The 108,755-nt window shown below is 58.8% G+C and carries 121 protein-coding genes, 1 tRNA gene and 2 pseudogenes (2 of these 124 cut by a window edge); 70 read left to right on the top strand and 54 right to left on the bottom strand.

Annotation, left to right across the window (positions count from 1 at the left end; genetic code table 11):
- From SynPROSU1_RS09650 to hisA, 6 genes and pseudogenes are all read right to left on the bottom strand, one after another.
- Positions 1-62, bottom strand: partial view of a hypothetical protein gene (locus tag SynPROSU1_RS09650; protein WP_186572342.1) — the beginning only. It extends 970 nt beyond the left edge of the window; the window shows 62 of its 1,032 coding nt (coding positions 1-62); the start codon lies at positions 60-62; its stop codon lies beyond the left edge, outside the window.
- 38 nt (positions 63-100) lie between these two features.
- Complete coding sequence (locus tag SynPROSU1_RS09655) at positions 101-1,261, bottom strand: F420-0:Gamma-glutamyl ligase (protein ID WP_186570317.1); 1,161 nt, start codon at positions 1,259-1,261, stop codon at positions 101-103.
- A gap of 64 nt (positions 1,262-1,325) precedes the next feature.
- A complete protein-coding gene (locus SynPROSU1_RS09660) occupies positions 1,326-1,892 on the bottom strand; it encodes a thylakoid membrane photosystem I accumulation factor (RefSeq protein WP_186570318.1) in 567 nt (188 codons plus the stop codon).
- Positions 1,893-1,907: 15 nt separating this feature from the next.
- Entirely contained in the window at positions 1,908-3,506 is a 1,599-nt protein-coding gene (locus tag SynPROSU1_RS09665; protein WP_186572343.1) for a DUF3685 domain-containing protein, read from the bottom strand.
- A gap of 67 nt (positions 3,507-3,573) precedes the next feature.
- A pseudogene (locus tag SynPROSU1_RS09670) lies at positions 3,574-3,941 on the bottom strand (Fur family transcriptional regulator).
- Between the two features lie 128 nt (positions 3,942-4,069).
- The gene (gene hisA, locus SynPROSU1_RS09675; protein WP_186570319.1) at positions 4,070-4,837 is read right to left on the bottom strand and encodes a 1-(5-phosphoribosyl)-5-[(5-phosphoribosylamino)methylideneamino]imidazole-4-carboxamide isomerase; all 768 of its coding nucleotides are present in this window, start codon (positions 4,835-4,837) and stop codon (positions 4,070-4,072) included.
- Positions 4,838-4,908: 71 nt separating this feature from the next.
- On the opposite strand from hisA, the gene SynPROSU1_RS09680 reads away from it, so the two are divergent.
- The gene (locus SynPROSU1_RS09680; protein ID WP_186570320.1) at positions 4,909-5,829 is read left to right on the top strand and encodes an NAD-dependent epimerase/dehydratase family protein; all 921 of its coding nucleotides are present in this window, start codon (positions 4,909-4,911) and stop codon (positions 5,827-5,829) included.
- On the opposite strand, the gene SynPROSU1_RS09685 is transcribed toward SynPROSU1_RS09680, so the two are convergent.
- The gene (locus SynPROSU1_RS09685) at positions 5,798-6,334 is read right to left on the bottom strand and encodes a CDP-alcohol phosphatidyltransferase family protein (protein WP_186570321.1); all 537 of its coding nucleotides are present in this window, start codon (positions 6,332-6,334) and stop codon (positions 5,798-5,800) included. The genes SynPROSU1_RS09680 and SynPROSU1_RS09685 overlap by 32 nt on opposite strands.
- 31 nt (positions 6,335-6,365) lie before the next feature.
- Here SynPROSU1_RS09685 and SynPROSU1_RS09690 point away from each other — a divergent pair, with 31 nt between their 5' ends.
- Complete coding sequence (locus SynPROSU1_RS09690; RefSeq protein ID WP_186570322.1) at positions 6,366-6,839, top strand: CBS domain-containing protein; 474 nt, start codon at positions 6,366-6,368, stop codon at positions 6,837-6,839.
- A gap of 1 nt (position 6,840) precedes the next feature.
- Here SynPROSU1_RS09690 and SynPROSU1_RS09695 read toward each other — a convergent pair whose 3' ends face one another.
- Complete coding sequence (locus SynPROSU1_RS09695) at positions 6,841-8,004, bottom strand: hypothetical protein (protein WP_186570323.1); 1,164 nt, start codon at positions 8,002-8,004, stop codon at positions 6,841-6,843.
- 85 nt (positions 8,005-8,089) lie between these two features.
- Between SynPROSU1_RS09695 and SynPROSU1_RS09700 the strand changes: the two genes are divergently transcribed.
- From SynPROSU1_RS09700 to SynPROSU1_RS09720, 5 genes are all read left to right on the top strand, one after another.
- Positions 8,090-8,551 carry a L,D-transpeptidase gene (locus tag SynPROSU1_RS09700; RefSeq protein ID WP_186570324.1) on the top strand — a complete coding sequence of 154 codons (462 nt, stop codon included), beginning with the start codon at positions 8,090-8,092 and terminating at the stop codon, positions 8,549-8,551.
- Between the two features lie 32 nt (positions 8,552-8,583).
- On the top strand, positions 8,584-8,853 hold the full coding sequence (locus SynPROSU1_RS09705; protein WP_186570325.1) for a hypothetical protein: 270 nt from the start codon (positions 8,584-8,586) through the stop codon (positions 8,851-8,853).
- A gap of 631 nt (positions 8,854-9,484) precedes the next feature.
- A complete protein-coding gene (locus tag SynPROSU1_RS09710) occupies positions 9,485-9,694 on the top strand; it encodes a hypothetical protein (protein ID WP_186570326.1) in 210 nt (69 codons plus the stop codon).
- A gap of 222 nt (positions 9,695-9,916) precedes the next feature.
- Positions 9,917-10,081 (top strand): hypothetical protein, encoded by a 165-nt coding sequence (locus SynPROSU1_RS09715; RefSeq protein WP_186570327.1) that lies wholly within the window; start codon positions 9,917-9,919, stop codon positions 10,079-10,081.
- A 28-nt stretch (positions 10,082-10,109) separates the two neighbouring features.
- Entirely contained in the window at positions 10,110-10,358 is a 249-nt protein-coding gene (locus tag SynPROSU1_RS09720) for a hypothetical protein (protein ID WP_255444618.1), read from the top strand.
- A gap of 2,588 nt (positions 10,359-12,946) precedes the next feature.
- Here SynPROSU1_RS09720 and SynPROSU1_RS09730 read toward each other — a convergent pair.
- The 4 genes from SynPROSU1_RS09730 to pdeM all read right to left on the bottom strand — a co-directional run bounded on the left by SynPROSU1_RS09730 (position 12,947) and on the right by pdeM (position 15,871).
- Positions 12,947-13,186 (bottom strand): hypothetical protein, encoded by a 240-nt coding sequence (locus SynPROSU1_RS09730; RefSeq protein WP_186570329.1) that lies wholly within the window; start codon positions 13,184-13,186, stop codon positions 12,947-12,949.
- On the bottom strand, positions 13,179-13,748 hold the full coding sequence (locus SynPROSU1_RS09735) for a 4'-phosphopantetheinyl transferase superfamily protein (protein WP_186570330.1): 570 nt from the start codon (positions 13,746-13,748) through the stop codon (positions 13,179-13,181). The genes SynPROSU1_RS09730 and SynPROSU1_RS09735 overlap by 8 nt, the downstream gene beginning before the upstream one ends.
- A 3-nt stretch (positions 13,749-13,751) precedes the next feature.
- On the bottom strand, positions 13,752-15,125 hold the full coding sequence (locus SynPROSU1_RS09740; protein WP_255444901.1) for a hypothetical protein: 1,374 nt from the start codon (positions 15,123-15,125) through the stop codon (positions 13,752-13,754).
- Between the two features lie 71 nt (positions 15,126-15,196).
- Complete coding sequence (gene pdeM, locus SynPROSU1_RS09745; RefSeq protein WP_186570332.1) at positions 15,197-15,871, bottom strand: ligase-associated DNA damage response endonuclease PdeM; 675 nt, start codon at positions 15,869-15,871, stop codon at positions 15,197-15,199.
- Between the two features lie 356 nt (positions 15,872-16,227).
- On the opposite strand from pdeM, the gene SynPROSU1_RS09750 reads away from it, so the two are divergent.
- Positions 16,228-17,301: a transporter substrate-binding domain-containing protein gene (locus tag SynPROSU1_RS09750; RefSeq protein WP_186570333.1), complete on the top strand. Its 1,074-nt coding sequence runs from the start codon at positions 16,228-16,230 to the stop codon at positions 17,299-17,301.
- A 9-nt stretch (positions 17,302-17,310) separates the two neighbouring features.
- On the opposite strand, the gene SynPROSU1_RS09755 is transcribed toward SynPROSU1_RS09750, so the two are convergent.
- Positions 17,311-17,547 carry a CopG family transcriptional regulator gene (locus SynPROSU1_RS09755; RefSeq protein ID WP_186570334.1) on the bottom strand — a complete coding sequence of 79 codons (237 nt, stop codon included), beginning with the start codon at positions 17,545-17,547 and terminating at the stop codon, positions 17,311-17,313.
- 84 nt (positions 17,548-17,631) lie between these two features.
- Here SynPROSU1_RS09755 and SynPROSU1_RS09760 point away from each other — a divergent pair, with 84 nt between their 5' ends.
- Genes SynPROSU1_RS09760 through SynPROSU1_RS09770 form a run of 3 tightly spaced genes read left to right on the top strand, consistent with a single transcriptional unit; the run spans position 17,632 to position 18,966 of the window.
- Positions 17,632-18,234, top strand: coding sequence for a PCC domain-containing protein (locus SynPROSU1_RS09760; protein ID WP_186570335.1), 603 nt, complete (start codon positions 17,632-17,634; stop codon positions 18,232-18,234).
- Complete coding sequence (locus SynPROSU1_RS09765; protein WP_186570336.1) at positions 18,212-18,466, top strand: DUF6737 family protein; 255 nt, start codon at positions 18,212-18,214, stop codon at positions 18,464-18,466. Before SynPROSU1_RS09760 ends, SynPROSU1_RS09765 begins: the two co-directional genes overlap by 23 nt.
- Positions 18,463-18,966 (top strand): WbuC family cupin fold metalloprotein, encoded by a 504-nt coding sequence (locus SynPROSU1_RS09770; protein WP_186570337.1) that lies wholly within the window; start codon positions 18,463-18,465, stop codon positions 18,964-18,966. Before SynPROSU1_RS09765 ends, SynPROSU1_RS09770 begins: the two co-directional genes overlap by 4 nt.
- Here SynPROSU1_RS09770 and SynPROSU1_RS09775 read toward each other — a convergent pair.
- Both SynPROSU1_RS09775 and SynPROSU1_RS09780 read right to left on the bottom strand, forming a co-directional pair.
- Positions 18,952-19,152, bottom strand: coding sequence for a hypothetical protein (locus SynPROSU1_RS09775; RefSeq protein WP_186570338.1), 201 nt, complete (start codon positions 19,150-19,152; stop codon positions 18,952-18,954). The two genes, SynPROSU1_RS09770 and SynPROSU1_RS09775, sit on opposite strands and share 15 nt — an antisense overlap.
- A 43-nt stretch (positions 19,153-19,195) precedes the next feature.
- Complete coding sequence (locus SynPROSU1_RS09780; RefSeq protein WP_186570339.1) at positions 19,196-20,731, bottom strand: NAD(P)/FAD-dependent oxidoreductase; 1,536 nt, start codon at positions 20,729-20,731, stop codon at positions 19,196-19,198.
- A 44-nt stretch (positions 20,732-20,775) separates the two neighbouring features.
- On the opposite strand from SynPROSU1_RS09780, the gene SynPROSU1_RS09785 reads away from it, so the two are divergent.
- Entirely contained in the window at positions 20,776-21,327 is a 552-nt protein-coding gene (locus SynPROSU1_RS09785) for a rhomboid family intramembrane serine protease (RefSeq protein ID WP_186570340.1), read from the top strand.
- On the opposite strand, the gene SynPROSU1_RS09790 is transcribed toward SynPROSU1_RS09785, so the two are convergent.
- Positions 21,318-22,049: a peroxiredoxin-like family protein gene (locus SynPROSU1_RS09790; RefSeq protein ID WP_186572345.1), complete on the bottom strand. Its 732-nt coding sequence runs from the start codon at positions 22,047-22,049 to the stop codon at positions 21,318-21,320. The genes SynPROSU1_RS09785 and SynPROSU1_RS09790 overlap by 10 nt on opposite strands.
- Here SynPROSU1_RS09790 and SynPROSU1_RS09795 point away from each other — a divergent pair.
- The 3 genes from SynPROSU1_RS09795 (at position 22,048) to SynPROSU1_RS09805 (ending at position 24,976) form a co-directional block, all read left to right on the top strand.
- Positions 22,048-22,290 (top strand): DUF1651 domain-containing protein, encoded by a 243-nt coding sequence (locus SynPROSU1_RS09795; protein ID WP_186570341.1) that lies wholly within the window; start codon positions 22,048-22,050, stop codon positions 22,288-22,290. The genes SynPROSU1_RS09790 and SynPROSU1_RS09795 overlap by 2 nt on opposite strands.
- Positions 22,291-23,521: 1,231 nt before the next feature.
- Positions 23,522-24,499, top strand: coding sequence for a hypothetical protein (locus SynPROSU1_RS09800; protein ID WP_186570342.1), 978 nt, complete (start codon positions 23,522-23,524; stop codon positions 24,497-24,499).
- A 228-nt stretch (positions 24,500-24,727) separates the two neighbouring features.
- The gene (locus SynPROSU1_RS09805; protein WP_186570343.1) at positions 24,728-24,976 is read left to right on the top strand and encodes a hypothetical protein; all 249 of its coding nucleotides are present in this window, start codon (positions 24,728-24,730) and stop codon (positions 24,974-24,976) included.
- A 60-nt stretch (positions 24,977-25,036) separates the two neighbouring features.
- On the opposite strand, the gene SynPROSU1_RS09810 is transcribed toward SynPROSU1_RS09805, so the two are convergent.
- Positions 25,037-25,282, bottom strand: coding sequence for a hypothetical protein (locus SynPROSU1_RS09810; RefSeq protein ID WP_186570344.1), 246 nt, complete (start codon positions 25,280-25,282; stop codon positions 25,037-25,039).
- 114 nt (positions 25,283-25,396) lie between these two features.
- On the opposite strand from SynPROSU1_RS09810, the gene SynPROSU1_RS09815 reads away from it, so the two are divergent.
- The gene (locus tag SynPROSU1_RS09815; RefSeq protein WP_186570345.1) at positions 25,397-25,639 is read left to right on the top strand and encodes a hypothetical protein; all 243 of its coding nucleotides are present in this window, start codon (positions 25,397-25,399) and stop codon (positions 25,637-25,639) included.
- A gap of 144 nt (positions 25,640-25,783) precedes the next feature.
- Here SynPROSU1_RS09815 and SynPROSU1_RS09820 read toward each other — a convergent pair whose 3' ends face one another.
- Both SynPROSU1_RS09820 and SynPROSU1_RS09825 read right to left on the bottom strand, forming a co-directional pair.
- Positions 25,784-26,122, bottom strand: coding sequence for a hypothetical protein (locus SynPROSU1_RS09820; protein ID WP_186570346.1), 339 nt, complete (start codon positions 26,120-26,122; stop codon positions 25,784-25,786).
- Between the two features lie 384 nt (positions 26,123-26,506).
- The gene (locus tag SynPROSU1_RS09825; RefSeq protein WP_186570347.1) at positions 26,507-26,755 is read right to left on the bottom strand and encodes a DUF1651 domain-containing protein; all 249 of its coding nucleotides are present in this window, start codon (positions 26,753-26,755) and stop codon (positions 26,507-26,509) included.
- 613 nt (positions 26,756-27,368) lie between these two features.
- Here SynPROSU1_RS09825 and SynPROSU1_RS09830 point away from each other — a divergent pair.
- Complete coding sequence (locus SynPROSU1_RS09830) at positions 27,369-28,100, top strand: GAF domain-containing protein (RefSeq protein WP_186570348.1); 732 nt, start codon at positions 27,369-27,371, stop codon at positions 28,098-28,100.
- Positions 28,101-29,017: 917 nt separating this feature from the next.
- Positions 29,018-29,386 carry a hypothetical protein gene (locus SynPROSU1_RS13870; protein ID WP_222929880.1) on the top strand — a complete coding sequence of 123 codons (369 nt, stop codon included), beginning with the start codon at positions 29,018-29,020 and terminating at the stop codon, positions 29,384-29,386.
- Between the two features lie 64 nt (positions 29,387-29,450).
- Here the strand turns inward: SynPROSU1_RS13870 and SynPROSU1_RS09835 are convergent, their stop codons facing one another.
- Positions 29,451-30,887 carry a hypothetical protein gene (locus SynPROSU1_RS09835; protein ID WP_255444621.1) on the bottom strand — a complete coding sequence of 479 codons (1,437 nt, stop codon included), beginning with the start codon at positions 30,885-30,887 and terminating at the stop codon, positions 29,451-29,453.
- A 248-nt stretch (positions 30,888-31,135) separates the two neighbouring features.
- Between SynPROSU1_RS09835 and SynPROSU1_RS14170 the strand changes: the two genes are divergently transcribed.
- Positions 31,136-31,303 (top strand): DUF4278 domain-containing protein, encoded by a 168-nt coding sequence (locus tag SynPROSU1_RS14170; RefSeq protein ID WP_370586281.1) that lies wholly within the window; start codon positions 31,136-31,138, stop codon positions 31,301-31,303.
- 244 nt (positions 31,304-31,547) lie between these two features.
- On the opposite strand, the gene SynPROSU1_RS09845 is transcribed toward SynPROSU1_RS14170, so the two are convergent.
- The gene (locus SynPROSU1_RS09845) at positions 31,548-31,712 is read right to left on the bottom strand and encodes a hypothetical protein (protein WP_186570351.1); all 165 of its coding nucleotides are present in this window, start codon (positions 31,710-31,712) and stop codon (positions 31,548-31,550) included.
- A 38-nt stretch (positions 31,713-31,750) separates the two neighbouring features.
- Here SynPROSU1_RS09845 and SynPROSU1_RS09850 point away from each other — a divergent pair, with 38 nt between their 5' ends.
- Genes SynPROSU1_RS09850 through SynPROSU1_RS09860 form a run of 3 tightly spaced genes read left to right on the top strand, consistent with a single transcriptional unit; the run spans position 31,751 to position 32,475 of the window.
- The gene (locus tag SynPROSU1_RS09850; RefSeq protein WP_255444622.1) at positions 31,751-31,948 is read left to right on the top strand and encodes a hypothetical protein; all 198 of its coding nucleotides are present in this window, start codon (positions 31,751-31,753) and stop codon (positions 31,946-31,948) included.
- Positions 31,949-31,956: 8 nt separating this feature from the next.
- Positions 31,957-32,226 carry a hypothetical protein gene (locus tag SynPROSU1_RS09855; RefSeq protein ID WP_186570353.1) on the top strand — a complete coding sequence of 90 codons (270 nt, stop codon included), beginning with the start codon at positions 31,957-31,959 and terminating at the stop codon, positions 32,224-32,226.
- 39 nt (positions 32,227-32,265) lie between these two features.
- On the top strand, positions 32,266-32,475 hold the full coding sequence (locus SynPROSU1_RS09860) for a TFIIB-type zinc finger domain-containing protein (protein WP_186570354.1): 210 nt from the start codon (positions 32,266-32,268) through the stop codon (positions 32,473-32,475).
- Here the strand turns inward: SynPROSU1_RS09860 and pepN are convergent.
- The 3 genes from pepN to SynPROSU1_RS09875 form a co-directional block, all read right to left on the bottom strand.
- Positions 32,465-35,068, bottom strand: a complete 2,604-nt coding sequence (gene pepN / locus SynPROSU1_RS09865) for an aminopeptidase N (RefSeq protein ID WP_186570355.1) — start codon at positions 35,066-35,068, stop codon at positions 32,465-32,467. The two genes, SynPROSU1_RS09860 and pepN, sit on opposite strands and share 11 nt — an antisense overlap.
- A 173-nt stretch (positions 35,069-35,241) precedes the next feature.
- On the bottom strand, positions 35,242-35,667 hold the full coding sequence (locus SynPROSU1_RS09870; RefSeq protein WP_255444623.1) for a cAMP phosphodiesterase: 426 nt from the start codon (positions 35,665-35,667) through the stop codon (positions 35,242-35,244).
- Positions 35,668-35,756: 89 nt separating this feature from the next.
- On the bottom strand, positions 35,757-36,344 hold the full coding sequence (locus SynPROSU1_RS09875) for a hypothetical protein (RefSeq protein ID WP_186570357.1): 588 nt from the start codon (positions 36,342-36,344) through the stop codon (positions 35,757-35,759).
- 107 nt (positions 36,345-36,451) lie between these two features.
- Between SynPROSU1_RS09875 and SynPROSU1_RS09880 the strand changes: the two genes are divergently transcribed.
- Together SynPROSU1_RS09880 and SynPROSU1_RS09885 are read left to right on the top strand one after the other, a co-directional pair.
- Positions 36,452-37,603, top strand: coding sequence for a histidine kinase (locus SynPROSU1_RS09880; RefSeq protein ID WP_186570358.1), 1,152 nt, complete (start codon positions 36,452-36,454; stop codon positions 37,601-37,603).
- A gap of 47 nt (positions 37,604-37,650) precedes the next feature.
- Positions 37,651-37,723 (top strand) — tRNA-Glu (locus SynPROSU1_RS09885).
- Positions 37,724-37,768: 45 nt separating this feature from the next.
- On the opposite strand, the gene SynPROSU1_RS09890 is transcribed toward SynPROSU1_RS09885, so the two are convergent.
- Positions 37,769-38,290, bottom strand: a complete 522-nt coding sequence (locus tag SynPROSU1_RS09890; RefSeq protein WP_115025286.1) for an SRPBCC family protein — start codon at positions 38,288-38,290, stop codon at positions 37,769-37,771.
- Between the two features lie 161 nt (positions 38,291-38,451).
- Here SynPROSU1_RS09890 and SynPROSU1_RS09895 point away from each other — a divergent pair, with 161 nt between their 5' ends.
- The 7 genes from SynPROSU1_RS09895 (at position 38,452) to SynPROSU1_RS09925 (ending at position 45,659) form a co-directional block, all read left to right on the top strand.
- Entirely contained in the window at positions 38,452-39,642 is a 1,191-nt protein-coding gene (locus tag SynPROSU1_RS09895; protein WP_115025287.1) for an FAD-binding oxidoreductase, read from the top strand.
- A gap of 154 nt (positions 39,643-39,796) precedes the next feature.
- Positions 39,797-41,320 carry a glucose-6-phosphate dehydrogenase gene (zwf, locus tag SynPROSU1_RS09900; protein WP_186570359.1) on the top strand — a complete coding sequence of 508 codons (1,524 nt, stop codon included), beginning with the start codon at positions 39,797-39,799 and terminating at the stop codon, positions 41,318-41,320.
- 44 nt (positions 41,321-41,364) lie between these two features.
- Positions 41,365-42,651 (top strand): glucose-6-phosphate dehydrogenase assembly protein OpcA, encoded by a 1,287-nt coding sequence (locus SynPROSU1_RS09905; protein WP_186570360.1) that lies wholly within the window; start codon positions 41,365-41,367, stop codon positions 42,649-42,651.
- 14 nt (positions 42,652-42,665) lie between these two features.
- The gene (locus tag SynPROSU1_RS09910) at positions 42,666-44,093 is read left to right on the top strand and encodes a cobyrinate a,c-diamide synthase (RefSeq protein WP_186570361.1); all 1,428 of its coding nucleotides are present in this window, start codon (positions 42,666-42,668) and stop codon (positions 44,091-44,093) included.
- Positions 44,060-44,341, top strand: a complete 282-nt coding sequence (locus SynPROSU1_RS09915) for an acylphosphatase (RefSeq protein WP_255444902.1) — start codon at positions 44,060-44,062, stop codon at positions 44,339-44,341. The genes SynPROSU1_RS09910 and SynPROSU1_RS09915 overlap by 34 nt, the downstream gene beginning before the upstream one ends.
- Positions 44,342-44,426: 85 nt before the next feature.
- The gene (locus SynPROSU1_RS09920) at positions 44,427-44,801 is read left to right on the top strand and encodes a hypothetical protein (protein ID WP_186570363.1); all 375 of its coding nucleotides are present in this window, start codon (positions 44,427-44,429) and stop codon (positions 44,799-44,801) included.
- Between the two features lie 171 nt (positions 44,802-44,972).
- A complete protein-coding gene (locus SynPROSU1_RS09925; protein WP_186570364.1) occupies positions 44,973-45,659 on the top strand; it encodes a GAP family protein in 687 nt (228 codons plus the stop codon).
- Position 45,660: 1 nt separating this feature from the next.
- Here the strand turns inward: SynPROSU1_RS09925 and SynPROSU1_RS09930 are convergent, their stop codons facing one another.
- Genes SynPROSU1_RS09930 through folD form a run of 5 tightly spaced genes read right to left on the bottom strand, consistent with a single transcriptional unit; the run spans position 45,661 to position 50,115 of the window.
- The gene (locus tag SynPROSU1_RS09930; RefSeq protein ID WP_186570365.1) at positions 45,661-47,112 is read right to left on the bottom strand and encodes an ATP-dependent RecD-like DNA helicase; all 1,452 of its coding nucleotides are present in this window, start codon (positions 47,110-47,112) and stop codon (positions 45,661-45,663) included.
- A complete protein-coding gene (locus SynPROSU1_RS09935) occupies positions 47,109-47,621 on the bottom strand; it encodes a divergent PAP2 family protein (protein WP_186570366.1) in 513 nt (170 codons plus the stop codon). The genes SynPROSU1_RS09930 and SynPROSU1_RS09935 overlap by 4 nt, the downstream gene beginning before the upstream one ends.
- On the bottom strand, positions 47,618-48,508 hold the full coding sequence (crtE, locus tag SynPROSU1_RS09940) for a geranylgeranyl diphosphate synthase CrtE (protein WP_186570367.1): 891 nt from the start codon (positions 48,506-48,508) through the stop codon (positions 47,618-47,620). The genes SynPROSU1_RS09935 and crtE overlap by 4 nt, the downstream gene beginning before the upstream one ends.
- Positions 48,509-48,535: 27 nt before the next feature.
- Complete coding sequence (locus SynPROSU1_RS09945) at positions 48,536-49,225, bottom strand: TIGR02466 family protein (RefSeq protein ID WP_186570368.1); 690 nt, start codon at positions 49,223-49,225, stop codon at positions 48,536-48,538.
- 8 nt (positions 49,226-49,233) lie between these two features.
- On the bottom strand, positions 49,234-50,115 hold the full coding sequence (folD, locus tag SynPROSU1_RS09950; protein WP_186570369.1) for a bifunctional methylenetetrahydrofolate dehydrogenase/methenyltetrahydrofolate cyclohydrolase FolD: 882 nt from the start codon (positions 50,113-50,115) through the stop codon (positions 49,234-49,236).
- Between the two features lie 70 nt (positions 50,116-50,185).
- Between folD and SynPROSU1_RS09955 the strand changes: the two genes are divergently transcribed.
- Positions 50,186-52,276: an HDIG domain-containing metalloprotein gene (locus tag SynPROSU1_RS09955; protein WP_186570370.1), complete on the top strand. Its 2,091-nt coding sequence runs from the start codon at positions 50,186-50,188 to the stop codon at positions 52,274-52,276.
- A gap of 15 nt (positions 52,277-52,291) precedes the next feature.
- On the opposite strand, the gene SynPROSU1_RS09960 is transcribed toward SynPROSU1_RS09955, so the two are convergent.
- From SynPROSU1_RS09960 to SynPROSU1_RS09980, 5 genes are all read right to left on the bottom strand, one after another.
- Positions 52,292-52,549, bottom strand: a complete 258-nt coding sequence (locus SynPROSU1_RS09960; protein WP_186570371.1) for a SemiSWEET family sugar transporter — start codon at positions 52,547-52,549, stop codon at positions 52,292-52,294.
- A complete protein-coding gene (locus tag SynPROSU1_RS09965) occupies positions 52,533-53,138 on the bottom strand; it encodes an RluA family pseudouridine synthase (RefSeq protein WP_255444625.1) in 606 nt (201 codons plus the stop codon). Before SynPROSU1_RS09965 ends, SynPROSU1_RS09960 begins: the two co-directional genes overlap by 17 nt.
- A gap of 8 nt (positions 53,139-53,146) precedes the next feature.
- Positions 53,147-53,635, bottom strand: a complete 489-nt coding sequence (locus SynPROSU1_RS09970; RefSeq protein WP_186570372.1) for a hypothetical protein — start codon at positions 53,633-53,635, stop codon at positions 53,147-53,149.
- Positions 53,636-53,717: 82 nt separating this feature from the next.
- Positions 53,718-54,020 carry an MTH1187 family thiamine-binding protein gene (locus SynPROSU1_RS09975; RefSeq protein ID WP_186570373.1) on the bottom strand — a complete coding sequence of 101 codons (303 nt, stop codon included), beginning with the start codon at positions 54,018-54,020 and terminating at the stop codon, positions 53,718-53,720.
- A complete protein-coding gene (locus SynPROSU1_RS09980) occupies positions 54,020-54,268 on the bottom strand; it encodes a hypothetical protein (RefSeq protein ID WP_186570374.1) in 249 nt (82 codons plus the stop codon). Before SynPROSU1_RS09980 ends, SynPROSU1_RS09975 begins: the two co-directional genes overlap by 1 nt.
- A 90-nt stretch (positions 54,269-54,358) precedes the next feature.
- On the opposite strand from SynPROSU1_RS09980, the gene SynPROSU1_RS09985 reads away from it, so the two are divergent.
- Complete coding sequence (locus SynPROSU1_RS09985; protein WP_186570375.1) at positions 54,359-54,811, top strand: hypothetical protein; 453 nt, start codon at positions 54,359-54,361, stop codon at positions 54,809-54,811.
- A 66-nt stretch (positions 54,812-54,877) separates the two neighbouring features.
- Positions 54,878-55,087 (top strand): hypothetical protein, encoded by a 210-nt coding sequence (locus SynPROSU1_RS09990; RefSeq protein WP_186570376.1) that lies wholly within the window; start codon positions 54,878-54,880, stop codon positions 55,085-55,087.
- Between the two features lie 18 nt (positions 55,088-55,105).
- On the opposite strand, the gene SynPROSU1_RS09995 is transcribed toward SynPROSU1_RS09990, so the two are convergent.
- Positions 55,106-55,351 (bottom strand): Nif11-like leader peptide family natural product precursor, encoded by a 246-nt coding sequence (locus tag SynPROSU1_RS09995; protein ID WP_186570377.1) that lies wholly within the window; start codon positions 55,349-55,351, stop codon positions 55,106-55,108.
- Positions 55,352-55,411: 60 nt separating this feature from the next.
- Between SynPROSU1_RS09995 and SynPROSU1_RS10000 the strand changes: the two genes are divergently transcribed.
- On the top strand, positions 55,412-55,726 hold the full coding sequence (locus SynPROSU1_RS10000) for a hypothetical protein (protein ID WP_186570378.1): 315 nt from the start codon (positions 55,412-55,414) through the stop codon (positions 55,724-55,726).
- Here SynPROSU1_RS10000 and SynPROSU1_RS10005 read toward each other — a convergent pair.
- Positions 55,643-56,467: a carbohydrate ABC transporter permease gene (locus tag SynPROSU1_RS10005; protein ID WP_186570379.1), complete on the bottom strand. Its 825-nt coding sequence runs from the start codon at positions 56,465-56,467 to the stop codon at positions 55,643-55,645. The genes SynPROSU1_RS10000 and SynPROSU1_RS10005 overlap by 84 nt on opposite strands.
- 10 nt (positions 56,468-56,477) lie before the next feature.
- Entirely contained in the window at positions 56,478-58,100 is a 1,623-nt protein-coding gene (locus SynPROSU1_RS10010; protein WP_186570380.1) for a 2-isopropylmalate synthase, read from the bottom strand.
- Between the two features lie 109 nt (positions 58,101-58,209).
- On the opposite strand from SynPROSU1_RS10010, the gene SynPROSU1_RS10015 reads away from it, so the two are divergent.
- Entirely contained in the window at positions 58,210-59,778 is a 1,569-nt protein-coding gene (locus SynPROSU1_RS10015) for a glycoside hydrolase family 57 protein (protein WP_186570381.1), read from the top strand.
- Here SynPROSU1_RS10015 and crtL read toward each other — a convergent pair.
- Positions 59,745-60,998, bottom strand: coding sequence for a lycopene beta cyclase (crtL, locus tag SynPROSU1_RS10020; RefSeq protein ID WP_186570382.1), 1,254 nt, complete (start codon positions 60,996-60,998; stop codon positions 59,745-59,747). The two genes, SynPROSU1_RS10015 and crtL, sit on opposite strands and share 34 nt — an antisense overlap.
- A gap of 2 nt (positions 60,999-61,000) precedes the next feature.
- A complete protein-coding gene (gyrA, locus tag SynPROSU1_RS10025) occupies positions 61,001-63,616 on the bottom strand; it encodes a DNA gyrase subunit A (protein ID WP_186570383.1) in 2,616 nt (871 codons plus the stop codon).
- 92 nt (positions 63,617-63,708) lie between these two features.
- Here gyrA and SynPROSU1_RS10030 point away from each other — a divergent pair, with 92 nt between their 5' ends.
- The 5 genes and pseudogenes from SynPROSU1_RS10030 to rsmD form a co-directional block, all read left to right on the top strand.
- Entirely contained in the window at positions 63,709-64,242 is a 534-nt protein-coding gene (locus tag SynPROSU1_RS10030) for a CAAD domain-containing protein (RefSeq protein ID WP_186570384.1), read from the top strand.
- A 48-nt stretch (positions 64,243-64,290) separates the two neighbouring features.
- Positions 64,291-65,454 (top strand): GuaB3 family IMP dehydrogenase-related protein, encoded by a 1,164-nt coding sequence (locus SynPROSU1_RS10035; protein ID WP_186570385.1) that lies wholly within the window; start codon positions 64,291-64,293, stop codon positions 65,452-65,454.
- A 182-nt stretch (positions 65,455-65,636) separates the two neighbouring features.
- Entirely contained in the window at positions 65,637-65,960 is a 324-nt protein-coding gene (gene trxA, locus SynPROSU1_RS10040; RefSeq protein WP_006851354.1) for a thioredoxin, read from the top strand.
- Positions 65,961-65,986: 26 nt separating this feature from the next.
- The gene (gene hisH / locus SynPROSU1_RS10045) at positions 65,987-66,628 is read left to right on the top strand and encodes an imidazole glycerol phosphate synthase subunit HisH (protein ID WP_186570386.1); all 642 of its coding nucleotides are present in this window, start codon (positions 65,987-65,989) and stop codon (positions 66,626-66,628) included.
- A pseudogene (rsmD, locus tag SynPROSU1_RS14020) lies at positions 66,625-67,161 on the top strand (16S rRNA (guanine(966)-N(2))-methyltransferase RsmD); the annotation flags it as partial. The gene hisH and the pseudogene rsmD, both read left to right, overlap by 4 nt.
- A gap of 13 nt (positions 67,162-67,174) precedes the next feature.
- On the opposite strand, the gene petG reads toward rsmD, so the two are convergent.
- Positions 67,175-67,291, bottom strand: a complete 117-nt coding sequence (gene petG / locus SynPROSU1_RS10050) for a cytochrome b6-f complex subunit V (RefSeq protein WP_071823076.1) — start codon at positions 67,289-67,291, stop codon at positions 67,175-67,177.
- A gap of 56 nt (positions 67,292-67,347) precedes the next feature.
- Here petG and SynPROSU1_RS10055 point away from each other — a divergent pair, with 56 nt between their 5' ends.
- The 13 genes from SynPROSU1_RS10055 to SynPROSU1_RS10115 all read left to right on the top strand — a co-directional run bounded on the left by SynPROSU1_RS10055 (position 67,348) and on the right by SynPROSU1_RS10115 (position 78,428).
- Positions 67,348-67,752, top strand: a complete 405-nt coding sequence (locus SynPROSU1_RS10055; RefSeq protein ID WP_186570387.1) for a cytochrome c — start codon at positions 67,348-67,350, stop codon at positions 67,750-67,752.
- A gap of 9 nt (positions 67,753-67,761) precedes the next feature.
- The gene (locus SynPROSU1_RS10060; protein ID WP_186570388.1) at positions 67,762-68,508 is read left to right on the top strand and encodes an RNA methyltransferase; all 747 of its coding nucleotides are present in this window, start codon (positions 67,762-67,764) and stop codon (positions 68,506-68,508) included.
- Positions 68,509-68,536: 28 nt separating this feature from the next.
- Positions 68,537-69,685 (top strand): serine hydrolase, encoded by a 1,149-nt coding sequence (locus SynPROSU1_RS10065; protein ID WP_186570389.1) that lies wholly within the window; start codon positions 68,537-68,539, stop codon positions 69,683-69,685.
- Entirely contained in the window at positions 69,682-71,034 is a 1,353-nt protein-coding gene (locus SynPROSU1_RS10070) for a DUF3370 domain-containing protein (RefSeq protein ID WP_186570390.1), read from the top strand. The genes SynPROSU1_RS10065 and SynPROSU1_RS10070 overlap by 4 nt, the downstream gene beginning before the upstream one ends.
- Before the next feature lie 20 nt (positions 71,035-71,054).
- Entirely contained in the window at positions 71,055-72,143 is a 1,089-nt protein-coding gene (gene bchI / locus SynPROSU1_RS10075) for a magnesium chelatase ATPase subunit I (RefSeq protein WP_186570391.1), read from the top strand.
- Between the two features lie 18 nt (positions 72,144-72,161).
- On the top strand, positions 72,162-72,626 hold the full coding sequence (ruvC, locus tag SynPROSU1_RS10080) for a crossover junction endodeoxyribonuclease RuvC (RefSeq protein ID WP_186570392.1): 465 nt from the start codon (positions 72,162-72,164) through the stop codon (positions 72,624-72,626).
- On the top strand, positions 72,623-73,171 hold the full coding sequence (locus tag SynPROSU1_RS10085) for a 5-formyltetrahydrofolate cyclo-ligase (protein WP_186570393.1): 549 nt from the start codon (positions 72,623-72,625) through the stop codon (positions 73,169-73,171). The genes ruvC and SynPROSU1_RS10085 overlap by 4 nt, the downstream gene beginning before the upstream one ends.
- 35 nt (positions 73,172-73,206) lie before the next feature.
- Positions 73,207-73,626, top strand: coding sequence for a hypothetical protein (locus SynPROSU1_RS10090; protein WP_255444627.1), 420 nt, complete (start codon positions 73,207-73,209; stop codon positions 73,624-73,626).
- Positions 73,627-73,633: 7 nt separating this feature from the next.
- On the top strand, positions 73,634-74,056 hold the full coding sequence (locus tag SynPROSU1_RS10095) for a SufE family protein (RefSeq protein WP_186570395.1): 423 nt from the start codon (positions 73,634-73,636) through the stop codon (positions 74,054-74,056).
- A 58-nt stretch (positions 74,057-74,114) separates the two neighbouring features.
- Positions 74,115-75,422 carry a homoserine dehydrogenase gene (locus SynPROSU1_RS10100; protein ID WP_186570396.1) on the top strand — a complete coding sequence of 436 codons (1,308 nt, stop codon included), beginning with the start codon at positions 74,115-74,117 and terminating at the stop codon, positions 75,420-75,422.
- Between the two features lie 101 nt (positions 75,423-75,523).
- Positions 75,524-75,760, top strand: a complete 237-nt coding sequence (locus tag SynPROSU1_RS10105) for a hypothetical protein (RefSeq protein WP_186570397.1) — start codon at positions 75,524-75,526, stop codon at positions 75,758-75,760.
- An 89-nt stretch (positions 75,761-75,849) separates the two neighbouring features.
- Positions 75,850-77,409 (top strand): ABC transporter substrate-binding protein, encoded by a 1,560-nt coding sequence (locus SynPROSU1_RS10110; protein ID WP_186572347.1) that lies wholly within the window; start codon positions 75,850-75,852, stop codon positions 77,407-77,409.
- On the top strand, positions 77,409-78,428 hold the full coding sequence (locus SynPROSU1_RS10115; RefSeq protein WP_186570398.1) for an ABC transporter permease: 1,020 nt from the start codon (positions 77,409-77,411) through the stop codon (positions 78,426-78,428). Before SynPROSU1_RS10110 ends, SynPROSU1_RS10115 begins: the two co-directional genes overlap by 1 nt.
- Here the strand turns inward: SynPROSU1_RS10115 and SynPROSU1_RS10120 are convergent.
- Entirely contained in the window at positions 78,422-79,996 is a 1,575-nt protein-coding gene (locus tag SynPROSU1_RS10120; RefSeq protein ID WP_186572349.1) for an alpha/beta hydrolase, read from the bottom strand. The two genes, SynPROSU1_RS10115 and SynPROSU1_RS10120, sit on opposite strands and share 7 nt — an antisense overlap.
- Positions 79,997-80,133: 137 nt before the next feature.
- Here SynPROSU1_RS10120 and SynPROSU1_RS10125 point away from each other — a divergent pair, with 137 nt between their 5' ends.
- The 3 genes from SynPROSU1_RS10125 to SynPROSU1_RS10135 all read left to right on the top strand — a co-directional run bounded on the left by SynPROSU1_RS10125 (position 80,134) and on the right by SynPROSU1_RS10135 (position 83,594).
- Positions 80,134-81,348 carry an MFS transporter gene (locus tag SynPROSU1_RS10125; protein ID WP_255444629.1) on the top strand — a complete coding sequence of 405 codons (1,215 nt, stop codon included), beginning with the start codon at positions 80,134-80,136 and terminating at the stop codon, positions 81,346-81,348.
- 97 nt (positions 81,349-81,445) lie between these two features.
- Positions 81,446-82,585 (top strand): hypothetical protein, encoded by a 1,140-nt coding sequence (locus SynPROSU1_RS10130; RefSeq protein WP_255444630.1) that lies wholly within the window; start codon positions 81,446-81,448, stop codon positions 82,583-82,585.
- Between the two features lie 265 nt (positions 82,586-82,850).
- Entirely contained in the window at positions 82,851-83,594 is a 744-nt protein-coding gene (locus tag SynPROSU1_RS10135; protein ID WP_186570399.1) for a hypothetical protein, read from the top strand.
- 113 nt (positions 83,595-83,707) lie between these two features.
- Here SynPROSU1_RS10135 and ychF read toward each other — a convergent pair whose 3' ends face one another.
- The gene (gene ychF, locus SynPROSU1_RS10140) at positions 83,708-84,799 is read right to left on the bottom strand and encodes a redox-regulated ATPase YchF (protein WP_186570400.1); all 1,092 of its coding nucleotides are present in this window, start codon (positions 84,797-84,799) and stop codon (positions 83,708-83,710) included.
- A gap of 51 nt (positions 84,800-84,850) precedes the next feature.
- Here ychF and SynPROSU1_RS10145 point away from each other — a divergent pair, with 51 nt between their 5' ends.
- A complete protein-coding gene (locus SynPROSU1_RS10145; RefSeq protein ID WP_186570401.1) occupies positions 84,851-86,020 on the top strand; it encodes an efflux RND transporter periplasmic adaptor subunit in 1,170 nt (389 codons plus the stop codon).
- 24 nt (positions 86,021-86,044) lie between these two features.
- The gene (gene polA, locus SynPROSU1_RS10150; protein WP_186570402.1) at positions 86,045-89,002 is read left to right on the top strand and encodes a DNA polymerase I; all 2,958 of its coding nucleotides are present in this window, start codon (positions 86,045-86,047) and stop codon (positions 89,000-89,002) included.
- A 3-nt stretch (positions 89,003-89,005) separates the two neighbouring features.
- Here polA and SynPROSU1_RS10155 read toward each other — a convergent pair whose 3' ends face one another.
- The gene (locus tag SynPROSU1_RS10155; protein ID WP_186570403.1) at positions 89,006-90,484 is read right to left on the bottom strand and encodes a hypothetical protein; all 1,479 of its coding nucleotides are present in this window, start codon (positions 90,482-90,484) and stop codon (positions 89,006-89,008) included.
- 123 nt (positions 90,485-90,607) lie between these two features.
- Here SynPROSU1_RS10155 and cysS point away from each other — a divergent pair, with 123 nt between their 5' ends.
- The 3 genes from cysS to SynPROSU1_RS10170 all read left to right on the top strand — a co-directional run bounded on the left by cysS (position 90,608) and on the right by SynPROSU1_RS10170 (position 92,813).
- Complete coding sequence (gene cysS, locus SynPROSU1_RS10160) at positions 90,608-92,089, top strand: cysteine--tRNA ligase (RefSeq protein WP_186570404.1); 1,482 nt, start codon at positions 90,608-90,610, stop codon at positions 92,087-92,089.
- Between the two features lie 62 nt (positions 92,090-92,151).
- Positions 92,152-92,352: a hypothetical protein gene (locus SynPROSU1_RS10165; protein ID WP_255444631.1), complete on the top strand. Its 201-nt coding sequence runs from the start codon at positions 92,152-92,154 to the stop codon at positions 92,350-92,352.
- Positions 92,349-92,813: a DUF2721 domain-containing protein gene (locus SynPROSU1_RS10170; RefSeq protein ID WP_186570406.1), complete on the top strand. Its 465-nt coding sequence runs from the start codon at positions 92,349-92,351 to the stop codon at positions 92,811-92,813. The genes SynPROSU1_RS10165 and SynPROSU1_RS10170 overlap by 4 nt, the downstream gene beginning before the upstream one ends.
- On the opposite strand, the gene SynPROSU1_RS10175 is transcribed toward SynPROSU1_RS10170, so the two are convergent.
- Entirely contained in the window at positions 92,785-94,104 is a 1,320-nt protein-coding gene (locus SynPROSU1_RS10175) for a sodium-dependent transporter (protein WP_186570407.1), read from the bottom strand. The two genes, SynPROSU1_RS10170 and SynPROSU1_RS10175, sit on opposite strands and share 29 nt — an antisense overlap.
- Before the next feature lie 79 nt (positions 94,105-94,183).
- Between SynPROSU1_RS10175 and SynPROSU1_RS10180 the strand changes: the two genes are divergently transcribed.
- The 3 genes from SynPROSU1_RS10180 to SynPROSU1_RS10185 all read left to right on the top strand — a co-directional run bounded on the left by SynPROSU1_RS10180 (position 94,184) and on the right by SynPROSU1_RS10185 (position 97,176).
- The gene (locus SynPROSU1_RS10180; protein WP_186572351.1) at positions 94,184-95,431 is read left to right on the top strand and encodes a 1-deoxy-D-xylulose-5-phosphate reductoisomerase; all 1,248 of its coding nucleotides are present in this window, start codon (positions 94,184-94,186) and stop codon (positions 95,429-95,431) included.
- 2 nt (positions 95,432-95,433) lie between these two features.
- On the top strand, positions 95,434-95,802 hold the full coding sequence (locus tag SynPROSU1_RS14025; RefSeq protein WP_255444632.1) for a ferredoxin: 369 nt from the start codon (positions 95,434-95,436) through the stop codon (positions 95,800-95,802).
- Between the two features lie 228 nt (positions 95,803-96,030).
- Complete coding sequence (locus SynPROSU1_RS10185; protein ID WP_186570408.1) at positions 96,031-97,176, top strand: fatty acid desaturase; 1,146 nt, start codon at positions 96,031-96,033, stop codon at positions 97,174-97,176.
- Positions 97,177-97,439: 263 nt separating this feature from the next.
- Here the strand turns inward: SynPROSU1_RS10185 and SynPROSU1_RS10190 are convergent, their stop codons facing one another.
- Genes SynPROSU1_RS10190 through SynPROSU1_RS10205 form a run of 4 tightly spaced genes read right to left on the bottom strand, consistent with a single transcriptional unit; the run spans position 97,440 to position 101,327 of the window.
- On the bottom strand, positions 97,440-98,474 hold the full coding sequence (locus SynPROSU1_RS10190; RefSeq protein WP_186570409.1) for an alpha/beta fold hydrolase: 1,035 nt from the start codon (positions 98,472-98,474) through the stop codon (positions 97,440-97,442).
- Complete coding sequence (locus tag SynPROSU1_RS10195) at positions 98,474-99,892, bottom strand: NAD(P)(+) transhydrogenase (Re/Si-specific) subunit beta (protein WP_186570410.1); 1,419 nt, start codon at positions 99,890-99,892, stop codon at positions 98,474-98,476. Before SynPROSU1_RS10195 ends, SynPROSU1_RS10190 begins: the two co-directional genes overlap by 1 nt.
- Positions 99,892-100,188 carry an NAD(P) transhydrogenase subunit alpha gene (locus SynPROSU1_RS10200; RefSeq protein WP_115025338.1) on the bottom strand — a complete coding sequence of 99 codons (297 nt, stop codon included), beginning with the start codon at positions 100,186-100,188 and terminating at the stop codon, positions 99,892-99,894. The genes SynPROSU1_RS10195 and SynPROSU1_RS10200 overlap by 1 nt, the downstream gene beginning before the upstream one ends.
- Positions 100,188-101,327: a Re/Si-specific NAD(P)(+) transhydrogenase subunit alpha gene (locus SynPROSU1_RS10205; protein ID WP_255444634.1), complete on the bottom strand. Its 1,140-nt coding sequence runs from the start codon at positions 101,325-101,327 to the stop codon at positions 100,188-100,190. The genes SynPROSU1_RS10200 and SynPROSU1_RS10205 overlap by 1 nt, the downstream gene beginning before the upstream one ends.
- Before the next feature lie 128 nt (positions 101,328-101,455).
- Here SynPROSU1_RS10205 and SynPROSU1_RS10210 point away from each other — a divergent pair, with 128 nt between their 5' ends.
- Entirely contained in the window at positions 101,456-102,034 is a 579-nt protein-coding gene (locus tag SynPROSU1_RS10210) for an EF-1 guanine nucleotide exchange domain-containing protein (RefSeq protein WP_186570411.1), read from the top strand.
- A 34-nt stretch (positions 102,035-102,068) separates the two neighbouring features.
- Here SynPROSU1_RS10210 and SynPROSU1_RS10215 read toward each other — a convergent pair whose 3' ends face one another.
- Positions 102,069-102,302: a hypothetical protein gene (locus SynPROSU1_RS10215; protein WP_186572433.1), complete on the bottom strand. Its 234-nt coding sequence runs from the start codon at positions 102,300-102,302 to the stop codon at positions 102,069-102,071.
- 136 nt (positions 102,303-102,438) lie between these two features.
- Between SynPROSU1_RS10215 and SynPROSU1_RS10220 the strand changes: the two genes are divergently transcribed.
- The 3 genes from SynPROSU1_RS10220 to trxB all read left to right on the top strand — a co-directional run bounded on the left by SynPROSU1_RS10220 (position 102,439) and on the right by trxB (position 105,635).
- A complete protein-coding gene (locus SynPROSU1_RS10220; RefSeq protein WP_370586282.1) occupies positions 102,439-103,800 on the top strand; it encodes a DEAD/DEAH box helicase in 1,362 nt (453 codons plus the stop codon).
- A 109-nt stretch (positions 103,801-103,909) separates the two neighbouring features.
- Complete coding sequence (locus SynPROSU1_RS10225; protein ID WP_370586220.1) at positions 103,910-104,146, top strand: hypothetical protein; 237 nt, start codon at positions 103,910-103,912, stop codon at positions 104,144-104,146.
- 106 nt (positions 104,147-104,252) lie between these two features.
- Entirely contained in the window at positions 104,253-105,635 is a 1,383-nt protein-coding gene (gene trxB / locus SynPROSU1_RS10230; RefSeq protein ID WP_186570413.1) for a thioredoxin-disulfide reductase, read from the top strand.
- A gap of 12 nt (positions 105,636-105,647) precedes the next feature.
- Here trxB and infA read toward each other — a convergent pair whose 3' ends face one another.
- Positions 105,648-105,917: a translation initiation factor IF-1 gene (gene infA / locus SynPROSU1_RS10235; protein WP_006041809.1), complete on the bottom strand. Its 270-nt coding sequence runs from the start codon at positions 105,915-105,917 to the stop codon at positions 105,648-105,650.
- Between the two features lie 201 nt (positions 105,918-106,118).
- Between infA and SynPROSU1_RS10240 the strand changes: the two genes are divergently transcribed.
- Positions 106,119-106,766, top strand: a complete 648-nt coding sequence (locus tag SynPROSU1_RS10240; RefSeq protein WP_186570414.1) for a pseudouridine synthase — start codon at positions 106,119-106,121, stop codon at positions 106,764-106,766.
- On the opposite strand, the gene SynPROSU1_RS10245 is transcribed toward SynPROSU1_RS10240, so the two are convergent.
- The 3 genes in view from SynPROSU1_RS10245 to SynPROSU1_RS10255 are tightly spaced (at most 52 nt apart) and all read right to left on the bottom strand, a layout consistent with a single transcriptional unit that may run on beyond the window.
- Entirely contained in the window at positions 106,714-107,526 is an 813-nt protein-coding gene (locus tag SynPROSU1_RS10245) for a methyltransferase domain-containing protein (protein ID WP_186570415.1), read from the bottom strand. The two genes, SynPROSU1_RS10240 and SynPROSU1_RS10245, sit on opposite strands and share 53 nt — an antisense overlap.
- Positions 107,526-107,741 carry a hypothetical protein gene (locus SynPROSU1_RS10250; protein WP_186570416.1) on the bottom strand — a complete coding sequence of 72 codons (216 nt, stop codon included), beginning with the start codon at positions 107,739-107,741 and terminating at the stop codon, positions 107,526-107,528. Before SynPROSU1_RS10250 ends, SynPROSU1_RS10245 begins: the two co-directional genes overlap by 1 nt.
- Before the next feature lie 52 nt (positions 107,742-107,793).
- On the bottom strand, positions 107,794-108,755 hold the 3' portion of the coding sequence (locus tag SynPROSU1_RS10255; RefSeq protein WP_186570417.1) for an NAD(P)H-binding protein. The gene runs 1 nt beyond the window's last position; only the last 962 of its 963 coding nucleotides appear in the window; its start codon straddles the right edge of the window (only 2 of its three bases are visible, at positions 108,754-108,755); its stop codon occupies positions 107,794-107,796.

Here is a 108,755-nt window from a genome sequence, read left to right on the forward strand (position 1 = left end):
CGGGCCAGATGGGCTGGATTGAGTGGCTCAATGCGAATCGAGGATGTCTTGGGTTCTTCCACTGGACACCCCTCCAACCCCACTGATCACAATGTATCGCTCATTCCAGCCCTGGCCGCACCAACACCAGGGGGGTGCGCTCGTTGGCATTGCCAGCTGGATTGGGGCGGAGGGCCCTCCCCAGCAATTCCTCATCACAACCAGGGCTGGAGGCCAGAACCTTCACGCGGCCGAGGTCGTTGACATCCACGATGGCGACGTCAACCCCGAGTTCGGCAGAGGCGTCACGACAGAACTGCTCGGCACGGGATGGACCCAGAACAATGGTCTGGTCGTAGGGCGGTGTTGTTCCTGTGATGTCGTCGATCAAACGGGCCTGATCACCGGCGAGGCGATAAAAACCTCCGGGGACGCCAACCAGCTTCATCAACAGTCCCCCCAGCCAGGCGGCAAGAACGCGGGTCGGCCCGACCAGATCAATCAAGGTCTGCATGCCGCAGGCGGTTGCCAGGCTGCTGGTGGGGTGGAACACACGGCAGGCCAGACGCGCAACCATCCCTGGCTCGACTTCACTGGGGTGGCGGTAGCGCCCCTGGATCACAGCAACGGGGGTCTCGCCGATGGTGAGAATGTCGCCGGGCTGGATCAAGTCAGCGGCATAGGTGCGCAAGACCGCAATGGCATCGTCCAAGGGTCCGAGCAAGTGGGTTCGAAGCGGCAGCACACGGCAACCCTCCCCTTGCGTGAAGTGGGCTTGATCGGGCTGCAGCGGCTGTGGACGCCGAAGAGGAACCAGCACACCCTGACGGCGCTGCGTGCGACCGAAGGGTCCGTAATTCACCCAGTGCGCATCGACCCAAAGGCTGTCGACCCGAGCTGAGGGGGATGAACCGGTGATCTCGATCGAAACTCGGGCGCGCGTGCTCTTGCGTCCCTTGACGATGTAAGCCGCCCAGTAGCCATCCGCCCGGGTCTCCTCATCGGGATGATCAGCAATGATCCGCGTTTTCACCTCCAGGCCAGCGGTGTCGGACGAGCCAAGAAGCACGGGTTCGACCCGCAGTTCCGGCACAAAGACCTCCATCCGGGGGTGGGGGTTGCTGATCTCCAGCACACCTTCGATGCGGAGGCGCCCCCCCAGGTCATCCACGCGCCAATCCTGGGGAGTCATCCGCAGCGGCGACGCTGGCCGAAGGCGATGGCGGAGCTCCAGCCAGGCCACACCCAGTCCAAGGCCCAGCGGAGCAAACAACAGCGACACAGCGGATCCGGCTCAGCGACCGGGACAACTGGCCGGCAGCGTAGGCGGCGTGGCGATGGGCGTCTTAGTTCGCCGTGACTTCAATGTTCACTTCGTTGAAACTGCCTTCCTGATCAATCCGCCCCAAATCAGGAGCCGGAAGGCCTGTGGAGGTGCTGATGGCGTCGTTGATCACCGCCAGAGGAACCTGGCCGCTCTGATCGAAGACAACCCTGCCATCCGATCCAATCACGACCACCTGAGGAATGGCTCCTGACCAGTAGGTGGCAGGGTCACCAGCCCCGAGTGCTTCTCGTCCCTGGAGTGGATCGGTCGTGAGAGGCAGCAAATCGATGCTGCGGCCCCAAAGCCGTTGCAACTCCGACACCACTGGAGCGAAACGTTTGCTGACGGAACTGTCGTCCAGGTAATAGATGATCACTGCAGTGCGTCCCTCAGCGAGGGAGTCCTCCAGGGTGTTGGCGGGAGGAACCAAAGAGCCGTTGCCGGCATAGAGGGCATAGATGTTGCCGTCGTAGCTATCGCTGTTCAACACAGCGCCCGCTGGGGCGACATAGAGCAGAAGCGCGATCGACACGGTGATCAAACAGCGCACCAAAGCAAGCATCGAGCCGAAGCAGCGGATCGCCATTGTGGACCCAGGGGCCTAACTGCGGCCGAGGCTGCGACCCATTCCCTGGGCAATGCCACGACCAACCAGACCGATGGCCCTGCCGAGCACCTGGGTCAGCAGGATGACGGCAAGATCGCCAATGCGACGGACCACGGCCTGCACCTGGGGTGCAAGGGCATCTCTGGCTTCCAACAGCAACGCCACCTGCCGCTGCCACCAACCGAGCTGGTTCAACTCGTTGTCCCGGGGCTCCGTCAGCAGCAGCGGTTCGATGCGACCAGCTCGCAACTGATACAAGGTGCGCTGACTCTCATAAAGCTGGATTGGACGCTCAACCCAGTCGGCCCAACGCAGCTGGGTGTTCAAACGGTTTCTCAGGCGATCGAGTTCCCGGGTCGCCAGGAGGGGATCCCGCAGGAGATAACGACGCAGCTCAGGCCAGTCACCACAAGCATCAAGAAGTTCTGCACCAATCAGTTCAGCCGTTCTGACCAGCCAATTGCTGACCAAGGTTTCCAATTGCAGGAACGCCCTGGGGTCATCGGCCGGCAACAGCAAGCCGTTCACCAGCATCGGCTGATCCGCCACCAAGGGAGCCAGCATTCCCGTTGGATCCGGAAGCTCTCCATCCTCACCGGTGAGATCAGCGCGCCCCAGCAATGAAGCCACGACCGGCTGCAGGTCACCATTGCAGGGGATCTGGACATAGCTGCCCGCCAGCGCAGTCAGTGCCTGCTGCCGTAACTCGGGCTGCAGAGCATTCCATGCCTGCGCCATCGCCGTTCCGTCCTGGCGGGTACGCAGGCGTTGCAAGACCTGGTCGAGCTGTTGCAACAAGGCCAGAAGCAACTCCCGGCGGCGCTCCGGGTGCAAGCCCTCAATCGCTAGAAGACGGCCGGTGGAATTGGTTAGTCCAGCCTGAACCGAGTCATCAATGCGGTCGCGGATGGCATCCCAAACAGCAATGGCATTGCGTTCTCTGAGACTGATCGCCGTGGTGCTTGGTGACCCAGGGGAAGGAGGCGCAGTGGGCTTCAGGGGTTCTGCATCCTCGAGACCCAGTTGGAGTGGCCCCCAGAGCCAGAGCAGCAACCCTTTGGCGAACTGAAGTTCGCGGCGACGACCCTGCAGCAGAGCGAAGAGCAACGGCTGCTCCGGCGGCGGATTCAGCATGGCTTCTACCAGCTGGAGATCGCGACTCACCTGCTGCAACCCACTGACCAAAAGCCATTGCCCCAAGCCCATGGTCTGGTCTTGGCTCGCGGCCTCCGAGGGAGCCTCCAGACGGATGTCCCGCCCCCCCTGCAGGAGGGTTTCAATGGCGTTCTGCAGGCTTTGCCAATCAGCATTTTGCAGCAAGCCAGCCGCTGGCAAACCCAGCAGCTGCTCCCGCGACAAGCGGATCTCGCTGGGGAGCAGCAGCAGGACCGGAGCAGGTTGCCAACGCTCCTGCAACGCGAAAAGCTCCTGCTGAATCGCCGCCAACGAAGCGACGCGATCGATCGACCAGATCACCAGAGCCGGAGAACCCTTCAACCGATCAGGGCGAAGAAGCACCTCCCAATCGTCGCGGGCGGACGTGAGTTTCAGCGCCAACGACTCTCCGAGCAGATCCGGAGCGAGCAGCAACATCCGCACCGGCGAAGGAGAGGCCAAACGATGAACCCAAGCAATTGGGCTCAAGGTAACGAGCTTCTGCTCAATCCTCCAGGGTGCGCCGGCCGTTCAATTGCAGCGTGTACGACTCGATATGGAAGCCGGTGTGCCGTTCGATCTGACGCAACAAGTCGTCGGGAAGAACCACGTCGATTCTTCGATCGAACCGCTGTCCAAACAGGTGAGATGGCTGTGGGGATCGCTCCTGTAGCCATACAAGCGACCACTCGCGCGGTCGAGACACTCGATCACGCCTGCGGACTGAAGGGCTTCGAGGTTTTGATAGACCGACGTATGGCCGATGCTCCGGCCCCTCAGGTTCAGCTGTTCAAAGATGTCTCGAGCACTGAGGTGGCTCTTTTCACTCCAGAGCAGGTCGAGCACCATGCGTCTCTGGCGGCTGAGCCGCATCCCCAGCCGACGACATTGCTCAAACACCTCCTGCAAGCTGCCCGGAGGGGACGGCGTGCTGGTCTTGGTGGCGGCTGCTCTTAGCACAAGGGTTGCCTGCTGTTTCAACCATAAGGCCCAAGACCAGCTCAGGCGATGTCTGCAGCCACGGTGGTGACGTCCTGAAGCCTTGCCGCACCGATTGCAGCGATGGCTTCGCTCAGGACAACACGACCGTCGTACAACGCTCTGCCCACGATCACCCCTGAAACACCGAGGGGTTCCAGCGGCAAAAGCGCCAGAAGGTCAGCCATGCAACCGATGCCACCTGAGGCAATCACAGGAACAGCGCTGCATTGCGCCATGGTCCTCAAGGCATCCAGATTGGGGCCGGCAAGGGTTCCATCGGTGGCGATGTCGGTGGTGATGATCGCCGCAATTCCGGCAGCACTGAACTGCTGGGCCAGATCCGTTGCCAGAACATCGCTCTGCTCGATCCAACCCCGGGTCGCCACCCGGCCATCGTTGGCATCAATTCCCACAACGATTCGACCGGGATGGCGTTGGGCCAACTCCTGCACCAGAGCCGGCTGTTCAATAGCCACCGTGCCAAGGATGACCCGATCCAAGCCACAGGCGATTAAGTCCTCCGCACGTTCGAGCGAGCGGACACCACCTCCAAGCTGAACAGGAATGTCGAGGGCTTCGGTAATGGCCCGCACCGCAGCGTCGTTCACCGGCTCGCCACGTTTGGCACCATCGAGATCCACCAGATGCAACCGGCTCGCCCCTTGGCTTTGCCAGCTGAGGGCCTGAGCGACGGGATCTTCACTAAAGCGGGTGACCTGGTCGTAATCCCCCTGATGAAGCCTGACGCAGGCTCCATCGAGCAAATCAATGGCGGGAATGATCTCCATTGTGATCGGACCAGAGACCCTCCATCCTGCAGCGCCACGCTTCAATAGCTGCGCTTTTCGGGCCCAAATGCATGAAGATCCTGGTGATGGGGGGAACCCGCTTCGTGGGCAAGCCCCTGGTGGCCCGTCTACAGGCCCAGGGCCATGCACTCACCCTGTTCACCCGCGGCAAGAACGCTGTACCCGCGGGTGTGGAACACCTCTGTGGCGATCGCAGCAGCGATGACGGTCTGAGCGCGCTGCAGGGCCGAAGCTTCGATGTGATCGTCGACAGTTCCGGACGCAAACAAGAGGACAGCAGCCGGGTGGTGGCCATCACCGGGGCCCCCAGCCATCGCTTTGTCTATGTGAGTTCGGCCGGGGTCTATGCCGACTCAGAGCAGTGGCCCCTGGATGAATCCAGCCCCACCGACCCACAGAGCCGTCATGCCGGCAAGGCCGAGACCGAAGCGTGGCTACGGCATGAAGGCATTGCTTTCACCAGCTTCCGGCCGACCTACATCTATGGCCCTGGCAACTACAACCCCGTCGAGCGCTGGTTTTTCGATCGCATCGTTCACAACCGACCGATTCCGCTCCCCGGCGACGGCAGCACCATCACCCAACTGGGCCATGTGGAGGATCTGGCTGAAGCGATGGCCCGTTGCATCGAGGTGGATGCTGCAGCCAACCGCATCTACAACTGCTCCGGGAAACAGGGCATCACCTTCAAGGGACTGATCCGCGCAGCTGCAGTGGCTTGCGATCGCGATCCTGACAGCCTTGAGCTGCGCAGCTTCAACCCCAGTGATCTCGACCCCAAGGCCCGCAAAGCCTTCCCTCTGCGGCTCAATCACTTCCTCACCGACATCACCCGGGTGGAACGCGAACTGGCCTGGCAGCCCAGCTTCGACCTGGCCAAAGGCCTGGCCGACAGCTACACCAACGACTACGCCCTGAACCCAACCGCTGCGCCGGACTTCAGTGCTGACGTGGCGCTGATCGGGGAGTGATGTAACCCAGAGCTGAACTCAGAGCCAGGGCGAGGGAGGGCCAGAACAGCCACCAGCCCAGGCTCTGCAGCCCGGGAGAACCGATCCAGACGGACGGCCAGAGCATCAACAGCAAGCTGACGAACTGCAGGATCGTCTTGGCTTTTCCCGACAACGACGCCGGCGCCCCATCACTGGCCTCGGCCCGCCATCCCGAAATCATCAATTCACGGGCGAGCAGCAACCAGATGGCCCAGAGCGGGAGCACAGCAGACGACGCCAGCCAGAGCAACGGTGCCGCGATCAGCACCTTGTCGGTCAGGGGGTCCAGACGCGCTCCCCAGCTGCTTCCGCCACCGGCACGGCGCGCCAACCAGCCATCTGCTGCATCACTGAGACCGGCCAACAGCAGCAACCACCAGGCCCAGCCCTGCCAGCCCAGCTGCAACGCGATGACGAGAGGTAGACCGGCAACCGCTCGCGCCACGGTGAGTCCGTTGGCGATCGAGCGCAAAGGCAGAGACAACGCTCAGAATGCGGACAGCTGAACCCTGATCATGGTCCTGCAGCTCACGGTGGCTGATGTGATGACCCAACCCGTTCTGACGGTCACGCCGGACACCCCGTTGCAGCAAGCCGTCCAGATGATCAGCGACCACCACGTCAGCGGCTTGCCGGTGGTGGATCCCGAAGGGCGTCTGATCGGCGAACTGACGGAACAGGATCTGATGGTGCGGGAGAGCGGTGTTGATGCCGGCCCCTACGTGATGCTGCTGGACAGCGTGATCTACCTGCGCAATCCCTTGAACTGGGACAAGCAGGTGCACCAGGTGCTCGGCACCAACGTGAGCGATCTCATGCGCAAGGATTCCCACAGTTGTGGCACGGATCTACCGCTCCCCAAGGCGGCATCCCAGCTGCATGAACGGGGAACGCAGCGCCTGTTCGTTCTCGACGGGAACCAATGTCCCGTCGGCGTGATCACCCGAGGAGATGTGGTGCGCGCCCTCGCCTCCCATCAAGACGGCTGATTCAGCCGGCCGGTCGAATCCCGATAGCGATCGGTTGAATCGACCGGAAGCGGACGAAGTCACCCACCTTGAGCTGGGCGAGCGGGTCTCCGTTGAGACCAGGACGAACGTCGAGGTTGTGGATCCCTCCGAAAGGACCGCGCAGGCTGAGTTCGTGGTCTTTCTCGGAGACCTTCACCACCTCAGCAGTTCCGGTCCCCATCGCCACCCGGGCTCCCTTGCGCACTTCACCAAAATCCTCGGAGAGGATCACGTCGTCACGGGTGAAGCTGAGGCTGCTCGCGGAGCTTTTGCTTAGGTCCACCACGAGGCCATCGAGGATGTCGATGATCACTTCATCACCGTTGCTGACCCCCGCTGTTTTGAGCCCGCCACCCATGGTGATCAACAGGGTGTGGCCGTAGGGACTCTTCAGCTCCATCACCTGTTGATCGGGCTTGAACTGCAGCAGCGTTCCCGTCACCTGCGAAAGCTCGAACGCCTCCAGCAGCTCGGCTTTCAAGCTGGTGCGGCGATCAGCGACAGCACTGAGCAACGGTTGTTTCTGCGACGCACCCGACGTCTCAGCAGGAGTGGAAACACGGTCAATGTCCACCGCCACCGGCTGAATCAAGCGGAAATCCACCAGATCCCCTGCCTTGAGAGCAGGGAAGAGATCACTGCCACTGGGCATCACAACATCCAGGTTGTGGATGCCTCCCAGCGGTCCCATCAGGCTGAGGCTGCGGTCGGTCGCCGACACCTTCAACACCCTTGCTGTACCTGAAGCCAGGGCAACACGCATCCCTTTCTTCAAGGGACCCATGTCCATCGGCATGTAGATGTCTTCGCGATCGAAGCTCAGCGTTGTCGCCTTGCTGCGCTCCAGATCAACCACCAAGCCATCCAACAGCGAAACGTCCACGCGATCTCCTTTGCGGAGGCGCAGTGGAGCCATGTCGATGCCAACCGTGACGATTTCCTTGTGACCTTCCGGATCGATCACTTCGATCACCTTCTGCTTCGGCAGCACGGCATTAACCACACCTCTCAGGTGGGTGACTTCAAAACCGGCCAGCTGCTCGGGCGTGAATCCTGCCCTGGAGGGCATGCTGAACGCCAGGGTCGACACCACAGCAGCCGCCCCAGCGGCCAAGACACGGCTGATTCCGAAACAGCGGGTCATGGTTCGGGCGTATGCAAAGCGACGCGCTGACGCTAGCCCCTTTCGGATAGGTCAAAATGCCTGCGGTCGCCTGTTGCGCAAACCGATGCAGCTTCGTTCACTCCTCTTGACGGCGGCGTTGGGCCTGGGCGCAATGGCCGCGGTTCCGGCGCAAGCCGAAACCACCATTCAGATCAGCCTCAAGAGCAGATATCTCACCCTCCTCGATGACGGAAAGGTGATTGGGAAGTACCCGGTTGCCATCGGCGCACCGGAATCACCGACGCCAGCGGGCAGCTACGCCGTGACAAAAATGGATCCCCAGCCCGTGTATCACAAGAAGGGCAAGGTGATCGCGCCTGGCCCGAAGAATCCCGTCGGGGTGCGCTATGTGGCCTACGTGCAGATCGGAACAGGCGAGTACGCCATCCACGGAACGGCCTGGCCCAACTGGGTGAAGATGCGAGCAGCTGTGAGCCTTGGCTGCATCCGCATGCTGAACACCGACGTGATTCAGGTGTACAACCGCATCAAGGTGGGCACACCGGTGGTCGTCACCAGCAACTGATTCCTGATTCCTCATTCTCCATTTCAAGTCCGATGCTGCGCTTCCTACTGATCGCTTGTGTGGTTGCTGTTTCTCCCGTCATGGTGCAGGCCAACCCAACAGCCGAAATCCAGGAAAATAACTTTCTTGATCTCGTTGATGGCGACGGAAACGTGCTGATCCAGGCTCGAGGTGTTGATGCTGTCAATGCAGAAGCACGTGCTCAAGGCCTGGCGTTCCCGGCACTTGGCTATTGGTCTCCTGAAGGCCACTGCTTTGTGAGGCCTGCTCCAGGCGACTGCAACGGGGTGTTCAAGCGCTGATCGCTTTTCCAAAACAACGGACAAGCAGAGCTCAGATTTTGCAGAGAGCTGAAAGGCTGACAAAAAGTTAGCGCCTGAGATCTTGCCCAAACACAATCTGTTGAGCCAGGGCCGACGCAACTCAGTATTCCGCCTCAACGCAAAGATTATCAGAGGCCATAAACAACAGCATTGCTTTAACGAATCGATTAGTTTGTTAGTTTTTTAGAGGGCAATCCATATCTCAGGAGTAGATTTTCTTGACTCACTCCCTCAACACATAGGAAACAATGTTGAGAGTGAGCCCCTGAACACTGGAGCTGATGTGATGGCAGACAACCAAAATCAGATTGGAATTACTGCGATGAGGATTCAATCTTTTGGGCTGCAGAGGCAGGTTGTATACGGTTATCAACGCGCAACGGCGAGAACAAAAAGAGGTTGCCTGCCACCAAGCCGGCGGTAACAACGACAGCCACGAGAACCTCTAAACCTTCTGACGTTTTGGCTTGCATCGTTCAAGCATGCGCCTTTGCATTGCCGGTGGCGAGGCATTATCTGCTTTTCAACTTGACACAGGGAATGGGGTCCGTTGATACGTCATCTGAAAAGTGAAGAGGGTTACGACAAAGCAACAGCTGCGGCCCACCTCGTGACGTTGACCACACAGTTCCACGACGACACAGGCGATGTGCCTCCGATCAAGTTCGAAACCGGGCATCAGGGGAAGGAAGCAGAGCGCTTGACCCAGTTCATTTGGAACCGGGTGATGCGACTGCTCCTAACCGGCAAGGAGCTGGAAGCCAATTCCCTGTTAGAAGAATTTGACGAGCCACCTCTTTGGGACGACCCACTCGACTAAGCCATGGGAACTCCACTAACGCAGTGGCTGCAGTTGGTTGTCTGGGTCTTGCTAGCAACAACGTTGATTTGCCTGAGCGCAACGGGCGTTTTCTGAGTTAGGCCACTGAATACGCAGCCTTAACAGCAACTCTCCGTCATTGTGGTTCGGCCTGCAGGCGGCTATCCACCTCACAGCTGGGCAAAGCTCTTGCGAGATTTACATCGTCGATATTCATCAAAAATGACAACCGAAATCCGAAATTGGGCCGTCGTTGCTGCAGCGATGGAGACCCGGGGTGCAACCAACAGCGATATGTATCGCCGCGCCAAAGCCCTTGCTGCCGGAGAGGCCGACCCAATGCCAACGAGCGATCCCGCGGCACCTTTCAGCATCTCTGCAGCCTGATCAGCCGCTAACGCACAACAGCCCTGACTTGAATCCAGGGCTGTATCGACACTTACATTTTCCAATGACCAACCACCACTTATCTATGGAACAACGGTTCCATCTCGAAGCAGCATTCAGGGAGATCGACAGCTGTGACAATATTGAAAAGCTTCGATCACTCACGAAGCAGATCATTACGGCGCAGGAGAACGAGAAGGCATTTACCCGCGAGGCGGTGCAACAAATCCGGAAGGAGATGGAGACTGTCGCCAAGAAGCGATTCGGCTTCAACTAGGGGCAGCATTGAACACCTGGATTGGCTCGATCAAGTGAGTGTCTATCGCAAGCTTCCGTGGTGGACGTTGTAAAAAACAAATAGTTTCACACCGTGAGTTCTCATCAACATCTCGGTGCTGGTCATGATCTGGATGCGGACCTCGCTTGATGCAGGTCTCGCCTGATCCCCGTCGACAAGGTGCTGACATCGACTGAGAGGCAGAGCCAAAGCCACGCAAAAGAGATGCGTTCAGCATCAGTTCGTTGCCTGAGACGATGACAAGCTGGCAACCATTGAAGGCGTGTGGCTGGAGCAGGTGCAGTTGTCATGCTTGAGGACATGAATGACAGACATGAACAGAACGGCCAAGCAGTGGCCGTTCGTCCAGCATCAACAGGGTCCTAGCCTTCCAAATGTTCATGAAGATACCGAGATCGGGTATCACCCGGAACCTACTTAAACAAGTATGTAAACAAGCGGGGCGAGAACAAATAGGTCCTTAATCTCCATCGTCCAAGCGGTTCGAATGAATCCAGCTCATTACCTGCCACCCAAGGGCTCCATCATGATTGTCAATCAGAAGCCGAAGAGGAGGTGGCAAACCGCGATCAAAGCAAGAGAGCAGCAGCTCATTCGATTAGCCGAAGAAGCACTTGCCTCAAGACAGGAGAGGAAAGTGGTTAATTTTTTGGGTTACAACGACGTCGATGTCGCAGCTTGAATCGATTAACAGCCCAAAGAGAGTGAAAGTGCACTCGAGTCGATCCTTGTTCATCACTGCGTCCACGCCAGAACAAACAACGGTTTTGCGATTGGCGGGCAACAAGGAAGGTCGCCCCTGTCAGCGCGGTGACTTCACGTTGGCGCTCTTTGCAGATGATCGAAGCATCTGGCTATTGGGCTGACGAGACCATCCAGGGATCTCTCAACGCTTGCTCGGCTGGACCGTCGTCAGCCGACATCAGCATTTCGACTCAAAAGCGTCGCAAGAGATACCAAATGGACTACGTTGCCCCCACGCGAAGGGCTTCATTGAACGAATCCAAATTTGACTTGGCAATTGGTGAAAAGAACCGTCAGCTAGCCATGGGGATTTCGTTCAGCACAGCAGCCATCGGTGTCTTCATCCTCCTGGCATACCGCGTTGGGACCTGTTGCTCCTGGTTTGCCTCGGCTTAAAAACCCAAGACCTGCAGGGCAGCCTCCAAAGCTCCGAGACCTAAAAGGAAGACCCCGGCAAGCAGGGCGACGTCTTTTTTTGAGTTAGCCACTGAGAAAACCGAAGCTCCCACTGATGCCCACACGGCAAATCTAAAGACAATTGAAAGGACGGATATTGCGAACGATGTAGTTCTCAACTTCGTTCTGTAAACCCACTGCAGCGCAGGGCAGGCCCGCCGCTATGCCGACTTTGGCTTTCTTTATTCCTACCAAGAAAGACAACCAACAAAGCCGCTCAAACCTTATTTTCAGCTCCTTAGAGAATCCGCTAACAGCAGCAGCGTCGTCGCCCCCATCAGCCATCCGAAAGAGCGCATGGGCGATCGACCCTTTGGCAATGAGCTGTTGAACCGATTTCTTTTGTACCGAGCGGATACACAGTGAAAAGGTGGCAGTTCATAGGCCTGCCTCATGCGTCGTGAGAAGGAGAGGCAGGGGTGGGACCTTGCCTTTTTACTGACCATCTCATGGAGCATGACCAGATGACATTTCAGTGGCTCATGGCAGGCTGCAGGATCGCCAAACGCCTGACAGCTGCTGACGAACCAGCCTTAAACCGCGCAGCAAGAAAACTCCCGACGTGATCTGCGGCTTCTCATCACCATCTTCCAGGCCACACGTCTCGGATACCGTCGTCGACTCCAGTGCACGGTGTTGGGTCAAGCCGGTGCTCAGGTCTCCTTGAAGCTGTTCTCCAGGAGAGCACTGGAGCTAGACGCCTGGGTGCTCAAACAAAACAGTTGCTAGCTCCGTCTCGGATAGTTCAGCGGGCTCACGCGGCTGGATCTCCCTGAGGGCTGGCGCATCTGGGAGTCGGAACGCTTTCTCTAGATCCTTCTTCGTGGCACCAAATGGGTAGGTCATAAAAAAGAGGACCGCCCACGGCCCCCTCGGAACGACTGGATGACGCATCCCTGCGCCTCCGTTACATTAGTCAACAAAGCTTTGTAACGAGAGTCATGGTCATCACCACCCAAGACCTGCTTGTCCTGTTCGGCAGCTTCGGAATGGCCCTTTTCGCCTTAAACATCTACAAGCTGACGAAGCCTGCCAACGGCTGATCAGCCGCAGGAGTTGCAACACCAGGGAGTTTCACCTGCGGGGCAGGCTGACCTGATACATCGTGTGGTCGGAGTGTTTCCACTGCACGAGATGAAGACGATTGATTTGACTGTTTTCCAAACAATCCCAGATTGTTGTCCCGGATAGTGTTGCCATCGACCAGACATCTCCCTGACTCTTCATCTGCTTGCGATTGCGATCTTTCCATTCAGTCCAATTAATTTTTGGATACGACCCAACATGCTCACTCAGAATCACCACAGTGAATTCCACTGAATCTGAACCAAAATTGCCCTGAATTATAAGTTATTGAAGCCCAATTCTTAGCTACAGGAAGCTGGTTTACGCCAGATCCGCCAAACGAGCCAGCCCGTCACCCCGAGCCAGAGGAACGCTACGGCCGAAAGGATCGGAACGACGATCAGATAGCTCCAGACCCCCAGGGCCATCCAGGCGAGCAGGGACGTGAGCAATGCCTTCTGGAAGTTGTTGGCCTCGGCAAGACGTTGCTGAAAACGTGATCTCACACTGCTGCCGGATGCTCCACCCCTTTCTTTAGCCACGGATGCACTCAGCGACAGCAATGCTGAAGCCCTCCTGCGTCCACAGGCTCAGGGCATAGCTCGCTCCATGCAGCCATGCCGCGGCCCCGTTCGGCGCAATGATCACATTGGCGAGTCCGCCGCCAAGCCCGAGACCCGCAGCCTTCAATACGGCTTCCTTGGCCGTCCACGCCTGAATCAGCGTCCAGTGCTGCAGACACACCGTCGCTTCCGAGGCGGAGGCAAACAACCGTTGGGTCAGGAGCTCGGAGGCCACTCGCAAGGGCCGGTCGAGCGCTTCCACGTCAATGCCAATCGGATCTGGCCCCACCACACCGATGCTGAGAGAGCGGGTGTTGGAAATACTGTGATGAAGCTGGTGAGCACGAACCTGAGGCTTGCCATAGATCGTGCGGCCGATGTCATCCAGGCCGACGACATGACCGGCATCAGCGAACAACCGGCAAGTGAGCGAGTCGCTCAAGGCCCTCTGCTCAACACGCGTCGGGAGATTGGGGTAACGAGCCACCAAGACACGGCGTTGGGTGTCGGGGATGGGCCACCAGGACCAAGCGGCTTCCAAAACTCAATCCGGCACGACCGGGAGGGGCGCCGGCGGGAGGGGTGGAAGATCCGGTGGCGGCGGCGCCCCCTCCAGGAGATCAGAGGCCACTGCATCCGCCGGCTCCGCCAGGAGAACCTCGGCGGGATTGACCGTTGGCTCATCAAGGACGACTGGCGGTGGCAGATCGGGGGGTAACGGGGCAAAAGGCTGCGGATCGATCCAGCTGTCATTCGGATCGGGCTCCACAGGATCTAGCTCCCTGATCAATGCCGGCTGCTCCCGCAAGACCAAGGGATCCGCCGTGATGGGTGGTTCTCGTAAAGGTGCTCGATCCACATCGACCCCGCCGTCTCTGGCATCGGCTGGGGCCCTGAGCTTGGAAGGGGTTGATGGAGCCCAAATCATCCGAGCCAGTGGTTCGATGCCCTGTTCCATCACCCTGTTCAACCCTGCCAAGGCTCGATCGGCGAGATGGTTCCCAAAAGACGTCACGCAGTCGGCAGGGCCATTGCAGGCCTCATCCATCACCAGTTTTGGCGTCAAACCGGCGATCAGATTGCCCTGCAGAGGGATCTGGCGGGAGCTCAACCGGAGCATGTAGGGGACGTGCACAAAACTGGTCGCCCCGCCACTAATCCAGTTCGCGTCCTCTTCGGTGAATCCCTTGACCCCTGGAATGATGAACCGACTCTTCGAGGCATGGTCTGGCATGTAGGCCGCGAGGTACCCCCTACGACGGGCCAGCTCTTTGCTTTGCTCCAGAGTCAGGCCATCACGACTCATCAGAACTTCCATGTGGCCGTCCTGACGCAGGCCCATCACCATGCGGATGCGCGGCAGGTAATAGCGGATCCGCTGGCCCATGCTGATGCTGTAGGCACCCTTGTAGCTATCGGGCGGAGCCTCGATGTCGTTGTAGAGGCTGTGCAGGCCGCCGATAAAGGTGTCATAGGTGCGGCTGCGGGCATCGGTCAGCTCCCCGTAGCCGAAATCAATGCTGCCGTCGTGGCGGATGCCGACGTAGGCCCGTTGGCGGGAAGCCGTGCGGTTCCGGCCACGCCAGACCTTGCCGCCAAATTTGAGGTCACCAAGGGGAACAGTGATCTCACGTCCGGCGTTATCGACATGGCGCTCATACATCGGACCGGACACATAGGCCAGAGCTGCGCTGTCCTCGTAGGCGTCCTGTTCGCGATCCCAGCCTTCCAGCAACCCGAACCGCACCCGCCTTGGATCGAGATCCAGGGCGTAAACCTCATCATCGGGGATGTAGCGGAACGGCTCGGCATCAAGCAGTCTCTGCTGAGCTGAGCTGACGGCCCGGGCTTCGCGATCGGACCGCTCGGGGGCGACAGGGGCCAGAGCGATCAATCCGCCAAACACCACAAACGGCATCAGCAGCAGCAGCCAGCGCTTGCGGAGCCGCCTGCTCCGCTTGGGTCGGGTCCGCAGCTCAGCAGGCTGAGTCACGCGATCCTTCGCTCTCGGTTTTGGGGGAGTGGATCGAACCAAGGAACGATGGAGCCTTCAGCAACCAGCCATTGCCGGTAACGCTCGCCGCAGTCATGGCCTCCCGTCAACTGCCCGAACGCGGGAATCACCAGACGCGGACCATGCGGATCAAAGGCGAAACACGGCAAACGCAACTGATCCGACCGGCTACGAAGCCTTGTCATGGGATGCAAATGGCCACACACATTCAACAAACCTGGCTCCGGAACCCGTTCAGGGGCATGACTTAACCAGAGATCGCCAAGTCGCTGTGATGGCTGCTGGGGCAGGCCTTCTATCCAGCTGCCGCAGTCATGGTTCCCACCAATGAGCACGACCGGACAACCACAGAGATCAGGCAATGCCAGCAACGTGTCGCGCAGCGGAGCTGTGATGCCAATCCTGGCGTGAACAAGATCACCCAGAACAAACAATCGCTCAGGCGACCAGGCATGGCACAGGGCCAGCAATGGATTCAGGGTTCCTTGATCACCGTCACTGGGGATGGGAACGCCATGGGCCTGGAACACCTCGGCCTTGCCGAGATGCAGATCGGCCACAAACAGCTCACGCCCTTCAGCCCGCCATAACGCTCGCTGGGGCAGAAACGTCAGCGGGCTCTTGCCCCAGAACCACTCCAGTGAGGTCATCAACAGGTCAGATCGCGGATGTGTAGCGCTGGCTGCATCTGATTCACGCCGTCGTGCCTCAATCTTTAGAGACTCCCAAGAAACTCATTGTGGCGCGGAGCGAGAGTCCACACCAGCTCGCGATCGCAACCCTGCGAACGCTGGAACAACGGTTAAGACTTCTCGAAGCACAAGGGCGTTATGAATGCGCCTATGCCCTGAGGATGGAAATCGCCGACTGGTTGCTCGGTAACAGGGATGCCAATCTGGCTGTACCACTCCTTCCCTGACCTTTCCATGACCATTGCCCTGCTGATCGCGCTGGCGGGTTCCCTGGCTGCAATGGCCGTGATCGTGCGTCGCCTGGAACAGCGCTGATGCCAACCGCTCGACGCTGGTCCTTCGTACTAGCGCTCGCCTGTTTCAGCAGCGCACTTCCTGCGCAGGCCGACCAGCTGAAGGTCGGGGTCAGTGGATCGCCTCCCTTCGTGATCAGGAACGGCGACCACATCAGCGGCATCAGCCTCGAGATCTGGCGGCGCGTCGCCGAAGACAGCAACCTCAACTATGAGCTAATACAGCAGCCGACTCCCAAAGCCGGCATCGAAGCGGTGGAGATCGGAGATATCGACGTGCTCGTCGGCCCGATCAGCATCACCTCCCGTCGCCTTGCCATCCCAGGGATTGACTTCACCCAGCCCTACTTCCTGAGCAAGGAGGGCATTCTTCTTCCCCTCAAGACCCCATCCATTTTCAGTCGCTTCCAGGTGTTCTTCGGCTGGGCCGTTATCTCCTCGGTTTTGGTGCTGGTCAGCGTGCTGTTGGTGGTCGGCAGCCTGATCTGGATGGCCGAGCGGCAAAAAAACAGTGAACAGTTTCCCCGCGACTGGCTTCCCGGCATCAGCAGTGGCATGTGGTTTGCCCTGGTGACCTTGACGACGGTGGGCTACGGCGACAAGGCACCCATCACGCGAACCGGCCGTGGCATTACAGGAGCCTGGATGGTGATCTCGCTGATCGCGGTCTCATCCCTCACCGCCAGCCTTGCGTCAGCGTTCACGCTGTTCCTTTCAGGAGCCACCGAAACAGCGATCGATAGTCCTAAACAACTCAGCAGCCGCCGGATCGCCGTCGTGGAAGGCACCGATGGCATGGAGCTGGCTGAAAACCGGGAGATGCGCGTCGTGCCAGCTCCCAACCTCGACCACGCCGTTCAGCTGGTGCTGGATCGAAAGGCCGATGCCTTGATCTTCGATCGACACTCCCTTCGCTACCACCTCAAACAACATCCCAACCTTGCCGTTCGGATCGCACCGTTCACCTTGTCGGATGAGACCTACGGATTCGTGCTCAAGCCCACCAGCCCGCTGCGCACGCCGATGGGAGTTTCGATCCTGAAACTTCAACAGAATGGAGAGGCGGAAGCCATCGCTAACAAGTTTCTGGATTGATTCGAGCCACTAGCCCAGCGGGCGATGACGACGCAGGGCTTCTTCGAGCAGATAAGCGGCCAAATTGCCGCAACTGCGCCCCTCGGCGAGGGCATGCCGCTTGAGGTCATCCATCACCCCTCGGGGCAGGGTGACGTTGATGCGCTCTGAACCGGCCGCATCCGCCACCGCAGCCGTGCTTGGGGCCATGGCCTGACCCTCGATCCGCTGCTGCAACTCCTGAACCAGGTCTTGAAGGAGGGGCACGATAACGTGAACATATCCACCCAATAAAAGCACAATATCGTGCGAAACAGGATTGCGTAATCTTGAGCACCCTTTTGAGGCGCCATGCGTTCCCTGCCGCTGAAGCTTGCTCCCGGCAGTGATCTGCGCCTCAGCCTTGAAGAGCTGGCCCAGCGGGACGGCATCAGCGGCTTTGTTCTCGGCGTGGTCGGCAACCTCACAAAGGCGTCGTTTCAATGCCCCGGCCAGGCCAACCCCACCGTGCTGGAGGGAGACCTCGAAGTCATCACCCTCAATGGAACCCTCTCTCCTGAGGGCGTTCATCTGCACCTGAGCCTGTCGGATGGGGCCTGTCAGGTTTGGGGAGGCCACCTGGAGCCCGGCACCATCGTTCAAAAAGGAGTGGATCTCCTCATTGGTGTTCTGGAGCAACGCGACGGCAGCCCCGAGCAACAGTCGTCGACACCACGCCTGGAGATTGCGGTTCTTCCCGGATGCCCGTGGTGCAGCCGCGCACTTCGCATCCTGAGAACGCTTGATCTGCCCCACACCGTCACAACCATCAACGACGACGCAGCCTTCCAGGCCGTGCAACAACGCAGTGGGATGACCACCTTCCCGCAGGTGTTCATCGACGGATCAGTCATCGGTGGCTACGACGATCTCGCCGCCATGCAAGCCGCCGGTGAACTCAACGCCCTCCGCTGAACCTGCGAAACAGCCACCCCCGGAGCAGCCGCCGTTCTGGTCTCTGAAACCCTGGTGGTGCCAGCCATGGTCCATCGTCTCGACAGGAGTGCTGGTCGTGGGAGGGTCCTGGGGTCTGCTGCATCGCCTCTGGATCAGCCTTCCAGTGGCGGTTGGAGTGTTGGTGTGGTGGCTCCTGTTTCTGGTGCTCGTCCCCGCCGCCTACCGATCCGCTGCCGAACAAAACGGATGACGTCCTCGCCCTTTCGCTGCATCAACCAGCAGCTGTTCGCCCGGGTTGCCGCCGAAGCCCGGCAGCATCCCCGTCTGCGCCTGAACCACAATTTTCACCAGGAGCAGGATCCGGTTCAGCGTTTCCTGAACGTGCTTCAGCCCGGCACCTATGTGCGTCCCCACCGCCACCGGCGCAACGGTTCAGGCACAGGCTTTGAATGCTTCCTGGTGCTGCAGGGAGCCATCGGCTTGCTGCTGTTCAACGGGGAGGGCGACATCCAGCAGCAGCTTCATCTCAGCGCCGCTGGGCCCACCCATGGGATCGAGGTTGAAGAAGATCAGTTCCACACCCTGGTGGCCCTGGAGGCCGACAGCGTGATTTTTGAGCTGAAGCAGGGGCCCTATCAGCCCGCTCAAGACAAGAACTTCCTCAACCACTTCCCCCTAGAGGGCACACCGGAGGCGGCCCTGCAGGAGGCGCAGTGGCGCGACTTGCTCTCAAAATCAAGCGTGCCGTGACGCTTGGCGGAAGCGCTGCTTCTCCTCGAGCAGTTCCCCCTCCAGCTGCTCAATCAAACGACTGACCAACGCCTGAAATTCCGGTTGGCAGCCCCGAAACGCCGCCTTGTGACGGATCGGTTCGTTGCGCATGCGCAGATCGGTCAGCATCAGCTGCAGCGAATCAATCCGGGCGTTGGAATTCATGGACTGCGACAACTTTCCGAAGGGAGGTTATGACGCAGCTGTTTCAAAGCTCCAGCTCACGCAGTAGATCGTTCTGCGTGTCCCGGCCGAGAACGGCATGGGCCGCCATGGCACCACTCGCCGCTACGGGAGGGATTCCGATGCCGGGGAAGGTACTGGCCCCACAAAGCCAGAAATTGGCAAGGGGCGTCGTCACCCCAGGGAACAACCCTTCAGCGGCTGAAAGCGCAGGGCCATAACTGCCTTGATGCACGTTGAGGAAATGGCTGTGGGTCAGCGGCGTTCCCTCCATGATCAACTCACAGCGCTCGCGGATGTCGGGGATACGGCGCTCCAGCACGCGCCAGAACACAGCGCATCGCTCCTGTTTCATCCGCTGATACGCCGCGCTGCCGCGATCAAGGTCAGCCCAGAACTCCCACGGTTCGCTAGCGGGGGTGTAGGCATGCAGCACATGGCGACCCGGCGGCGCCATGGTGGGATCCAACACCGACGGAATCGACAACACCACGGCATTGCGCTCGGCGTCGATCCCCCGCTCCCAGTCGTCGACCCAAACGGTATGGATTGGCAGATCCTCCAGACCGGTGGCATCAAAGCCCAGATGCAGGTGCAGAAACCCGTTGCAAGCCGGCGTGGCCTGGCGCTGACGCTGCCACTTCGGCGCAACAGACGCCGGCAACAGAGCCAGGGTGGACCAGATGTCGGCATTACAGATCACCTGCCGCGCCGCAATCTGCGTGCCATTGGTGAGCGTCACGCCCACGACGCGATCCCCCTCCGTATGCAGCTGTTGCACAGCGACTCCCGTGTGCAGACTGCCGCCATGGGCCTTCACTCCACGCACCAAGGCCTCAACCACCGCAGCACTGCCGCCAACGGGATAGTCGAGATGGGCCTCCGGTTCAAACCATTCGCCGAACAGCGTGGCCATGGCCGCGGCATTGGTGTCTCCCATCGGCATGCCGCTGATCAGGAAGGCGAGGAGATCCACCCAATGGCGCAGGAAGGGATCACGCAGGTGACGATCCACCAGAGGCCCGAAGGAACCGGAGAGATGACGCATCGCCGCGAGGTGCGGCAACAAGCGCCCCCCGCGCTTCAGCAGTTGCGCCATGCCATCCACCCCGGGGCGCAGGGCCAGCAGAGGCAGAGCATCGGCGGCGGCGGCGATCGGCCGAAGCGACTCCACAAAACGCCGCCATTCGGAAGCCACTTCGGGGCCGCGCAAGTCGCGGACCACGGCCTCGAAATCGTCGTGCCCCACGGCGATGCGCAGGTCCCCTTCCGGCAAGAGCACATCCCAGGTGCGATAGGGGATCACCTCCACGGTCTGGTCCAGCGCACGCAGCACCTGCGCTAGGGGATTGCTGCTGGGCCAACGCCCCAGACCACTCCAAAGAGACGGCCCGGACTCGAAGTGATAGCCCTGGCGCTGAAATCCATGAGCGGCCCCTCCTGGCTGGTGATGGGCTTCCAGCACCAGCACGTCGCGGCCAGCACGGGCACAGAGGCCAGCGGCACACAGTCCGCCGATGCCGCTTCCGATCACGAGGACGTCGACGTCGCTTCTGAGCATTCGTGCAGCACGAGCGTCATCATTGTGGTCATTGGTGCTGGACGATGCGCGGTCGACTGCTGCTTCCCGTGCTGATCCTGGCGGTGGCCTGGGGACAGGAGCTGATCGACCAGCTGATCTTTGCGGGGCAGTGGAACCTGCCGATGGGCCCGGATCAACCCTGGTGGGGGGTCCTGACCTCCCCCATCAGTCACGCTGGTTTTGGGCATCTCATCTCAAACAGCCTGGCGTTTCTTCCCCTGAGTTGGCTGGTACTCAGCCGGGGAATGCGCGATTACCTGAGCGTCTGGCTGTCGGTGCTGCTGATCAACATTCCTGTCGCGCTGTTCTGGCCCGCCCGCAGCCATGGACTGTCGGGGGTGGTCTATGGATTGCTGGGCTACCTGCTGCTGATCGGCTGGCTGGAACGTCGCATCCTGTCCATCGTCCTGGGGCTTGTGGCGTTCTGGCTCTATGGCTCAGCACTGATCGCCCTGATCCCCGGCGTTTCACCCGCCGGCGTGAGCTGGATCGGCCACAGCGCAGGCTTCATCGGCGGGTTGGTGGCGGCCCTTGCGGTGTATCGCGAGCCCTCCACCGATGGCGGTCAGCTCTGAGACAAGACCGCGTCGAGAAACGCCAATGGGCGATCCATGGTGGCGGAATAGCCCAGCAGGCTTTGATCACGATGGCTGTAGATCACGCTGTCATCCCCATCGAGCAGCACAGTGGCACCGCGCTGGGTGATGTAGTCGTCACAGGGCACGTAGGTGCGCCAATTCCGGAGCACTTCGTTCATGTTTCGCAGTCGTTTGGTGGCGAGCTCAAATGGTCGCTGAAACCCTTCACCACCGGCCCGGCGGAACAGAGCGCCACGGAAGCGCGGCAACGGAAACGCCTCGACCCACTCCTCATCGTCGAAAATCTGGGCGGCAGAGCGATCACCGATGTAACCACGCAGCACTTCGCCCAGCGTGCCCGGTGAGCCCACACCAGCGCACATCAGCAGAAAGCCAGGCCAGGGCCCACCGGGCAGCTGCAACCCGGATTCCAAACCCAGAGATTCATGCAACAGCGGTGATGCGTCGGCGATCAGCTGCTGAAAGGGAAAGCCCGTGAAAGCAGCGAACCGCTCGGCGCTGGCGCCGTTGCCAATGCCAAACAGCTGAACCTTGACCCCAGCCGCCGCCAACTCGGGAAGCCTCGGCACCAATGCCTGGGCGTATTCGATCGAGTCGAAATCTCCCAACTGGCCCAAGACAACAACAAGGCGCTTAGAACCCGTTGCCATATCTGGGATTTCAGCAAGACGGTCAAGCAGTGGCTGAACTGGAATCATGGCCATGTTGACAAAAAGGGCTGTTGTCAACGGCAGCGTGGCAAACATCGACATCCAGCCGTGTGATGACCAGCTCCACGTCCATGCGATCCAGCACCATCGCCTCCAGCAGTCGCTTGTTGTTCCGCGCCGCCCGCCTGAGCCGATGACTCGCAGGCGAATGCTTCGCCATAACGCCATCGAGGTGTTGGACAAGATGCTGAAAACAGGCTGGCGACGGTGCAGGCCGCCGGTGCGGTGATCAGCGAATAACTACCTTCTGAATAGGGCAGTATTCATTCGCCATCTGGCGTAAGACTGCAGCGACTCCATGAGTGTTGCGGAATGCTTGGTAGATAGCCAATTGATTGTTTAGGTCTTGGCAGCTCTTGCTTTTGAAATCCATGTGAACAGTTCAGAGAACTGACTTAACGCTGGCCTTGGTTAGCTATGGATTGAAGTGTGATCTGGCACCAATTAACGACGCCTGATCACGCCACCCAATCAATCGGGCCCCATCCACCGTCGAGGAACTCACGGCAGTCCCACCTCATCGGTGATGGTGGTGGTCGCTTGGCGTCGTCCCGCCCAGCGGCACTTTCAGTTTCCGGAGGAGCGATAGGGATACCGCTCTTTTTTTGTGTCTTGCTGATACAGAAAGCGGTAATTCCGCTCATGACCCGCTGCCCTGATCCGCCTTAGAACTGGGATGAGGTCAGAGACCGATGAGCAGTAACCAGGTCTCAATGACCTTCAGGGGGGCGCGACGCCCCCCTTCTCAATGCGCGCTTCTACGGATGGCGGCATAGGCGTGGATAGAGAGTATTAGGTCAACCCTCCGTAAGGGGGTCCAATGCGTCGAACAGAGCAGAGGGTGGGACCTCTGCTTTTTCTTGGGTTGCTGACCCCATTAGTCGTTTGGTCGTAATGGCGACGACCAGTAGGTGAACCCCGCGTAATTCTTTGGGTGCTTCTTCGGTGAAGGGGCAATGCGTCGAACTGGGAGGGGGTGGGACCTCTCCTTTTTTCGCAGTATGTAAAGCGCACCCACGGCACCCCTGACCGCCTGAAGAGGGTGGTGCCGCTGGAGAGAGTCCAGCGTTTTCGACGCGTTCGACCCCTTGTTGCTGGCGGCACTCCCTGCCGCCCTTTTTTATTGCTTGAGCAGAGCGGGGAACACTCAAGTCAGTCACGACTGATCCATGACCAGCGACACCCGCCTTTTCCCATGGATTCACTAGTTCTTTACTGCAATAGGGAGCCAATTAAATGCCTACTAAAATATATTTATATGTTTAAATCAGATATTTCTTTCAATACCAAGTTTCACTTGTTGATTATAGTAATTAATCCGGTTCCGAGAGGGTGCTATGAAAAATTTTCCATCATCGCACCCATTGCCAGGCTTATCGTATTTTGGAACATAGACTGTAATTCATGATACCGCTTTTTGGGCCGCCCCTTCTACATTGAGATTTCCTGTCACTGGCTAAATGAAAAATCTTCCTAAGTGGAACGCGCGTGAAGCGCAAATCTTTTTACAGGCTATGAATTCAGTCGGCAGCCTTGATGCCAATGGGAGTCCAGAAGCTATTATTCTTGAATTCATAAAATCAGTCCAAAGTCATGTTCTCCATAGCGATATTGATATTCAATACTTAGAGTCAATGACACCAGCCGCATGCGCAGCACTTATTAAGGACGAAGATAAAAGGTTTCAATTAATACAGATACTGATCTTGATGCCCTACGTAGATATGAGCCTAAATTCACAAATGATTGACATGGTTGATGAGTATGCAAATGCATTTGGGCTTAATCCAAATACTTTAAGAGACTTGCACAAGGTCAAAGATAATCATCTAAAGCGTCTTTTATGGGACTATGGACGTCGCTCAATGGATGAATTTCTTGGTTTGAACTCAGCGCCAAAGCTTGTCAAGGGATTTGTCGATGCTATTCATCAATCAGTTGGCGACCCAATATTAGCAAGCAAGTATAAGGGTCTCGTAAATTATCCCGAGGGGAGCCTTGGGCATTCAATTTTTTTTTGGTATCGAGATAGGGAATGGCCGTTACCTGGCGAACATAAAAGCATGTCAGAACTCTTGATAAAGCATGACTGCTGTCACATTCTTGGAGGATTCAATACCGATACATATGGCGAAATAAATGTAGCCGCATTTCAAGCAGGACTCTTTAGCGACGGGTTTGGATTTGAATCTTTGCTAGAGGTAATTTTGGATTTTCATCTAGGGAAGAAGTTTTCGACTGTAGGCGATATTATTCCACCATCAACTGGTTCCTTTGTTCCCGATGATGCAATGGCTGGCTATGAAAAAGGGTTATGTTGTAATGTCAATATCATCCAGGACCTTGACTTCTGGTCTGTTGCCAATGTGCAAGTATCTGCTATCAGAGAAAACCTCGGAATTCCGAGAATAGATGGCCCTATTTTGATTAAGCCTTGATTACCGTATCACCATCTCGTGATTATTAAATATCGAACCCAAAATCTCATGAAAATGTGACCATCCGCCAAAACCCATTGAAATCAAGGTTGTTGCTTTATTCACATCCATAGTCCCGAGAATTTCAATTTTATACCTTGCAGTACTTTTCCTTTAGCTCGCTTGCAAGGCATGGTGCGTCATTGCTTGTGCAGAGCGGGGAACACTCAAGGCAGTCACGACTGACCCATGACCCGCGACAACCGCATTGCCCTTTTCCTCATGGAGGAGCTGGTTGCTGCCCTACGCGTCAATGACCCTGATGCCTTCCGAGGCTTGCTGTCCGAGGGCATTCAGAAGCTTGGAGTGACAGAGGTGGAGGAGATGCTGCTGGTCTGGCTCTATTCGTTCCTGACTGCGGAAGAGCAGAACAGGCTGCTGGGTTGGCAAGGGCGTGGTCTTCAGATGACGCGGAGACGCGGGTCGAATGAGCTTTAGTGATGTTGTGGCAATGCTCATCACCAGTGCAGTAGAGGCAGAAACCGATATCTGATCCGTTTACTGCCAGTCGCCCTTCACAATTTTGAACTGAATGGGAATCTTCGAGTACACCTCAATCGGGGAATCCAGCAGATGCTTTTCTAGAAATTCGTTGAGTGCGCCGTCTATCAAATCAAAGGCCCTTTTCAATCTCACCTGCTCCACGTCATCCGCCTTGGACACGCTGGCGTCCTCCAGAACCCGCACGACTGACTCCCAGTTCTCCCTCGAAAGCTCAAGCGTCAATTTGATATCTGCGGTCATGTGAGTTGGAGGAACCATTGGCGAAGAACTGCAGCAGCAGTGCTCTTGAATGCATAAGCAGTGCTCCCCAAGAGAATAGCCTGATAGGCTCTGAGAATCCAATAGGAAAATAGCATGGAAGAGCAAAAGAAGTTGACTTCTGAGCGATTAATGCAAGCCAAGGCATTTCTTGATAATGGCGTTATTACGGAAGAGCAGTTTATTGAAATGACTCACGGACAGGTGGAGCCGGAATCGACAGGCGACTCTCAAGTCTTGGGCATGATTTTTGATAGAATCAATAAAATTGAGCAAAGATTGATAGGAATCGAGTCATCGATAAGCCTTCTGACTCAAAAAATTCATCCTCACGAGTAGACAAAAAATTGGGCCAGCCTGTCTTCGTTTAACGCTTAGTTCTTTGGCAAACACCTCGAAATGCCTTTCGCGAAAATCGATGCAACATTGACTTCGATTTTACTTACCAATCAATGGCGAAACTCTTGCAAATATTAACCAAGGCTAGGTGTTCAGCTTCTTTATTGATTCATTCGCCGTTTGGGTTATTGACTCCTTATTCTTATCGAATAATTCTTGGACGGACTTTGCAGCTGTAGCGGAGCTTGCGAACGGCAGGAAGAGGTCAAACTCTGGACAATAAGCGAAGCAAGTATCAACAACGCGATATCCATTCTCTTTGGATATCGTTTCTGCCAGTATGTGTATTAAGTGGATCTTTGACAAAGTTGATGAAATGTTTACCGCAACTGTTACTTTCCCTCCTTTCCAGCTGCCATCCAGGAGTCCTGCGGCAAACCAGTTCGATGCAGGTACATAAGAGTCAACTTGTTTGGGATCCATGGTATTAGAAAATCTAAGTAGATCCGTATGTTCCCTGTATTGTATTTAAAATTTTCTTGCTCGCAACTCGCTCGACACAACTAATAGCTTGGTCTTGCTGCCCACTGCAACCCGCCTTCTATCGGATCCCCAATCGCTATTGTTTTTGATTCGAACAAATAGTGGTTTTTCTTGCATAGAGGGTTGTCTTTGTTACAGCGTTGTTGTCGCTATCCATCTCCCGAAAGAACATTAACCCCGTCAGCAATGGCGGTTTTTTTGCTGAGAAGTTGTTTATTAGCGCCACCTAGAATTGTGAGGTTTATCCGGGACATTGAAGCCCGCAAAAAGGGTATCCAAAACCTAGGCCCTTTCGACAACCTCGATGAGTCAGAGAATAATCTTCTAAGGCTCAACCTCAGCACCCCAAGCCGGGGCAGTGGGAGCCCAACCCAGCCGCAGAAGCTCTTTCCAGCGTTGCTCGGCAGCATCGCGGCGCAGGTATTCCCGCCGCTTGAGCAGGGCGGGCTCACCGTTGGGCATCTCCCGGCCGTGATCGACGAACACCCGTAGATCGCGGATCCAAGCCTTCTTGTCACGGTGAAACCGGCAGATCCAATAGCCCTCCCGGTCGACGAGCCAGCCCTCCCGCACTGCAACCTTTGCTAGTACTTATGTACTGGACGCATTGCGGTGAAGTGGTCAGCAGTGGAGCCAGCTGCGAGGGCAGCCAGGCACGCCACCCCAAAGATCGATCGCTCAGGCCATTGAGGCAATGCGCCTTAATGCCGATGACTTTGTGCCTTCAAGGCACAAAACTGAGTGCATCGAGATCGGAGGCGTTCATGAGAGACGACGGTCCAACCGAGCAGATCCAAGAAGCAGAATGACTTTCTGGCCCCTGCTCCAACAGTCTCAAAAATGACCTGGGTTGGTCGTTTGGCTAGGTACACATCAGATACGTCACGCCAATCGACGCTCCACTTGCACCGTCTCAGGTGCCCTCGGAGAAAACGACCCAACACCTAGAGCAAATGGCCCCAGGGCGCCTCTAGCCAGAAGCTTCGACCCTCTCTCTTTTCGGCAGTGATGGGTTGAACCATGCGCAAACGAGCGAGCTAGGCCGTCTCTCCACCGGGAGGGGCGGCCTTCCTTTTGTGAATCGTGAATCATTCAACATCATTCCTAGAGTGAATAATTTTTATATTGATAATTTGATTAAATAGCCTAGAGCATTAATCTTCAAGCCTATTAGCACATCCTACTCGTGCCTTCCTCTCTGCTGCCTGAAAATGAAGCGGAAAGGATTAATGCGCTCAATGAATACAGGATTTTAGGCACAAGCCCTGAGCAGTCATATGACGATATAACGAAAATAGCTGCAACTGTATGCTCTGCACCCATTGCTCTTATGAGCCTGGTTGATGTAGATAGGCAGTGGTTCAAGTCAAAAGTAGGAGTTGATATTCAGGAGACACCAAGGGATTGGTCTTTTTGCGCTCACGCAATTCATTCCTCCGATCCCCTTGTCGTTCCCGATGCAACGATGGACTCACGCTTTATTGACAATCCTCTTGTTTGCGGCGACCCTCAGATAAGACTTTATGCAGGTTTTCCGCTGGAAAACAGTGCTTCATTAAGAGTAGGAACTTTATGCGTGATAGATCGAAGACCTCGTTATTTAACTGATAGAGAATGCGATGTCATGAAAGCTCTTGCAAGGCAAGTCGTTGCTTTTCTCGAGTTGCGAAAAAAATCTATCAACCTAATTGAATCCTTTTGCACACATAGCGGTGGAAATAGAATGATTTCTACGTGCTCTTATTGCAGGAAGGCTCAAGACCAGAATGGAGAATGGATGCATCTTGATAAATATCTTTCACAAAGATCAAGCCTGAAATTCACACATGGCATCTGCGATTCCTGTATCGAGCAGCATTTCCCAGAGGTCTTGGACGTTTGGCGATCAGAGGACGAGCTAAAAGCCTCCGAACCTTAGCGCTGCCTCAAGTGCCCCTAGGCCGAGAAGGAAGGTGCCACCCAGCAAAATCAACTCCTTGGGATTTTGAGCCATTGACGTAAGGGCAGAGCCCACGAGTAGCGCTCCAAAAAACCTAAAGGGAATCTGCAGATCCAACATTTAGATGAATTACGTCTTTTGATTGTCGCACTCCGTATTTACACAAATTCATGAAATAGGCTTAATAACTCAGCGCCTTGGCCATTCTCTTTACAAAAGTCAATACTTTGAGGCTGCAGGAGTCCCTGATGGACTCGATCCAAACGGCGTGAAGATTGCTCTTGGCGGAGGCTGGGGAGATACAGACCAAGCTCGTTATGACGATTGGGTTGATCTCTTCTCCACTGACTCCACAGTTTTGGCTTAGACAAACATCAATTCGAAGAGCAATTCTCACCCCATCAGCAATAGCGGGGTTTTTTATTGCTCATCCAGCATGGCGGCGGCACCGTGGTGGCCTGAATTAAAGGGGGGTCGACATAGCACACACATAAGCTTTGATTGGCTCAGCTTTCCCGTGAGCTATGGCTTTGACCAAAGCGTTCCGCAACTGGCTGGATTCTTGGAAGCATCAGCCTCTATCCAAGCCAATCGAATCCAGCTCCAGCAGTGAGGAGCAAGATGGCGAGATGACCATCTTGGGTTGACTCACATCGTTCCCCGCTGCTGAAAACTCTCAGCGGAGCCTCAGAACAAATCTGACGAAGGCGCTTTAACTGGCGTAGCAACGAGGGCACGTACAACCGAACCCAGGCGGTCCCCTTCCTTCGGCCAGCACGACAGCACGGTGGAGCCTTGGGACCGGACATCCTCCCCAGCAATCCCGGCCCAGTCCTGGTTTGTATGCATCACCCTTGCCCATGACCTGAGAGACTCAAAGCAACGTGAGGAAGCAGATGGGCAAGAAGTCTGGTTTCACAAGCGCCGAGATCGAAGAGATCAAGCGTCTGTATCTGAAGGAGGGACGATCCATCCTCCAGATCCCCAAAATTCTTGGCAAAGGGAGTGAAAACTCCGTCCGTAATGCGCTTTACAAAGCGAAGGTCAAAAATGCCTCGGAAGAACGTACAAAGCTTGATCGATTCAAGCCAGAACAAACTTACGGAAATATCACCCTAATCAAAAAACTAACCAAATCAAAAAAGCTGAGGTACCACGTTAGGTGTTCATGTGGCTACGAGTTTGACATCGACCCCTTTCGACTGACACTACCTGAAAACCACAAAGACAGAGTTACTGCATGCCAACGGTGTAATGAGAGCTAAATCGAGAAGATCTTGCCCCTGTTGACCGGGTCTTTTGATCATCAATAGTGGAGAACTTACAATTTCAATCCATCAGGCTTTCCTGAAGAACTCGCATCAACATCCTGACACCATCGTCAGTTTTCAATGTTGAATAATCTGGCTCACCGGCAAGATGAAATTCTCTCAGGTCATCCAAAAGTTCCGGATGGAACTGAAAACTGAATGAACGGCGCACTTCACTGGATTCATCATCGACATAGCTGATACAGGTCGCAGCAACTTCCGTGCAGGTCTTGCCGTCGGAGCTAGTAGAGCAGAGAATTTCAACTGACGAGGGAAGATCGAGCAACCATGACAATTCAGAAAGAGCGATCGTTCTTCTCGCAGAACGCAGAGTTTCATGCAATCTCGAATATGCCCAATTGACGAAAAGAATCGCTTCTTCATTCACCTCATCGCTATGGAACATCACGATATTGAGGTTCTTCTCATAGGAAATTGACTGCTCAACAATTCCGTTATAGCGATCACAGGTTTCATCATGCTTCACAAGAAGACGCTTGAAGCTCTCGGATGGATGCGTTCCATCATGGGCATAATGCTGAAGCTCACAATGACCAACCTCTGGCTGTTCGTTGAGGGCGACTGCAAAAAGAGGATCGTTCCATCCATTCGCAATAACACGACCATCCTTGACAACTTTCAAATCAACACCGACCGACTCAATCTCAGCACAGATCTCCATCAGTGACTGGTACTGATAAGACTCAGCATCAAGAATACTGGCCAACTTAAGCCGAACATCAACAACGGCTTTCTTCAGTAAATTCACATGTGATTGAGCTACCAATTGATGACCAATGCAAATATAAATGTGTGGGGAACTTTTATGACATCGGGCGAGAAGCAAAGATTCAACAACCTCATGCAGGCCCTCCAACCCAATCGCCTGATGATCAAAGCTGGATGCATCCTTTGCAGTTGGGTAACCACCTTCAACAAAAACCGCGAGCGAAGACTCGAGAACATGACCCAACATCTCTTGATTCAACCCACCTGTTTGCCAAAGCGGGAAAAGGACAGAATCGCAATCAGCAATCATGCGACACAAGTGGGCAATATTGCTAGAAGCACGCACATTTTCTTGAATTATATTTTGACCAACATGCTCAGCCGGCTCAAGGATACACACCGCATTTCGATACGATTCGGGATGACGTATTAACCATTCAAGATCTTCATTACCACCAACCACCTTTTCAAATGGCGGCTCACCCCATGTTTGACCAGAAAGTGTCAACGGTCTGAGTTGAGGCGCTGCTTCAAGCAAATTAGAAGAAATTCGATCAAGAAGAAAGTGGCCAATCAAGGTCACAACTGTTGCATGACTATTCGCATAACAGTTGAACCAATGCGTGGTCTTCCGCCAATCCATTTTCTCAACCAGCATCGATAAAGCCGAGGATACACACAGCGAGTCCCAGCTCGATGTAACAACGATATCTCCAACTAAAACCATGGAGAGCAATTGCCTTCGCAATCAGAAAGACAATAACTGTTTATTTCAACCAACAACCTCAACAAACCCAAAGCCTCAATCAAGCAAAACGGACCAACGCCCCTGGGAGCACAAGCCAGGGCAATGAAAAATGTATCAACCTAACGCGATTTTCACAATGGCTAAAGAATGAGGTATCCAGTGGAACCTTGCAAGGCTTCAGCCACCATGTAGAACTCGAAAAGATTTTATTCACCCCTAAACTCACCGTGGAACTTACTTTCTTAGGGAACAAATATGCAAAGTCAGAAAAGACATCTTCCAAGCCTACGATTCAACTCAAATATATGGGGAAAACCTATCGATCCGAACCAAACAAAGCTGTTCGGAATTCTGTTGTTCTGACCTATCGAGGCGTCTCCTATTCGAGAGCCTGAACAGGCTTCTGCCATCCCTGCTCTCCCGCAAGCGGTTGTTGAGGCCGCTTTTTTTATGGTCTGAGCTCTGACGGGGCAGCAGGGGCTACGGCATCACGGTCCAAGATCGGCAAAGATGGTCGGATGAGACTTCTGATCACCGTTCTGGTCGCGTCATGTGCGCTGTCATTTCCGGTTCGAAGTGCGGAGCCAATTCGCCTTGTGATCGTTCCATTTGATGCCAAATGGGGAACGCGACGTCTGCCTATCCAGCCTGCAACGCTTCTGCCTCCACCTCCGCTGCCCGGACTGAATCCGGAAACCGGCGCCAGCACTGAAGCAAAACCGCAGAACCAGCGCTGGTGTCGCGGCGGCTGCTGAACCCCACCGCAGCTGTCATACAGGCGCGCTCTGTGTAAACCGAAGACATCACGACAGGATCTCGTCATGCGACATGCGGCTCTGTTGATGGCCACAATCCTGTGGAGCACCACGGCACTGGCAGGCGGGAATCGGGCCACAGCCCAGGGGGCGTCGGAGCAATTCGCCACAGGGGAAGCCATGCGCGCGATCCCGAAAGGGGCGACGATCACCGACACAACCTGCAAGAGCATTGATGTGGGGTTCAGCAGCCGCTATCAGTGCACGATCATCTACAGCCCCTGAGCGAATCAATGAAAGGCTTGCTTGCTCCATCCTTGGCCTTGGTGCTGCTGGGGTTACCAGCTGCGGTGCACGCCGAATTTGATGAATGTCAGTTGATGGATCAGGTGCTCAATCGACTTGGCAACGCCATGGCGATCAATCGGGCCTTCATTGCTGGAAGCGACGACAGCACAGCCGTTGCTGCTGCCAGCGAGGCTCTTGCCAAACAGACCGACAGTTACCGACGCACAAAGCGACAGCGCTCGAAAGCAGGCTGCGATGGCTGGGAACGAGACTGACGAAGCCAGGCAAGCTGGTGGAACGCTGATTGAAAGACCTTGGCCGTCAACGTCTGCCAGAACTGCGGAAGCCGTCGGTTTCGTGCCGACCGATCCATGGCCGGTCGGCTGGTCTGTCAAAACTGCGGTCTCGCGGCAGGAACTCGACCCACGCGGCCAACGCCCCGGAGCAGCGGGCGCAGCCATCGACGCCGCTGGCTGGTGATCGTGCTACTGGCCGTCATCATGCTTGTCGTGATCACGTCATGAGCAACTGAACCACCTCCGCCGTATTGGCTGAGAGCGGCTGGCACGCCAGCTGGTCGATGGCCTGACGCATGACCCTCTGGCGTTCGGGACCGTAACTGCTGCAACGACTGAACACCTTGGCCATCCGTGAGGCCGTGATCGGATTCCGGGAATCGACCGCAGCAATCTGCCCAGCCATGAACCGGTAACCACTGCCATCGGTGGCATGAAAGGCCGGCACATTGGAGGTGAATCCGCCCAGAACGGCGCGCAGGGAATTGGGGGCAAGCGGATCAAAGCGTGGGTGCTCCAAAAGCTGCTGAACCCGCTCAAGAGCATTCGGCCGTGGGGCCGACGCTTCCATCGCAAACCAGGCGTCAAGGATGACGGGTTTGTCCTGCCAACGGTCGTAAAACAGGGCCATCGCTTGCTCACGCTCAGCGCTCTCGTGGGGCAGCAAAGCGCGCAATGCTCCCCGCGCGAGGGTCATCGAAGGGCCGGAGACCGCCGCCAGCGCTTCAGCCTGAACCGAGGCATCCCCAGCAGCTGCAAGCCAACGCCAAGCCAACGCTGTCAGTGCACGGCCTCCCTGGCCGGCTGGCCAGGCCAGAGCCCAGTCAGCCCGCGCCAGGTCCAGGAGTCGTCGCAGAGACGGTTGCAACCGGACACCCATCTCCTGGGTCCAATCCCGGAACGCCTGATCGAGCAACAACGGATCCACCGGCGATTGCAACGCCTCCAGTTCTGCCAGTCCGGGAAGCGCAAGCAGCACCGCCAGGTCCATGCCATCACCACCGACATAGGCGGTGATCCTCTGTTCCAGGGCCTGAATCAGAGCCTCCTCCACGGCATGATTCGGCTGGTTTTCAGCCCGCGCCAGAAGCACCTGACGCGCCAAACGCTGGGCCGCATCCCAACGGCAGAAGGGGTCATCATCCGAAGACAACAATTGCAGGCACTCCTCCAGTGACTGGTCCAGACGCACATGGACCGGCGCCGAGAACCGCCGCAGCATGGATAGTGCAGGGGCATTATCACCAGGCTGGCCCTGCAGAGTGATGCTGGCGTGCTCGCCCTCCATCACGAGCAGCTCTTCCTCACCAACACGGCCCTGATCTCCGACCAGCGCCATGGCGATCGGCAGTACGAGCGGCAACTTTTCAGCCTGTCCCGGCGTGGGGGGCGTCGACTGGCGCAAGTCGACGGTCAACTGGCCAAGTGAGGAATTCCAGTGCCGTTCAACCCTGAGTTCCGGCGTTCCGGCCTGGTGGTACCAGCGCTGAAACCGCTCCAGATCAAATCCCAGGGGTTCTCCCTGTCTGGTGGCTCCATCGGCGATCGCCTGAACAAAGTCTTCCGTTGTGGCAGCCGTGCCATCAAAACGTTGCACGTACACCTCCATTCCCTGCATGAACCGCTCAGGACCAAGCAGGGTGTGGAGCATGCGGATCAATTCCGCGCCTTTTTCATAAATGGTTGTTGTGTAGAAGTTATCGATCGCCTGGTATTCCGATGGCTTCACCGGATGGGCAGTGGGGCCTGCATCCTCTCGGAATTGGGTGTTGCGCAGCATCGCAACATCTTCAATGCGCTTCACCGCTTCAGAATGCAGATCTGCAGTAAAACATTGATCACGAAAGACGGTCAGCCCTTCTTTGAGCGAAAGCTGAAACCAATCCCTACATGTAATGCGATTGCCACTCCAGTTATGAAAATATTCGTGGGCAATCACACTTTCAATTCGTTCGAGCTCGGCGTCGGTTGCCGTTACCGCGTCGGCGAGAACAAGCTTTGAATTGAAGATATTCAGACTTTTGTTTTCCATCGCTCCCATATTGAAGTGACGGACGGCAACAATGTTGTACTCATCAAGGTCGTACTCGAGGTTGTAAACAGACTCATCCCAGCCCATGGATCGCTTCAACGACGCCATGGCGTGGGCCGTGAACGGTTCATCTCCCTCCTCCACATGCAATCGCAGGGTGACCTGCCGGCCCGACGCCGTTGTGTAGTGATCACGAATCTCCCTGAGGTCTCCTGCCACCAGGGCAAACAGATAGGAGGGTTTGGGGAACGGATCGTCCCAGGTCACAGCATGACGATCAGTGCCGACGCGCTCGTCCTGAACGGCATTGCCATTGCTGAGAAGCACAGGACACGTGCTGCTGTTGGCCTCAATCCGCACCTGCCAACGGCTCAGCACATCCGGACGATCGGGGTGCAGGCTGATGCGCCGGAATCCCTCGGCCTCGCACTGGGTGCTCAGCAGACCACCACTGGCATACAAACCTTCAAGCGAACTGTTGGAGTAGGGATCAAGACGACAACAGGTCTCCAGCACAAACGGCTGGCCTGGCACGTTGGGGATGGTGAGACGTCCCTCAGCGAAGCAGTAATCCTCAGACTGCAAAGGCGTCTGGTCGATCGCAAGCGATTGAATCTCAAGATCGACTCCGCACAGCACCAGAGGCTCTCCGGACCGGCGCGGTTCAAGGCTGAGCCTGGACCTAACGACGACATGGTCGCTCTGAATGTTCACATCCAAGGAAATGTCGGGGAGATCAAAGGCCCATGGCGTGTAGTCCGCCAGACGGATCGAAGCAGCTGCAGTCATGGCCTAACGACGCAAGGACAAAACAATCCTGACGGACAAAGATCTGAAGTGAGGCTTATCAGCTAAAACCTAAAAATCCAAGCCAAAATAAATATCACAAAACACAGATATTTTTTCAAAGTGGTCTCACACCAAAGGCTAATACTTTTAAGCTTTTCCCAATTGACGAAAAATTATTTTTTAGCCGGCTTCAAGGATGCTGCAGCTTTTTCAAAACGTGCTTTTTCAGCGGAGGGAACAGATTTAGGACAGAACTTTAAAGCACCACCAACAATCATAAAACCGGCATTGTTCAGAAACTGCTTTTCAGGCAAGGGCTTCGTGGAGCCGGGGAGCAGACCTCCATGCTTGCCATAGATCACATGCAACTGACCCGCGAGAGCCACTGCCAAGGACTTGTTGAAATCAATCTTCTGAGCTCGCGCTTCGCAAAATGTGGCGATCGACATCACTCCGTAAGTGTTGACTTCCATGGCCGTAGCTGGAGTGGTCTTTACCTTTGACGCCTGGGCCAGAGCTGTGGAGGGACATAGCAATGGAGCTGTAATCAATAGAGCTGCGGCGGCTAAGGAATGACGAATCACCGAGTACTTAGACAACTTCACTTTTCGTCAACTTACCGCCCGTGGACAGCGTTCACGACAGTTTGGCGCGCTTTATGAACTGGGACATCACAGGAGCGAAAGGCTCAGTCCTCCTCGATCGGCGGAAGAGGGTCGGACATTCGAATCTCGTGATGGTGCTCAACGATTGAGAGATCGCCGTTTTCCCAGCTGTAGATGGCGCGGTAGCGGTAGCGGTCCTGATCCACAAGCCGTATGTGTTCGAGGATGTCCCATTGCTGATAGTGGGATTCGAGGATGGTTTCGTGCTCATCCACTTGACGTAGACGGGTTCGCACAGGATCCCCTGTGAGGTAACCGCGACTCCTTTGAAGCTGATGCCCCCAGAGGGTGGCTTCCATCACGCCACTGCGCTCAAACCAAGGCTTCCGCGCGAAGAATTCGTCGGAATGCTGGTCATCCTGGTCGGACCACCAGCTGAAGCGGTAGCGACTCTCGCCCGCCTGGGGGTGCGCAAAGACCTCCATCTTCAGGTTCATATCCAAATGAAGAACCTGGTCATCACTGAAGGTGTATTGACGCCGGGAACGCCATAAACCCAAATTGCGGCTGAACCAGCGGCGCAGGTTGCTGTCGACCTGGATCGTCGGCTGATCGGCCACTCCGCCGGGAACGGTCAGAGGAACACGGTTTTGCGCGGAGAAAAGCGACATGGACCGCGTCGATGACGCAACGGAGTGTTCTTGATCGTCTTAGCGCCGATGGCGGTTCAGTCAAAAACCCATAAGGTAAGCATCGTTTTTTGCTGTCTTGAGTCCGCGTGGTGAAGGACGGTCCCAAGACACGTCAACCGTTGAAGCTGTTGCTGGTTGCAGCTCGGCATCACCTGTCTGGCCAGGATCTCCGATCACTGGTGCAGTTCCTGGAACGGGAGGACCTGGGATTCGAAGTCACCCTGCAGGTTGCTGATCCCTCACAGCAACCCGAACTCCTGGAATTGCACCGCCTCGTGGTGACGCCAGCACTGATCAAACTTGCTCCCAACCCGAAACAGGTCTTTGCAGGAAGCAACATCCTGCAGCAACTCAAAGGATGGGTGCCGCGCTGGAAGCAGGAAGGGGTGGTGAGCGGTCTTGGCCTCAGCCTCAGACCCACCGAGCTTGATGGAAGTCGAACCCAGAAGGAACTCCAACTAGAGGATCAACTCCTGGTGCTGCGGCAAGAGAACGAGACATTGATCGATCGCGTTCATGCCCAAGAACGCTTGTTGAGGATGGTGGCCCACGAACTCCGCACACCCCTTACGGCAGCGGCCTTGGCCCTGCAAAGCCAGCGACTGGGACAGATCGATATGAACCGTTTTCAGGATGTGATCACCCGCCGCCTTGAGGAGATGGAGGCGCTGTCGAAGGATTTGCTCGAAGTGGGGACCACCCGCTGGGAAACGCTGTTCAACCCTCAGCGCCTCGACCTTGCCAGCGTTTCAGCAGAAGTGATTCTCGAGCTTGAAAAATTATGGTTGGGTCGAAATGTCGAAATACAAACTGATATTCCTGCTGACCTGCCCAAGGTGTTTGCCGACCAGCGCCGCATGCGTCAGGTGCTGCTGAATCTCCTGGAAAATGCCCTGAAGTACACCGGGGATGGAGGTCATATCTCGCTCACCATGCTGCACCGCACCAGTCAGCGGGTGGAGGTGAGTGTTTGTGACAGTGGACCCGGCATTCCGGAAGCGGAACAACAGCGGATTTTCTTGGATCGGGTGCGCCTGCCGCAAACCTCCGACCAAACCACCGGGTATGGCGTGGGACTGGCCGTCTGTCGCCGCATCGTCGAGGTGCACGGTGGCAAGATCTGGGTTGTCTCCGACCCTGGAGAGGGAGCCTGCTTCACCTTCACGGTGCCGATCTGGCAAGGGCAAGGTGTCGAATGGGGACAGGCCGTCTTGACGGAGGGTCCGACCAAGCCCTAGTGTTCACAAGTGATCAGGAGCACCGACAGCTCACTCATCACGGCCTCGCCCCCATCGTCTAGAGGCCTAGGACACCTCCCTTTCACGGAGGCGACAGGGGTTCGAATCCCCTTGGGGGTATAGACAACATCGCGAATTCAATTCGCGATGAGTTGAGCTGCGACTTCAGCCGTTTCTTCGTTGCGCTTCCTTCACCACAGCGCTCAGATTGCTGGAAAGATCATCGCGCAGTCGCTCTTCAATCAATCCAATCGGCATGCCTAGGCAGCCTTGAACCGTCAGCTCGTAGAGCAGTGAGCTGCCGTCTGGACGTTGACGGATCTGCCACGACCCTTCAAACCGCCTGAAATCCCCTTTCACCATGCGGAACTGCAGCAGTCCGTCGTGGCGATACTCCGTCAACTCCAACTGAACCTGGGCGGAGAACCGAAGCCCCAGGAGCTGCTGACTGCCCACCTGCTGAAGCCGTACCGTCTGGCCTTGGCGCTGGATCAGCTCGCTGGAGCTGAGGTTGGGGATAAACCGGGACAAATTCTCGTAATCCGTCAGCACATCCCAGAGGAGCTGAACAGGCATCGAAGATTTCAGTTCCGCAGCGAGACGACGAGCACCCTGGGGCAGCCGCTCCATGGTCTGCTCAATCGCAGTCGCTGAATCGCTGGAGGTTTGAAGCCCACGTCCAAACATTGTCTGGGGGAGAACCAAAAGAGGCGCCGAAGCGAGAGACCGAACCTGGGGATCTTAAGGAGGTCGCCTGAATCACATCGAATTCTGTTCCAAAGAGCAACCTTTTTGTGTGAGATCGAAGGCCACGCCTATAGTCGCGCCACAAAAAGCAGGTAATTTCAATGCGGGTGTCCAATGCAGCGACAGAACATTGCAATGAGGTTCTGTTCACTGTTGTGGCAAGTGGTCCCCAGGTCGGCTCACAAGCGTCCGTGGTTCAGACCTACACCGTTGCTATGAACCAGTTTTCCGCACTTTTCAAGCGATTGGGGGCCAGCGGCGCCAAAATCGTTTCGGTGAATGGTGTGGAAGTAGAGCATTCAGCCGCTCCCGTTGCCGCCACCCCGGCACCTGCCAAAAAAACCGCCAAAAAACCCGCTAAGAAAGCCGTGACGTCAAGCGCCCCGAAGAAAAAGCCCCACGCCGACGTACCGGTCAACACCTACAAACCCAAAACACCGTTCATGGGGACGGTGACCGAGAACTACTCCCTGCTGAAGGACGGTGCCATCGGTCGTGTTCAGCACATCACCTTTGATCTCGCGGGTGGTGATCCTCAGCTGAAGTACATCGAAGGCCAGAGCATCGGCATCATCCCCGAGGGTGAAGACGCCAAAGGCAAACCTCACAAGCTGCGGCTGTACTCCATCGCAAGCACACGCCACGGCGACAACCTCGAGGGCAACACCGTCTCCCTGTGCGTCCGCCAGCTCGAGTACAAGAACGATGCCGGCGAACAGATCTATGGGGTCTGCTCCACTTATCTCTGCGACATCGAACCCGGCACCAAGGTGAAAATCACTGGACCGGTTGGCAAGGAGATGCTCCTGCCTGACGATGAAGAGGCCAACGTGATCATGCTGGCGACGGGCACAGGCATCGCCCCGATGCGCACCTATCTCCGCCGCATGTTCGAGCCCCGCGAACAAGACACCAACGGGTGGAAGTTCCGCGGCAAAGCCTGGCTGTTCATGGGCGCGCCCAAAACAGCCAACCTTCTCTATGACGAGGATTTCCTCCACTACGAGAAGGAGTACCCCGACAACTTCCGCTACACCAAGGCGATCAGTCGGGAAGAGCAGAACGCCAAAGGCGGCCGGATGTACATCCAGGACCGTGTTCTGGAGCACGCTGAAGAGATCTTCGCCATGATCGAAGATCCCAAGACCCACGTTTATATGTGTGGTCTTCGCGGCATGGAGCCGGGCATCGACGAAGCCATGACAGCCGCTGCTGCTGCCAAGGGTCTCGACTGGTCTGAACTTCGCCCGCAGCTGAAGAAAGCCGATCGCTGGCACGTGGAAACCTATTGATCGATCGCCTGCAGATGGTTTCCGGTCCACCCCTCGGGGTGGACTTTTTTTTTCGGTTGAAAACAAAAGCTGAGCCCAACACGGAAACAAAGCAGCAAGTCCATGTCTGTTGCCACTTCCGTGCCTAAACCAGCGTCAGAAGCCTGGATGCTCCATGGTCGCCACGATGACAAACCCACTACGGGTTGGACTGCGACAGGAGCGCGTGATCGCGCCGCAGTGTCTGGTGATTTTCGGAGCCAGCGGTGATCTGACGCATCGCAAGCTGGTTCCAGCTCTTTTCGAGCTGTTCAAGCAACGGCGACTGCCCAGTGAGTTCGCCCTTCTGGGCTGTGCAAGGCGGCCGTGGAGTGATGAGGAGTTCCGCGGAAAGATGGCGGAAGCACTCTCCAGCACGATCCAGGACGATCCCCAGGCCTGGGAGCAGTTCGTCAGCAAACTCTTCTACGAGCCGGTCGATCTTCAGAAACCTGAGGATGTTGTTCGGCTGGGCGGACGGCTCGAGCAGATCGATCAACAGTGCGCCACCCGCGGCAACCGAACCTTTTATCTCTCCGTCTCCCCCAAGTTTTATGGCAGTGGCTGCCGCTCCCTCGCCGATGCCGGCCTGCTGAAGGACCCCAAACGCAGCCGGGTGGTAATCGAGAAACCGTTCGGTCGCGACTACGGCAGTGCCCAGGCCCTCAATCGTGTGGTTCAGGCCTGCGGTCAGGAGAACCAGATCTTTCGCATCGACCACTACCTGGGCAAGGAAACCGTCCAGAACATCATGGTTCTGCGCTTTGCGAACACGATCTTCGAGCCGATCTGGAACCGCAATTACATCTCCAGTGTTCAGATCACCGCCGCTGAAACCGTTGGGGTAGAAGAGCGCGCCGGGTACTACGAATCGGCCGGTGCTCTGCGGGACATGGTGCAGAACCACCTGACCCAGATGCTGGCGATCACCGCCATGGAACCTCCAGGGCGCTTTGATCCGGAAGCCATCCGCAACGAAAAAGCCAAGGTGCTCCAGGCGGCCCGCCTGGCTGATGAGCTCGAACCCTGGAACTGCTGCATCCGTGGCCAGTACGGCCCCGGTGGTTCAGCGGACTCCCCCCTAGCTGGGTACCGCCATGAACCTGGTGTGGATCCCAACAGCACCACCGAGACCTACGTCGCGATGAAACTGTTCATCGACAACTGGCGCTGGCAGGGCGTTCCGTTCTATGTCCGCACTGGAAAACGGCTGGCCAAGCGCATGAGTGAGGTGGTCCTCACCTTCCGCGAGGCGCCGGTGCATCTGTTTGATGCGGCCACAGGAGGACCCACCGCCAATCAGCTGATCCTGCGCATCCAGCCTGATGAAGGTGCTGAATTCCGCTTCGAAGTGAAATCACCCGGGTCTGGGATGCGGAGCCGCCCCATCGACATGGAGTTCTCCTATGACGAATCCTTCGGTGAACCCTCTGATGAGGGCTATGTGCGGCTGCTCGCTGACGCCATGCTCAGCGACCCCACCCTGTTCACCCGCAGCGATGAAGTGGAAGCCGCCTGGCGTCTCTATACCCCTCTGCTGGAGCTAATTGAAGACAGTCCCTGGCAGCTGCCGGTCCATCCCTACGAATCACGGACCTGGGGGCCTGCCGCAGCGGATGCCCTGTTAGCGAAAGACGGACTGCTCTGGCGACGCCCCTGACGCCCCCTGTCTCCTCGCTCTCTACCCCTCGCTCATCCGCCACCATGTCACCTCAGCTCACCCTGCAAACCCCGCTGGAACTGGCACCAGCGGAGGTGCCCCACTACCTCGAACAGCTCTGGTCTCCGGAGCAGCAGGGCAGCACAGGCACCGGTGCAAACACCTTCTGCCTGCTGATCTGGCAACCCGCCTGGGCCGAGCAGCAATTGACCCGCAGTGGTCGCCTGCCTGGGCCCATCACCGGACAGCAGTCCGCTCCATTAATCGCTGCAGGCCGCCAGGCAGTGCTGGATGCTGACCTCCCCCTCAGTACGCCTCCTCTCGATGGCACTGTCGTCCAGGCGGTGGGCGATTTTGAGGGACAGGCCAGCGCAGAAGACTTGCGTGGGCAGTACATCGATCCGGCCCTGAGTGCGCTGATGCCTCGGCGCCTGATCACCCTGGCGCCGACGATCGATGCTGCACAGTCGTTGGAAACGCTCGTGGCCGCCTACTGCCCCCTGCCTGAGGAAGGGGGTGGCACCACAGCCTGTGGGGACGTTGTGGTTCTGCGGGGCGGCCATGACGCCCTGAGCGAGGGGCTGTCGATTCTCGAACCGCTTCTGCCGACATCGATGCCGGCCTGGGTCTGGTGGAACGGATGCATGGACGAAGCACCGCAACTGATGCAACGGCTGACCAGTGCGCCCCGACGTCTGATCATCGATACAGCCATGGGTGATCCGCATCAGTGCCTTGCACTGCTGCGCAGCCGCGTGGAGAGCGGCCAGGCGGTGAATGATCTCAACTGGCTGCGACTGCGCAGCTGGCGCGAGACCCTCGCGATGGTGTTCGATCCGCCACAACGGCGTGATGCCTTGAGCCACATCACACGCCTGGACATCGATGTTGAGGGGCATCACCCCGCTCAAGGGGTCCTGCTTGCGGCCTGGATCGCCGATCGCCTTGGCTGGACGTTGATCTCGTCCACCGCAGTCGACAACGGCACGACGGCTCTGTTCAAGCGCTCCGATGGCACAGACGTGATCTTCCAACTGATGGCTGTGCCGACGGGGCAGCCCAACGTGCATGCGGGCCAGATGGTGGGGCTTCGACTGATTGCCGAACCGGAGAACAGGCAAGGCATGTGTGTGATTCTCTGCGCCGAATCCGGAGGCTGCATGCGTTTGGAAGGCGGCGGCATGGCGAACCTCGAGCTCCATGAGGAAGTCGTTCCCGTGCAGCACGACAGCCCCGAAATGGATGTTGCCCGACTGCTCGGCGGCGGTCACGACAGCACCAACCCCCTCCTGGCCGCAGCTGCTCCGCTAGCTGCCAGGCTGCTCGGCTGAGCCGCGTCTGAGCCATGGCCGCCGTCATTGCTGCACCAGCCAGTGGCAGCGGGAAGACCCTGTTGAGCCTGGCGCTACTGAGCTGGGCGCAGCAAAACGGGCGACGGATCCAACCCTTCAAGGTCGGACCGGACTATCTCGATGCCCAACTGCTCAGCCAAGCCTCCGGCCAGGCCTGTCGCAATCTCGATCTCAATCTTTGCGGAGAAGCCTGGGTTCGGCGGGCATTTCACGGTTACGGCGGAGCCTCAGACCTCACCCTCGTGGAGGGGGTGATGGGGTTGTTCGACGGCATCGGCAGCGGTGAAACGGGAAGCACCGCCGATGTGGCCCGCCTGCTGGGATTACCGGTGGTTCTGGTGCTGGATGCTGGCGGTCAGGCCGCCTCCCTTGGCGCCCTCGTTCGCGGATTCCGTGATCACGACCCCCATCTGGCCATCGCCGGAGTGGTGCTCAACAAGGTCAGCAGCCCCAGGCACAGGGAGCTCCTCAGCGAGGTGCTGGACCGCATGGAGATGCCTTTGCTGGGCTGCCTGCCGCGCACCGAGGTCCTTGCTCTGCCGGCCCGTCATCTCGGCTTGGCTCCCGCCCATGAAATGGAGGCTCCCGACCAGCGACGCCAAGCTTGGGCCGCTCTGGCCAACCAGCATCTGAACATGGAACGCCTGGAGCCCCTGCTTCAGGCACCCCGCCCAGAGCCGGCCCCTCTGGCCGACATCCCAACGGTGGAGGGGCACCCCCTACCGGTGGCACTCGCGAGTGATGCCGCCTTTCACTTCCGCTACCAAGAGACCAGTGAACTGCTCGAGCACATGGGCATGCCCGTGCTCCGCTGGAGCCCCCTGGCCGATGAGACCATCCCCGCCGAAGCGAAGGGAGTGATCCTCCCTGGTGGCTTTCCAGAGCAGCACGCAGCCCAGCTCAGCGGATGTGAACAAAGCCTGAGGTCACTCCGACAGTTCGTGCAGCATCGGCCGGTCTACGCCGAATGCGGCGGGATGCTCATGCTCGGAGAGAGGCTTCAGGACCTCGATGGCAACAGCCACAGCATGACGGGCATTCTTCCGTTCACAGCCCAGCGCGGCCGTCTGCACGTTGGCTACCGCCATCTGCAGGCTCGGCGGGACAGCCCTGTGGTGCATAGCGGTGAACAGCTCATTGGTCACGAATTTCACCGTTGGGAACTGCACACCAGTCGACAGCCCTCCGACCGATCAGTGCTGTGGGACATTGAGGGGTGGAAAGTCCATCGACATTCGGAAGGATGGGTCGATCAGACGGTTCACGCGAGCTGGGTACACCTGCACTGGGCCAGCTCTACGACGATCTGCTCCCGATGGCGCGCCGCGCTCGAAGCCGGGGAGAAGCGATCGCCAACCGGTTTGTCAACCGCCAGCAGCCCCAACGGATCCAGCGTTTCGTCGAACGCTGGCGCTGGGTGATTGAGGGCCGCGTCCAACAGGTGGGGTTCCGCGCCAGCTGCAGTCGGCGCGCCCTGGATCTCGGCATCAGCGGATGGGTTCGCAACCAAAGCGATGGCAGTGTCGAGGTGCAAGCCGAAGGGCCGCCACTCGCCTTGTCTGAACTGCGGGCCTGGTGTGAGGTCGGACCGCCGGGAGCCCGGGTGCTACGGGTGAAACCAAGCCAGCTCCCCGTTACAGGCGATGACTGGTTCGAAGTGCGGTATTGAAATGCGCACACGAAAACATTGGGAAGGACGCTGCCACGCTGAGCACACCTAGCTACGGCTGAAGCAGGACCTTCGCGCTCGTGGCATGCTCCGCTTTGGATTTGTCCTCTTGATCACGGCGCTGCCCCTGCTCGGCATGGAGGCGATGAGCACACGACGGGAAACGCCGAAGCAGGTCTTCAATTCGGCGAAAGAAGCCCTCGATGCTTGTCAGAGCTGGAGGCACAGGGAAGGCCAATTTTCGGCCTTGATTCCGGCTGCTGAACCGGTTTCAACCCAGGCACGACCCGTCCAGACCGACATTCGCAACTGTGAAGCCGATTTGGACCATGCTCTGATTCTGGGGCGCCGCTACAGCGTGGTGGCCGACGTGCACTACAACAAAACGCTGCGGTCGCTGCACCGCCCGATCAACCGCACCTTTCCCTATCTGCTTTCAGATGGCAAAACTGACGACTGAAGAACCTGGCATACCTTGAGCAACTTCCTCAATACCAAAGACAAAGCCTTCTGGAGAGCCCTTCTCGGCATTGTGAGTCTGGGGATGAGCATTGGCCTGGCCGCCTTGATCCTGCGACTCTGAGCAAGGCCCTTGTCGAACATCCACGATCGAGGTTCTTAACCTGAATGAATGGCGGAGCCCAGGATCTGGACGGAGCTACTGACCTACGGGCTTGGCGTGGCACTCTCCCCCATTCATATCGTTCTGATGCTGCTGCTGCTGCTCGGTGCGTCGCCACTGCGGCGAGGTGGCTTGTTTCTGGGTGGGTGGCTGCTGACCAGCGCCCTGGCAGTCATCGGTCTGCTCACGCTGGGGCATGGACTGCTCCTGGACATGACCCAGGGATCCGACCACCGCACTGGCCTGGATCTCATTGGCGGAGGAGCCTTGATCGCCCTGGGTGGGCGAGAACTGATTCGGGGCGTGCTGGAAAACGGAACAGCCCCAGCCTGGAGCGACGCCGTGGATCGTTTCGCAGCAATGCCGCTGCCCTTGCTGTTGCTGATTAGCAGCATCACAGAAGTCATCAGTCCTGACGACCTGCTGCTCTTCGCCAAGAGCGCAGCCGTGATTCTCTCCGCGCAATTGCCGTTGCGTGAGGAAATCATCTGCAGCGCAGGGTTCAGCGCCTCCGCCAGTGCCTTCCTTTTGATGCCGTTCTTGGCTGTATTTGTCGGACGTCAGCGGGTCCTGCCGCTGCTGCAAAGCGGCAAAGCCGCCCTTCTCCAACGAGGGGAACTGGTGGTGGGAAGCCTGAGTTTCGGGCTAGGGGCCTATCTGGGCTGGCAAGGCATCAGTGGGCTGATGATCAGCTGAATCAATTGCGTTCTTTCCCGTTGTCAAATTCGCGCTGCCAGGAGGAGCGAAGCTCAGACGACGTCTCCCCACCAAGCAACCAGACTCCCGTGCGGGCACGGGACACAGCGACGTAACAAAGCTGCTGCCGTATCGAAGGATCAGCCCGAAACACATCAGGAGCGACAAAGACATCTCCGAAACTGCTGCCCTGACTGCGGTGGACCGTGAGCACCGCCGCCGGCCCCAGTGAAGCGAAAGCATCGCGAATCAAGAAGTACTGCCGCCAGATCGCGCGACCGTTTTTCTTGCCGGCATCCCTGGCCTGCTTGCGCAAGCGCTGCATCACCGCATCGAGCTCCTGACGACCGACACTTCCAAGAGGCGGCTGCAGCCGCAAGGTGAGGTCGAGATCACCACTGCTAACTGATGCTGACAGTGTCTCGATCACCGGCACCGGCCCATCCGCTTCCGACAAGCCGAAATCGGCCAGATCACAGGATTCCGGTGTCACATCACGCACGGTGACTTCGCGGTTCGAGCCCAACACCATGTCGGGCTCCTCGCCGGCCTCATCACCATCTCTGGAGGCCGGTGCCATCACTGCAGTACGGGTGATCAGCACCTCACCCGGCAGAACCGGCATCTGATCGGCCATCTCCCCATGAATGGCTCGGCGCGCATGGGGCACCAAACGATCCAAGGTGCGGTTTGTGTAGCAGAGGATGCGTGCGGCGTCGGGGTTGTCTTGCACCGAAGCCTCCCGCAAGGCACGCCGGGCCTGATCCAGCCACTCCCGTTGGATCAAGCTGCGCACCTGCCCTTGCGGGGAACGAATCGGCGGCAGCAGCGGTGGCATCTGGCATGGCAAACGCCCCTCCCGGAGGCCAGCGGCCAACTGGAGAACAGGGCCTTGGTGACGCACCACTTGGGTCAATGTGGCGGAACAAGACCGTTGCATTGCAAAGACGGGGCTGTTCGGCTCACCAACCGGTGGCAATTGGGCTGGGTCACCAACGAACACCAGCCGGGTCTTGAACGGATGAGCGCACTGCAGAGCAATTCCAAGCAGGGTGCTGTCGACCATGGAGGCTTCATCAATCAGCACCAAACCCAGGTTCTCAAGGGCGAAGGCCGTCTGCTCCGTGGGTTCACAGAGTTCAGCGTCTGCAGATCGTTTGAGCTTGAGACGCAGCAAACGATGAATTGTTGATGGATACCAGGTGGGTTGGAGACCCTCCAACTCCAGTGCTTGGCGCAAGACGCCCACCGCTTTGTGGGTGGGGGCCACGACGGTCCAACACAGACCGCTGGCCTCCACCTGGCGCAGCAAGCGCATGGAGAGGAAGGTCTTGCCGCTGCCGGCAAAACCACTGAGCACGAAGGGGGTGCCATCAACGGGCTGTTGGAGCCAGGCCGCAAAGGCCTCGGCCGCTGCCTGCTGATCAGCGGTGAGATCCGCGGCGGCGGTCACCCCAGCCCAGCTCCAAGACGGACCACCAGATGCAGCGGTGATCCCACAAACTCCAAGCCCGGCAGAGCAATGGCGGGCCCCATCAGGCTGCCCACCAGCACCTGCAGCCGGCTGTGGCCAAGGCTTTCCTTGAGGGGTCTCTCCAGAGCGTCCGGCCAGAGCGAATCAGGCAGGCCATTGACCCGTTCCGCCGTCAGCCCGGCAGCACGCCGAATGCCACTGGCGTCGTACATCACGACGAACGCCACTATCGCCGCAAGGGCGAAGAGGGGGTGATCAAAGCCCAGGGTCCAGCCCACACAGGCCGCCGTGCCTGTGACCAGGGCGGAGTGGCTCGACGGCATGCCGCCGGTTTCGATCAGCACCTCCGGACGCCAACGGCGGTGCAGGAGCAACTCAAGGACCAGCTTCGACAGCTGGGCGACGCCACAAGCCATCAAGCCCCAGGTGAGCGAACTGTTGTCGAAAAACTCCCGCAGAACCGCATGGGAGGGCGTGGCGTCGATCATCGGTCGCGGCTGGTGATGAAGTCGGCCAAGGCGAGCAGGGGAATGGCCTTCTCAGCCCAGGGTTGAAGGGCCGCTTTTGCTTCGTTGACCAACGCGTCAGCCCTGTGGCGGGATTCTTCTAACCCCAGAAGCTTGGGATAGGTGGTCTTATCGGCGATGAGATCTTTGCCGGCGGTTTTGCCCAACACCTCGCTGCTGGCGGTGATATCGAGAATGTCGTCAATGATCTGGAACGCCAAGCCGATGCCCCGCGCGTAGATGCGTAGGGCCTTGATCAGCGCATCATCGGCGCCGCCAATCATGGCCCCAGTAATGACACAAGCGCTCAACAGGGCGCCCGTTTTGTGGAGGTGGATGTACTCGAGGGTTTCAAGATCCACCTCCTTTCCTTCGCTTTCCAGATCCACCACCTGGCCGCCCACCAGACCTGGCGCACCGGCCACCAACGACAGTTCTCCCACCACCTTGAGCAGACGCTCAGCCGGAACATCCGGACTGCGCAGAGCCACCATTTCAAAGGCTCGGGTCAGCAGTGCATCACCCGCAAGGATGGCAACGGCTTCGCCGTACACCTTGTGATTGGTGGGACGACCACGCCGCAGGTCGTCGTCATCCATGGCCGGCAGGTCGTCATGGATCAACGACATGGTGTGGATCATTTCCAGCGCCACCGCCGTGGGCAGAGCCTGCTTCGCCTCGCCCCCGGCCAAGTCGCAGGCGGCGAGGCAGAGGATGGGACGCAATCGCTTTCCACCAGCAAGCAGCGAATAGCGCATCGCTTCCCTGAGGGACTCCGGCCTTTCAGGACCTAGGGATCCATCAAGTGCCGTTTCCACCAGCTCTTTGGCCTTGCCGAGATAGGCCTTGAAATCAAACTCGGCGCTCATGGGTGGACCCTGGCTGGCGGGATTCTCTCAGGCCGAGTTCTTCATACCGAGAGGGACCCAGTCCATGGGATGGGGTGTTCGCATCTCACGTCCCTTCCCCGGCGCCGTGGTGATGGCCAGGTCGTAGGAGACCGAATAGCGGGGGCCACTTCCCTCATAGGGGAGCACCCGATGGCGCAAATCCGAAGGAAAAACCAACAGCCGGTGGGGCATCGGCGCGAACACACCGCCGGAGACGGCAGCGTCGCGGTAAGGAATCGCCATCACATGGCTGAAGTAATCGTCCGGCGCCTCAAATTCCAACTCGCCACTCTCGTTCGCCGGATCTGTCAACACATAGAACACGGCACTCAACTGAGCATTGCGATGGCTGTGCAGATCAACCGTTCCGCCGTTCCTCGCACACACCACGGGCCAGGCCTTTTGAATGTGGGCGACGAGGCCGTGATCGTTCCCTAGGAGCGCACAGAGATAGTCAGACACGCGCTCGGCCAACTGCCCGTTCAGCCACTGGAACGCATCCATCCGATGCAACTGATCCAGGCCGGCATGGCCCAACAAATCTCCGGTGAGGTTGTTGCGATCGCTGAACTCAGGGTGCTGATACACCTGTGCATCGAACTGTTCAAGCTGCTGCTGCATGGCTGCGGCCGTCGCGGCATCCGGTTCAAGATCCACCTGCAAAACAGGTGTTGGGAACAGCCAGTGCAGCGCCATGGAGTCGATCAGGGCACGAGATCGCCCAAATCATGGTCAAGGTTGTGGCGTCTGCACCAGGCCACCACGGTGTTCACCAGAAGCATCGTCACCGTCATGGGGCCCACACCCCCTGGAACAGGGGATAGCGCACCAGCGATCGATTCGATTTCACCGGCGCGAACATCACCGCAGAGGCCGCCTTCAGGCTTGCGGTGGATGCCGACATCCACGACTGCCGCACCCGGCCGCACGTGGTCTGCACCGATGAACGCAGGACGCCCAGCCGCCACAACAAGGATGTCGGCCTCCCGAGTGTGGGCCGACAGATCTGCCGTACGGGAATGGGCAATGGTGACGGTGGCATTGGCGGCCTGAAGCATCAAGGCCATCGGCTGTCCCACAAGAATGCTGCGCCCGATCACCACAGCGCGCTTGCCCGCCGGATCAATGCCGTTGCTGCGAAGCAACGCCATCACCCCTGCGGGGGTGCAGCTGCGCGGGCCAGGTTCTCCCTTGAGCAGCCGTCCGAGATTGAGCGTGTGCAGACCATCTGCATCCTTTTCAGGATCAATGGCCATCAGCAACGGCCCCTCATCCAGGCCGGCCGGAAGCGGAAGCTGCAGAAGGATGCCGTCCACTTCAGAGTTGGCATTCAGCCGTTCGATGGTCTGAAGCACCACCGACGGAGGCGTGTCACCGGGGAGGTGATCGCCAAAGCTGGCCACACCGATCCGTGCACAGGCCTTTTCCTTGTTGGCAACGTAGACAGCGCTAGCGGGGTCATCGCCAACACGCAGTACCGCCAAGCCAGGCGGTCGCCCCGCCGCGGCCAGACGCCGTTCGATCAGGGTTTGAAGACGCTGCTCCACATCCCTTGCCAGCACCTTGCCGTCCAAACGCAGGGCCATGGCATCTCAATGCACTCCGTCCAGCATGCCCTCTGGAGAGAGCTAGCGTTAACGCGCTACAGGGTCCTTTTTGGTTCGCGTTCCACGGCTGAGCAGCCTCTGGAGGAACTGGCTGCGGCTCGAAGGCCCAGGGGGACGCCTGCTGCGCTGGACACGGCTGCAGACGCTCGTTGTTCTCCTGCTGTGCCTTTCCGTGGCCGCAGCCTCCAGCCTGCCCTGGCTGATCAAACCGAAACTCCAACCCGGATCGCTGGCCCCGTTTGAAGCCATCGCTCCAAAAGATGCCCTGGTGCAGGACAGCACCGCCCTCGAGCAGCAGCGCGCCTCCCTGGTGGCGCGATCGGTGGTGCAGGTCATTGATCCAGAGCAGACCCAACAACTCAAACAACGGCTCGAACAGCAACTGCTGCAGCTCCAGGAGATCACCAACACCGGTTCAGGGGCCCGGATCGGGCCGGTGAACCTGTCTGACGCTGAGAAGAGATGGCTGGAGCAACGCAGCGAACAGGACCATCTGGCCTGGGATGAAGCGGTGCGCAGCACCGCAGAGCGCATGCTCAGTCAAGGACTGGTGAGCAATCTGGCCGTTGAGCAATTGCGCCAGGCCGCTGACCTGCAACTGAACGCCATCGCAATGCAGGAGCCGGCGTCGCGATCCCTGGCTGGCAAGGTGCTCACCAGCTCCCTACGCGGCAGCAGCAACCTGCGCACTGACCCGAACCTGAGCAAACAGCTGATCGAGGAACAGCTGACCAAACAGGCCATCCCCACCATTCAAGTGCGCAAGGGGGATCTGATCACCCGGAAGGGCGAACCGATCAGTCCCCAGGCCTATGACGTGCTCGATTATTTCGGCCGCGTGCGCCGCGAACCCCAACCGTTGATTTGGTTTCAGCGGTTCGTCGAAGCCGCTGCAGGCTGCGCGGTGATGCTGTTGGTGATGCGTCGCGAACGACCTGGCCTTGAGGTACGCCACGCCCTGCTGGCTGTGGGACTGCTTCTCCTGGTGCAGGTCGCCAAGCTCTGGTTCAAGGGAACCGTCAGCCCTCTTGCCGTTCTGGTTCCACCCACCCTGGTGCTGGCTGAGGGCCTCGGCACCGGCTGCGGGTTGGTCTGGATGGGTGTTGCCGCGCTGCTCTGGCCTGAACCCGTGCAGGGTCTGGGCGACGGTCGCCTCCTCGTGGCAGCAACAGTCGCTGCAACTGGGGCCTTGATTGCAGGGCGTCAGCGCAGCCGCGGACAGCTCCTACAACTGACGGTGCTGCTTCCAATCAGCGCGCTTGTTGGACAGTGGCTGCTGCTGCAACTGCAGCCCTTCACTGGTCTGCGTCTCTGGGGAAGCCTCAATCCCAGCCTGGATGAACTGGCCACCGACGCCCTTTTGCTCGGGATTCTGCTGATGCTCAGCCTGCTGCTGATCCCGATACTCGAAGGGTCCTTTGGACTGCTGACCCGGGCGCGGCTGCTTGAGCTGGCGGATCAAGAACGGCCTCTGCTGCGCCGCCTCTCCTGCGAAGCCCCAGGAACGTTTGAACACACCCTGATGATCTGCGGCCTTGCCGAGGAAGGGGCACGGGCCATCGGTGCGGATGTGGATCTGATCCGAACCGGATCGCTCTATCACGACGTAGGCAAACTGCACGCGCCGGACTGGTTCATCGAAAACCAGAAAGATGGCCCCAATCCCCATGACGCGCTCGACGACCCCCAGGCAAGCGCAGCGGTTCTTCAAGCCCATGTGGATGAAGGTCTCAAGCTGGCGCGGCGCCACCGCCTACCCAGGCCCATCGCCGATTTCATCCCTGAACATCAGGGCACGTTGAAGATGGGGTACTTCTTTCACAAGGCCCAGGAGCGCGGTGAGGCGGTTGAGGAACGCCGCTTCCGATACAAGGGCCCCGAACCCCGATCCAAAGAGACCGCCATCTTGATGCTGGCGGACGGATGTGAGGCAGCGTTGCGATCACTTCCTCCCGACACGTCAGATGCGCAGGCGGTGGACACGGTGCGTCGAATCGTGGAGTCACGGCAGCGGGATGGACAACTGCGCAAAAGCAGCCTCGACCGCGGCGAAGTGGAATTGGTGATCCGTGCCTTCGTGCAAGTGTGGCGACGGATGCGCCATCGCCGCATTCCTTATCCAATCCCGGCCCGGCGTTGATCAGCGAACCGTTGATCAGCGCGCAACAATTTTGCGCTGGAGCACAACGGCCGCGGGAAGAAGGGTGATCAAGTTGGCGACCAGCACCGGGCCATCCTTGACCAGCAAGCCGTAAAGCGACCAAAGCGCAACGCCACTGGTGAACAGGGCGTACATCCCCAACGAGATCGCCTTCGTGTCACCACTGCGCAGCGTCTTGAGGGCCTGCGGAAAGAAGCTGGCCGTTGTGAGGCCAGCGGCCAGGTAGCCAACGAGTTCAGAACTCAGTCGCAAAGGGAACCTCCTGAGAAATCAAACGGACGCGTCGGTGAGTGAAGGGATGCCGAAAGCTCAACGCCTGGGCATGGAGATGCAACCTGCACGAACGAACAGCATCCCCATAGATGGGATCACCAACGATGGGATGTCCCAGTTCGGCCAAATGGGCCCGCAGCTGATGGGAGCGCCCCGTGAGCGGGCGCAGCCAGACCCGCGTGCCGTGGGTACAAGCAGCGCAGACTCTCCAAAGGGTTAACGCCAGACGTCCCTCGGGATGGCTGCCGTAGCGCGGGGGGTGGCGTGACAGTCGTGCCAAAGGGCTGGCAATACAGCCGCGGCCATGGAGATCCCCCTCAACATCGGCCAAGTACAACTTGTTGATCCGACGTTCGGCAAACAGGGCACTGAGCCGCCGTAGAGCATCGGCACTCCTGGCCAGCAACAGCACACCCGAGGTGTCGCGATCCAAGCGGTGGACCAGTCGCAGGCCTTGCTCCTTGCGCTGCAACCGGGTGATCACGGAGTCGTGTTGATCTGGCCCGAGGCCCGGCTGCGTCAGAAGGCCGGAGGGCTTATCAACCACCATCAGCCAGCGGTCCAGCATCAGCAGCTTCAAGGGGACAGTCGCTTGGCACAGTGTTTTTCAAACAAGGCGACCACCTGGCTGGGCGGCAGAACCTGAATCAGCCGGGCTTCTGCCTCAACGTGATGCTCGCTGGTGTGATACAGCTGCAACTCATGAAAAATACCCGGCTCAAGGCGTCGGGCCTCCGCCATGTTTTTGTTCAGCAACGCCGCGGGCATTAGGTTTCCGCCCTTGCACGACTGCATCACATGGGCTGATTCATGGGCCAGAACAATCCAAACAACAGAAGGATCGTCGGGAAGGTTGTTGCCACACATCAAGAGGGCCTGCTTGCCCTCATGAAAGGCCCCCAATAAACCCCCAGGACAGTCGCGCGCCACCAGCGCATTGACACCCGCCCGCTGCAGAAGCCGCAGGTAACTGGAGATGCGATCCCACGTTGATGCCTGAACCGCACCACCCGTCAGGTGCATGACCAACAAAGCCAACAACACACCCCCGAAACCTCGACGCATGGGGCAGGGCAGCGCTGAACAATCTCATTGATCCCAAAAGCGACTCAATTCGAGTCAAAACCCACCGGGGATCTATAGATTTTCAATCACCGAGGAGCTTCTCGACGGACGTGACCTTCTCCGCGAACGACTGCTGCCGATCAGTGCGGGTGTTGAGCTTGAGGGTTGTGTAGAGCCGTGGGGCTCCCATGCCGTGCAACTCAACGTGACAGGCACGCACACAGGCCATGACCTCTTCCCATGGCCCTTCGATCGCGGTCCCATTGGGACCCAGCTGATGCGCAAGGCCCGCGGCAGCGATCACCCGTTCACAGGCTGCGACATAGGGGGAAAGACTGACACCAACGCCGATGGGCACAACGCAGAGATCAACGCTGACCCACATCAGTCCACCATCACGCTGGATTGGCTCAAACAGCTGACCGGATAGTCAATGGTGCGCCAACTGCCGCTGTCGGTTCGTACTTCAACTGCAATTCCTTGCTGTCCCATCGAACAGCGTGATCCTTGCCCCGTGCACCAATCGCTGGCCTCGGCGAGGGCCAGTTCCAATGTGTCGTAAGGGGCATCGAGCACCGGATGAGGCTGACCGTCAAGGCCAACCAACCGGTAGCGGGAGCGATGTTTGGCCATCGCGATCCAATCCCGGAAGTGTCACCATTCTCCCATGTTCATGGCCCCGCGTCATCCACACACTGGAGCCAACAACATGGCGGCAACGACATGAGTGAGCAGCTGCAGCAGGCATACAACACCTTGATGGCCAAGGCGCCGGGGGCAGCGTTTCAGAAAGCTCGCGCCCTGTATCTCAACAAATATCCACTTCCCCAAGCTGACAGCAAGGGCCCGCTGCGTCTTTACGTCTGCGATGAGCAGCTTCAGGAATCGGTTCAGCCCGCCAACGACGGCCACCCGAATCACCGTTTGGCCATTCTCCAGTCACGGCCGGGGCAATTGGCCGTGGTGCACTGGCAACAGCCACATCCTCCTGAGACGGAGCAACTCCGCAGCTACCTCCAAAACACCTGGGATCTCAACCCGGACGACCTGAAGATCACTCCCCTCAGTGCCCCCTGGTTCCGTGACGGCGGTCATCAGAGCCGCTTTGCAGCACCCGTTGGACTGGGCTGGCAACAACAAACCCTATTAACTCTTCAGGAGGGAAAAGAAAAGTAATTCCGCAGATCGCAGCAGGCTGCCAGAACGCACCGCTAGCGAACAGTTAGAGCCCCTACTCAGCAAATGCTCACCAAGTACGCCGAACGCTACGTGCTGCGGACCTCCTCAGCTGGCGGTTACCTCGGCGTCAATGCCGTTGATCAACACATCGAGCAGCAGCCTTCCCTGGACAAGGCCTGGATTTTCCACACCCACGATGGTGCCGTCACCCACGCCCGCTGGATTGGAGAAGTGCACGGCGAAACACCGGACGTCGTGAAACTGGATCAATGAAACGAGAAGTGTTGCCGGTCAGCCGTTGATGAAATTGCGGAGCCGACGCGCTTCCGAGGCCTGATCCTGCTGAAGCTCCGCTGCCGTTCTGACGCGATGTTCACGCTGCTGTGCTGCAAAGACATCAGCCTCGGTCAAGACGTATCCGCGCTCGGCAGCGAGTGCAAGAAACCGCTCAAGATCCATGGGCTGCGCCAAGGCCTTGGCCAGACCAGGATCGCTGTCCCGAAGGGTCAGAAATTGATCCAGATCGTCGAGAGACATCACACAGCTCTTGTTGGAACATCCCATTCAAGTCAGCATCAGCCTGAATCGGGAGGTCGCATGCTGTTGAAACTGATCAGCGGCGGCAGCCTCGCTCTTGTGAGTGTTCTCGTCGTCACGCTGCTCAAGGGCTTGCAACTGCAGGATCAACGCATCCATGCGCTGCAAGAACGGATCCATCAGCTGGAGCAACAAACACCAGACCATGCCCACAGCGACCTGCTCAGCCAACAGATGGGCCTGATGCAGGAACGCATGAATGCCTTTGCAGCCATGCGTTCCTCCCTCAACTCATCCCTTCACAGCATCCCCGCTGGCATTGGGCAGGATGAAGCGCTGCAACAGGACGAACAACAACAACACCGGCAGGATTGACACCACCGATCCGGCGGCAACAATCCGCCAATCCAGCGAAAAGCTGCTGGACAGCTGCTGCAGGCCCAAAGGGAGCGTGTACAGCGATGGGTCGTCAAGAATCACCAGTGGCCAGAGGAAGTCACTCCAGGTGCCGATGAACACGAACATCGCCAGAGTGATGAGATCTGCTTTGGCGGCAGGGATCATTACGTTCCACCATTCCCCCAAGCGACTGCAGCCATCGATCCGTGCCGCCTCCTCGAGTTCCTTGGGTACACCGAGAAAGCTTTGGCGCAGAAGATAAAGACCGAAGGCTGTGGCCGCCTGCGGGATCACCAAGGCCAGCAAGGTGTTGCGCAACCCCAACTGAACCATCAGCAGATACAGCGGAATCATCACCACCTGAAAGGGAATCAGGATCGTGGCCACCACGAGGGCCAGCACGACGCCTCTGCCCGCGAAGCGAAGCCGGGCCAGGGGGTAAGCGGCTAGAGAGCAGAACAACAGGTTGGCCAGCACAGCCAACCCACTCACAACGGTGCTGTTGAACAGATAGGTGGTGAGGGGATTGTCTTGAAACAGGCGGATGTAGGCATCCACGCTGGGGGCTGAGGGCAGTAACGCAGGCGGACTGCTGAAGATATCTTCGGCCGGCCCCTTCAAGGAGGTGCTCACCAACCAGAGCAGAGGGGTGAGCACCAGAAGAGCCAGAAGGATCAGCAGCACCAGCTGGAGGGCCCGTGCGATGGAGGTACGCATGGCTTCTGCTCTAGAGCGTCGGTCGGGCCTCCAGAACAACAGGATCCTTCTGAGGATGCAATGACTGACGTTCCTGACCGGCCACCAGACGATTGAGGGCATTGACGAAGGCCATCGCCGCAGCCACCACGACATCGGTGTCGGCAGCGTGACCGGAATACAAAGCACCGTCGCGGCGCAGACGAATGGTCACGTCGCCCATCGCATCGATGCCCTCCGTCACGGACTTAACCGAAAATTCAATCAACTCATTGGGAACACCAGCCAGGTCGTTCAGGGCACGACACACGGCATCCACCGGACCGGTCCCGACCGCAGAACCTGTTGTCTCACTGCCTTCTTCGTCCAACAGCGTGACGGTGGCGGTGGGGCGGAGGCTGCTTCCGCAGCTGACCTGAACCAGTTTCAACTGGAAGCGGGCTTCAGGCTGCTGCACCTGTTCGCTGACAATCGCCTCCAAATCACGGTCCGTGATCTCGCGCTTGCGATCAGCGAGCTCCTTGAAACGGGCAAATGCCTCATCGAGATCGTCGCGGGTGAGGTCATAACCCAGTTCCTCCAGACGGGCGCGGACGGCACTGCGACCACTGAGCTTGCCGAGGGAGATGCGGTTGTCAGACAACCCCACGGTCTTGGCATCGATGATTTCGTAGGTCAGCCGGTTCTTGAGCACACCATCCTGGTGAATGCCGGATTCGTGGGCGAAGGCGTTCGCACCGACGATGGCTTTGTTGGGCTGAACAACCATTCCGGTGAGATTCGAGACCAGCCGTGAGGTCTTGGTCAGCTCTTCGGTGCGCACAGCCGTCAGCGGCGTGGGACTTTCCTCATCCCGTCCAAAGAACGGGTTGTAGTAGCGCCGCCGCACATGCAATGCCATCACCAACTCCTCGAGGGATGCATTGCCGGCGCGTTCACCGATGCCATTGATCGTGCATTCGAGCTGACGGGCGCCGTTCTTGACCGCTTCGAGGAAATTCGCCACCGCCAGGCCGAGATCGTTGTGGCCATGCACCGAGATCACCGCATCAGCGATGTTGGGCACGTGCTGATTGATGCCCGCGATCAGAGCCCCGAACTCCGACGGCGTGGTGTAGCCGACAGTGTCGGGAATGTTGATCGTGGTGGCGCCAGCGGCAATCGCCGCCTCAATCACTTCGTAGAGAAACTCCGGATCACTTCGGCCAGCGTCCTCACAGGAGAATTCGACGTCTTCCACCAGCGAGCGGGCATAGCTCACCATCTCGGGAACGATGCCCAGCACATCAGCACGGCTTTTGCGCAGCTTGTGCTCGAGGTGAATGTCGCTGGTGGCGATAAAGGTGTGAATCCGGCGACGCGGCGCCGGTGCAACGGCATCGGCACAGGCCTTGATGTCTGCCCTCGAAGCACGGGCCAGACCGCAAATAATCGGACCGTTGTCACCACCCACCTGCTGGGCAATCCGCTGGACAGCGGAAAAATCACCGGGACTGGCGAAAGGGAATCCAGCCTCGATCACATCCACGCCGAGCCGAGCCAGCTGCTGGGCAATGGCCAGCTTCTCCTCAAGATTGAGGCTTGCCCCCGGAGACTGCTCACCATCCCGCAGGGTGGTGTCAAAAATCAGGACGCGACCGGGGTCCTTGGCCATGGAAGGGGCTCCAGTGGAGGTCTTAGTCGGAATGACTATGAGTTAACTCATCTTAGTTCAGGCATGGAGATGGAATCGGATTAAATTCAGCCACCGTTTGGGCTTGTTCGTGACCAAAGGCGCTGTCGCCCTGGTGTTGCATGCCCATCTGCCCTACGTGCGATCGGCAAAACCGGGCTCTCTTGAAGAGGACTGGTTTTTCCAGGCACTGATCGAGTGCTATTTGCCCCTTCTCGAAGCACTGGAAGAGGCCAGCTCAGACCCCAATCAACACCCCAAGCTCACCATCGGTTTATCGCCGACGCTGCTGTCGCTGCTGAGTGATCAAGACCTCAAGCAACGCTTTCCCCAGTGGCTGAACGACAGACTCGCTCTGCTCCCCAAGGCGGATCCTGCGCTCCGCGATGGTGCCGAGCATCTGGCGGCGGCCATCAAGCGACACAAAAGGGCATGGCAAGACTGCGATGGTGACCTGATCCAGCGCTTCGCAGCCCTGCAGCGCCAAGAGGTTGTCGATCTGCTCACTTGCGGCGCAACCCATGGCTATCTCCCCCTGCTGCGCCATCACCCGGAAGCGGTGCGCGGTCAACTGCGTACCGCGGTGCGGGAACACCAACGTCTTGTGGGGGAACGGCCTCTGGGGATCTGGTTGCCGGAATGCGCCTACTACGAAGGGCTAGACCGCTGGATGCGCGATGCAGGACTCCGCTACGCCGTACTGGATGCCCATGGGCTGCTGCATGGCCGGCCCCGACCCCGCTATGGGGTGTACGCGCCGATCTGCAGCCGCAATGGAGTGGCCTTCTTCGGGCGTGACAGTGAAGCCACGCTGCCGGTGTGGTCAGCCAAGGACGGCTACCCCGGCGATCCCCACTACCGGGAGTTTCATCGCGATCTTGGCTGGGACCTCCCCCTGGCGGACCTCCTGCCCCTCGGGCTCGACCAGCCGCGTCCCCTCGGGTTGAAGCTGCATCGGGTGACCGACCACAGCGCGCCGTTGGACAGAAAACGCCCCTATGAACCGAGAGTGGCTGCTGAACGGGTAAAAGAGCACGCGGCGGATTACCTGCAGGGACGTCGGCGGCAACTGGAGCAACTCAGTGGTGCCATGGAAGTGCCGCCGCTGCTGGTGGCCCCCTTCGATGCCGAACTGTTTGGCCACTGGTGGTTTGAAGGACCAGCCTTTCTCAGCCAGCTGTTCCAGCAGGCGCCCCAGGAGGGGGTGAGCTTCACCCGGCTGCGCGATGTGCTGAACAGCGCTGGCCAGCTCCAACTCTGCGATCCCTGCCCCTCCAGCTGGGGGCAAGGCGGCTATCACGACTACTGGCTGAACGACAGCAACGCCTGGATCATCCCCGAGTGGGAACGGGCCAGCGCCGCGATGGTGCAGCGCTGCAGCCGCGGTGTGGGCAGTGAGCAGGCCATGCAGTGGCTGCAGCAGGCCGCGCGGGAACTGTTGCTGGCGCAATCATCCGACTGGAGCTTCATCCTCAGGGCCGGCACCACCACCGAACTTGCGAGGGAACGGGTGCAGCGCCATCTGGGGCGCTTCTGGCAGCTCATGCAGGCGATTGACGGCAGTGCCGAACTGCCTGAAGGCTGGCTTGAGGAGGTGCAGATGGATGACCGCCTGTTCCCGGTGATTCAACCGTTGGACTGGGCCCAGGTCGGCGATTGAGCTGGGGCCGCCCCCAGCACCAACCCCCGCCGCAACGCCCAGGGGGAAAGAGCGAACAAGCGCAGCATCACTGCCATCAAGCGCGGCAATGGAAGTGTGTTGGTGAGAAAACCAAACCACTCCTCCCGTGGCAGCGAAAAGAAGGTGGCGAAGTGGGTGCGCAACAAGGTTTCGTTGAAGCCCATCAAACGCCCCAAGCCGAACTGATAGAGCTGATGGCGCAGCACCAACTCGATCGGCCAAAGCGCTTGCCAACCCCGTTGCGCCAAGGCCGCTGATCCCAAACCTGGATTGGCCAGCGCGACCGCCAACGCCTCAGCCAGATCAGGTCCCCGCCGCAGTAGCGAGCCCACCATGTAGCCCGAGGCGGGATGCACCATGCTCGCCGCACCACCAAAGGCCAGCACCGGTTGGTTGCGATCCGGCAGCGGCAGGTTCATCGGGAAGAGGCAGAGCTCCTCATGGATCACCTCATTGATCTCAACGCCGCGCAGATCCAAGCGCTGCTGGAGCCGTTGCTTGAGCACCTCGTAGGGAACAGCTGGCGCCAAAGCGAGCGAGGTTTCTTCGACAAAGAACACCCCATCGCCCAGATCCATGGCGTAAAGAAAGGTGGGTGGCTCATGACGTTGCGCGTCACTGAGGTGATCACAGCGGTAGTCCATCAAGACAAAGCGACCCGGCTCGATCGGATGCTTGGAGAAGCGCCCCACCACGCCGTAGGCCGCCTGGCCCGCCACCGGGCCCTGATCGGGACGACAAATGTGAGGTGTGCGCGAGCCGGAGGCATCAATCACCACCCGCGCCTGCAATGTCGTTCCCGACGCACAGCTCACGCTTGTTGCTGAACCACGCACCTCCACCCTTTCGGCCATGTCTTGATGCCAGACCACTCCATCGGCGCGCTCCAGCCAGTAGCGCTGCAACGCGGCACGATCAAACAATCCGTAGTCGATCCCATGGGCATGGCTCTGATCCTGAGCCGTTGTTCCGCCTGCGCCGAAGTAACTGACGGTGTCGCTCCAGCGGTGCTCCAACAGCCGCTCGAGCCCCACTGCTTTGAGTTCATCAGCCCAGATGCCGTAGGTGTTCGGCCAGGGATCGTCGACCGGATCGGGAGCGACGCCTGCGACAGCCACACCCCGTTGGTTCAGCTCAGAAGCGATGCAGAGGGCAGCAGGTCCGCCCCCCAGCACCAACACATCCAACGGCTGGGCCAAGGTCAGCTGTCCTGATCAGGTGCAGCCTCACCGGCAGCGCTGTTGTCGTTATCTGCATTGTCGTCGACTTCACTGTCGTCGTCGGCTTCCGGCGGCACCAGCACCACCTTGAGCAGCCGATCACCTTTGTCCAGCTTTTGGAGACGAACACCCGTGGCTGCTCGGGATTGCTGGGGAATGGCATCAGCGCTGGTGCGCACGATCACCCCCTTCTCGCTCACCAGCAGCAATTCCTCTCCGGCACCGAGCACACTCAGCCCCACCAGCTCGTCGGCGTCGGTGCGGAACTTCATCGCCCGCAGGCCCATACCGGCACGCTTCTGCAAACGGAATTGCGTCACCGGCACACGCTTGCCCAGACCCGAACCTGAGGCAACCAGAACCCAGGGGCCCTCACTCACCGAATCCTCCTCTTCCTCTGCGCTGGCGGCCACCTGATCGGCGAGTTCCACCGGCAGCACATCCATGCTCACCAGGGCATCACCATCCCGCAGATTCATCGAACGCACACCGCGTGCTGTGCGTCCCAGGGGCCGCAGCTCCTCATCGCTGAGGCGGAAGTGGATGGTCATCCCGGCTTTGGAGCCGATCAAAACGCTGTCGCCGGGCACCGCCAGGCGCACCCAGGTGAGGGCATCGCCCTCTTCCAGGTTGATGGCGATCAGGCCATTGGAGCGGATGTTGCTGAAGGCCGAAAGGCTGGTGCGCTTGATGAAGCCCCCTGTGGTGAGCATCAGCAGATCGGTGTCGTCGCTGAACTCCGACACGGGAATCAACGATGTAATCGCCTCCTCCCTGGGAATCGGCAGCAGCTGCACCACCGGGGTGCCCTTTGCCGTGCGGCTGCACTGGGGCACGCGGTAGGCGGGCAGGGCATACGACACACCGCGGTCGCTAAACAGCACCAAGGTGTCGTGGTCGTTGCAGCTGATGAACAGCTTCACCGCATCTTCACCCTGGCTGCGGGTGCCGGCCTTGCCACGGGTGCCGCGACTGGTGGCCTCAAATTCGCTCACCGGCATCCGCTTGAGATAACCGGTCTCGGTGAGCAGCACCACCGAACGCTCATTGGCGATCAGGTCGATGTCGGAGAGGCCGCCGCCAAGGTCGAGGATTTCGGTGCGGCGTGGTGTCGGGTAGCGCTCCTGCAGCTGACCGAGCTCGTCCTGGATGATCCCGAACACCCGCTCACGCCGGCCAAGGATGTCCTTGTAATCAGCGATCTTGGTGACAAGATCCTCGTGCTCGAGCCGGATCTTGTCAGCCTCCAGAGCCGTCAGACGACGCAGCTGCATCTGCAAGATGGCATCGGCCTGGACGTCGGAGAGGCCATGGCGCTCCTGCAGCTGTTGGCGTGCAGTTGCCGTATCGGGAGCGGCCCGGATCAAGGCAATGATCGGATCCAGCTGATCGAGCGCCAGCAGCAGGCCCAGCAGGATGTGGTCGCGCTCTTCGGCCTTGCGCAGCAGATAGCGGGTGCGGCGCTCGATCGTCTCGACCCGGAAGTCGAGAAACACCTCGAGCATCTTGCGCAGGGTGAGCAGGATCGGCTCACCGTTCACCAACGCCAGCATGTAAGCGCTGAAATTGCTCTGCAGCGGGGTGAGCTTGAACAGGTTGTTCAGCACCACCTGCGGGTAGGCGTCACGGCGCAGTTCCACCACGATCCGCATGCCATCGCGGTCGCTCTCATCGCGGATGTCGGAGATGCCCTCGAGCTTCTTGTCGTTGACCAGCTCGGCGATGCGCTCGATCAGCGCCGCTTTGTTGGTCTGATACGGCAACTCAGTGATGATCACGGCATCGCGATCGGGGCGTCCCGGCACCTCAAGCGTTTCAATGTTGGCAACCCCGCGCATCGTCACCGAGCCGCGGCCACCCAGGTAGGTCTCGCGGATGCCTTCACGCCCCAGGATCTGACCGCCGGTGGGGAAATCGGGGCCGGGGATCAGCTGGATTAACTCCTGATCCGTGATGTCGGGATTGGCGATCAACGCCAGCAACCCGTCAATCAGCTCATTGAGGTTGTGGGGCGGAATGTTGGTGGCCATCCCCACCGCGATTCCTGCCGAACCATTCAGCAGCAGCTGCGGGATCCGGGCCGGCAGCACCGTGGGCTCCTGCTGGGATCCATCGAAGTTGTCGGCGAAATCAACCGTCTCCGCCTCGATGTCCTCCAGCAGGCTGTCGGTGGTGAGCGCCCGCAACCGCGATTCGGTGTACCGCATGGCTGCCGGTGGATCGTTGTCCACGGAGCCGAAATTGCCATGCCCATCAATGAGGGGCATAGACATGGAGAAGTCCTGGGCCATGCGCACCAGGGCGTCGTACACAGCGGTGTCGCCGTGGGGATGGTATTTACCAAGCACTTCGCCCACCACACGGGCGCATTTGCGATAGGGCCTGTCGCTGGTGAGGCCCAGCTCGTACATCGCATAAAGGATCCGGCGATGCACGGGCTTGAGGCCATCGCGGGCGTCGGGCAAGGCCCGACCCACGATCACACTCATCGCGTACTCCAAATAGGAGCGCGACATCTCGTTGCGTAAGTCCGTCTGAATAATCCGATCGTCGGAACCGCCAGGACCGCCGCCGACAGGCCCCACAGAATCCGTCATACGTGCATCAGACGTCCTTTAACAGTCTATCTCGGACAGTGGAACCAACCAGAAAAATCCGGATAAAGTCCCTACCGCTTTGCACTGACGTGATGGGTCCTGTCGACGAGCCTCGCCCTGAAGCCGAAACCACAGGCAGCGACCCCACACCAACCCCTGCGCCCCTGCCCACACCGGAGCCAGCACCAACCCCTGCACCGACGCCAGCACCGGCACCAACCCCCGCACCTACGCCGGACCCAGTGATCGCGTCCACCGTCTCCATCCCTGCGCAGGACGCTTCAGATCAGGACGACTCAGATCAAGACGGAGGTGAATGGGAGCTGCTGGTGGGCAAGGCCAAGGCTTGGGTGGAGCAGAACGATCTTGCTCAGCTCTGGACCAAAGCCCAGCTACCGCTGCGGGTGATTGGAGGCTTGATTGCCTTCGCCCTGGTGGCGAAGGTGTACTCCGGTGTGCTCAACACCATTGACAGCCTTCCTCTGGCTCCAGGCCTTCTTGAGCTCGCCGGCCTGATCTGGTTGATGAATTTTGCTGTTCGCAACTTGATCAGGAACAGCGACCGGGACAAATTCATCACGGCCACCCGGTCAACCTGGAGCCGTATTACGGGCCGATCAAGCTGAAGCGATCATCCCGATTGGTAGCTTGATCAGACTTCATTAAGTCGCGCGGTGGACATTCAGCTCGGACGCTCAAAGACCGTTCGCCGGGCCTACGGAATCGATGAAATCGCTCTGGTGCCTGGGGGTCGCACGGTTGACCCCGAGGTGACCAACACCCGTTGGAAACTTGGGGGCATCGAGCGGGACATCCCCATCATCGCCAGCGCCATGGACGGCGTGGTTGATGTCGACATGGCCGTCCGTCTGTCGCAGCTTGGGGCCCTTGGCGTTCTCAATCTGGAGGGTGTGCAGACCCGATACGAGGATCCCAACCAAGTTCTGGACCGCATCGCAGCCGTCGGCAAAGACGAGTTCGTCCCGCTGATGCAGGAGATCTACAGCCAACCGGTTCAAGAAGCGCTGATCCGCAAACGCATCCAAGCCATCAAGGCCCAGGGAGGCATCGCCGCAGTAAGCGGGACTCCCGTAGCAGCCCTGCGTTTCGGCAAGGCCATCGCCGAAGCCGGAGCGGATCTCTTTTTTGTACAGGCCACCGTGGTATCGACCGATCACATCGGCCCTGAAGGACAGGAGACCCTCGATCTCGAAGCCCTCTGTCGCGACATGGGTGTCCCCGTGGTCATCGGGAACTGCGTGACCTACGACGTGGCCATGCAACTGATGCGTGCTGGTGCGGCGGGAGTGATGGTGGGAATAGGACCGGGGGCCGCTTGCACCTCACGGGGCGTTCTCGGTGTCGGGATTCCCCAGGCCACAGCTGTTGCAGACTGCGCAGCTGCGAGGGCCGACTACGAGAAAGAAACCGGTCGCTACGTCCCGATCGTTGCTGACGGTGGCATCGTGACCGGTGGTGACATCTGCAAATGCATCGCCTGCGGAGCAGACGCGGTGATGATTGGATCGCCCATTGCCCGCGCGGACGAAGCTCCCGGCCGGGGCTTCCACTGGGGCATGGCAACGCCAAGTCCAGTGCTGCCGCGCGGCACCCGCATCAACGTGGGAAGCACCGGAAGCATCGAGCGCATTCTCCGCGGCCCGGCAAAGTTGGACGATGGAACACACAACTTGCTGGGGTGCCTGAAAACATCGATGGGGACCCTCGGCGCCCGGACCATCGAAGAAATGCAGCAGGTCGAGGTCGTCGTCGCCCCGTCATTGCTGACGGAAGGGAAGGTTTACCAAAAGGCCCAGCACCTGGGGATGGGCAAATAGAGCAGAGCTAGGCTGAGGTGTGTGCGGGTTTAGGCCCACACACTCCTCACACCCCCCGGCCCGGCGCGATCGGGCTTTCACTCTTGTTGGAGAGCGTCTGTCACAAGTTCCCTTCTTGACAGGGAAGGGCCATGTTTTCGCTCGAAACGGTTGCTAAATTCTCTCTAAATCTTCCTGCTCATATGTCCAGCGCCGCTGCCGTTACCGATGCGTCCTTCGAGCAGGACGTTCTCCAGAGCGACGTGCCGGTTCTTGTGGATTTCTGGGCACCCTGGTGTGGACCCTGCCGAATGGTGGCTCCCATCGTCGAAGAAATCGCCAAGGAATTCGACGGACAGATCAAGGTCTTCAAACTCAACACTGACGAAAACCCCAACGTCGCCAGCCAGTACGGAATCCGCAGCATTCCAACCTTGATGGTGTTCAAGGGCGGTCAGAAGGTCGACACGGTGGTGGGTGCTGTTCCCAAGGCGACCCTGTCGGGCACCATCTCCAAATACCTCTGAATCCTTCTCCCACTCGGAGAGATCGGTTGAGTCTGAACCTCGGGTTAATCGACTACGGCATGGGCAATCTCCACTCAGTGGAGACTTGCCTTCTACGTTTGGGTGAACGCTGCAGGCTGATCAAAAGCGCTGATCAGCTGGATGGCATTGACGCTCTGATCCTTCCTGGGGTCGGAGCTTTTGACCCCGCCATGGCCAACCTCAGGGCCACAGGGCTCGTGCCTCATCTGATGAGCTGGGGCGAGGACAATCGACCGTTGCTCGGGATCTGTCTCGGCCTTCAGCTGCTGTTCGAACACAGTGATGAAGGACGTGATCCTGGCCTCGGACTGCTCAGTGGACGTGTGAAACGCCTCCCGGAAGGCCGCGGCGAACGCATCCCCCACATGGGTTGGGCCCCACTGAAGCATCGCGGCAACTGCCCACTGCTCGATGCCGACACCACTTCTCAATGGGTGTATTTCGTTCACAGCTACGCCGCAGTTCCTAGCGACCGCAATGACTTGAGAGCCACGGCAGCCTTCGGCGATCAAGAGGTGACTGCCATGGTCTGGAGAGGCCGACTCGGAGCCTGCCAGTTCCATCCGGAGAAGTCGTCCGATGCCGGAGAACAAATGCTGCGACGCTGGTTGGCCTGGCTGCAGCGCGGGGCCGAGCCCATCCAATGAGCGGTGGAGGGCAACTTCGCCTCAGCGGTGGTCGACGTTTGCTGAGCCCTGGAGGACGCTCCGCGCGTCCCACAACCTCAAGGGTCCGAGAAGCCGTGATGAATATCCTCGCGCCGCGCTTGCACGACTGCCGATGGCTGGACCTATGCAGCGGCAGTGGGGTGATGGGCTGTGAGGCTCTGCAACGGGGTGCACTCTGCGTGGTAGCAGTGGACCAGGATCCGCACTGCATCCGCACCAGTCGTGCCAACCTCAGCACTGTCGCAATGGGTCGTTCACCGACTCCGGAGATCCGCACAGAACGTCGAGAACTGATCGGCTGGCTACGCAGGGGATGGAGGGAAGACCCCTTCGATATCGTCTACTTCGATCCTCCCTACGACCAAGGCCTCTACGAACCTGGCCTTGATGCACTTGCTCAAGGGAATTGGATTCACCAGGATTCTCTGGTGGTGTGCGAATACAGGTCGAACCTGAATCCCGTACCGGGCTCAGGCTGGCCTGTTCTGGATCAACGCCGTTACGGCATCAGCAGTGTGCTGCTGCTCAGCCCCCCAGAGCACTGCCGCCGCGGCGGTACTGGTTCCATGCCGCCACAAACAGCCCCATCAGAGTGACGGGAATCAGACCAAGAACGATGCCGCAGAGCAGAGGTTCGATCATGGCGTCGCGTCAGCTATCAGAATTGAGCAGAATTCTCTCATTGGAACTCCAGGTCTGTGGTCCAGCCGTCACGAATTGCGGCCGAATCAGCATCAGCTGATCCAAGCGATCGAGGTCGCGGCCTGATCGCCGCCCTTGTGGTGTCGGCTGCGACAGCTTGTGTCGTGCTGGTGCTCTGGGTTCTCGGAAGCGCCCAACAGGATCCCTACATCAAGGCAAGCCTTGAACTGCAAGGTGCCGTCGACCACGGCGGACAGCTGTTCCGCATCAACTGCGCCGGCTGCCACGGACTTGCCGGCCAAGGATTGGTCGGACCTTCACTGCAGGGCGTCAGCAATCAGCTGAAAGACCCAGCCCTGGTTCACCAAATCATCAGCGGCGAAACACCACCCATGCCGAGTTTTGAGATGGAGCCGCAATCGATGGCCGACCTCCTGGCCTACCTGCGCACACTCAGCTGAGCCGCTGCCTTGAATGCCGTCGTTGTACTGGTCGAACCGGCCGGCCCCCTGAACATCGGAAGTGTGGCCAGGCTCTGCGCCAATTTCGGTGTGAGCGAACTGCGGCTGGTTGCCCCCCGATGTGACCATCTCTGCGAGCAGGCCATGCAGATGGCTGTTCACGGGCAATCACTGCTTCGTGCAGCCGTGGTGGTTCCCGACCTGCTGACAGCCATCAACGACTGCCGACGCACTGTGGGAAGTTGCGGACGACTGGACCATGGAGAGATTCCCCTGCAGGCTCCGGAGCAGGCCCTGGGCTGGTTGCTGGCCAGCGATGACAGCGCGTCCAGCACGACTGCCCCCGTGGCCCTTGTCTTCGGGCGCGAGGACCGCGGCCTCAGCAACAGTGAGCTAAGGCTCTGCCAAAGAATTTTGTGTTTGCAGAGCGATGCGGCGTATCCCTCCCTGAATCTGTCCCATGCCGTGGCTGTGGTTCTGCACGAGTTGGCCCGTCTCAATCAGGGAGGAACAGAAACCTGCAGCATCGACCCCCCGTCGCCGGACCCGGCAGCCGCGAAAGCTCTGTCAGCGTTCCTGGACGATGCAACAGACCTCCTACTGGAGGCAGGTTTTCTGCTGGAGCACACCGCCTCAGCTCGCATGGCCAAAGTGAGCGATCTGCTGCAACGCGCAACGGTGCGCGCGGAGGAAGTTGCTCTGCTGCGAGGAATGGTGCGCCAACTGCGCTGGGCCATCCGCGCCGAGCGCCCCTAACCTCTGCCGAACAATTACGGCTGAAAGGTTGGCCAACAGTCGTTCGTCACGACGCGCCGCAGGTTGGGGAGGACCGGTCCGTCTCATCCTGCGTCTTGTGTTGATGGGAGTGGGGCTTGGACTGCTCACGGGCACAGGCCTCCGACTCCTGGCACCGCGCGTTCAGAAGCAGGAGTTTCCACTGCCAAGCTGGCTTGCCGATCAAGCGGTGATCACCACGCTGCTTGGCGAGGCCGTTGAGCCACAACCCGCTGATGAGTCGACGAAGGTCGAGCAGGATGCGTCAGCAGCAGCGAAGGGTCTTCAACAGGCACGATTTGCCCCAACGGTGGAAATCAAGGCCCTGTCCAATCGCTGGACGGAACTGGCCGCACAACAGAGCGATCTACAAGCCAGTGCCTACCTGTTGATCCTGGACGACGGACGCTTTGCAGCCATGCATGCGGAGCGCCCGATGCCTGCTGCCAGTTCGATCAAGACACCGATCCTTCTTGCAGTGCTGGAACTGCTTGATCAAGGAACGCTTCAGTGGAATGAACCCCTCACCTTGACCCAAGAGCTGGTGGGAGGCGGCGCCGGATGGATGGCCTCTCGGCCGCTGGGCAGCCGCTTCCCCACCTATGAGGTCGCCACAGAAATGATCCGCGTGAGCGATAACTCCGCCACCAACCTGATGATTGCCAGGGCAGGGGGAATGGAGCAGATCAATGCCCGCTTTCAGGTGCTGGATCTCCCAGCCACCGTGGTGAACAACTGGCTGCCGGATCTCGATGGAACCAACACCACGAGTGCACGGGATCTCAGCCGTGCCATCGCTTTGGTGGATAGCGGCGAGGTTCTGGGTCCCCGAAGTCGGGATCTGTTTCGCGAGGTCATGGGGACGTCGGTCACCAACACCCTTCTCCCCACGGGCTTGATGCGCGGCTTGGGTGGAGCTCAGGGCGCACCTGACGACAGCCTGGCCCGTAAGGGCTACCGCGTCTACAACAAAACCGGTGACATCGGTCTTGCTTACGCCGATGCCGGCCTGATCGAACTCCCGGACGGCAGACGCGCTGTGGCGGGATTTTTAGTGAAAGGCCCCTTCAACGACCCCAGATCCACGGAACTGATCCGTCAGCTGTCCGCCGCCATGGCACCGCACCTGAAACCCATCCCCGCCCCTCCAAAGCCATGAAGCTCGCCACTCTGTTGTCCGCAACGTGTGTGTGTGTTGCGGCGATGCCCGTCTCCGCTGAGGTATTTGAGCGTCAACAAAGCGTTCGCCCCTTACCGGGAGGCCTCGACAGCGTGTTGATGGTGAACGACAACAACCCCGAACTGATTCAGGACGACGGCATCCTGATCTCGACCTTTCCGGACGGCAAGGAGGCATCGGTTCCCGTTGTGTTGAACGGTCGCTTTGACCTGTTCAGCCACCACGTGTATGCCGGTGATGCGGAGGGAAGCCCCACATCGACCCTGTGGCTGGCGGTGCTGGCGGCACCCCTGGGGGACGCTCCGGTGACCCTGCAACTGCTCTCGGGCAGCACCTCGCTCTCACAGGCGACAGAACCCGGCCAGACCCAGGCCCCCTTCCTGCCCTTGCCGAGCCTGATGCGGGAGACCACCGAGGTTGTGGCAGCAGGCCCAGGCAGCCGTGTGGCCGGCGATCTGTTGGCCGGTCGCCGTGCGCCGGAACTGGCCAACCGACGCTGGACCCTCCCGCCAGGCTTACCCACACGGATCGTGCTTTTGCCCATTCCCGTGGCAGGTCTCGACCCACTACTGAACGGCCGCAACCTTCAACTGCGCTTTCAAAGCTCCGGCCCCGTTGCGATCGCCACCCTGGCTGCCCATGGCAACGATGGACAGGCTCCAGACGATCAACACTGGCTGCAGCTGCTGAAGGCCCAGCGCATGAGCAGCAAGGAGCATCAACCCACCCCACGGGGCAGCAAGGGCAAGATCATCTACTCCCGAGTGAGCGGTGTTCAGATCGGCAGCAGCTGGAGGGGACGCATCACCGACCCGGGGAGCCCTGTTCTGGCCGCACCGAAGGAACCCATCTCATGGCCGATCAGCAGTTTGGAGCGCGGAACCCTCGCCACCAAGCAGGTGCAGACCGCGGAACTCAGGAGCTTTTATCCGGGAACAGCCTGGGCCGCCCATGGCAACTACGGGGTGGAATACGACCTCACCCTCCCGCTGAAGAACACCGGTTCAGCCTCTTTGACACTGCAGCTGTCACTGGATTCTCCACTCAAAGGCAACAGCCAAACCTCTTTCCTTCGCTTCCGCGATGACCTCAACGGACCAGTCATGTTCCGAGGCCCTATCCAGACCACGGGTCTGCAGGATCCTGAGGGTGCTCCCAAGGGACGCCAGACCCAGCACCTGGTGTTGCGCCAGGGGCAGCAGGGTCCGTCCCTGGGACAGCTGATGCTCAAGCCAGGGGAGGAGAAGCTAGTGCGCATTCGCCTGGTTTATCCAGCTGATGCCACACCACCGCAGGTCCTCACCGTGCAGCCTGTGAAACAATCCTGAGCACGCCTAGAGATTTGCTCGTGACTGCACCCCGGAAGCGCAGGGTTTTCCCCTTCACTGCGGTGATCGGTCAGGAGGAGATGAAGCTTGCACTGCTTCTCAACGTGATTGATCCCCGCATCGGCGGCGTGATGATCATGGGAGACCGCGGCACCGGCAAATCGACAACGATTCGTGCCCTGGCGGACCTGTTGCCCGACATCGAGGTGGTGGCTGGTGACCCTTACAACAGTTCGTCCACTGATCCAGACCTGCAGAGCAGTGAGGTGCGCGAGCGGATGTCGCAGGGGGAAGCCCTCAGCACCGAGCCGCGTCAGGTTCCGATGGTGGACCTCCCCCTGGGTGCAACGGAAGACCGTCTTTGCGGCACGATCGACATCGAAAAAGCCCTGAGTGAAGGCGTGCGTGCCTTTGAGCCCGGTCTGCTGGCCAAGGCCAACCGTGGCCTCCTCTATGTGGATGAGGTGAACCTGCTCGACGATCACCTTGTCGACGTTCTGCTCGACTCCGCCGCCTCCGGCTGGAACACCGTGGAACGGGAAGGGGTGTCCGTGCGCCACCCCGCTCGATTCGTGTTGATCGGCTCCGGCAACCCGGAGGAAGGAGAACTACGGCCCCAGCTGCTCGATCGCTTCGGGATGAGCGTTGAGGTGCGCACCGTGCGCGATCCAGAGCTGCGGGTGCAGGTGGTGGACCAACGCACCGCATTTGATAGCGACCCCGATGGCTTCAGCACCGCTGTGGAGGGAAATCAGGATGCCCTACAACAACGCGTGGTAGAGGCCCAGCAGCGCCTGGACCAAGTGACCATCGACGACGATCTTCGCCTGCGCATTTCCGCCGTCTGCGGTGAGCTGGATGTGGATGGCCTGCGGGGTGACATCGTTACCAACCGTGCCGCTCGGGCTCTGGCCGCCTTCGAGGGGCGCACGGAAGTGAGCGAAGACGACGTGGCGCGCGTGGCCTCCTGCTGCCTGCGACACCGCCTGCGCAAAGACCCCCTCGAACAGGTGGATTCCGGCGACCGTGTCGTGAAAGTGTTTTGCAAGGTGTTTGAACGCAGCGAGAGCAGCGATCGCGCTGATTTCGAACTGGCCCTCGCCGCCTGATCACACCACAATCAGCCCATGCGCATCCTCGGCATCGACCCGGGCCTCGCCCGGGTGGGCTACGGGGTGATCGACATCCACGACGGATGCCAACGGATGCTCGACTGCGGCATCATCCAGACCGATTCGGGTCGCTCTGATGGTGACCGCATGGTCGAGATCGCTGGCGACCTGCGCCAGCTCATCCGGATCTGGCGGCCCGAACTGGCCGCCGTGGAGAAGTTTTTCTTCTACCGATCGAGCAACACCATCAACGTGGTTCAAGCGCGCGGCGTGGTGGTCATGACGCTGGCCCGCTTCAAGATCCCGATGGTGGAATTCCCCCCAATGCAGATCAAACTCGCCGTGGCGGGGTTCGGGCATGCCGAGAAAGATGAAGTGCTGGAGGCGGTGATGCGGGAGTTGAATCTCGATGAACCACCAAGGCCAGATGATGCGGCCGATGCCTTGGCGGTTGCTCTAACAGCTTGGCTTCAGCGATGAGCATCAAGCAGACGCTGCGCCATCACTTCAGAACGCAACGCCATCTGGGAGAAGCTGCCACCCGAGCCATCCAAGAGGCGGTAGTGGATCTGGTGAACGGGTCAAGCGGCGGCAACCGCCATGTGGGGATCTACTGGCCCCTGTCTGGTGAGGCGGATTTACGTCCGTTGCGTGATGTTCTCCATCCTCCACTGGCCTTACCGGTCGCCGATGGCGGAGGAAGACTCACGTATCGAAGCTGGACCCAAGAACCTCTTCAGCCCGATGGCTGCGGTATTCCTGCTCCCGCCGAGGGAGAAGCTCTCCGACCCGATCAATTGGCGCTGCTTCTGGTGCCAGCGCTAGCGATAGACCGCCATGGAATCCGCCTGGGCTACGGCGGTGGTTATTACGACCGTCTCAGGGCTGATCCCGCTTGGGCCGCCGTACCGGCCTGGGTGGTGCTGCCCTTCACCTGCATGGTCACCGATCCGCTGCCCCGAGATCCCTGGGATGTTCCCTTCGCAGGTTGGATCACGGAACAGGGAGCTGGTCGGCCGACCTGAGTCGCCGCATAATGGACGTCATTGATCGTGCCTCCATGCTGCGTCTGCTGGCTCCACTGCTTTTGCTCAGCTCGGTTCTGCACAGCACAGCTTTGGCTCCCGCCAAGGCCCACCAAATCGAAAGTGCTCTGCATTACCTCGATGGCGATCTGCAACTGAGCAGCAGCTTTTCCAACGGGGAACCCACCCAAGGTGCCGTGGTGCGCTTGCTCAATGCCGATGGCACCCCTGGTCAGGAACTGGGCCGCACCAATGCCGACGGACGCCTCAGCCTCGACTTCAGCACGGTGGGCAACGGCACCGTCGATCTCCAGGTGGACGGCGGTCCAGGCCATCGTGACTACCTGGAACTGCCGGTTCACGATGGCGCCGTGAATCTGAACGAGGTGGTCATGCTCCCCTTCAGCCTGGTGTTGGTGGGGCTACTGGTTAGCGTGCGTCGTCGAAACGACTGAGCCCGTCATGGCCACCAGCACCGGCAGTGATGCCCTCGACCGGATGGTGGAGCGATTGGGCGGCACCGCCGATCCAAAGCGCCGCTACGAATACGTGCTTTGGCTGGCCAAAAAGCTCGCTCCCATGCCGGCAGAGGAGCAGACCGAAGACATCAAAGTGAAGGGGTGTGTGTCTCAGGTTTTTGTACGGGGCGCCCTGGATGACGGGCTGATGCGCTGGCGGGGAGACTCTGATGCTCTGATCACCAAGGGGCTTCTGGCCTTGTTGATCCAGGGTCTGGATGGGCTGACCCCGAGCCAAGTTCAAGCGGTGGACCCAGCCTTCATTGCCGCAACTGGGTTGCAGGCCAGCCTGACGCCCTCGCGCGCCAATGGCTTCCTCAACATTCTTCTGGCCATGAAGGACCAGGCCCGGCAGTTGGAGAACTGAAACCGGAACACGTCACTACATAGAGTCGCTCGAAATCGTTCCAAACGGGTCTCAGGGAATGGCAGCAAAGGTCGGCGTGGGTCTGCTGGGGCTGGGCACAGTTGGCGGTGGAGTGGCATCGATCCTCCAGAATCCCGACGAGCGCCACCCGCTGGTGGGTGAACTTGAGTTAATCCGGGTTGCCGTCCGCGACTTAAACCGGCCCCGCCCCGTGGCCCTGGACGCGAGCCTGCTGACAACCGATCCATCGGCGGTGATTCAAGACCCGGCGGTGGATGTTGTGGTGGAGGTGATCGGTGGTTTGGAACCGGCCCGCAGCCTGATTCTCCAGGCGATCGCAGCCGGCAAATCCGTGGTGACAGCCAACAAAGCTGTGATCGCACGCCACGGCCAGGAAATCACCGAAGCCGCGGCCGCCGCCGGGGTGTACGTGCTGATCGAAGCCGCCGTGGGTGGCGGAATTCCCATCATTGAGCCCCTGAAGCAGTCCTTGGGAGGCAACCGCATCAACCGTGTCAGCGGCATCATCAACGGCACCACCAACTACATCCTCACCCGCATGGCTGAGGAAGGGGCCGCCTATGACGCCGTGCTCAAGGATGCCCAAGAGCTGGGTTACGCCGAAGCCGATCCGGCAGCGGATGTGGATGGCCTCGATGCGGCCGACAAGATTGCAATCTTGGCCACCCTGGCCTTCGGCGGCAGTGTGGACCGCGCCGCAGTTCCCACCGAAGGCATCAGTGGCCTCCAGGGTGTGGATGTGGATTACGCCAACCAACTTGGCTATGGCGTGAAGCTGCTGGCGGTGGCTGAGCGCATGGCGGTGAGTGGCGATCCCCTGCCGCTCTCCCTGCGCGTGCAGCCGACTCTGGTTCCCATGGACCATCCACTGGCAGGCGTGAACGGAGTGAACAACGCCATCCTGGTGGAGGGCGACCCGATCGGGCGGGTGATGTTCTACGGCCCTGGAGCGGGGGCCGGCCCAACGGCTTCTGCGGTGGTTGCCGACATTCTCAACATCGCCGGCATCCGTCAGGCCAGCGACGGCCCCGGGAAGGTGGATCCACTTTTGGCTGCGGGCAGCTGGCGCCCTTGCGCCCTGGCCGATTCGGGCGACATTCGCCAACGGCACTATGTGCGTTTTAAAACAAAGGATGCGCCTGGCGTGATCGGCAACGTTGGAGGCTGCTTCGGAGAACGCAACGTTTCGATCCAGTCAATCGTGCAGTTCAATGCCAGTGACGCGGGAGCCGAAATTGTGGTGATCACGCATGAAGTGAGCCAACGGCAAATGAATGAGGCCCTCGAAGCGATCCAGGCCCTGCCTGAGGTATCGGGCCTGGCAGCTCACCTCGGCTGCCTCTAGGGAGCTCCCCCGCACTGGCCGAAGAGCCCGGGCGTGCGTCAGAATGTCAAGAACTTTCACAGCACAGATCTGAATTCTCGGATTTGTGCACGAAACGGTTCATGCAGAACCTCATCCGTTTGTTTCCGGGTCAAGGCTGCTCCCTGCAGGAGGGAGTCAACCCGATGACTGTGCACCAAGGGGACTGCGTCAACCTGGACAGTGACGACGACACCTATCAAGTGATCGGTGTGGATGGCGAACACGACCGCTGCTGGGTCCGCCGTTGGCCTCTGCAGAGGAGCGAAGGCTCACCAGTGTTCGAAATCTCTCTCGAGAGAATTCGCCAGGTCGGCTAACTCACTGTTGAATAGGCCGAACTTTTCGACGTCTGAGGCCTTTGAAGCGCACCAATCGCCCCACGAGATGGACGTGCGGTGGCGTGCTTATGGCCCTTGGCCTGGCCTTCACCCAGATGGGGTGTCAGGCTCCCCCCCCCACCAGCCGCATCACTGTGGCGTCCGCAGGGCGGATCAGTTCTCTGGATCCAGCCCAGGCCAGCACCCTGAGCACCACGCAACTGCTCAGCGCCCTGGGGGATCCGCTTTATCGCCTCAAGCGTGACGGATCACTGGAACCCCGGCTGGCGGCAGCGGCTCCAGTCCTGAGTGATGGCGGTCGCACCGTCACGATTCCGCTGCGCACCGATGTGCGCTTCCACGACGGAACCCCTTTCAACGCCGCAGCCATGGTCTTCAGCCTGCGGCGATTCCTCAACATCGGAACCCTCAGTTATGTGGTGGGCGATCGCATCGCATCGGTGGAGGAAGCCGATACGCACACCCTGCGTCTGCGCCTCAGTCGCCCATCCACCTCACTGCAGGGATTGCTGACGTCGATCAACCTCACCCCGGTTTCACCGACGGCCTACAGCAGCTACCAGGACCGTTTTCTGCACGACCGCTTTGTCGGAACAGGCCCTTACAAGCTCACCCGTTTCAGCGAACATCAGCAACGGCTGGAGCCCTTTGCCCAGTATTGGGGTGAAGCAACGCGCAACAAAGGTCTCGATCTGATCACGCTGAGCAACTCCACGGCGCTGTACGGGGCTTTGCGCAGTGGCGAGGTGGATCTTCTGCTCTCCGCTTCCATCGACGAGGACCAGCGCCATGCCCTGCATGAACGGGCGATCGCAGGAGTTCTGCAGGAATCCGTTGGTCCGGCGATGGAGATCGGCTACATCACCCTTCTGAGCAACCAAGAGCCCTTCCAGGACCCCAACCTCAGACGGGCCCTGGCCGTGAGTCTCAACCGCAAGGAGATCAGTGAACGGGTGAGCTACGGGCTCCGTCGTCCCCTGCGGGCACTGGTGCCCCCCAGCCTTCCCGGCGGAGCTTTGGCCTCATGGCCGCAACACAATCCCGACCAAGCCCGCGAGCTGCTCAAGGCTGCTGGCTACTGCAACGGCAGCCCACTGCGCTTTCCGCTCACCTTTCGTTCCAATGTGCCCGCCGACAAACTGCTGGCCCTCACCTGGCAGTCCCAGGTGCAACGGGACCTCTCCGACTGCCTGGTGTTGGATCTTGATGGCGTCGAGTCCACGACGATCTACCGCCAGCTCGGGGAGGGTGCCTTCAAAGCCGTGATGCTGGATTGGCGCGGCAGCTACCCCGATCCGGAGGCTTACCTGACGCCACTGTTGAGTTGCACATCGGAGAAGGGCGACACCTGCGTTGATGGGGAAGCTGCGATCAGCGGCAGCTTCTGGAATGCCCCCGGATTGCAGAACGCCCTCCTGGAATCGGACACGCTGGCGGGTGACAAACGCCGGAACGCCCTGGATCGCGTGGAACATCTTTCTGCCGACGGTGCGGCCTACATCCCCGTCTGGCTGGATTCCCCCCGGGCCTGGGCCCAACTGAACCTCAGGCCTCCACAATTTGACGGCAGTGGTCAGTTGATGCTCGCTGACCTGGAGCGCCGATTGGACGGAACAACAAACAACTGATGGGACGCGCCCGAGACCTTGCCCGCTACAGCGCCACACGCCTCGCCCTGGCGCCTTTGATGTTGTGGCTGATCGCCAGCCTGGTGTTTCTCTTGCTGCGCGTCGCACCGGGGGATCCCGTGGATGCGGTTCTCGGCAGCCGGGCGCCCGCTGCCGCCAAAGCTGCCATGCGAGCTCGGCTGGGGCTGGATCAGTCGTTGCTGGATCAGTACCTCAGCTATCTCAACGGGTTAATCCATGGAGATCTCGGGCAGGCACTGATCAACCAGGAACCGGTCAGGAGCATCATCGGTAAGACCCTTCCCGCCAGCCTGGAGCTGAGCGTCATCGCTCTGGTGGTTGCCGCTCTGGTCGGGCTGAGCATTGGCTTTAGCGGCATCGCCCTACCAGAAGGAAGCCTCGATCTGGGCGGTCGCCTCTATGGACTGGGCACCTACGCATTGCCGCCCTTCTGGGTCGCCATGCTCGTGCAATTGGTGTTTGCCGTCAGCCTGGGGTGGCTGCCGGTGGGTGGACGATTCCCCCCTAGCCTTCTTCCCCCCGAGGGAAGCGGATTTTTTCTACTGGACAGCGCGCTCCAGAGCAACTGGGACGCTTTCCGTGGCACCGTGCGTCACTTGATCTTGCCCGCGGGGACCCTGGCGTTGCTTCTCAGCGGGACCTTCACGACAGCATTGCGTCTCAACCTGCGGCGCACCCTGCGCAGCGACTACGTGGAAGCGTCTCGCAGCAGAGGCCTAAGTGAGCGTCAGGTCATCCTCCGCCACGGGCTCCCCAATGCATTGCTGCCGGTGCTGACCATCGCCGGCATCACCGTGGCCTCGCTGATCGGAGGGGCCCTGCTGATTGAAGTCACCTTTTCCTGGCCTGGAATCGCCCTGCGCCTGCAGGAAGCCATCAATCAAAGGGATTACCCCGTCGTTCAAGGAATCGTGGTGGTGATCGCCGCCTTGGTGGTGCTGGTAAGTGTTGCCGTTGACCTGTTGGTAGCCGCCCTCGATCCACGTGTTCGCTACTGATCCACTAACTCCTGGGCCCGGCGACGATCCAAGCGATGCCACCGGGTCGTGGACGCGGAATCCGTTAGGTGGAAGGAGTCCTGACGCGATGGCTCGGTGCTGAGGGCATTGAGAAAGCGAATCACTTCAAAGGCAATCACCCGTTGCACGCTGAGGGGATTGACCCCCACCAGCTCCTCGCCAAGACGGAAGAGATCGTCCCCTTCCGTGGCCGCCCCCTGGCCATCCACACGAATCGGCGAAAAATGACTGGCCCCCTCAACCACCACCACCCTGCTGGCGGGATGCTGCGCCAATCCAGCCAAAAGAGCCACCTGCTCGTCCAATGCAGGGGTGATCAGATCGAGCGTCCCACCCATCAGAAGCAGGGGAATCGGTAAGGCCTGACTGGAACCGTGCGGCCAGATCAAGCCACCAAAGCTGTTGACCCCCACCACCGCCCGGGGAAGCGGCACCATCGCGTTGCCATCGAGCACGCGCCCTGCAGCCAATTCGCACTGGAGCAATTTCGAGAGGTTAGTGAGAGGCAAGCCAGCCAATGCCCCTTCACAGCGCTGGTCCATCCCGGGCACCACGCCTGCGCCACTGGCCAGAAGAGCTGTTAAGGCTCCAAGGGAATGCCCCATCAGCACAACCTCCTCCCCGGGGATGTTCAAGTCACCTTGACGTTGCGCATCCAGCACCGCAGAAAGATCAGCCAGCCGCTGCTTGAGCACCGCGGCGCCGTCAAACGATTGACGCCCCTCGAGCAACGCCTGAACGGCAGCGGCATCACTGCCGGGATGCTCGAGCAATGCGACGGGCCAGCCCGCCTTCATCAGCGAGCGCGCGAGCCAGTGGAAATGGTTTGGGTCCCCACCCAGACCAGGCATCATCAAAATCCAGGTTCGATCGTCCCGGGGCGACTCCGGAATCCAACGTTCCACACGCAACGGACGCGGACGATGGTCGACGGCCAGGGTTGACGGAAGGGGCGCTCCCAGAGATCGCGAATGCCCACCCAGGGGGAGGGACTGCACCTGGGCCTCTTTCTGAGCAAACGCCCGCATCAATCCCTGATGACGCTGTAATTCCAGCCTCCAGCGATTGGCGGCACCCACCAGGGCATCAAGATCAAGACGCAGATGCTGTGCTGGCAACGCTTCAAGCACATCCAGTGTCGAAACTGTTTCCTGCCCTTCAAGCAACTGTTCAAGCGTGGACAGGACCAGAGAACGGTTGATACGGCCTCCGTCTTCCACCCGAATCAATTCCCCCAGCGCATCCAGAAGTGGGCCAGCCCCCCAGCTGCTGAGCAGCTGACGCCCAAGGCTGCGCCTGGAAAGAACGGGAGCCTTCAGCAGACGGATCAATCCCTCTTTGCTTTCGGGCGCGAGAAGGCTCATCCAGGTGGACAGCTCCGATCGCGAGAGCTGCGATGGATCACCCTGCGGAGACCGGACAAAGGCACCGAGTTCCTCAACCGAAACCGGTAAGACGACGCCATCGATCTTGACCTCCAGACGCTCTGTGGAGCGAACAGGCCACGTTCCACACGTGCTGAGCAGCAGACTGCCCATCAAGCCCATCGCGATGCATCGTCCTGTTAAGCGTCCGCGCAGCAACGCCTGACCCTCTGCGGTGGTGGAACCAGTTTCCATCACCTCTGAGAAATGTCACCCGTCTGAGGTTCCTGGCCTCCATCGGTGCGGGCGGAGTGATGTTCATGACACCGCTGATCTTCCATGCGATCGACTTCTCGGCCCGAGAGGTTGGCAGCGGCTTGGCCGTTTCAGCCCTGATCGGCACGGTGGTGCGTCTTCTGAGTGGCGCACTGCTCGATCGAGGCGTCCGTTGCTCATGGCCCGTCAGGGCCACAACACTGTTGGCGATTGCTGCCGATCTGATCCTGCTGCAAGCGAGCAACTACAGCAGTTACCTCATCGGACAACTCCTTCTGGGCTGTGCGGCTGGTCTGTACTGGCCCGCCATCGAATTGGCTGTTCCCTTGAGTTGCGGCAGCATCCCGTCAGGCCGGGGGTACGCCCTAGTGCGCAGTGCAGATGCTCTCGGGATTGGCATCGGAACGCTGATCGGAACCATGGCCGCAACTCTGGACATCCTGCGAACGGTGTACACCGTTGAGGCGGTGTGCATGGGAACAGTGCTGGTCCTCATCTGCCTTTATCCACTCCAGGACGGCCCCCCTTATCGCGAGCTCAGCGGCAACGGTCGAGACCATGGAGTTCGACTGCCAACCTCCCGTCTGCCTTGGTTGCTGCCCCTGATGCCCGTGCTGGTCATCAGCGTGGTTGCAACAGGAATCCTGGCTCTTCAGCAGAGTGTTCTTCCCCTAGATCTAGTGCGCGGGGGGCTGTTGCGACCGGCTCTGAGCGAAAGCCACAGCAGTGCGCTGATCGCCCTGCAATTGACCCTGCTGGTGAGCCTTCAGTGGCCGGTGGGCCGTTGGCTTGCCGAGCGCAGCGTTGCCTTCGGGCTCGGCCTCAGCCTCGCAGGATTCAGTGTTGGCTGCGGCTTAATCGCACTTTCAACCCTGTTCGAAAACGGAACAGCCCTTGTGCTGGCAGCCCTGCTGCCGATGGCGTTCGCCCAGGCCGCATTCCTTCCCACAGCCACAGAAGCCGTCATCGAAGAGACCCCCCCAGAACATCGGGGCCTAGCGATGGCGCTGTTTTCCCAGTGCTTCGCGGTCAGTGCCATCGTGGCGCCCCTCGCTGGAGGAACCTTGTTGGACCTTCAGAACAACGGCCTGGTGCTCTGGCTGTTGATGGGAGGGGCCTGCATTGTGGTGCTTCCAACCCTGCGCACCCTGAAACCGAGATATCGAGCGACAGCAACCAAGGTCGACGCGCCCCGCCCTGGGGAAAAGCAACAGCGCCTTGATGCTTTGGCAGGCAGTCCAGGCAATCTTCGGCGGTAACGGACACAGCCTCTGATCGTTCAGCCGCAAGGTGAGAATGAACCCACAGCAGAAGTCAAAGGCCACCCATCGGGCATCCGAAGGATTGAGACCAGCCATGACGGAGACAACATCAGACCGGGCAGGTCAGCCCTTGCAGGGCCAACGGCCTCAGCTCATCGTGCACGCAGGAACGCACAAAACAGCCTCGACCTACATCCAGGAACGGCTGCACCGCAATCGTGATCTGCTAGAGCGCCAAGGCGTGAGTCTGCAAGATCCAGAGGACTGCAAGCCCAAGCCAAAAAAACTCGCCGCTGAGCTGTGCAAACGGAGAACGAAACGCTGGAAGGCCTTCTTCAAGCATCAAGTAAAAGGACCACATCGCCTCCTCAGTGCAGAGCAATTCGCAGTACCACTTACTGATCCCGACTGCATCAAGCAACTTGAAGGGATGGCGAATGAAGCTGGTTATGAGCTTCATATTGTGATTTTCATCCGCAGCCAGCTCGACTACATCAACTCGCGATACATCTATTCACTACGGCGGTTCTATCACCACCAAACCTTTGAGCAGTTTGTTGACGATGCCTTGAAAGGAAAGCTCCAGAATGAGAGAAGCATGCGAGGCAAAATCGAACGCCGCCAGGATGTATTTGATTTCTGGACTTATTTCCAGCCGTTACTGAATGCCAGGGACAAGGGCTTGAAGGTGAGTTTTCTACCGTTCCGCCAAGGCGGATTGGATCCTTTTGAGCAATTCATCCTTGCCATCAACCTTTCGACAAAACTACCCTGGAAATCATGCCCCCAACGTCATTTCAACCGCAGCCCGGGAACCCGAGGGGTGTGGCTAGCCCGGGTACTCAGCCAACGCCTCAAGGAGAGCAATATTTCTCCAAAAACAATTGAGAATTCTTCTCAGATCATTCTCAAAGAGGAGAGAAGGCAGTTCTGGCGAGATCCATCCTTCTGGGGATATTCACGGAAACTGACCAAAAAAGTGACCAGAAACTTCGAAAAAAACAATGCGAAATTTGCACAAGTTGCGTGGAACTGCAGCTGGGACAAAGCTTTCTCCACAGCCAACAGAGCTGAGCATCGCAAGCGATCCGTTTACACGCCTGGATCGATAGAAAATGAAATTCGAATGCATGCGCTTGCGCAACATTTACTTCATCGCATCAAGCAAAAGAAATCTTCTGGAACCACATCACTGCTAAATCGATTAATCGCTCTTATTCGCCGAAATACTTGAACAAAAATAGCATTACTTTGTTGTCAATAAAATCACAAGTCGGGCGCAACACTTCTCCATTGAGCAATTCCATCGGCACAATTCTATAAACTTGAAACTTGAAACTTGAAACTTGAAACTTGAAACTTGAAACTTGAAACTTGAAACTTGAAACTTTAGGCCAAGACAACCAGCGAAGGCAATCCTCCTAAAACTTTAGAGCATTCTTTAAATCAGATACCATCTAATCATTAGAGCTAGAATTAAAAACTACATCACAGAATCAATGGCATCCAATCTCCAGAAACTAAACAAGTTATTCTCGAAAACCAAAAGGGTTTTTGGAATCCGAATACTCGGAACGAGCAATGTCGAACAGGAAAGATTTAACCATGCCGCAAACGTCTTGCATCAGTATCTCGACAACAACCAAGACGGCAAGCCAGATACCAAGAAATTAGTTCGCAAGCTCAAGCGGAACAAGGCCGCGATGACATTGTTTGAAAACGAAGCTGAACTCGAGAACTTTCTCGAACATCATGAACACAAGCTTGACAATGCAAAGCTCAACTTCCAAGACCTATACAACGATGAAATTATCCTTGCATCAGACAATTCAAATCGATTTGACGCAACGCTCGAAGAAGTTTTCCATTTAATTTGTGACTACGGCTATTCACAAAGCAACTCAAAGACTTTTGGCTACAACAAAGACTCAATCATTGGCCAACTAATGACGGAGGCCCGAGGTGGGCACTTCAACAAAACCCCAAAAAAATACCCAAAAAAAGCTTACTACTCTTATAAAGACAAGCATTGTGATTACGACTGCCAGATTGCTGAATACCTCTACTGGGGCGTGACATCCATGCTTGGAGCTCAAGACGGCCCTGGACGCTACGACGACATCAAAGACGAATGGAGGCTGAACACGCCCGCAAAAATCAAATCAAATGCACCAGAGCTTTATGACCTCCTTAGCGACCCCAGTACTGGTCTACCAACAGTCCTGCCCGACGGCATTCTTTGATCTCAAGTCCAGCAGAATTTCTCAGATCCGACCAATCAATTCCTCAAGATTCAGATCAGTCAACAACTCTGCTGGCCCTTTTCAAGACCCAATACTTAACGACGATTGGGTGTCTATACGTTGAACAAAAATTCCATCACATCACCCTCGTCCACCACATACTCCTTTCCTTCACTGCGCAGCCAACCCTTGTTGCGTGCTTCTGCCAATGATCCAGCTTCCAAGAGCTTCTCCCATCCGATCGTCTGAGCTCGGATGAAGCCTCGCTCAAAGTCGGTGTGGATCACCCCAGCGGTTTGCGGTGCGGTCATCCCAGCCTTGAACGTCCAGGCCCGGGTTTCCTTTTCACCGGTGGTGAAGTATGTGCGCAGACCCAGCAAGCGATAGGTGGCGCGGATCAGGCTTTGCAGACCTCCTTCAGTCACCCCCAAACCTTCGAGGTAATCGCTGCGCTCGTCATCTCCCAGCTCCACCAGCTCAGCTTCCACCTGCGCTGAAATCCGCACCGTTTCTGCACCTTCCTTGGCCGCCAACTCATTCACCTCGGTGCAGAAGGCATTGCCATCGGCAAGATCCTCCTCGCTCACATTGGTGGCGTAGATGATCGGCTTGGCCGTTAACAACCCCAAGGGCTTGATCAAGGCCGTCTCCTCATCCGCTAGCTCGACACTGCGGGCCGCGCCACCGTTCTCAAGCACAGCCTGAATCCGTCCCAACGCAGCATCCTCCAGCTGCGCCTCTTTGCTGGTGCGCATCTGTTTCTTCAGACGCTCCCGTCGCTTCTCGATCTGGGCCAGGTCAGACAGACCCAGCTCCAGGTTGATCACCTCCGCATCTCGGGACGGTCCCACAGACCCCGAGACGTGAATGACGTCATCGTCCTCGAAACAACGGATCACGTGGACGATTGCGTCCACCTCACGAATGTTGGCCAAAAACTTGTTGCCCAGACCTTCGCCCTGGCTGGCACCTTTCACCAATCCAGCAATATCCACGAACTCCATTCGGGTCGGGATGGTGTTCTGACTCTTGCTGAGTTCGGTTAGCCGATCCAGCCGCTCATCGGGGACTGCCACGCTGCCGACATTGGGCTCGATCGTGCAGAACGGAAAATTGGCAGCCTGCGCCTGGGCGTTGGCCACCAATGCGTTGAACAAGGTGGACTTGCCCACATTGGGCAATCCGACAATTCCGGCTTTAAGCATCGGCGGAATCTACCGGCCAACGGCGAGACTGTTGTGAAGTTTTGTGGGCCCATGCTGCAGTCCTTGCGCTCCCCCGCGTCCCAATCCCCCGAGGCCGAACTGGCATCCGTAGCTAAAGCGCGATCCAAGCGCCCCAAAGCCGTGATGGTTGGGCTGTTGTTGCTGGCCCTCTGCGGTGGAGGAGTCCTGCTGCAGCGGTTCGGTCCCTGGAGCAACCGTCAGCGGGACTTGACGCCGTTCACCACCACTGCTGAGCAGGGGGTTCTCTCCGGGGTGATCACCGCCAGTGGTGCACTGCAGGCCAAGCAGAAGGTGAACGTGAGTCCGCGCAAGCAGGGGCTACTTGATGAACTGCTGGTGGATGAAGGCGATGTTGTGGAAGAAGGCCAGGTGCTGGCGGTGATGGATCAAGCGGATCTCGAGGATCGGTTGCAAGAGAGGCAAGCTCTGCTGCGCCAGGCGGAGGCCAACTTCCAGACCAAAAAAGAGGATTTCGACCGTCGCAGCAAGCTTTATGCGAGCGGTGTGATCAGCGCAGACGACTTCAGCGACGTGCGCTTCGAGATGTTGGCCCGACAGGCGGGCCTGATCGCAGCTCGAGAACGTCTAGAGCAATTGGAGCAGGAGAGCCGTGAGCAGACGATCCGTGCTCCCTTCGCCGGCATGATCACCGCGCGCTACGCCGAACCTGGATCGTTTGTGACCCCCACCACCGCCGCCTCGGCAACGGCCGGTGCCACAAGCTCGTCGATTGTTGAGCTGTCGCAGGGATTGGAAGTCAGCGCCCGCGTTCCGGAAAGCGACATCGGACGCATCGTGACCGGTCAGAACGCCGAGATCCGCGTTGATGCCTTCCCCGATGAACGCTTCTCCGCACGGGTGAGTGAAATTGCCCCCCGTGCTGAAAAAGAAGACAACGTCACCTCCTTCGAGGTGAAACTGAACTTCGTCGATCCCCCGAAGGAACTGCTGATCGGCATGACCGCCGACATCAACTTCCAGACAGGGCGGAGTGCACCAAAGATCCTGGTGCCCACCGTGGCGATTTACACAGAAGACGGCAAACCGGGTGTGTTGCTGGTGGATGAGAACCAGAAACCACGTTTCCAGCCAGTGGAACTGGGCAACAGCAGCGGCGACCAGACTGCGATCCTGAACGGTCTGGAGTCAGGAACACGCGTGTTCATCGATCTGCCTCCCTGGGCTGATCGCCGCGATTGATCCACCTACCTTTTCAACACCGTCATGCCCGAGGCCACCGTCAAGCCCCTCCTGCTGCTTGTGGATGGCCATTCCCTGGCTTTCCGCAGCTTCTACGCCTTCAGCAAGGGGGGAGAAGGGGGCCTCGCGACCAAAGACGGCAGGCCGACCAGCGTGACCTATGGCTTTCTCAAAGCCCTACTGGACAACAGCAAATCTCTGAAGCCTGAAGGCGTCGCAATCGCCTTCGATACAGCCGAGCCCACTTTTCGCCACAAGGCAGACGCCAACTACAAGGCTCATCGGGATGTCGCCCCTGAAGTGTTCTTTCAGGACCTTGAACAGTTGCAGCAGATCCTGGAAACGCACCTGCAGCTCCCCCTCTGCATCGCACCGGGCTTCGAAGCTGACGATGTTCTAGGCACGCTGGCAAACCGAGCAGCCGATACAGGCTGGGGCGTTCGGATTCTGTCTGGAGACCGCGACCTGTTTCAGCTGGTGGATGACAGCCGCGACATCTCGGTTCTTTACATGGGCGGAGGCCCCTACGCCAAAAGCAGTGGCCCAATACTGATTCGTGAAGAGGGGGTACTCGGCAAGCTCGGCGTGATGCCTGACAAGGTGGTGGACTTGAAAGCCCTCACCGGGGACAGCTCCGACAACATCCCCGGAGTGCGAGGTGTGGGCCCGAAAACGGCGATCAACCTGCTCAAGGAGAACAGCGATCTCGACGCGGTTTACACCACCCTCGAGCAGGTGGAAGCGGAAGGGCCGAAAGCCAGTCGGGGAGCCATCAAGGGAGCACTCAAGGGGAAACTGCGCTCAGACCGTGACAACGCCTATCTCTCGCGCAAGCTGGCCGAGATTCTTGTGGATGTTCCCCTCCCCAAGGAACCAAGCCTGCCGTTGTCTTCGGTGGATGGCGACGGCCTGAAGAGTTGCCTGGAAGACCTCGAGCTCAACAGCCTGCTGCGCCAGGTGGAGAGCTTTGTGGCGGCCTTTTCAGAAGGGGGTTACGGGGCCAACGCGGCGGCCGCTGCTGCTAAGGCCACCAGCCCAGCCACCTCAGAACAACCGACTGCCGGTGCCGCCGCCGAACAGGCGACAGACGAGGAGGTGGGGCTGCCCGCCCTGAAACCCCAGCTGATCCAAACCGAAGCAGCCCTGGATGCTCTGGTGAAGAGGCTGATGGCCTGCACCGACAGCACCCAGCCTGTCGCCTTTGACACGGAGACCACCGACCTCAACCCCTTTCGGGCCGAGCTGGTGGGCATCGGCATTTGCTGGGACGAGGCCCTGGACGCTCTGGCCTACATCCCGCTGGGGCACAAAGGCACCGAAGACAGCAGCCCTGAGCAGCTGGCGTTGGAAACAGTGCTCACTGCCCTCGCTCCTTGGCTGGCCAGCAACACCCACCCCAAAACCCTCCAAAACGCCAAATACGACCGCCTGATCCTGCTGCGGCACGGCGTTGCCCTGGAGGGCGTTGTGATCGACACGCTGCTGGCGGATTACTTACGAGATGCAGCAGCCAAACATGGCCTGGAGCTGATGGCGGAGCGGGAATTTGGCTTCCAGCCCACCTCCTTCACCGATCTGGTGGGCAAAAAACAAACCTTTGCCGATGTCCCGCTGGAGCCCGCCAGCCTGTACTGCGGAATGGACGTTCACGTCACCCGCCGCCTGGCACTGCTGCTGCACAGTCAGCTGGAGGCGATGGGTCCTCAGCTGCTGCCTCTGCTCGAACAGGTGGAGCAACCCCTTGAACCGGTGCTGGCCCTCATGGAGTCCACCGGGATTCGGATCGATGTGCCCTACCTCCAGGGCCTCTCAGAGGAAATGGGAACCACCCTGCAGCGGTTGGAAGCCGAAGCCAAAGAAGCCGCCGGTGTTGAGTTCAATCTGGCCTCACCCAAGCAGCTAGGGGAATTGCTGTTCGACACCCTGGGGCTGGATCGCAAAAAATCCCGCCGAACCAAGACCGGCTTCAGCACCGATGCCACCGTGCTGGAGAAACTCGGCAATGACCACCCCGTGGTGCCGCTGGTGCTGGAGCACCGGGTGCTCAGCAAGCTGAAAAGCACCTACATCGATGCCCTGCCCCAATTGGTGGAGCCGGAAACAGGGCGTGTCCACACCGATTTCAACCAGGCGGTGACGGCGACGGGCCGGCTAAGCAGCAGCAACCCCAACCTGCAGAACATCCCAGTCCGCACTGAGTACAGCCGGCGCATCCGCAAGGCCTTCCTGCCGCAGGAAGGCTGGACCTTGCTCAGTGCTGACTACTCCCAAATCGAACTGCGCATTCTCACGCACCTCTCGGGCGAAGAGGTGCTTCAAGAGGCCTACCGCAGCGGTGATGACGTCCACGCGCTGACCGCTCGGCTTTTGCTGGACAAAGACGATGTCAGTTCGGACGAACGCCGCCTCGGCAAGACCATCAACTTCGGGGTGATCTACGGCATGGGAGCCCAGCGATTCGCGCGGGAAACCGGCGTAAGCCAGAGCGAAGCCAAGGATTTCCTGGCGAAATACAAACAGCGCTACCCGAAGGTGTTCGCGTTCCTGGAGCTGCAGGAACGCCTCGCCCTGAGCCGCGGCTACGTGGAAACGATCCTTGGCCGACGGCGTCCGTTCCATTTTGACCGCAACGGTTTGGGCCGGCTGCTGGGCAAGGATCCCTTGGAGATCGATCTGGATGTGGCCCGCCGCGGAGGCATGGAGGCTCAACAACTCCGAGCCGCTGCCAATGCTCCGATTCAGGGGTCGAGTGCCGACATCATCAAAGTGGCGATGGTGCAGCTGCAAGCAGCCCTACAGAGCCAGGGGCTGCCTGCCCAACTGCTACTGCAAGTGCACGACGAACTGGTGCTCGAAGTCGCACCGGATGCCTTGAAGGCCATCCGAGATCTGGTGGTGAAGACCATGGAACAGGCCGTCGAGCTGACTGTGCCTTTGGTGGTGGAGACCGGCGTCGGCGCGAACTGGATGGAAGCGAAATAAAGATCAGCCGAACAGATCAAGCTGCTGTTGACTCAACAAATCCTCAAATTCGTCGAACACCTTGGAGCCAATTACATCAAAGATCTCAGGATCTAAGTTTTGTACTTGATCTTTACTCAGCGAAGAAGCAAATCGAATCTTCATTTTTTTAGCCTGAGCCTGAGTCAAGCCCTCGAAAGCCCCGGCAGGAATATGTTCGATATGGCTCTCTTTTAGCTTGGACAAAGTCTTGGAGTTCCAACCTGACATTTGCGTCTTATCGAGCCTTGCAAAATCATCTCCAGAGAGCTTTTTAACTGACTTAGGCTTAAAACCGGCAATAGCATCGGCAGGCAAAAGATCAAACTCTTCAGGCTCAATAGAAGCCACCAGAAGACCCGCCATTTTTTTGATTTGCTTTGCCTGAAAACCTTCAAAAGATTCAGTCGGAAGAGCATCAAACTGTCCCAACTTCATCGACCTGAAGATCTTTGGCATCAACTCAGACAGCTGATCAGCTTCCACCTTTTCAAGAGTATCTGGAGCAAGCTTCTTGAATTGCTTTGGATCAAAACCACCTACTGCATCAGGCGTCAAGGCAGCAAACCTATCGGTGTCAAATGATCCCATTAATTTAGGGCTCATTTTATCGATCTGTTTTGCATCAAATCCGTCAAATGCCTGGACAGGAAGGGATTCGAACTGTGCCGATCGAATCCCTTCAAACATCTTGGGACGAAGGTTGCCAATCTGTTCAGATTCGAAACCATCGAAGGCCTCAACTGGTAGTTCTGCCAACTGATCCGCGTGCATTGTCTTGAAAACATCTGACGGAAGAACACTCACCTGTTCAGAGTCAAACCCTTGGAACGCATCAGCTGGAAGCTCGCCGAACTGTCCTGGCTGAAGTCCTTCCAAAAGCTCTGGCCGCATGTTCTCAATCTGTTCCGCATCAAACCCTTCAAAAGATTCGGATGACATTGCAGCCAACTGATCCGGCTGCATCTCCTCAAAAACCTCTGGAGGAAGAACCATCACATGTTCAGAATCAAATCCTTGAAACGAATCCACGGGAAGCTCGCCAAACTGACCTGGACGAATACCCTCGACCAACTCCGGACGCATTGATTCAATCTGTTCTGCATCAAATCCCTCAAAGGAAGCATCTGGGATTAGAGCAAATTGCTCCGGGCTGAACTCTCCAACGACATCTGGATCCAGGGCACCAATCTGTTCTGGAAGGAGATTCTCTACCATCGAAGGAGGAAGATCAATTAGATCATCCCTCTGAAGATCTTCTGGAGATATGCCTCCAATGGGAGGCGGTGGTGGAAGAGGAAGCGCCTCCATATCAGGCACCAGATCTTCAGGGGGAGTATTGCCTTCTGTGACGTCGTCTTCTGGCGGAAGAATCACATCACCCGGCAAATCCGGCATCTCCGGCCTTCCATCAGAAAAATTATTAGCGAACCAGGCAACAATCTGATCGTTTTGACGTTCCATGAACAACGATAGAAAGAGTCGATAAATGAAGACTACGTCCAATTCCAGAATTGCGACGTCCTAGACAACAGATCGAGTGACAACCGAACAGGCCGTAGCCTCAGCCGCAGCTTCTGAACGGCTGTGTCCCTGCGGCTCACCAACACCCTCACCCGCCGCACCGAACCCTTCACACCGCTGACTCCGGGCAAAGCGAGCATCTACTGCTGCGGCGTGACGGTCTATGACCTCTGCCACCTCGGCCATGCCCGCAGCTACATCAACTGGGATGTGCTTCGGCGGTATCTGATCTGGCGTGGCCTCGAAGTGACCTTCGTTCAGAACTTCACCGACATCGACGACAAGATCCTCAAACGTGCCGATGAGGAGAACTCCACGATGACCGCCGTCAGCGAGCGGAACATCGAATCCTTCCATCAGGATATGGATTCGCTTGGAATCCTGCGGCCCGACCGCATGCCCCGCGCCACTCAGTGCCTGGATGGGATCCGCAATCTCATCAGCGAACTGGAAGCTAAGGGTGCGGCGTACAGCGCTGAAGGGGATGTGTATTTCGCAGTGATGAAGCATGCCGGTTACGGCAAGCTCAGCGGCCGCGATTTGGGCGAACAGCAGGACAACGCAGCTGGTCGCGTGGCCGATGCCGAAGAGGCCCGTAAGAAACACCCCTTCGATTTCGCGCTGTGGAAAGGGGCCAAACCCGGAGAACCCAGCTTTCCCTCCCCCTGGGGTGAGGGACGCCCTGGCTGGCACATCGAATGCTCAGCCATGGTGCGGGCGGAGCTCGGAGACACAATCGACATCCACCTTGGTGGTGCCGACCTGGTGTTCCCGCACCACGAGAACGAGATTGCCCAATCCGAAGCGGCTACAGGCCAAGACCTGGCCCGGATCTGGATGCACAACGGCATGGTCAATGTCGGCGGGCAGAAGATGAGCAAATCGCTCGGCAACTTCACCACCATCCGCGCCCTGCTGGACAGCGGAATCTCGCCGATGACCCTGCGCCTGTTTGTGCTGCAGGCCCACTACCGCAAACCCCTCGATTTCACTGCTCAAGCCCTAGACGCCGCGGCCACCGGCTGGAAGGGGCTGAATGCAGCACTCAGTCTTGGCGATCGTTATGGAGCAAGCCTTGGCTGGAGTACGGCCGCGCCCCTGACGGAGGGTGCAATGACTTCGGATGGAGGTCCAGTCGACACCGCCCTGGTGGAGCTCGAGCAACGCTTTATCAGCGCCATGGACGATGACCTCAACAGCTCGGGGGGACTGGCTGTTCTGTTCGATCTGGCCAAGCCCCTCCGAGCCCTTGCCAACCGGCTGGAACGAGGCGAGGACACCGCACTGCCTGAGCAGGAGTTGAACGCCCTCGAGGGTCGCTGGCAGCTCCTACGCCAACTGGCGGCGGTGTTGGGACTGCGCTCGGAAGCAGAGGCGGCCTCCAGCCTCGATGACGGGGCGATTGATGCGGCCATCGCAGACAGGAAGGCTGCCAAAGCTGCGAAGAACTACCCAGAAGCCGACCGGATCCGTGATGAGCTCGCGGCCCAAGGTGTGGAGCTGATCGATAAACCCGGCGGAGTGACGGAGTGGATCCGCTCCTGATCCCGGCAGACTGAAGGTCAACGCCCTCGCTCCCCATGCTCTGGCTTAAAAAGCTGAATTTCATGGAAACCGCCAAGCTGGAAATGGAGCTGATGAAAGCCCTGGATGCCGGCGAAGACCTCGACGCCAAGCTCGCGACTCAGAAGCAGTTGGCCGAATCCAGTGGCGATGCGGAGCAAGCCTGGAAAGCTGAGATCTGGGACAAGATGCTGCTGAGGATCCGCAAAATGGAATCCATGCTCAATCCTCCTGGTGAGCCATGAGTGCGTCACCAGCGGAGACACTGCTGAAAGCCATTCAGCTCTCGGTTTCGCCGGTGTTTCTCCTCGCTGGCATCGGGGCGATGATGAATGTGCTGTCGGGTCGGTTGAGCCGCAGCGTCGATCGAGCCAGAGAGCTGAAACGTCGCTGCCAGGAGCTGGAGTGCGACGAGCAGGCTGAATTCAGGTTGATTCGTCAGCGCATCCGGTTGGTGGTTCGTGCCATTGGGCTACTCACGCTGTCGACCCTGTTGATTTCAACGGTTGTTGCCGTGATTTTTCTCACGGTTGCCCTGCAGATCAACCTTTCGATGGTTGTGGCACCGCTGTTCGTGGCCGCCATGTTGATGCTCACCTCAGCAGCGATCTGCTTTCTGCGCGAGATCACGCTCGCCTCAAAGCAGTTGGAGGCGACCTTCGGACCCAGCGAATCCTTCAGCTGGACATCAGATCGATCACGCTGATCACCAGCCCGACGGCAATCACAGGCGGCGAAATCCAACGCAGCATCACCAGCAGAAAGCGCTGCAGCCAGATGGGGCTACCTGAATGGGTGAGCTCCTTCTTAAAGCGATCCGGAAGCACCCAGCCCAGCAACAACGCCAGCAGCAACCCACCCAGGATCAGCAACAAGCCGCCAAACACGGAATCCATCCAGCCCAGAACCTCCATCGAGGTGGCCGCCGGAAGCCCGGCCACAAAGATCAAGGCCGTGGACACCCAGACGGCCCGAGCTCGACTCCAACCCAGTCGATCGATCAGACATGCCACCGGCACCTCCAGCAGCGAAACAGCTGAGGTGATCGCAGCAATGAGGGCCAAGGCAAAAAAGAGCACAGCCACCACCTGGCCTGTGGAGCCAAGCGACCCCAGGCCAGTGGGCAAAGCGATAAAGATCGTGCCCAGGGTTGATCCACTGATCACATCCTTGAGGCCGAAACTCATCACCACGGGGAACGTGACCATTCCGGCCAGCAATCCCACAGCGGTGTCCATCCCCACCACCGCCACGGCTTCCCGCGGCAGGTGGGCGCGCCTACTCAGATAGGCCGAATAGGCAAGGATGCAACCGATTCCTGTTCCAATTGAGAAGAAGGCCTGCGTGAAGGCATTGCGAATCGTGGTGGGGTCATGCAACTGGCTGTTGTCCCAGCGCAGCAGGAACGTCCGATACCCCTCCGAAGCTCCCTCCAGGCCAGCGGCCCAAACCGCGAGGCCGATCAGCAGAACGAACAACAGCGGCAGGCCCCAGCGGGACAACCGCTCGATTCCTCCACGCACGCCGGCCGCCACGACTCCAGCGGTCGCCACCAAGCTCAGCAGTTGCCCAATCAAGGCGGAACGTCCGCCACTGAGACTCGCGAAAAATGCTTCGGCTGAAGCAATATCCGCCGGTAGCCCCTGCGTCAGGGTCTGCACCAGAGTCGCCCCGGTCCAGCCCATCAGCACGGCGTAGAACGCCAGAATTCCACTGGACGCCAGGACAAACAGCCAACCCATGGGCTGCCAGCGAAGACCAGCCGCCTGAACCGGCGCGAGAAGAGGACTTTGTCCAGTGCTCCGCCCCAGCACCATTTCGGCCACCAGCACCGGCAAGCAGACCAAAAGCACAATCACCACATACAGCAGCAGGAAGGCTCCTCCGCCCCCCTGGGACGCGCGATAGGCAAAGCCCCAGAGATTGCCCAGTCCAACGGCACTGCCCGCAGCCGCCAAGACAAAGCCCAGTCCAGATCGCCACTGTTCCTTTGCCATGCGCTCTCAACAAGCTGTTCGCCAGCTTGCCAGCGTTCAACAGTCCTGGTGGGAGACTTGTCGCAACTGCCGGATCAGCGTGAAAGCCATCAGCGTGCTGGGATCCACTGGCTCCATTGGAACCCAGACCCTTCAGATCGCTGAGGAATTCCCTGAGCAGTTCCGCGTTGTGGCCCTAACAGCCGGACGCAACCTGAACCTTTTGGTTCAACAAATCCAGAGGCATCGCCCAGAAGTCGTTGCCCTGGCCGATGCCGATCTGCTGCAAGAGCTGCAGGTTCGTCTCGAGGACGCAGGCGTTGCTGCCAGCGATGCGCCGCAGTTGGTTGGAGGGCCCGACGGCCTGAATGTTGCTGCCGCCTGGGACAGCGCCGACCTCGTGGTGACGGGCATTGTTGGTTGCGCCGGACTGTTGCCGACCCTGGCGGCGATCCGAGCCGGCAAAGACCTGGCCCTGGCCAACAAGGAGACACTGATTGCTGCCGGCCCCGTGGTGTTGCCGGAGCTAAAAAAGAGCGGCAGCCGACTGCTGCCGGCGGATTCGGAGCACTCGGCCATTTTCCAGTGCTTGCAGGGAACCCCCTGGGCTGAAAACGCACGTTTATCCACAGGAGTACCCACACCGGGGCTCCGCAGGATTCAGCTGACGGCCTCTGGCGGAGCCTTCCGTGACTGGACGACAGCCGACCTCGAGAAGGCCACCGTGGCTGATGCCACCAGCCATCCCAACTGGAGCATGGGCCGCAAGATCACCGTGGATTCCGCCTCACTGATGAACAAAGGCCTTGAGGTCATCGAAGCCCACTACCTGTTCGGCCTGGATTACGACCACATCGAGATCGTCATCCATCCCCAGAGCATCATCCATTCGATGATCGAGCTGGCGGATTCCTCGGTGCTTGCCCAACTGGGCTGGCCCGATATGAAACTGCCCATCCTCTATTGCCTGAGCTGGCCGTCTCGGCTGGAAACGCCGTGGCGACGCCTGGATCTCACCGAAATCGGCCAGCTCACTTTCAGGGCCCCTGATCCAGCCAAGTACCCCTGCATGGAGCTGGCCTACGCCGCTGGACGGGCCGGCGGCACCATGCCTGCGGTGATGAATGCTGCCAACGAGGAAGCCGTGGCGCAGTTCCTCGAGGAGAAGATTCACTTTCTCGACATCCCCACAGTGATCGATGCCGCCTGCGAGCGGCATAAACCCGATCTGATGGCACAGCCCCAATTGGACGACGTGCTGCGGGTGGATCAGTGGGCGCGAACCGCAGTGCGCGAACAGGTGAACCGGGGTGTCACCCGGTTGCCCATGGGAGCTCTCGCCGCTTAACGATGCAACGGGTCAGTCACCACCTTCTGCTTTGTGCAACCGCCAACAAAGCCAAATGTTGCGATTCTGCCCTGGGTTCACAAACCTGGAATGAACTAAAAAGCGTTGTTCGTGAGCTGGACTTAGAGAACACGCAACGCCCTGAAGGGATTGTCCTAAGGAGCAAAGTTGATTGCCTTAGGATATGTGAGCGTGGACCCATCCTTGTTGTCTGGCCAGACGGAATTTGGTACGCAGAAGTGTCTCCCAGCAGGATAAAAAAAATTATTCAAAACCACATTGTCGACCAACAACCTGTCGAAGAATGGATACTAAAAAGAACACCATTAGGCCCTACAGACACTCCCCCTGCAGAGCAAATAGCAATTTAGCGCATACATTCCTATACACCAACAAACGTCACCATAGCGCCTGAAAGACACAGAAAATCGCAAGAGGACTTGATCAAATGCACCAGCTTTTACCGAGCAACTGAGTGAGGAGACCCCCAGAACTGCGATCGGCATTCACCACTCCACAGCGCCCACAGCTCGCGAGACGAACAACTATATTGAAAACCTTAAGCGTTGATCACTTCTCGCTTGTCCTGAGGCTCTCGATTGGCATTTGCAGCAACGATCAGACCAACAAAAACGACTTCTGAACACACTCCCAAATCAGCCGTCTATCCGACAAAAGCGGAGTTACTGAAAACCTTGCCACCTGAACTCTCCAAGTTGAGCCCAATAAGGGCTTGGGTGAGTTTGGCGATGTCAGTTGGACTATCGGCCTTGGCAATTGGCATTGGAACGCTCATCCCACTTTCTGCCTCAGCCACTCCTTTGTGGCTTCTCTATGGAGCTGTTACCGGCACCATTGCGATGGGCTGCTGGGTTATTGCCCATGAGTGTGGCCATCACGCCTTTCACCCCAATCGTCGAATCGAAGGGGTCGTGGGATTTGCTCTCCATAGCATTCTCCTTGTGCCTTACTACAGCTGGGCACATAGCCATGCCGTGCATCACGCCCACTGCAATCACCTTGAGAAAGGAGAAACCCACGTACCGCCAAGGGCAACGTCACCATTAGGACAAACCACAGAACAGCTGAAGCGAAACCTGCATCCAGTCGTCTTCGGGATCATCTCTCTCTTCAATCATCTCGTTATCGGCTGGCAGCTCTATCTATTTTTTGGAGCGACTGGCGGGGAAGACTACGACTCTCCTACATCTCATTTTTGGAATCGCAAGCGAAACACCAACGGAAAGCGTCGCTTATTTCCTGAAACATTCAACAAATGGATGGTCCGGTCCAATCTTGGTTTGCTGGCCATGGTTTCTTTCTTGATTGCAGCGTCGATACAATATTCGCCACTTCGAGTGCTCTGCCTTTATGGATTGCCATATATGGTAATCAATATGTGGCTGACAACATACACTTGGCTACAACACACAAACAGCGATATTCCTCATTTCTCAAATGAAACATGGTCTTGGCCTAAGGGAGCCCTCCAGACGGTTGATCGCCCTTACGGACCTATCCTGAATCTTCTGCACCACGGGATCGGATCCACTCACGTCTGTCATCACGTCAATTCATCGATTCCCCATTACAATGCTTGGGACGGAACAAATCTGTTGAGGCAAAGATTTCCCGAGCTAGTGCGATACGACCCCACCCCTATCCATAAAGCTCTTTGGACGATTGCGACGAGATGCGGCGGAGCTGTCTATCAAAACCCCTCTAGCAAAGAGTTTTATTTTTAGGCGAAGCTTACCCAAAAACATCAATATCTTCGCAAATCCCCAAAAACCCAGGAAATTTAGCTCTAAATCCACCAGCTCGAGGCCATGTTCTAAAACGGAAGAAAGTTCACATATTTTTCACCCTCCACCCTTATCGACATTCATAAAAGCACTGAAAGAAGCACGTTTTGAAGAAACAATCGATATATCGCTCAGGATTCATAGCATCTAAACCGACATCCCTTTAAAGCTTTCTATGCAGGACCAAGCACTAAAACAGATGGTTAAGTACCTCGAGCGACCATGCAAAGCCAGGCTGCCGCCAACTGATCACCCCAGCAGCCGCCGCGCCCATGAAACCCGTTGTGACCGCCCCGACTGGTGAACAACGTGTGAATTGCAGCATCGGGATGCAACGCATCGCCGAGACTTAACGCGGCTGATGCTGGTACCCAGGGATCATCGAGCGCCTGCAACAACAGCGTGGGTGGCATCACATCGCAAGCTGAAAGCAGATGCTGCAAGGGAGAGGCCTCGCGGTAGTACGCCTCCACATCCGGGAACCCCCAACGGGGAGCCGTCACGGCACTGTCAAAGGAACGGATTGAACGGGGTGGCGTCGTTCGAAGGGTGGCCTCCTCCTGACTGCTCACCCCAAATGGATCCGCCAGGGTTTGCCGCACCAACCGCTTCAGCAGCCAACGTTGATAAATCCGATTGCGGGGCCGTTCGATCGAGGCACTGCACGCCGCAAGGTCCAGCGGACTGCTGGCGCAGAAGAGGCCATCAAGCACACCAGGCGAGGCCAAACAGGCATTGAGCAGCATCGTGCCGCCCAGGGAGATGCCCGCCCCCAGCAGCGGTCGACCCGCCGCCAACATGCGCGCCTGGGCAATGACCGGCAGCAGATCGCTGTTGCAACGCGCTGCGTAGGTGCCACCCGCCAGATGCCGGCCCGGGTCCGCACCGCGCAGATTCAGCCGCAACACAGCGAAACCCGCGGCTTGCAGCGCTGCCCCCATCCGCCTCAGACCCTCACGGGAACTGGATCCCCCCAGGCCATGGAGCAGTAGAACCAGACCTCTGGGTTCCCCTTCCGGCTGATCGAGCAGGGCAAGCAAAGACCCTGCAGCCGCAGCTCCACTGGGCAGGGCTGGCACGGAGATTTCGATCGGAACCCCTTGATCGTGGGGAAGATCCACCTCACGCAGTGTGTCGCGGAGGGTTTGCAGATCGCCACCAATCCAAGGCCAGCGCTGCTCAAACGATGGAACCCCCAGCCGCTCCCGCAGCTGGGGGTTATCCACGCCCCGCCCCATCACTTCTTGCCCAGGCCCAGATCCTTGAGTTCCACCAGGAGATCGCCGAGCACCTTCTTGGCATCACCGAACAACATCGAGGTATTGGCTAACTCGAACAGATCGTTCTTGATGCCGGAGTAACCAGCGCTCATGCCACGTTTCACCACAAATACCGTGCGGGCATCTTGCACATCCAGCACGGGCATGCCGTAGAGCGGCGAATTGGGGTCGCTCTTGGCCTGGGGATTAACCACATCATTGGCACCCAGCACCAACACCACATCGGTGGCGGGGAACTCGGGATTGATCTGGTCCATCTCCTGAAGCTGCTCATAAGGCACATCCGCCTCAGCCAGAAGCACGTTCATGTGGCCGGGCATGCGACCAGCCACAGGGTGGATGGCGTAGGCCACATCAATGCCGGCGCTTTCCAGCACACGGGTCACTTCCCGCAGCGTGTGCTGAGCCTGGGCCACAGCCAAGCCATAACCAGGAACAATCACCACCCGTTCAGCAGCCTCCAGGGTGAGGGCGCATTCCTCGACGCTGCAGCTCGTGATGTTGGTGTATTCGCCACCACCACCTGTGGCAGTGGTCGCACCAAGAGCTCCACCAAACAGAACAGACACCAGAGAACGGTTCATGCCGTTGCACATCACCTGGGTGAGGATCAGGCCGGCGGCGCCGACCATGGCACCCGCCACGATCAGCAACTGGCTTCCCACCACGAAACCGGCGGCGGCCGCAGCCACCCCCGAGTAGCTGTTCAGCAGCGAGATCACCACGGGCATATCGGCCCCGCCGATTGGCAGCGTCACCCCGATGCCCAGCAGGCCGGAGGCCACCATCAGAAGCCAGAGGCCAGTGCCTGATTCAGCGTTGCGCAGCATCTCAATGGCACCCACGAGGGATGCCACCGCCAGCGCGATGTTGACGACATGGCGGCCCTTGCTTTGCATCCAGGCCGGCGTGGACAGCCAGCCCTGCAACTTGGCCATGGCCACGATGGAGCCGGTGAAGGTAATCGCGCCCACAAAGACAGACACAACGATGGACACCACAGCCACAGGGCCTGCAGCATCAAGGGCCACCGGATAGAGAGCAGCAGCCAGTGCCACCAGCAATGACGACATGCCACCGCAGCCATTGAAGAGGGCGACCGTCTCCGGCATCGAGGTCATCGGCACCCGCTGGGCGGTGATGGCTCCAAGCACACCACCCACCAACGTTCCGGCAATGATCCAGGCCCAGGCCGCGCTGCTGATGCCAGTCGTGCCGAGATAGTTGATCAGCAGACCAAGCACCGCGAGGCCCATGGCGACAGCCGCCAGCTGATTGGCACCCCGGGCTGAACGCACCTTAGAGAGCCCCTTGATGCCGAGGGCCAGCAACAGAACCGCAACCAGCTCAATCGCGTATTTGAGAAGGTCAGACATCAGCGGTTCTCCTTGCGAGCAGGCTTGCGGCTGAACATGGCCAGCATGCGGTCGGTCACGAGGAAGCCCCCGATCACGTTGAACAGGGCAAAGCCCAGCGAGACGGAACCGAGCAGCAACACCACGGTGTTATCGCCGGCCTTGATGATGGCGGTGAGTGCTGCCAAGACGGTGATGCCCGAGATGGCATTCGCGCCACTCATCAATGGAGTGTGCAGGGTTGGAGGGACCTTGCCGATCAGCTCGAGCCCAAGCAGGCTGCCAAGCAGAAGAACCCAGAGAAATTCAACAAACATCAGTTGGCACCTGGGGTAAGGACATCGCCACGACGGATGCTGCCGTCCTGGGCGATCAGACAGCCAGCGATCAGTTCATCATCGGGATCGAGGTTGAGGACACCGTCCTTGAGGGTGGGCTCCAAAAGAGCCACGAGATTGCGGGCGTAGAGCGCACTGGCGTGATTGGGAACGCTGCAGGGCAGATCATTGCCGCCGATCAGCTTCACACCTTTGCGGTCGACGGTCTGACCAGGCACGGTGTCGGCACAATTGCCACCCTGGGCCACCGCCAGGTCAACCACCACTGCGCCTGGACGCATCCGATCGAGCATGTCTTCACTGATCAGGCGAGGAGCTCGGCGACCGGGCACCTGGGCCGTACAGATGGCCACATCGGCCTCAGCCAGTTGATCGGACAGCTGCTGTCGCTGAGCAGCCAGGAATGCATCGGAGGCCTGTTTGGCATAACCGCCGGATTCAGCAGGCTTGTCTTCCAACTCAGGTGGCTCAATGAAACGGGCGCCGAGCGATTCAACCTGCTCTTTGACCGCCGGCCTGATGTCACTGACATAGACGACTGCACCGAGGCGGCGGGCTGTGGCGACCGCTTGAAGGCCCGCCACACCAGCTCCGAGAATCACCACCTTGGCCGGTTGAACGGTGCCCGCGGCCGTCATCAGCATCGGGAAGTAACGATCCAGAGCAGCGGAAGCCAGCAACACCGACTTGTAGCCAGCGATGTTGGCCTGGGAGGACAAAGCATCCGCAGACTGAGCCCGGCTGATCCGCGGCAGCAGCTCGAGCGCCATGGCAGAGAGACCGCCGCGCTGAAGGCCTGCCGTTAGGTCTTCGTTGGCGTAGGGGGAGAGCAGACCAACCACCAACGCTCCCTGGCGAAGGCGGGCTAGGCCCGCTGCGCTCGGCGATTGAACACAGAGCAGAACATCCGCCTGAGTCCAGGCCGATGCATCTCCGGCATGGATCAAATCCGCACCCTGCTCGGCATAAGCCTCATCGAGGTAGCCGGAGGCTTTACCGGCTCCACGTTCGACTGCCACATTGCAGCCCAACGAAATAAATTTTTTGACCGTGTCGGGCGTTGCCGCAACCCGGGTTTCTTCCGGTGTCGACTCCACCGGTATCAGAAGTCTGGGCAAGGGGAACACAACCACCGACCCAAGTCAGGTTACTTACGGGGTCACCCTCTCGCCATCAGGAAGCTTCCTGAAGAAAGCCCCCCTCTTCTGTTGCTCTTGCTACGTGAAGTGCATCCTCTGTGCTCCTCATGGGTCTCAGCGCAATCGAGTGTCCCGACGGCCTCTGCCACAGCCACCACGGCGGCCACGCCGTTGAACGAGAAACCATGCAGTCCACCCTCCAGTTGCACGGCAAGGACTGGTGTGAACGGCTGGCGGAGCGGATCTATGAAATTTCCGTCGACACCTTCTCCCAAAGCGTGATGCCGAGCCTGCACACGGCCGGCTGGCAGCGGCGGCACCTCGACTGGGAGTTCAAGCTGAATGACGGCGAAAGCGAGCCCGATCGAACCCTGGTCGACGGGATGATCAACGCCACGGAAAGCTTTCTGCGCAGCAGCGAAGTGCATCGCCTGTTCATTCAGGAACTCGTGCAGGGCACGTTCGCGGAAGCGGAGAACGATGACCTGCGCATTCAGGCGGTCCGCACCCTTGTGGAGACCGAAATCGTGGCGATGCTTGAGGAACGCCGGGAGGAGCTGCTGGATCGTCTCGCTCAGCAGATGCTGAACTCCGCGAAGGGAGATTTCAAGGCCGCTCGTTCCGCCTCAGAAGAGGCCTTAATGGAAGTGGAACACTTGGTGGTCAACCACGCCGAAGCGCTCTGAAGCAAAGGCTTTAACGCCAGAACGTGCTGCCGAATCACACGATCGGCAGCACTTCCTGTTCAAGGCCAAGGGCCCAGCTCAGCTCTCCGCGGCGATGCAGAACGCGCGCTCGAAGAATCAGTGGGTCGATGTCGCAATCGAGTTCCCAACAGCCATCCAGTTGATCGCGATGCTGATCGAGGGGGCTGCTGAAGGAAGAGCGTTGGGCCATGGCGATGGGCGGGACCCGATCCCGATGGAGCTGATGGCCGGACGGTAGAGATGCCACGGCGCAAAGGAATGGTTAAAAAGACTCAATCTTCCCGAGAGGCGATATCTCAGCCGTCAGCTTCAACCTGCCGTCCAAGGTCGACCCCGATCGCGACACAGTCCCTGTCCAACCGAGGCAGTGGCAGCTGCAGCTGATTCAGCTCCTGCGACGAAGGCTTGAACTTCAGGGCAGCAGCCGCGACCTTCTTGTGTTTGCAGGCCCAGGAGCGGGGAAAACACTGGGTGCCCTGCTGGGATTCCGCGCGATGCGGGATCAAGGCCGGCTGAACCATTTCGTGGTCTTCTGCCACCGAACCTCAATCCTGAATCAATGGAAATCAGCCGCTGCTCGTCTCGGCTTGCGCCTGGAGGAGTGGCCTTGCACGCCGGAAGAAAGCGATGGGGCAGACGGCCTTTTGGTGACATATCAGGGTGCCGGTCGGCAATGCGACGCGCTGCTGACACTGCTCGATCAACGGGGCGCCAGCACCTGTATGGCGATCGCCGATGAAGCGCACCATCTCGGGGTGGATCCCGATGAACCGGACGCAACAGCCTGGGGACAGACCTTTCTGGAGCTGACCAACACCATCAGCCTGCGTCTGGGACTCACAGGAACCCCCTTTCGTGCCGACAACCTGGGGTTCTGCGCCGCCCGTCGAATCCGGGTTCAACTGGACGACGGTGGCTGGGTCGAGCAGATCCGTCCGGATCTCTGCGTGGAACCAAGGGACCTGATCGCGGCAGGGGATGTCCGCCCCCTGGAGTTCCGCTTTCAGGATGGCTGGGTTGAACACAGCCGTGAGGGGCACCCCGACCGCGACGTTTCCCCCCTTTCGTCCGAACAGCGGGAAAGCTGGCGTGCTCGCAACCTGCGTCGCGCCATACGCCTAGCCGACAGCAGCAGCATTGGCCAGCAGGTGCTGCTGAGAGCGCAGCAGAAACTGAATCAACTTCAGGAGCGTCAGCCACAGTCAGCTGGCCTTGTCATCGCCCGCGACATCAATCACGCCGAGGCCATCAGCCGGGTGTTGATTGAAGACGGCAACCGGGTGGAGCTGATTCATTCCCAGAGCCCCCAAGCGACGGAACGCTTGAACGCCTTCCAAAGCGGGAGTGCCGATTGGCTTGTGAGCATTGACATGTGCGCGGAAGGCTTTGATGCACCACGCCTAAGGGTGGTTGCCTATCTGACCACCGTTGTGACCCGCAGCCGTTTTGTGCAGGGCATCACCCGGGCTGTACGGATGACACCGGAGCTTGCCGCCTGCGAAGCCATCCCCCGAGAGGCCTCCTTCGTTTTCGCTCCGGCGGACCCTCTGCTGATGGACTACGCACGGTCGTGGTCTGTGGCCGAGCCCTACGTGCTGCGCCCGCAGGAGCAGGACGCACAAGATGAGCTACCGGGAGTGGGGCCATGGCGCGGCCCGAGCCTTCCCCTGGAGGCAGTTGAAGACGGCGCTGGCGAGGTGATCCGACTCAAAACGCCCGAATTGCCCGCTTTTTTGCAGCGCTGAACACAGCTTTGGTCAGAGGAAAATGCGAATTTGTGCGAATGGATGGGCCGAAAGGGACCTCCGATCCGCCAACCTGATCAACATCGAGGAATCAGTCATGGATGCCGCAATGGAACGCCGAGTCATCGTTGCAAGCGGCTGGGCATCCACGCGCATCGCAGTCCTGGACAGGGAAGAGCGCTATGAAGACAGTTACGCGATAACGCAGGAATTCTGCGAATGGATCACTTGCATGGGAGAAAATATGGAGATGCTTGAGGCCAATGTTTTGGCCGTTCCACGCAACCCAAGCAAGCGTCGACCGATTCACGACCCCACATCCAACGATTCACAGGTCGAAATCTAAAAACATCCTTAATTTCCCCTCAACCTGAGCCCACTCTTTCAGGTTGTATGTCTCCACTCTCTCCAGCAGGGCTTTAGATTTAACTCATAGTCAGTTCGCTTTAGCAGTGGTTCAAAGCGGTTCGGAGCACGTCGAAAATCTGGTCGTCGTCGGTTCAGGTCCAGCTGGTTACACGGCAGCCATTTATGCAGCACGCGCCAATCTGCAACCGCTGTTGATTACAGGTTTTCAACGTGGGGGTATTCCCGGCGGACAGTTGATGACCACCACTCACGTCGAGAATTTTCCAGGGTTTCCGGATGGTGTACTCGGTCCTGACCTGATGGATCTGATGAAGTCCCAGGCTGTTCGTTGGGGCACCCACCTGCTGGAAGCTGATGCCGACAGCATTGACCTGACGTCGAAGCCTTATCGCATCGAGGTCGACGGTCAGACCATCCACACCCATGCCCTGGTGATCGCCACCGGAGCGAGTGCAAACCGTCTCAAACTTCCTTCAGAGAGTGCTTTTTGGAGCAAGGGCATCAGCGCCTGCGCAATCTGTGACGGGGCCACGCCGCAGTTCCGCAACGAGGAGCTTGCCGTGGTCGGCGGCGGAGATTCCGCCTGCGAGGAAGCGGTGTACCTGACCAAATACGGAAGCCACGTCCATCTGGTGGTGCGCTCGGACCAACTCCGTGCCAGCGCAGCCATGGCTGATCGGGTCTTGGCCAATGACGCCATCACCGTGCACTGGAACAGCGAGATCGTTGACGTCAGCGGAGATGAGTGGATGCAGTCGATGACCCTGCGGGATCGCAAAGAAGGCAGTTCCCAGAGCCTTGCTGTCAAAGGGCTCTTCTATGCCATCGGCCACACCCCCAACACTGATCTGCTTCAGGGGCAACTTGATCTCGATGAGAAGGGTTATCTGAAAACGGAATCGGGGCGTCCGGAAACGTCACTGGAGGGCGTCTTCGCTGCCGGCGATGTGGCTGATGCTGAATGGCGTCAGGGCATCACCGCAGCGGGAAGTGGCTGCAAAGCAGCCTTGGCAGCAGAGCGCTGGCTAAGCCATCACAACCTGGCCACCCGGGTGCAACGCCAAGACGTGGAGCCAGCGGTGGCGGAACGTCCAGTCAACGTGGAGGTCACCACAGAAGCGACCTACGACCCTCAAGGTCTATGGCAGAAGGGAAGCTTTGCCCTGCGCAAGCTTTATCACGACAGCACGAAGCCTCTGCTTGTGATCTATACCTCACCAAGCTGCGGCCCTTGCCACGTGCTGAAGCCTCAGCTGCGACGGGTGATCGAAGAGCTGAATGGATCTGCCCAGGCTGTTGTCATCGACATCGAAGCGGATCAGGAGATCGCCGAACAGGCTGGGGTCAATGGCACACCCACCATTCAGCTGTTCCACCAGAAAGCAATGGTGAAGCAATGGCGCGGCGTCAAGCAGCGCAGCGAATTCAAAGCTGCGATTGAATCCTGCCTTCAGGCTGCCGCCTGAGGGCAGCGGACATCAACGACGACGTGGCCCGCCGGGGCGGTTTCCGCCGGGACGACCACCAGGAGCACCCGCATTACGTTCGCGATAGGTGATGCGGCCACGGGTGAGGTCATAGGGGCTGATTTCCACCAGAACCTTGTCACCAGCGAGCAATTTGATCCGAAACTTGGTGAGCTTTCCAGCGGCTCTGCAAAGGCATTGGTGGCCTGCAGGCTGCTCGAGGGTGACCAGATAGAACCCGTTTCCCTGTTCCTTCTCGATCACGCCCGAGGTTTCGATCATGCGCCGGTGGCCAGTTCTGTCTTGCTGGTGTCAGTTTAGAAGGCCACTTGCTCCGCGCAGAGACAAGAGAGCCCTTAGGCTCCAACGCCGACCCCTCTCCCCCTGCCGTGATTCTTCCCCCGTTGAGCATGGATCTCGGTCTGCTGCTGATCTCCGTCGGCGTGGTCAACCTGTGGAGGATGCGAGAGAACGCGAGCTGACTTGACGACGCTGCTGCTGAACAAACCCTTCGGGGTGTTGAGTCAATTCACGCTGGAGGAGGGGAGCCGTTGGAGGTGCTTGAGTGACTTTGTTGACGTGCCCAAGGTCTACGCCGCCGGCCGGCTGGATGCGGACAGCGAAGGACTGCTGATCCTCACCAGCAACGGGAAGCTGCAGCAACGCCTCACCGACCCACGCTTTGGCCATTGGCGCAGCTACTGGGCACAGGTGGAAGGCACGCCCAGCATCGAGCAGCTGCAACAACTTCGCGACGGCGTTGTCATTCAGGGCCGCCACACCTTGCCCGCGAAAGCGCAATTGCTTCAAGGGGAAGACCAACCGCAACTCGCCGACAGAACACCTCCGATTCGTTACCGCGCCGCAATCCCCACCAGCTGGCTGCAGCTCTCACTCACAGAGGGACGCAATCGGCAGGTGCGTCGCATGACGGCCGCTGTCGGACTGCCGACATTGCGCTTGGTGCGTTGCTGGATTGACTTGATGGACCAGGGCCCACCGCTGGACCTGACGGGACTTGAACCCGGGGAATGGCGCTCAGTGACAAGTGCTGAACAGGAGCGACTCAACCGGCTGATCAGCAGCAGGACGACACCTGCTCCACGGTGGGGAGGGCACCGACGAGGGTGACCGCGCGAAAGGCAATCCCTTCAACTTCACGCCAAGGCTTTTCGCTGCGCTCTGCATAGCGAACCTGCTCAAAACCAAGGGCCTCGAAGGCTTCCAAGAAATCCTGCTCCTGCCAGGCACCACTGATACAGCCACTCCAAAGATCAGGGTCCTGCTGCAAACGCTGAGGCACAACCCGATCGCAGACGATGTCGCTAATAGCAACGCGGCCACCGGGGGCCAGAACCCGGCGAATGTTGGCGAGGAGTCTGTCGCGAGCTGACGGATTCACCAGGTTGAGCACACAGTTGCTCAGCACCACATCCATCGAGGCATCCGCAACCAGGGGCTCACCAGTGGCAGCTGGTGCATCAAGGGCTTCGATAGCTCCATCCAAAAAACGGACGTTGTCAAACCCCACCGCTGAGGCCACGACTGGGATCGCCGCACGGGACAGCGCAAGCATGTCGGCGTTGCGATCCACACCAGTGACACTGCCGGATCTTCCGACAATTTGACTGCAGATAAAAGCATTTTTGCCGCTGCCGCTACCCAGATCCAGCACGCGATCACCCTGCTTCACCCATCGGGTGGGATCACCACAGCCGTAATCCCGCTCAACGACAGCATCCGGAATCACATGCAGCAGGGCAGGGTCGAAACCGACCGGGGTGCACAGGCATGCCTCCTGATGTTGCGCCGCAGCTCCATAACGGGCTTCGACAGCTTGGGTTTGATCCAGTGACTGGGGCTCCGGCGAAGGACAGCAGGACTCAGCCATCAGCCAATGACCTCCTGCAGCTCACGCACCACATTCCATTGGCCGTACCAGTAGTTGGCCTCGGCGCGTCGGTCTGGATCCGCCACCCCATCCACCGCATCTGGGCCCACCGACTTCCACAACTCATGACCGCAGACGCGGTTGAGACCCTGCTCGGCTTCATCTGACAACAACTGCAGACGCCGTTGCAGATTTTTGAGCTGAGCGACAGCCATCCGAAAAGATCAATTAGAGCGATAGTACAAAAGAACCAAGAAGGATCAAGGCTCAGAAGGGGAGCTTTTTCTTCGCGTCTTTGTCGAGATCGGCTTCCATCTCGCGCAGACGCCTCAGGATCGTGTCGTAGTACTCACTGATGTAACTCTCCATCTCGGTGGTCTCCGATGCATCGAGACCAAACGCTGCGTAGCTGGTTTTCATCGGAGCGTCGAGGGTCTGACCGCTACCCGTAACCTCTGCAAACGCAAGCCGCTCCGCCACGTTGACCGCAGGCTCAAAGAAGGAGGCCACGCCCTGCATCAGGTTGATCAGGAAGGGCTGAACACGAAAAACTCTGGCCGTCTTGCCACTGCAGCGTTCGCACAGCTGCACCAGTTCACCTGTGTTCCAAGGTTTAGGCCCAACCACCGGGTATGTACTACGAACAGTTTCCGGACGCTCAAGAGCCGCAACGGCGAATCGAGCCATGTCTTGAGTGTTCATGTACGCAATGGCCGTCGGACTGCCACTGACCCACACGGTCTGGCTCTCCAGAACAGGGATGGCGAACTGGCTGATCACCCCCTGCATGAACGCAGCACCCTGAAGGATCGTGTAGTCCAGATCCGATGACTCGAGCAGCTTCTCCGTGCAGGCCTTGATGTCCATCAAGGGAACAGCTCGGTGCTGATGAGCACCCAGCAAGGAGAGAAAGACAAAACGCTTGACCTCAGCCCGTTCACAGGCACGGAGCAGATTGAGCTTCCCGTCCCAGTCCGTCTCATAAACACTGCGTGGATCGTTGGGCCGACTTGTGGATGCGTCGATAACAGCATCGACGCCTTCCAGGGCGTAATCCAGGCTGGCGGGCTCCAGCAGGTCGCCCCGCGTCAGCTCACAGCCCCATTCCTGAAGGAAGGCGGCTTTACGGGGAGCCCGCACCATGCAACGCACCTGGTGGCCTGAGTCGATGGCACGACGGGCAATCTGTCGTCCCAGGGTGCCAGTGCCACCCACCACAAGCACTTGCA

The organism is Synechococcus sp. PROS-U-1 (assembly GCF_014279755.1).
Classification (GTDB): Bacteria; Cyanobacteriota; Cyanobacteriia; order PCC-6307; family Cyanobiaceae; genus Parasynechococcus.

What these genes read in the sequence shown, in the direction of transcription:
- SynPROSU1_RS09660 (WP_186570318.1), bottom strand. Translation starts at nt 1,892, where the DNA reads ATGGCGATCCGCTGCTTCGGCTCGATGCTTGCTTTGGTGCGCTGTTTG.
- SynPROSU1_RS09665 (WP_186572343.1), bottom strand. Translation starts at nt 3,506, where the DNA reads ATGTTGCTGCTCGCTCCGGATCTGCTCGGAGAGTCGTTGGCGCTGAAA.
- hisA (WP_186570319.1), bottom strand. Translation starts at nt 4,837, where the DNA reads ATGGAGATCATTCCCGCCATTGATTTGCTCGATGGAGCCTGCGTCAGG.
- SynPROSU1_RS09680 (WP_186570320.1), top strand. Translation starts at nt 4,909, where the DNA reads ATGAAGATCCTGGTGATGGGGGGAACCCGCTTCGTGGGCAAGCCCCTG.
- SynPROSU1_RS09690 (WP_186570322.1), top strand. Translation starts at nt 6,366, where the DNA reads ATGGTCCTGCAGCTCACGGTGGCTGATGTGATGACCCAACCCGTTCTG.
- SynPROSU1_RS09695 (WP_186570323.1), bottom strand. Translation starts at nt 8,004, where the DNA reads ATGACCCGCTGTTTCGGAATCAGCCGTGTCTTGGCCGCTGGGGCGGCT.
- SynPROSU1_RS09700 (WP_186570324.1), top strand. Translation starts at nt 8,090, where the DNA reads ATGCAGCTTCGTTCACTCCTCTTGACGGCGGCGTTGGGCCTGGGCGCA.
- SynPROSU1_RS09705 (WP_186570325.1), top strand. Translation starts at nt 8,584, where the DNA reads ATGCTGCGCTTCCTACTGATCGCTTGTGTGGTTGCTGTTTCTCCCGTC.
- SynPROSU1_RS09715 (WP_186570327.1), top strand. Translation starts at nt 9,917, where the DNA reads ATGACAACCGAAATCCGAAATTGGGCCGTCGTTGCTGCAGCGATGGAG.
- SynPROSU1_RS09740 (WP_255444901.1), bottom strand. Translation starts at nt 15,125, where the DNA reads ATGCCGTTTGTGGTGTTTGGCGGATTGATCGCTCTGGCCCCTGTCGCC.
- pdeM (WP_186570332.1), bottom strand. Translation starts at nt 15,871, where the DNA reads ATGACCTCACTGGAGTGGTTCTGGGGCAAGAGCCCGCTGACGTTTCTG.
- SynPROSU1_RS09750 (WP_186570333.1), top strand. Translation starts at nt 16,228, where the DNA reads ATGCCAACCGCTCGACGCTGGTCCTTCGTACTAGCGCTCGCCTGTTTC.
- SynPROSU1_RS09760 (WP_186570335.1), top strand. Translation starts at nt 17,632, where the DNA reads ATGCGTTCCCTGCCGCTGAAGCTTGCTCCCGGCAGTGATCTGCGCCTC.
- SynPROSU1_RS09770 (WP_186570337.1), top strand. Translation starts at nt 18,463, where the DNA reads ATGACGTCCTCGCCCTTTCGCTGCATCAACCAGCAGCTGTTCGCCCGG.
- SynPROSU1_RS09775 (WP_186570338.1), bottom strand. Translation starts at nt 19,152, where the DNA reads ATGAATTCCAACGCCCGGATTGATTCGCTGCAGCTGATGCTGACCGAT.
- SynPROSU1_RS09780 (WP_186570339.1), bottom strand. Translation starts at nt 20,731, where the DNA reads ATGCTCAGAAGCGACGTCGACGTCCTCGTGATCGGAAGCGGCATCGGC.
- SynPROSU1_RS09785 (WP_186570340.1), top strand. Translation starts at nt 20,776, where the DNA reads ATGCGCGGTCGACTGCTGCTTCCCGTGCTGATCCTGGCGGTGGCCTGG.
- SynPROSU1_RS09795 (WP_186570341.1), top strand. Translation starts at nt 22,048, where the DNA reads ATGGCCATGTTGACAAAAAGGGCTGTTGTCAACGGCAGCGTGGCAAAC.
- SynPROSU1_RS09790 (WP_186572345.1), bottom strand. Translation starts at nt 22,049, where the DNA reads ATGATTCCAGTTCAGCCACTGCTTGACCGTCTTGCTGAAATCCCAGAT.
- SynPROSU1_RS09800 (WP_186570342.1), top strand. Translation starts at nt 23,522, where the DNA reads ATGAAAAATCTTCCTAAGTGGAACGCGCGTGAAGCGCAAATCTTTTTA.
- SynPROSU1_RS09805 (WP_186570343.1), top strand. Translation starts at nt 24,728, where the DNA reads ATGACCCGCGACAACCGCATTGCCCTTTTCCTCATGGAGGAGCTGGTT.
- SynPROSU1_RS09810 (WP_186570344.1), bottom strand. Translation starts at nt 25,282, where the DNA reads ATGACCGCAGATATCAAATTGACGCTTGAGCTTTCGAGGGAGAACTGG.
- SynPROSU1_RS09815 (WP_186570345.1), top strand. Translation starts at nt 25,397, where the DNA reads ATGGAAGAGCAAAAGAAGTTGACTTCTGAGCGATTAATGCAAGCCAAG.
- SynPROSU1_RS09820 (WP_186570346.1), bottom strand. Translation starts at nt 26,122, where the DNA reads ATGGATCCCAAACAAGTTGACTCTTATGTACCTGCATCGAACTGGTTT.
- SynPROSU1_RS13870 (WP_222929880.1), top strand. Translation starts at nt 29,018, where the DNA reads ATGGGCAAGAAGTCTGGTTTCACAAGCGCCGAGATCGAAGAGATCAAG.
- SynPROSU1_RS09835 (WP_255444621.1), bottom strand. Translation starts at nt 30,887, where the DNA reads ATGGTTTTAGTTGGAGATATCGTTGTTACATCGAGCTGGGACTCGCTG.
- SynPROSU1_RS09845 (WP_186570351.1), bottom strand. Translation starts at nt 31,712, where the DNA reads ATGTCTTCGGTTTACACAGAGCGCGCCTGTATGACAGCTGCGGTGGGG.
- SynPROSU1_RS09850 (WP_255444622.1), top strand. Translation starts at nt 31,751, where the DNA reads ATGGCCACAATCCTGTGGAGCACCACGGCACTGGCAGGCGGGAATCGG.
- SynPROSU1_RS09855 (WP_186570353.1), top strand. Translation starts at nt 31,957, where the DNA reads ATGAAAGGCTTGCTTGCTCCATCCTTGGCCTTGGTGCTGCTGGGGTTA.
- pepN (WP_186570355.1), bottom strand. Translation starts at nt 35,068, where the DNA reads ATGACTGCAGCTGCTTCGATCCGTCTGGCGGACTACACGCCATGGGCC.
- SynPROSU1_RS09875 (WP_186570357.1), bottom strand. Translation starts at nt 36,344, where the DNA reads ATGTCGCTTTTCTCCGCGCAAAACCGTGTTCCTCTGACCGTTCCCGGC.
- SynPROSU1_RS09890 (WP_115025286.1), bottom strand. Translation starts at nt 38,290, where the DNA reads ATGTTTGGACGTGGGCTTCAAACCTCCAGCGATTCAGCGACTGCGATT.
- SynPROSU1_RS09895 (WP_115025287.1), top strand. Translation starts at nt 38,452, where the DNA reads ATGCGGGTGTCCAATGCAGCGACAGAACATTGCAATGAGGTTCTGTTC.
- zwf (WP_186570359.1), top strand. Translation starts at nt 39,797, where the DNA reads ATGGTCGCCACGATGACAAACCCACTACGGGTTGGACTGCGACAGGAG.
- SynPROSU1_RS09905 (WP_186570360.1), top strand. Translation starts at nt 41,365, where the DNA reads ATGTCACCTCAGCTCACCCTGCAAACCCCGCTGGAACTGGCACCAGCG.
- SynPROSU1_RS09910 (WP_186570361.1), top strand. Translation starts at nt 42,666, where the DNA reads ATGGCCGCCGTCATTGCTGCACCAGCCAGTGGCAGCGGGAAGACCCTG.
- SynPROSU1_RS09920 (WP_186570363.1), top strand. Translation starts at nt 44,427, where the DNA reads ATGCTCCGCTTTGGATTTGTCCTCTTGATCACGGCGCTGCCCCTGCTC.
- SynPROSU1_RS09925 (WP_186570364.1), top strand. Translation starts at nt 44,973, where the DNA reads ATGGCGGAGCCCAGGATCTGGACGGAGCTACTGACCTACGGGCTTGGC.
- SynPROSU1_RS09935 (WP_186570366.1), bottom strand. Translation starts at nt 47,621, where the DNA reads ATGATCGACGCCACGCCCTCCCATGCGGTTCTGCGGGAGTTTTTCGAC.
- crtE (WP_186570367.1), bottom strand. Translation starts at nt 48,508, where the DNA reads ATGAGCGCCGAGTTTGATTTCAAGGCCTATCTCGGCAAGGCCAAAGAG.
- SynPROSU1_RS09945 (WP_186570368.1), bottom strand. Translation starts at nt 49,225, where the DNA reads ATGGCGCTGCACTGGCTGTTCCCAACACCTGTTTTGCAGGTGGATCTT.
- folD (WP_186570369.1), bottom strand. Translation starts at nt 50,115, where the DNA reads ATGGCCCTGCGTTTGGACGGCAAGGTGCTGGCAAGGGATGTGGAGCAG.
- SynPROSU1_RS09965 (WP_255444625.1), bottom strand. Translation starts at nt 53,138, where the DNA reads ATGCTGGACCGCTGGCTGATGGTGGTTGATAAGCCCTCCGGCCTTCTG.
- SynPROSU1_RS09970 (WP_186570372.1), bottom strand. Translation starts at nt 53,635, where the DNA reads ATGCGTCGAGGTTTCGGGGGTGTGTTGTTGGCTTTGTTGGTCATGCAC.
- SynPROSU1_RS09975 (WP_186570373.1), bottom strand. Translation starts at nt 54,020, where the DNA reads ATGTGGGTCAGCGTTGATCTCTGCGTTGTGCCCATCGGCGTTGGTGTC.
- SynPROSU1_RS09980 (WP_186570374.1), bottom strand. Translation starts at nt 54,268, where the DNA reads ATGGCCAAACATCGCTCCCGCTACCGGTTGGTTGGCCTTGACGGTCAG.
- SynPROSU1_RS09985 (WP_186570375.1), top strand. Translation starts at nt 54,359, where the DNA reads ATGAGTGAGCAGCTGCAGCAGGCATACAACACCTTGATGGCCAAGGCG.
- SynPROSU1_RS09990 (WP_186570376.1), top strand. Translation starts at nt 54,878, where the DNA reads ATGCTCACCAAGTACGCCGAACGCTACGTGCTGCGGACCTCCTCAGCT.
- SynPROSU1_RS09995 (WP_186570377.1), bottom strand. Translation starts at nt 55,351, where the DNA reads ATGTCTCTCGACGATCTGGATCAATTTCTGACCCTTCGGGACAGCGAT.
- SynPROSU1_RS10000 (WP_186570378.1), top strand. Translation starts at nt 55,412, where the DNA reads ATGCTGTTGAAACTGATCAGCGGCGGCAGCCTCGCTCTTGTGAGTGTT.
- SynPROSU1_RS10005 (WP_186570379.1), bottom strand. Translation starts at nt 56,467, where the DNA reads ATGCGTACCTCCATCGCACGGGCCCTCCAGCTGGTGCTGCTGATCCTT.
- SynPROSU1_RS10010 (WP_186570380.1), bottom strand. Translation starts at nt 58,100, where the DNA reads ATGGCCAAGGACCCCGGTCGCGTCCTGATTTTTGACACCACCCTGCGG.
- gyrA (WP_186570383.1), bottom strand. Translation starts at nt 63,616, where the DNA reads ATGACGGATTCTGTGGGGCCTGTCGGCGGCGGTCCTGGCGGTTCCGAC.
- SynPROSU1_RS10030 (WP_186570384.1), top strand. Translation starts at nt 63,709, where the DNA reads ATGGGTCCTGTCGACGAGCCTCGCCCTGAAGCCGAAACCACAGGCAGC.
- trxA (WP_006851354.1), top strand. Translation starts at nt 65,637, where the DNA reads ATGTCCAGCGCCGCTGCCGTTACCGATGCGTCCTTCGAGCAGGACGTT.
- petG (WP_071823076.1), bottom strand. Translation starts at nt 67,291, where the DNA reads ATGATCGAACCTCTGCTCTGCGGCATCGTTCTTGGTCTGATTCCCGTC.
- SynPROSU1_RS10070 (WP_186570390.1), top strand. Translation starts at nt 69,682, where the DNA reads ATGAAGCTCGCCACTCTGTTGTCCGCAACGTGTGTGTGTGTTGCGGCG.
- ruvC (WP_186570392.1), top strand. Translation starts at nt 72,162, where the DNA reads ATGCGCATCCTCGGCATCGACCCGGGCCTCGCCCGGGTGGGCTACGGG.
- SynPROSU1_RS10085 (WP_186570393.1), top strand. Translation starts at nt 72,623, where the DNA reads ATGAGCATCAAGCAGACGCTGCGCCATCACTTCAGAACGCAACGCCAT.
- SynPROSU1_RS10090 (WP_255444627.1), top strand. Translation starts at nt 73,207, where the DNA reads ATGCTGCGTCTGCTGGCTCCACTGCTTTTGCTCAGCTCGGTTCTGCAC.
- SynPROSU1_RS10095 (WP_186570395.1), top strand. Translation starts at nt 73,634, where the DNA reads ATGGCCACCAGCACCGGCAGTGATGCCCTCGACCGGATGGTGGAGCGA.
- SynPROSU1_RS10100 (WP_186570396.1), top strand. Translation starts at nt 74,115, where the DNA reads ATGGCAGCAAAGGTCGGCGTGGGTCTGCTGGGGCTGGGCACAGTTGGC.
- SynPROSU1_RS10105 (WP_186570397.1), top strand. Translation starts at nt 75,524, where the DNA reads ATGCAGAACCTCATCCGTTTGTTTCCGGGTCAAGGCTGCTCCCTGCAG.
- SynPROSU1_RS10110 (WP_186572347.1), top strand. Translation starts at nt 75,850, where the DNA reads ATGGCCCTTGGCCTGGCCTTCACCCAGATGGGGTGTCAGGCTCCCCCC.
- SynPROSU1_RS10115 (WP_186570398.1), top strand. Translation starts at nt 77,409, where the DNA reads ATGGGACGCGCCCGAGACCTTGCCCGCTACAGCGCCACACGCCTCGCC.
- SynPROSU1_RS10120 (WP_186572349.1), bottom strand. Translation starts at nt 79,996, where the DNA reads ATGGGCTTGATGGGCAGTCTGCTGCTCAGCACGTGTGGAACGTGGCCT.
- SynPROSU1_RS10125 (WP_255444629.1), top strand. Translation starts at nt 80,134, where the DNA reads ATGACACCGCTGATCTTCCATGCGATCGACTTCTCGGCCCGAGAGGTT.
- SynPROSU1_RS10130 (WP_255444630.1), top strand. Translation starts at nt 81,446, where the DNA reads ATGACGGAGACAACATCAGACCGGGCAGGTCAGCCCTTGCAGGGCCAA.
- SynPROSU1_RS10135 (WP_186570399.1), top strand. Translation starts at nt 82,851, where the DNA reads ATGGCATCCAATCTCCAGAAACTAAACAAGTTATTCTCGAAAACCAAA.
- ychF (WP_186570400.1), bottom strand. Translation starts at nt 84,799, where the DNA reads ATGCTTAAAGCCGGAATTGTCGGATTGCCCAATGTGGGCAAGTCCACC.
- SynPROSU1_RS10145 (WP_186570401.1), top strand. Translation starts at nt 84,851, where the DNA reads ATGCTGCAGTCCTTGCGCTCCCCCGCGTCCCAATCCCCCGAGGCCGAA.
- polA (WP_186570402.1), top strand. Translation starts at nt 86,045, where the DNA reads ATGCCCGAGGCCACCGTCAAGCCCCTCCTGCTGCTTGTGGATGGCCAT.
- SynPROSU1_RS10155 (WP_186570403.1), bottom strand. Translation starts at nt 90,484, where the DNA reads ATGGAACGTCAAAACGATCAGATTGTTGCCTGGTTCGCTAATAATTTT.
- SynPROSU1_RS10165 (WP_255444631.1), top strand. Translation starts at nt 92,152, where the DNA reads ATGGAAACCGCCAAGCTGGAAATGGAGCTGATGAAAGCCCTGGATGCC.
- SynPROSU1_RS10170 (WP_186570406.1), top strand. Translation starts at nt 92,349, where the DNA reads ATGAGTGCGTCACCAGCGGAGACACTGCTGAAAGCCATTCAGCTCTCG.
- SynPROSU1_RS10175 (WP_186570407.1), bottom strand. Translation starts at nt 94,104, where the DNA reads ATGGCAAAGGAACAGTGGCGATCTGGACTGGGCTTTGTCTTGGCGGCT.
- SynPROSU1_RS14025 (WP_255444632.1), top strand. Translation starts at nt 95,434, where the DNA reads ATGCAACGGGTCAGTCACCACCTTCTGCTTTGTGCAACCGCCAACAAA.
- SynPROSU1_RS10190 (WP_186570409.1), bottom strand. Translation starts at nt 98,474, where the DNA reads ATGGGGCGGGGCGTGGATAACCCCCAGCTGCGGGAGCGGCTGGGGGTT.
- SynPROSU1_RS10195 (WP_186570410.1), bottom strand. Translation starts at nt 99,892, where the DNA reads ATGTCTGACCTTCTCAAATACGCGATTGAGCTGGTTGCGGTTCTGTTG.
- SynPROSU1_RS10200 (WP_115025338.1), bottom strand. Translation starts at nt 100,188, where the DNA reads ATGTTTGTTGAATTTCTCTGGGTTCTTCTGCTTGGCAGCCTGCTTGGG.
- SynPROSU1_RS10210 (WP_186570411.1), top strand. Translation starts at nt 101,456, where the DNA reads ATGGGTCTCAGCGCAATCGAGTGTCCCGACGGCCTCTGCCACAGCCAC.
- SynPROSU1_RS10225 (WP_370586220.1), top strand. Translation starts at nt 103,910, where the DNA reads ATGGAACGCCGAGTCATCGTTGCAAGCGGCTGGGCATCCACGCGCATC.
- infA (WP_006041809.1), bottom strand. Translation starts at nt 105,917, where the DNA reads ATGATCGAAACCTCGGGCGTGATCGAGAAGGAACAGGGAAACGGGTTC.
- SynPROSU1_RS10245 (WP_186570415.1), bottom strand. Translation starts at nt 107,526, where the DNA reads ATGGCTGAGTCCTGCTGTCCTTCGCCGGAGCCCCAGTCACTGGATCAA.
- SynPROSU1_RS10250 (WP_186570416.1), bottom strand. Translation starts at nt 107,741, where the DNA reads ATGGCTGTCGCTCAGCTCAAAAATCTGCAACGGCGTCTGCAGTTGTTG.